This is a genomic window from Pseudomonas sp. HAR-UPW-AIA-41 (assembly GCF_002304225.1).
Taxonomy (GTDB): Bacteria; Pseudomonadota; Gammaproteobacteria; order Pseudomonadales; family Pseudomonadaceae; genus Aquipseudomonas.
This window is the reverse complement of record NZ_NSLB01000002.1, coordinates 167,064-281,944: the sequence shown is the minus strand read 5'-3', so window position 1 is coordinate 281,944 and position 114,881 is coordinate 167,064. Positions and strand designations below refer to the sequence as shown.

Here is a 114,881-nt window from a genome sequence, read left to right as displayed (position 1 = left end):
CTCGTCGGCGAAGTAGGCAGCCGCCCGGTCGCGCTCAAGGATGCTCATGCCTTCATGGAACACCGTGGCCGGAATGCCGGAGCGCACGCGCAGGGCGTCTTCCAGATCCAGCGCGGTTTCGGCGTGGGCGCAGATCACCAGGACCTTGACCTTTTTCAGCATCTTCAGGGTGTCGATCAGCCATTCGACGCGCGGGTCGAAGCGCCACCAGCGCTCTTCTTCGCCATCCTGCTGGGCCTGGAAGCTGACTTCCGGGTAGAGGTCCGGGTGCTCGCCCAGCGGCAGCTCCATGTATTCGGCCGGATTGGGCAGCGGGTAGGGGTGCAGGTTGCGTTCGGGGAACCCCTGTACTGCGGCGCGGGTGTTGCGAAACAGCACGCGGCCGGTGCCGTGACGGTCGAGCAGTTCGCGCACCAGGCGGGCGCGTGCTTCTTCATCGCCGCTGGCGATTTCAGCCAGCAGGCTGTCGCCCTCGGCGCCGAGGAAGCCCTGAATGGCCTCGCGCGCCTCTTTGCTGAGCTGGCCGTGATCGAGCAGCTCCTGCACCGCTTCGGCCACCGGCTTGTACTGCGCGCTCTCGGCGCGGAAGGCTTCCAGATCGTGGAAACGATCCGGGTCCAGCAGGCGCAGGCGGGCGAAGTGACTGTCCAGCCCCAACTGCTCCGGCGTGGCTGTCAGCAGCAGCACGCCGGCGCTGCGCCGGGCCAGTTGCTCGACCAGCCGGTACTCGGCGCTGGCACTTTCCGGGTGCCAGACCAGGTGGTGGGCTTCGTCGACCACCAGCAGGTCCCAGCCGGCAGCGAGCACGGCCTCGGCGGCTTTGCTGTCGTCCTTCAGCCATTCCAGGGCAACCAGCGCCAGCTGGGTATCCTCGAACGGGTTGTCGGCATCGCTCTCGATGAAACGCTCTTCATCGAACAGCGCCACCTGCAGGTTGAAGCGCCGGCGCATTTCCACCAGCCACTGGTGCTGGAGGTTTTCCGGTACCAGGATCAGCACGCGGCTGGCGCGGCCCGAGAGCAGCTGGCGATGGATCACCAGGCCGGCTTCGATGGTTTTGCCCAGGCCCACTTCGTCGGCCAGCAGAACGCGCGGGGCGATGCGGTCGGCCACTTCGCGGGCGATGTGCAGCTGGTGGGCAATCGGTTGGGCACGGCTGCCGCCCAGTCCCCAGAGGTTCGACTGGAGCAGGCGCGAGCGGTGCTCCAGGGTGTGGTAGCGCAGGGCGAACCAGTTCAGCGGATCGATCTGCCCGGCGAACAGGCGGTCGCTGGCCAGGCGGAACTGGATGAAGTTGGACAGCTGGGTTTCCGGCAGGGTGCACAGCTCGTTCTGCGCGTTGAGGCCGTGGTAGATCAGCAGGCCGTCGACATCATCGACGCTCTGCACGGTCATCTTCCAGTTGTCGAAGTGGGTGATCTCGTCACCGGGGGCGAAGCGCACGCGGGTCAGCGGGGCGTTGCGCTGGGCGTACTGGCGGGTTTCGCCGGTGGCCGGGTAGAGCACGGTGAGCAGGCGACCGTCGGCGGTTAGGATGGTGCCCAGTCCGAGTTCCGCCTCGCTGTCACTGATCCAACGTTGTCCTGGTTCATACTGCTGTGCCATGCGACTTCCCGCCATGTGATTGTTACGCCTGCCAAAAAAAGCCGGCTATGGTAGCGGAACAGTGTGCACAGGGCGACGGAAAAACCGGCGGGGCTGGCAGGAAACCATTCCGCAAAGCACCTTTCCAATGCAGTGTAGCGAGCACGCATCAAGTCGCCTGGGTTCAGGCCGACAGCCTGATAAAAGGAGCATCAGTATGTTGCCGCCTATCCCTCACAGTCTGGCCCCGGTCACGGCGCAGCAGGATCCGGTCAAGCCGCGCGCGGAGATCCCGCCGGTGACGCCCGCTCAGGGCGCTTCTGCCGAAGCGGCGATCACCCTCGACCGCCGTCATCCGCAGGAGGTTGCCGAGCGCCTGCGCGAGGAGCAGCGCCGGCGCCAGCGCAAGGGGCACACCCCGCAGGAAATGGCCGAGCATCAGGACGAGGAGGTCGCGCCAGGGCTGGAGGATCTGCCGCGCCAGGGGCTGTGGGTGGATGTGGAGGTGTGATGCTGTTTGCCGATGAGCCGCTGCAGCTGGCGGATGCCGAGCTGCACTGGTTGCCGCAGTGGTTGTCGCCCGAGATGGCTGATGCCTGGCTGGCGCAGTTGCTGCGTGAAACCCCCTGGAGTCAGCCGCAACTGTTCATTCATGGCCGCTGGCTGGCGACGCCGCGTCAGGTGGCCTGGTATGGCGATGCGCAGGCGCGTTACCGTTATTCCGGTGTTGAACATCAGCCCCTGCCCTGGACGCCGCTGCTTGCCGAGATTCGTCGTCAGGTCGAGGCGCAGGTGGGCCAGCCGCTGAATGCGGTGCTGCTCAACCTGTATCGCGATGGTCAGGATTCCATGGGCTGGCACAGTGACGACGAGGCCGAACTGGGGCGCAATCCGCTGATCGCCTCGCTCAGCCTGGGTGGCGAGCGGCGTTTCGATCTGCGGCGTAAGGGCGGGACGCGCATCGAGCATTCCCTGATGCTGGGGCATGGCTCGCTGCTGGTCATGGCCGGGCAAACCCAGCATCATTGGCAGCATCAGGTGGCCAAGACGCGCAAGCCCTGCGCGCCACGGCTCAATCTCACCTTTCGCCTGGTAGGGCCGCGCCATGAGTGAAGACAAGCTGATCGACTTCTCTGCCGAGCGATGCAAGCGCATCCATGACGTGCACGAGAAACGTCTGCAGGAGATGCGTCAGGCCTTCGAACAGGCCATGCCGCTCGCGGTTGTCAAAAAAAAGGCCAAGAACAAGCCGAAGAAACGCTGAAAGCTCGCTCTTTTGATCTGCGTCAGTCCTGATCCACGACGGGCTATCGCTGTTTGCGGCTATTGATGCAGATCAATTTTCCTCACTCCTGCGCTGGTAACGTGGAGCCATCCTTTCAAGGCGCCACAGTTGCAGGAGGCTCCCCATGTTTCTCGATGAAGTCGTACTTTCCGGAATTCTGATCGTTGGTCTGTGTGTGGTGTTCTGCGCAGGCGTCGGTGTTTTCATCTGGAAGGACTCGCACAAGCGCAAGCAAGGCTAGTTCTTCCGGTTTACAGGCACGCAAGGCATTTTGGGCGATTTGAATCGCCCATTTTTTTTGCCTGATATGAAAAAGCGGCCACTGAGGCCGGCTTTTTCATAGGCTGCTGCGGTCAGGCGATGGTGACCTGAGGCATCGCCGGCATGCTCACCGTCTGCGCGGCGCGCGGGGCCAGCACTTCGGCTTCGCCATCGACAACCTGCTCGGCGTTCTGATTGAACACGCGGGTGGCCAGGCGCACGCGCCCCTTGGGCAGTTTTTCCAGTACTTCCAGTTCCACGGTTAGGGTGTCGCCGAGTTTCACCGGGCGGGTGAAACGGAGTTGCTGGCCGAGGTAAATGGTGCCAGGGCCGGGCAGTTCACAGGCGATGGCGGCACTGATCAGTGCGCCGCTGAACATGCCGTGTGCAATCCGCTCCTTGAACAGGGTTTCGGCGGCGAACGCCGCATCCAGGTGTACCGGGTTGTTGTCACCGGAGACGGCAGCAAACAGCTGCACGTCGCGTTCTTCCACGGTCTTGCTGATGCTGGCCTTCTGGCCGACTTCAAGGGCGTCGTAGGGTATGTTGCTGACCTGAGTCATGCGGGCTCCTGTTGCGGGGGGGGGCACTGGCGAGGGCGGGTAAGCGCCTGTTCCAGCCAGTGGGTCAAATAAGCGGTCACTTCGTCGCGATTGCTTTCGTTGAGCAGCTCATGGCGGCCGTCGGCGTAAATCTTCAGCTCAACATCCGTGAGGCCTGCTCGACGAAGTGCTTCAGCGAGATCGCGTAGGCGCTTGCCCTGACTGACCGGGTCACGTTCACCACCGACCACCAGGATAGGAAGGTCGTTTTCGATCTGTGCCAGGTTATCGGTCGGGGTGATTTGCTGCAGACCACCCAGCAGATCAATCCATAGCTGGGTGGTACAGATAAAGCCACAGAGCGGATCGTTGATATAGCGATCCACTTCCGTCGTGTCGCGGCTAAGCCAGTCGAACTCACTGCGGTTGGGCTTGAAGGCTTTATTGAATGAGCCGAATGACAGGAAATTGAGCAGCTTGCTACGGCCCGTCGGACCCAGGCGCCAGCGTTCAGCGCGGGCAATCCATTCGGCGGCGCGGTAGAGCGCCTCCGGTTGGTAGTTAGAGCCAGAAAGGATGGCTGCCTGCAGGCTGCAGCTGTGCTGCATCAGATAGGCCTGGCCAATGTAAGTTCCCATGCTGTGGGCAAGCAGCACGATGGGCGCATGTGGCAGTTGCTGGCGGATGTGATGGTTGAGCGTGGCCAGATCGCCAACCACCTTGCTCCAGCCGTCGCTGTCGGCATAGTGACCTAGGGTTCCATGCTCGGCCGTCCGGCCATGGCCGCGCAGATCGAGCGCGTAGAGACTGATGCCGATGGCGGCCAGCGCTTCTCCCAAGCGCGCATAGCGGCCGCTGTGTTCGGCCATGCCGTGGGCCAGCATGACCGCCGCCCGCGGCGCCTGTTCGGGTGCCCAGTGATTGACGAAGAGCGGGGTGGCATCAGTGGCGCTTAGCCAGTAGGCATCGTGCAGCATATCGGGTCCTTTTGCCCGGAGTGTGCAGGCATTGTGCACAAGCGGCTTAGCCGCGCAAAGCCTCAGCGAACCGATGTGCGCAGAATGCGCAGGTACTCGCCGCTCTCCAGCAGCTGTTTGAGGCCGTCATCGAACTGTTCGATCAGATCCTCTTCGCCGTTGCGGGTCGGGCGCAGACCGACCAGCAATGGAATGCGTTCATGCATGCGCCCCTGCCAGATCAGTTGCTGGCCCAGGAGCGGCTCCTCATGCAGCAGATGCAGGCCGACCTCACGTTCCAGTAGTACGAGATCGAAGCGCTTGGCCGCCAGCTTGCGCAGGTTGCTGATGTCGCTGGCGGCTTCCTCGGGTATCACGCCAGAGAGCAGGCGTTTGGGATAGGCATAGCCGCGGACAATACCGACGCGCAGGCCTTTGAGGTCCTCTAGGGGAAGCCCCAGCAGAGGACTGTCGCGGCGTATGAAAAAGCCCATTTCGCTGTAGGCCAGCGGGCGCGATGGACGCAGGTCCAAGCCGACCAGGTCCGTGGGCCAGAGCGGCAGGGCGCCGTCATAGTCCCCGCGTTTTATGGCCAGTACGACACGCGCCCAGGGCATGTAGTCGACTATCAGGCTGTGGCCGTGCCGCTCAAGGGCGGCACGGCTCAGTGCCACCAGCGTGCCGCCTTCCTGCAGTCTCGGGCTGCTGAACGGCGGGTAGTCGAGGCTGGCCAGCCGGATCTCCCGGGCCTGAAGTCCGAGGCAACTAAGCAGGCAGATCAGTAGCAGGCCAAGTCGCATGGAAAAGTTTCCGAGTCTGTTTAACGACTATAGCCAAGCGCGGCTGTTGGCCTGACATTGTTGTAAACAATTCAGCGGGTCAATAGCACTGGTCACACTATATGCCGTGGCCGGCGGAGCTGATAACGTCGGTCCATCCCGCAAGCAGCGGGCCAGACACACTCAGGCCGGAGGATAAAAATAAATGCAGGCTGATTTCTGGAACGACAAGCGCCCGCCGGGCGTGCCCAATGATATCGACCCGAGCGCTTATGCTTCAGTTGTTGAAGTGTTCGAGCGCTCGTGCAAGAAGTTCGCTGACCGCCCGGCGTTCAGCAATATGGGCGTGACCCTCACCTACGCCGAGCTGGATCGCCTGTCGGCCGCCTTTGCCGCCTACCTGCAGCGCCATACCGATCTCAAGCCCGGCGAGCGCATCGCCGTGCAGATGCCCAATATCCTGCAATACCCGATCGCCGTGTTCGGCGCATTGCGCGCCGGCCTTATCGTGGTCAACACCAACCCGCTGTACACCGCGCGGGAAATGAAGCACCAGTTCAAGGATGCCGGCGTTCGTGCGCTGGTTTACGTCAACCTGTTTGGCCACCTGGTGCAGGAGGTACTGCCGGATACCAGCATCGATTACCTGATCGAGGCGCGCATGGGCGACATGCTGCCAAGCCTCAAGGGTTGGCTGGTCAATACCGTGGTGAAAAAGGTCAAGAAGATGGTGCCGGCCTATCACCTCCCGCTGGCCCTGTCGTTCAAAAGCGTGCTGGCCGAGGGCAGGGGGTGCGCTCTCAAACCTGTGTCACTGAGCCTGGACGACATTGCCGTGCTGCAGTACACCGGCGGCACCACCGGGGTAGCCAAGGGCGCCATGCTCACCCACGGCAATCTGGTGGCCAACATGCAGCAGGTCGATGCCTGTCTGTCGCAGCTGGACGACAATGGCCAGCCGCTGATGAAACAGGGGCAAGAGATCATGATCGCGCCGCTGCCGCTTTACCACATCTATGCCTTCACCGCGAACTGCATGTGCATGATGGTCAACGGCAACCACAACATCCTGATCACCAATCCGCGGGATATTCCCGGATTTGTCAAAGAGCTGAAAAAGTGGCGCTTCTCTGCGCTGCTGGGGCTCAATACCCTGTTCGTGGCGTTGATGGACCATCCCGAGTTCAAGGATCTGGACTTCTCCAATCTCAAGGTCACCAACTCCGGTGGTACGGCGCTGGTCAAGGCAACCGCCGAGCGTTGGCAGGCCATGACCGGCTGCCCGGTGGTGGAGGGTTACGGTCTGACCGAAACCTCGCCGGTGGCCAGCACCAACGGCTACGGCAAGCTGGCCCGTCTCGGCACTGTGGGCATTCCGGTGCCGGGAACGGCATTCAAGGTGATCGATGACGACGGCCATGAACTGCCGGTCGGCGAGCGTGGCGAGCTGTGCATCAAGGGGCCGCAGGTGATGAAAGGCTACTGGCAGCGTCCGGAAGCCACCGCCGAGGTGATGGATGCCGAGGGCTGGTTCAAGAGCGGTGACATCGCGGTGATTGACCCGGATGGCTTTGTGCGCATCGTCGATCGCAAGAAGGACATGATTATTGTCTCCGGCTTCAACGTGTATCCCAACGAGATCGAGGATGTGGTCATGGCTCACCCGCAGGTGGCCAGCTGTGCCGCCATCGGCGTGCCGGACGAGCGTTCCGGGGAAGCGGTGAAGCTGTTCGTGGTGCCTCGTGCAGGCGGGGCGGTGACGGTCGAGGAGCTCAAGGCCTACTGCAAGGAGAACTTCACCGGTTACAAGGTCCCGCGGCACATTGTGCTCAAGGATGCCCTGCCCATGACCCCGGTCGGCAAGATCCTGCGGCGCGAGCTGCGCGATATCGCCTGATCCCTTATCGGTCAGAAACCCCGCGGTTTCATTACGCGGGGTTTTTTATGGCGATTTTTCCGGTTCTCGGTGAACGGTTGTTGCTTGAAAGATGACTGGTTGCGGCATTTCTGGTCACTTTTGAGACTGGTGAGGGCAGTTTTGGCTCTGGTTAGCCACTGGCAAAGCTGCTACGCTCGACCGGTTTTTTGCCAACTGCCAGGCAGAAAAGCGCACAGAACACAATAAACAACCACCCCTTCGGGGGGGGTGAAGATCAGTTGTTGCTTTAGGAGAGTGGGCCTCCATGACTGCTAATTTCTGGAAGGACAAATACCCTGCGGGCATTCCTGCCGAAATCAATCCCGATCAGTACCCGAACATCCTCGCGGTCCTGAAGGAGTCCTGCCAACGCTTTGCCGCCAAACCGGCGTTCAGCAGCCTGGGCAAAACCCTTACCTATGCACAGGTGTACGAACTGTCAGGCGCCTTCGCTGCGTATCTGCAGCAGCACACCAGCCTGCAGCCGGGTGACCGTATCGCCGTGCAGATGCCGAACATCCTGCAATACCCGGTGGTGGTTTTCGGTGCCATGCGCGCCGGCCTTATCGTAGTCAACACCAACCCGCTGTACACCGCGCGGGAGATGGAACACCAGTTCAATGACTCCGGCGCCAAGGCGCTGGTGTGCCTGGCCAACATGGCCCACCTGGCCGAGGAAGTGCTGCCCAAGACCGGCATCAAGCACGTGGTCGTGACCGAAGTGGGCGACATGCTGCCGCCGCTCAAGCGTCTCTTGGTCAACACCGTGGTCAAGCACGTGAAGAAGATGGTGCCGGCGTTCAATCTGCCGCAGGCCGTCAAGCTCAACGCCGCGCTGGCCAAGGGCAAGGGCCAGGCCGTCAAGGAAGCCAACCCGGCCTCCGGTGACATTGCCGTGCTGCAGTACACCGGCGGCACCACCGGCGTGGCCAAGGGCGCCATGCTGACCCACCGCAACCTGATCGCCAACATGCTGCAGGTCAAGTCGCTGATGGGCTCCGAGATGAGCGAGGGCGAAGAGGTGCTGATCGCGCCGCTGCCGCTCTACCACATCTACGCCTTCACCTTCCATTGCATGGCCATGATGCTGATTGGCGGTCACAACGTGCTGATCAGCAACCCGCGTGACCTGCCGGCCATGATCAAGGATCTGGCCAAGTACCGCTTCACCGGCTTTGTCGGCCTGAACACCCTGTTCGTGGCGCTGTGCAACAACGAGGAGTTCCGCAAGCTGGACTTCTCCTCGCTGAAAGCCACCTTCTCCGGCGGTATGGCCCTGCAAATGGCCACTGCCGAGCGCTGGAAGGAAGTCACTGGCTGCGCCATCAGTGAAGGTTTCGGCATGACCGAAACCAGCCCGGTGGTGTCGGTAAACCCGTTCCAGAACAACCAGATCGGCACCATCGGTATTCCGGTACCTTCGACCTCCTGCAAAGTGGTCGACGACGAAGGCAAGGACCTGGGCATCGGCGCTATCGGCGAGCTGTGCGTACAGGGCCCGCAGGTGATGAAGGGTTACTGGCAGCGTCAGGAAGCCACCGACGAGATCCTCGACGCCGAGGGCTGGCTGAAGACCGGTGACATCGCCGTGATTCAGGAAGACGGCTACATGCGCATCGTCGACCGCAAGAAGGACATGATTCTGGTCTCCGGTTTCAACGTTTACCCGAACGAGCTGGAAGACGTGCTGGCGACCCTGCCGGGCGTGCTGCAGTGCGCCGCCATCGGTATTCCGGACGAGAAGTCCGGCGAGGCGATCAAGCTGTTCGTGGTGGTCAAACCGGGCGAGAGCCTGACCAAGGAGCAGGTGATGGAGCACATGCGCGCCAACGTCACCGGCTACAAGATGCCCCGTGCCGTGGAGTTCCGCGAGAGCCTGCCGACCACCAACGTCGGCAAGATCCTGCGTCGCGAGCTGCGTGACGAGGAACTCAAGAAGCTGGGCAAGAAGTAAGCTCGCCTGCTTCAGCAAAAGCCCCGCCTCGGCGGGGCTTTTGCTTTTCTGCACGGGTACAGCTCGCCGCGGAACAGTCGCGGGAAGGGAAATCTGCGACAATCGCCGCCTTTCCCGAGACTGCTGCTGTCACCGATGACCAACGCCACGCCTGCCTTCGATCAACTGCACCACAACCTCGACCAGGCCTTGCTGGTCGATCGCCACCGCCTGCGTCGTCAGCTTCACGACCTGCGCAAGTCGGCCGGCACGCCGGGCTGGGATGAAGGCAAACTGACGCAGTGGCTGGAGCGTTTCCAGGCCTCGGTGGCCAAGGTCGAGGCGCGCAGGCGCAGCGTGCCGGTCATGGGTTACGACGATGCCCTGCCGATCGCCGCCAAGCGCGACGAGATCAAGGCCGCGCTGGAAAAGCATCAGGTGCTGGTGATCGCCGGCGAAACCGGCTCGGGCAAGACCACCCAGTTGCCGAAGATCTGTCTGGAGATCGGTCGTGGCGTGCACGGCCTGATCGGCCACACCCAGCCGCGCCGTCTGGCGGCGCGCAGCGTGGCGACCCGTGTGGCCGAGGAGATCGGCACACCGCTGGGTGAGCTGGTCGGCTATCAGGTGCGCTTCGAGGATCAGAGCAAGGACAGCAGCCTGATCAAGCTGATGACCGACGGTATCCTGCTGGCCGAAACCCAGCACGACCGCTACCTGGAAAAGTACGACACCATCATCGTCGACGAGGCCCATGAGCGTTCGCTGAACATCGACTTCCTCCTCGGCTACCTGAAGACCCTGCTGCCGCGCCGCCCCGATCTCAAGGTGATCATTACCTCGGCCACCATCGATCTGGAGCGCTTCAGCAAGCACTTCAACGATGCGCCGATTGTGGAAGTGTCCGGCCGCACCTATCCCGTGGAGACCTGGTACCGCCCGCTGGCGGCCGAGGTGGACGAGGAGGGCGAGAGCCTGCTGGATGACCTGACCGTCGATCAGGGCATCCTCGCCGCGCTGGACGAAATCGCCGCCCATGAGAAGGCCGAGGGCAAGCGCCCTGGCGATGTGCTGATCTTCCTCCCCGGCGAGCGCGAGATCCGCGAGGCTGCCGAGGTGCTGCGCAAGGCCAATCTGCGCCTGACCGAGGTACTGCCGCTGTATGCGCGGCTGACTCCGGCCGAGCAGCAGAAAATCTTCGCACCCATGGCCGGGCGCAAGATCGTGCTGGCCACCAACGTGGCGGAAACCTCGCTGACCGTGCCGGGCATCCGTTATGTGATCGACTCCGGTACGGCGCGTATCAGCCGCTACAGCTACCGTGCCAAGGTTCAGCGCCTGCCCATCGAGGCCATCTCCCAGGCCAGCGCCAACCAGCGCAAGGGTCGTTGCGGGCGGGTCGAGCCGGGCATCTGCGTGCGCCTGTACAGCGAGGAGGATTTCCTCGGCCGTCCGGCCTTCACTGATCCGGAAATACTGCGTACCAACCTGGCCGCCGTGATTCTGCAGATGCTGCACCTGCGTCTGGGCAGCATCGAGGCCTTCCCCTTTATCGAGCCGCCGGATGGCAAGGCCATCAGCGATGGCTTCACCCTGTTGCAGGAACTCTCGGCGGTCAACCGCGAGGGCCAGCTGACACCGCTGGGCCGGCAGCTGGCGCGCCTGCCCATCGACCCGCGCCTGGGCCGTATGGTGCTTGAGGCGGCCAAGCTGGGCAGCCTGGACGAGATACTCATTGTCGCCTCGGCGCTGTCGGTACAGGACCCGCGCGAGCGGCCGATGGACCGCCAGCAGGCCGCCGACCAGGCCCATGCCCAGTGGAAGGATGTGGATTCCGACTTCGCCGCGCTGATCAACCTGTGGCGCGGCTTCGAGAAGAAGCGCCAGGAGCTGGGCAGCAATCCGCTGCGCAGCTGGTGCAAGAAGAACTTCCTCAATTACATGCGCCTGCGCGAATGGCGCGACGCGCACCGCCAACTGGTGCTGATCGCCCGCGAGCTGCAGCTGGCGGCGGCGAAAGCTCCGGATAAGCGTGAGCGCCAGCCGGCGCCCCAGCCGGTCAAGCCGACCAACGACACCAAGGTCAATGTGATTGCCCGTGAACAGGCCGAGGCCAGTGAAGCGGTGCAGCGCGCCAAGAACTATGCCGCGGTGCACAAGGCGATCCTCTCCGGCCTGCTCAGTCAGATCGGCCAGAAGACCGAGGACGGCGATTACCTCGGCGCGCGTCAGCGGCGTTTCTGGATTCATCCCTCTTCGGTGATCGGCCGCAAGAAGCCGGCCTGGGTGATGGCCGCCGAACTGGTGGAAACCACCAAGCTATTCGCCCGCATGGTCGCCAAGATCGAGCCGGACTGGATCGAGCCGCTGGCCGGCCATCTGATCAAGAAAAACCACTTCGAGCCGCACTGGGAGAAGAAGCGCGGCCAGGTGGTGGCCTACGAGCAGGTGACGCTCTATGGTCTGATCGTGGTCGGTCGCCGACCGGTGCACTATGGGCCGGTCGATCCGGTGGCCGCGCGCGAGCTGTTTATCCGCGAAGGGCTGGTCGGGGGTGAAATCAACAGCCGCGCCAAATGCCTTACGGCCAACCGCGAGCTGCTGGAGCTGCTCGATGAGCTGGAGGCCAAGGCCCGCCGACGCGACATTCTCGCCGACGAAGAAACCCTGTTCGCCTACTACGATGCCAGGCTGCCGGCCGATATCTGCCAGGCCGCCAGCTTCGACAGCTGGTACAAGCAGGGCAGCGCCAAGGACCCGCAGCTGCTGCTGATGCGCGAGGAGGATGTACTGGCCCGAGAGGCCAGTGAGGTTACCGCCGCGCAGTACCCGGACCAGTTGCGTATTGGTGAGTTGCGCCTGCCGCTCACCTATCACTTCGAGCCCGGCCATGCCCGCGATGGTGTGACTCTGCGCGTGCCGGCGCCCCTGCTGCCGCAGCTTCCGGCCGAGCGCCTGGAGTGGCTGGTGCCGGGTCTGCTGGAGGCCAAGGCCATCGCTTTGGTGCGCGGTCTGCCCAAGGCTATCCGCAAGAACTTCGTGCCGGTGCCGGATTTCGTCGGCGCGGCCCTGTCGAAGATCGCCTTTGGCGAGGGTTCTCTGCCTGAATCGCTCGGCCGCGAACTGACCCGCATGACCGGCGCCCGCGTGTCAGAGGAAGCCTGGGCCGAATCGGCGGCGGGTCTGGAGGCGCATCTGCGCATGAACCTTGAAGTGGTGGATGCGCGCGGCAAGTTCCTCGGCGAAGGCCGTGATCTGGCCGAGCAGTGCGCGCGCTTCGCCGAGGCCAGTCAGGCGGCGCTGGCCATTCCGCAGCAGAAGCAGGAACAGAAGCCCGTCGAGGCCAAGGCTTTTGCTCAGGTCGCCGAGAAGACCCAGCAGAAGATCGCCGGCCTCTCGATGACGGTGTTCCCGGCGCTGGTCGAGGAGGCGGGCGAGGTCAAGGAAGGGCGCTTTGCCACACAGGCCGAAGCCGACTACCAGCATCGTCGTGCCCTGCAGCGACTGCTCCTGCAGCAACTGGCCGAGCCGGCCAAGTACCTGCGTGGCAAGCTGCCGGGGCTGACCGAGCTGGGCTTGCTGTACCGCGAGCTGGGCCGCCCCGAAGCGCTGGTCGAAGATATTCTGCTGGCCAGTCTGGATGCCTGCATTCTCGAGGGTGAGCCGCAGTTGCCGCGCGATGGTGCGGCGCTGGCCGCTCTGGCCGAACGCAAGCGCGGTGACTGGGCGGCGCATGCCGAGCGTATCGCCCGTCTGACCCTGAGCATCCTGCAGCTGGCCCACGGCCTGCAAAAGCGCTTTAAGGGCAAGATCGACCTGGCCCAGGCCATGGCCCTGAATGACATCAAGCTGCAACTGAGCCATCTGGTCTATGCGGGCTTTGTGCGTGAAACCCCGGCCGAGTGGCTCAGGGAAGTGCCGCGCTACCTCAAGGCCATCGAGCAGCGCTTCGATAAAATTGCCGCACAGCTGCAGCGTGACCGCGTGTGGACCGCCGAGCTCACTGCCGCCTGGGAGCAATACCAGGCCCGCGCCGCCAAGCATGCTCAGGAGGGCAAGCGTGATGCCGAGCTGGTGCTGTATCGCTGGATGCTGGAGGAATACCGCGTTTCGCTGTTCGCCCAGCAACTGGGCACCAGGATGGCAGTGTCGGACAAGCGGCTGAGCAAACAGTGGAGTGCAGTGGAGGCCTAGAGCCTTCCTGCACCGGGCAGGCTCGGTCAAAGAGAGCACTTTGTATTCGTTTGCAACACTCCATCTGAGAGCGGCTGACTAACGGGGCTTCCGCTGTCTAGTTCCTGACTACTATCAGTGCCATTCCCAAAACCTATTGGCGAGGTTTGGGGGCCAGGGTCAACACTCTGTCCACGAATTAGGCGCAAGCAAAAGGAAGGAAAGACCATGTCAAACGAAGCCAAATGCCCGTTCGCTGCCGGTGCTGCCAAGCACACCATTGCCGGAGGCCCGTCGAATGCCGACTGGTGGCCCAATCAGCTCAAGCTGAGCATTCTTCATCAGCATTCTGCCAAGTCCGACCCCATGGGCGAGGCGTTCAACTACGCCGAGGAATTCAAGAAGCTGGACCTCGACGCCCTGGTCAAGGACCTCACCGCGCTGATGACCGACTCCCAGGACTGGTGGCCGGCCGACTGGGGGCACTACGGTGGTCTGATGATCCGCATGGCCTGGCACGCCGCCGGTACCTACCGGATTCAGGATGGCCGCGGCGGTGCCGGCACCGGCAACCAGCGCTTTGCCCCGCTCAACAGCTGGCCGGACAATGGCAACCTGGATAAAGCCCGTCGTCTGTTGTGGCCGATCAAGCAGAAATACGGCCGCCAGATTTCCTGGGCCGACCTGTTCATTCTGGCCGGTAACGTCGCCCTAGAGTCCATGGGCTTCAAGACCTTCGGTTTTGCCGGTGGTCGTGCCGACATCTGGGAACCGGAAGAGGATATCTACTGGGGTGCCGAGCGCGAGTGGCTGGCCACCAGTGACAAGCCCAACAGCCGTTATCAGGGTGATCGCCAGCTCGACAATCCGCTGGCGGCAGTACAGATGGGCCTGATCTATGTGAACCCCGAAGGCCCGGACGGCAACCCTGATCCGGTAGCGTCCGGCCGTGATGTGCGGGAAACCTTTGCCCGCATGGCGATGAACGACGAGGAAACCGTGGCGCTGGTCGCCGGCGGTCACACCTTTGGCAAGGCCCACGGCGCTGGCGATCCGTCGCTGGTCGGCCCGGAGCCGGAAGCCGCGGGTATCGAAGAACAGGGCCTGGGCTGGATCAATAAGTTCGGCAGTGGCAAGGGCGTGCACACCACTACCAGCGGCATCGAGGGTGCCTGGAAGCCTAATCCCACCACCTGGGACAACGGCTACTTCGACATGCTGTTCGGTTACGAGTGGGAGCTGACCAAGAGCCCGGCCGGTGCCCATCAGTGGACCCCGAAGAACTGCAAGCCCGAGCACCTGATTCCCGATGCTCACGATCCGTCGAAGAAACACCCGCCGATGATGACCACCGCCGACCTGTCGCTGCGCATGGATCCGGCGTACGAGAAGATTTCACGGCGCTTCCATCAGGACCCGCAGGTGTTTGCCGATGCCTTCGCCCGTGCCTGGTTCAAGCTGACTCACCGTGACATGGGCCCGCGTGCCCGTTATCTGGGCAAGCTGGTGCCCAAGGAAGAGCTGATCTGGCAGGACCCGGTACCGGCTGTGGATCACCCGCTGGTGAATGAGCAGGATGTGGCAGCGCTCAAGGCCAAGGTGCTGGCTTCCGGCCTCTCGGTCGCGCAACTGGTCACTACCGCCTGGGCCTCGGCCTCGACCTTCCGTGGCAGCGACAAGCGTGGCGGCGCCAACGGTGCGCGCATCCGCCTGGCGCCGCAGAAGGGCTGGGCGGTGAACCAGCCGGCTGAGCTGGCCAAGGTGCTGGCGGTGCTGGAGTCGATCCAGAAAGACTTCAATGCAGCAGCGACCGGCGGCAAGAAAATCTCGCTGGCTGATCTGATTGTGCTGGCCGGTGCAGCAGCGGTTGAGGCAGCGGCCAAACAGGCCGGTGTCGAGGTCAAGGTGCCCTTTGCTCCGGGCCGCACCGATGCCAGTCAGGCGCAGACCGATGTCGAGTCCTTTGCCGTGCTGGAGCCGGCTGCCGATGGTTTCCGAAATTACGTACGGCCGGGGCTGGAGGAGAAGGCGGCCGAGTTGCTGGTCGACAAGGCTCAGTTGCTGACCCTGACCGCGCCGGAAATGACCGTGCTGATCGGTGGCATGCGTGCACTGGGTGCCAACTTCGATCACTCAGGCCATGGCGTATTCACCCAGCGGCCGGGAACTCTGAGCAATGACTTCTTCGTCAATCTGCTCGACATGGGCACTCAGTGGAAACGTTCGGCCAGTGCCGGTGTGCTGGAAGGGCGGGACCGTGCCAGTGGCCAGCTGAAGTGGACGGCGACCGTCACCGATCTGGTGTTCGGCTCCAACTCGCAGCTGCGTGCTCTGGCCGAGGTGTATGCCGCCAGCGATGCGCAGGCGAAGTTCGTCAATGATTTCGTGGCGGCCTGGACCAAGGTGATGAATCTGGATCGTTTCGATCTGGCCTGATGCGGATGGCGGCTGTGCCGCCAAGCCGCTGCAAGAAAAAGCCCCTGACCACAAAGGTCAGGGGCTTTTTTGTTCTGAACCGGCAGTCGTGCCTCTGTGCGGTCGCACTCAGCTGCGAGACTCGCGTGCGAGGCAGGCAGCAGCGGTGAACAGGGCGTCGGTCGATGAGTTGAGCGCCGTTTCCGCACTGTCCTGCAGGATGCCGATGATGAAGCCGATGGCCACGACCTGCAGGGCGACATCACCGGGAATGCCGAACAGGCTGCACGCCAGCGGGATCAGCAGCAGCGAACCGCCGGCTACGCCGGAGGCGCCACAGGCACAGACCGCCGAGACCACGCAGAGCAGCAGGGCACTTGGCAGGTCCACGGCGATGCCGAGGGTGTGCACGGCGGCCAGGGTCAGCACGCTGATGGTGATGGCGGCGCCGGCCATGTTGATGGTGGCTCCCAGCGGAATGGACACGGCATAGGTGTCTTCATGCAAGCCCAGGCGTTCGCACAGTTGCAGGTTTACCGGCACATTGGCCGCCGAGCTGCGGGTAAAGAACGCCGTGATGCCGCTTTCACGCAGGCAGGTCAGCACCAGCGGATAGGGATTGCGGCGGATCTGGCTGAACACGATCAGCGGGTTCACCACCAGGGCGACAAACAGCATGCAGCCGAGCAGTACGGCGAGCAGATGCACATAGCCCAGCAGAGCCTTGAGGCCAGCATCGGCAAAGGTGGTGGCAACCAGACCAAAGACACCCAGCGGCGCGCAGCGAATCACCGCGCGCACGATGAGAGTCACCCCCTGGGCAAGGTCATGGAACACGGCGCGTGTGCTGTCACTGCCATGACGGATGGCCAGGCCGATACCGATGGCCCAGGCCAGAATCCCGACAAAGTTGGCCTTGAGCAGGGCATTGACCGGGTTGTCCACCACATTGAGTGCCAGCGTCTTGAGTACTTCGGCGATACCGCCCGGTGGGCTGGCATTCTGGGCGCTCTCGGCCAGCACCAGGGTGGAGGGCCACAGGGAGCTGGCCACCACCGCAACCACGGCGGCAGCGAGCGTGCCGATCAGATACAGCAGCAGGATCGGACGGATATGCGTCGGTTGCCCGGGGCTGTGGTTGGCAATCGCCGAGGCCACCAGAATGAAGACCAGAACGGGAGCAACGGCTTTCAGGGCGCTGATGAACAGGTTGCCGAGAAACCCGACGCTGGCGGTGGCCTCAGGCCAGAGCCAGGCGAGCAGAATCCCGGCCAGCAGGCCAAGGGCAATCTGCGCGACCAGGCTGGTGTGGTTGATGATGTGCAAAAGCGGGCGGAGGATCATGGGTGTGTTCCTGGCAACGGGCAGCCGGTGGTAACCGGGGGCCGGGTGGTTCGCTGTGAATGCGGATAGGCAGGTCACGCGAGTGAGAGTCTGGTGGTAACCCTAGACCCTGGTAAGCAGGCGCGATTGTAACGGGAATGCCGATCGCCAGCCGATGACCCGCTCTGCCTATACTGTGCCAAGGGATATGGGGCGGGATGCAAGGGGGCCGTGGATGCGGTTTTTGCTGTTGCTGTTGTGGCTATACGGGGTATTGCCTGCTGTGGTTGCCGAGGAAGCTCGGTCACCCAGTCTGACCTTTTGCTATGAAGACAAGGAGTCCTTCCCCTGGGTGATGCCTGACGGGAGCGGGCTTAATCTGCTGCTGCTCAAACAGGTGGCTGCGACTCTCGATCTGCAGGTCAGCTGGGTGGCAGTGCCCTGGCGGCGCTGTCTCTCCGGCTTGGAAAAAGGTGCCTACGATGGCGCCTTTGCCGCCAGCTACATGCCCGAGCGTCTTGTGCATGGCGTCTATCCCCTGGACAGCGACGGCCGGGTCGATGAAAGCAAGCGTCTGCACACACAGGTCTACGCCCTCTATTCGCGCAAGGACAACGCGGTGGGCTGGAACGGCAGCGAGTTCCGCCAGTTGGAGGGGGCAATAGGTACGCTCAGTGGCTTCTCCATTGTCGATTTCCTTCGCCTGCATGGTGCCGCTGTCGTGGAGAGCAGTCGTGATCCTGAAGCCCTGCTGTACATGCTGGCTACCCGTCGGGTGCAGGCCGTAGCCTTGCAGGCCCTGCGCGCCGATCATGTGCTGGAGGGCAATGCCGAGCTGGCGGCGGTGATCGAAAAGGCCAGCCTGCCGCTGGAGACCAAGGCCTACTACCTGATGCTGTCGCATCGGTTGCAGCGGCATCAGCCGCAGCTGGTCGAGCAGATTTGGGCGGAAATCCAGCGACAACGCGAGTCCCCGGCCTACCGCGAACAGTTGAACCTTCTCTTGCAGCCCTGAGGCCGATCCGCATGCCGCATCGTTCGGCAGATACCTGCTGGCCAAGTGTGGCTTAAACGGCTGTGCATCTGTCTGACAAGCAGGCAGTGGCGTCGTGGCTGTGGCAAACTCCATCCTTTGCCAAATGTTGCCAGCGCACAGTGCTGTGGTACGGCAACATTGCCTGAATTTTTGCCTGGGGCTGCGGGCCGCAGGCGTGATGTGCAACCGGCCGCCGTGGGCGCCCATGACAATAAAGAGGAAAGTCCGTGCACAACGTCGTAATCAGTGGCACCGGTCTGTTTACCCCGGCCAACAGCATCTCCAACGCGGAGCTGGTGACGGCTTTCAATGCCTATGTCCAACAGTTCAATGCCGATAACGCCGCTGCGATCGAGCTCGGTGAGGTCGAGGCGCTGAGTGAGTCCAGCGAGGCGTTCATCGAGAAGGCGTCGGGGATCAAGAGCCGCTATGTGATTGACAAGGCGGGCATCCTCGACCCGCAGCGCATGACGCCGCGCATCCCGGAGCGTCCCAACGAAGAGTGGTCGATTCTCTGCGAGATGGCCGTCGGCGCTGCCAGGGAAGCTCTGCAGCGGGCTGGCAAGACGGCGGCCGATATCGACGGCGTGATTCTCGCCTGTTCCAACCCGCAGCGCGCCTACCCGGCAGTGGCCGTGGAAGTGCAGGCGGCACTGGGCATCAATGGCTGGGCCTATGACATGAACGTGGCCTGCTCCTCGGCCACCTTCGGCATTCAGGCTGCCACCAATGCGGTGCAGACCGGCCAGGCCCGGGCGATTCTCATGGTCAACCCGGAAATCTGCACCGGTCACCTGAACTTCCGCGACCGTGACAGCCATTTCATCTTTGGTGATGCGGCGACTGCCGTGATCATCGAGCGCGCCGACCTGGCGACCTCGGCCTATCAGTGGGATGTGCTCGGCACCAAGCTGGTTACCCAGTTCTCCAACAATATCCGCAACAACTTCGGCTTCCTCAACCGCTGTGCGGAAGAAGGCATCGGTGCCCGCGACAAGCTGTTTGTTCAGGAAGGGCGCAAGGTGTTCAAGGATGTCTGCCCGATGGTGGCCGAACTGATTGCCGCACACCTGGCGGAAAACCAGTTGAACGTCGCCGACGTCAAGCGCTTCTGGCTGCATCAGGCCAACCTCAACATGAACCTGCTGATTGCGCGCAAACTGCTCGGCCGTGATGCCGAACCGCATGAAGCTCCGGTGATCCTCGACACCTACGCCAACACCAGTTCGGCCGGTTCGGTAATCGCCCTGCACAAATATCAGGATGACCTGCCGGCTGGCGCGCTGGGCGTGCTCAGCTCCTTCGGTGCAGGCTACTCCATAGGTAGTGTGATTCTGCGCAAGAAGGCCTGAACCGCCTATGGCGGATCAGACCGAGGATGAACTGCTCGCCCGCCTGCTGGCCGGCGAGCAGCGCGCGTACAAGGAGCTGGTGACACGGTATCAGGGCGCCATGCGTGCAGTGGCCTATGCCATCGTCGGCAGTCGTCATGCCGACGAAGTGGTGCAGGACGCCTGGCTGGCCGTGGTGCGCAACCTCGACGGCTTTCAGCAGCGCAGTAGTCTGAAAACCTGGCTGCTGACCATCACGGCCAACACGGCCAAAACCCGTCTCAAGCACAACCGCCGCGAAGTACTGCTGGATGACCTTCCCGGTCCGCACGGCACCATTGGCGCTGAGCGTTTTGCCGCTGACGGCCACTGGCAGACACCACCGCACGACTGGCATGAAGACTCGCCTGAAGCGTTGCTCAGCGAGGAGCAGCTGCGCCAGTGTCTGGAAAAGACCCTGGCCAGCCTTTCCGAGATGCAGGCCAGCGTATTGCTGCTGCGCGAGCGGCAGGGACTGGAGCTGGAGGAAATTTGTAATCTTCTCGAGCTTTCGCTCTCCAATGTCCGCGTGCTGCTGCATCGTGCACGACTCAAGGTGTTTGCCACCCTCGAGCATTTTCAGGAGACCGGCCAATGCTGAGCTGCAAGGATCTGGTTGCCCATTCCAGCGATTTCCTCGATGGCCAGTTGAGCCTGCGCGAGCGTCTGGGCGTGCGTGCTCACCTGGCCATGTGCCGCCATTGCCGGCGCTTCATACGCCAGATGAAGGTCAGTCAGCATGTATTGCGTCAGCTGCCGGATGCCGCAATCCCGGAGCTTGACGCTCTGGCTGAGCGCTTGGCGCAGCAGCGGCGTGAGCCCTGAGCTTCGCTCAGAACCTTGTAATCTCTCCTGCTGTACCAAGTGACAGTCGACCGAAAACTTTTTGTGATCGGCTGTAACGTTCGCTTTTCATCCGCGTCTAGTGTTGCGAAGGGGCCATGCCGGCCCTGTCTGCGAATCACCACTGGAGCGTTATATGAATAAGCTGAATTCCGTAGTTGTCACCCTCGGCGTCGCTTTGCTGGGCTCTGCTGCTTCTGCGTCGGCAGCGAGTAACCCGTTTGCCACTCAGGAGCTGAGCAGTGGCTACAGCCTGGCTGCTCATGAAAAGGGCCATGAAGGTTCCTGTGGCGAGGGGAAGTGCGGCGGGCAGATGAAAGCCGAAGAGGGCAAGTGTGGCGGTGACAAGGCAGCTAAAGAAGGCAGCTGCGGTGAGGAAGGCAAGGCCGCCAAAGAAGGCAAGTGTGGCGAAGGCAAGTGTGGTGCCGAGAAGGCCGAGTAAGGCAATAGGGACATGACCATGCAGTCGTTTGTCAGCGGCGCCGGCCTTGGCCTGCGTCGCGGCCTGCTGGCGGCGCTGGCAGACAGCGCCGTGGGACAGGTGGATTTCCTTGAAATTGCCCCGGAAAACTGGATCGGCGTTGGCGGGCGTTTTGCCCGCCAGCTGCGCAGCCTCAGCGAGCGCGTGCCGTTTCTCTGTCATGGTCTGTCTCTCAACCTCGGTGGTGTGGCGCCGCTTGATATCGGGCCGCTCAAGGCCATCAAGGTTTTTCTCGACGAGCACCGCATCCGTGGTTATAGCGAGCACCTCTCTGCCTGCGCCGACGAGGGCCAGCTGTACGACCTGATGCCGTTGCCGTTCACTGCGCAAACCGTGCAACGAGTCGCCGCGCGCATTCGCACCGTGCAGGATGTGCTGGAGCGGCCGTTGATCATCGAAAACGTCTCGGCCTATGCGCGCCTGCCCGGCGAGCTGGACGAGACCACCTTCATTCGTGCGGTGCTGGACGAAGCGGATTGCCGGCTGCTGCTGGACATCAACAACGTCTACGTCAACGCGACCAATTTCAGCTTCGACCCGCTGGCCTATATCCAGGCCATACCGGGCGAGCGCATTGCCTATCTGCACATGGCCGGACATTACGACGAGGCGACCGATCTGAAGATCGACACCCACGGTGCACCGGTGTGCGACCCGGTGTGGGCTTTGCTTCGGCAGGCTTACGCGCTGCATGGCGTGCGCCCGACTCTGCTGGAGCGCGACTTCAACTTCCCGCCGGTGGCCGAGCTGTACGCCGAGGTCGCGCAGATCCGCGCCCTGCAACAGGAGGCCCGGCGATGAGCGAGCGTGACCAGCTGGCCTTCGCCGCGCGCATTCGTCAGCCCGAGTCGCAGGCGCTGTTACCGGGCATCACCGCCGAGCGCATGGCGGTCTACGAAGGCCTGTTCTTCAACAACATCGAGAGCTTTCTCAGCAGCGGTTTTCCGGTGCTGCGCCGGCTGTTCGACGATGCGCGCTGGCAGCGCCTGGTGCGCAGTTTCATTGCCGGACACCGCTGCGCCACGCCGTATTTCCTCGAGATCGGCGCGGAGTTTGTCGGCTGGTTGCAGCACGGCTTCGTTGCCGAAGCGGATGATCCGCCGTTTCTCATCGAACTGGCGCATTACGAGCGGGTCGAGCTTGAGCTGGATGTGGCGGAGGCCGAATTGCCCGCACAAGGCTGGTCGCCGCTGGCCTGGCCGTTGGCATACGCCTGGCCAGTGCAGCGTCTGAGCGCTGAGTACAGTCCCCAGCAAGCACCAGCCGAGCCGACCTGCCTGCTGGCCTGGCGCGATCGCTCGGACAAGGTGCGCTTCCAGCAACTCTCGCCGTTCGCCTATCACCTGGCTCTGCGCCTGCAGGCGGGTGAGGCGAGTGCGCCGGCATTACTTGCTTTGGCCGATGCCAGCGGTATTGCGGCTGATGAACCCTATTTCACTCATGCCCAGGCACTGCTGGATGACTGGCAGCGCCAGGACATCTGGTTTCCTCCGACCCGCTGAACGCTCAGGCGCCTTGGCGCCTGACTACTGGAGATTTTCATGCTGAAACTGCTCAATCGCTTCCAGGATGGCCTGGATGCTACCCGTCGTCTCGACTTTCTCGGCCCGTTGCTGTTGCGCCTTTATCTAGTACCAATTTTCTGGATGGCGGGTATGCACAAGCTGGCGGACATGCCTTCAACCATCGCCTGGTTCGGTAACCCCGACTGGGGCTTGGGGTTGCCATTTCCTGAGCTGTTGGCCTGGCTGGCGGCACTGACCGAGGCGGGTGGGGCGATTCTGCTGCTATTCGGCCTGGCTGTACGCTGGGTGAGCATTCCGCTGATCATCACCATGCTGGTCGCCATTGTCGCGGTGCATTGGCCCTATGGCTGGCAGGCGATAGCTGATCCTTCGGCACCCTTTGCCAATGAGCGGGTGCTGGCCTCGGTGGAGAAAATCGAGCGGGCCAGGGCATTGCTCAAGGAGCACGGCAACTACGACTGGCTGACGAGCAGTGGCAAGTTTGTGGTGCTGAACAACGGCATCGAGTTTGCCGCCACGTATCTGGTGATGTTGGTGACGCTCTTCTTCACGGGTGCAGGGCGCTGGTTCAGTCTGGATTTCTGGATAGCCAGGCGCTGGCGTTCTATGGCTTGAAAACAGTCGTTTCAAGGCATTTGGAGAGGTTTCGCTGGCACATCGAGACCTCTTTTTCTGATCCGTTTTTTTGGTAATAAAAAAGTTCCTCTGTCATGGAACTTTCATCTAAAAGCAACTGAGCTGAAATAACCCCCCGCCAAGATTCCCCTCCAACACCGCAGGGCAAAGCCCGCGTGTTTTTGAACGCAAAGACCAATTAGGGGAATCCTCGATGATGCGTAAGCAGTTTGCCGGTTTTGCCGCCAGCGCTCTGGCACTGGCCGTTTCGGCCCAGGCCATGGCCGGTACCGTGACCACCGATGGCACCGATATCGTGATCAAGACCAAGAGCGGTCTGGAAGTAGCCACCACCGACAAGCAGTACAGCTTCAAACTGGGCGGCCGTATTCAGGCTGACTTCGATCAGTTCGATGGTTTCTATACCACCAATAACGAATCTGCCAACGAAGCCTATTTCCGTCGTGCACAGATCGAAATCGGCGGTAACTACAAAGATTGGCGTTACCAGATCAACTACGACTTTACCGACAACCGTGGTAACGAAAACAAGTTTGATGAAGCCACCATCACCTATACCGGCTTCTCTCCGATCAATATCCGCATGGGGCGCTTCGATCCGGATTACAGCCTGGAAAAGGCTACCAGCTCCAAGTGGGTAACTGCGATTGAGCGCTCGCCGGTTCTGGACCTGGCTTCCTGGACCACGGATCACGAGAACGGTATGGGCGTTCAGGTCAATGGCACCTACGGCGGCATGTTCTACGGTTCGGCTAGCCTCCAGCAGCAGGATTCCGGTGTTTACCTCGAAGATGAGGATGGCAAGGACGTCAATAGCTACTTCATGCGTGGTGTGGTTGCTCCGATTGTTAGCGAAACAGAGGTTCTGCACTTTGGTGTGGATTACGCAACCCGCAGCTATGGTAACGAAAGTGATGGCACCAAGTTTGACGGCCGTATTCGCAGCCGTTTGGGCGTGCGTGGTGTTTCCGAGAACCAAGCCAACTCGGATCAACTGATTCTTGCTCCAGCTGACGCTGGTGTTACCGGCGGTTTTGAGGATGACAGTGTCGTAGGCCTGGAATTCGCTTACATGACCGGCCCGTTCTCGGTGCAGAGTGAGTACCTCAAGCGTGATCTGAGCGGCTACAACACCAACGGTGATCGTGAGGCCACCGGCTATAACATGCAGCTGGCCTATACCCTGACCGGTGAGTCGCGCATCTACAAGCTTGATGGTGCTAAGTTCGATGCCATTAAGCCGTTTGACAAGGTCAACGGTGCTTGGGAGGTCTTCTACCGCTATGACAATCTGAACGTCGAAGACGATCAGACCATGGCTACTGTAGGTGGTGTCGCCATCAATGAGAGCGAGGCCAAAGTGCACACTCTGGGTGTGAACTGGTACGCCAATGAGGCGGTAAAGATCTCGGCTAATTATCTGATGACTCAGTCTAATGAAGACACCGTCAAACTGCAGAATGGTCGCTTCGCTGCCGGCAATGACGATGATGACGGTCGTGCCATCTCCCTGCGTGCCCAGTACGTGTTCTAAGTCAGACTTCATCAGCTGACTGCTCCCCCTTAAGCCCCGCCATTGGCGGGGCTTTTTTTCGTCTGGAGGAAAGTCCAGACTCACTCCCATGACCGTGCATATCCTCCATAGCCTTCAGCAGATCAGCGCCCGTGAGTGGGATGGGCTGCTGCCAGCAACGGCTCAGCCGTTTCAGCAGCACGCTTTTCTCTCCAGTCTGGAAGACAGCGGCAGTGCGGTGCTTGGCTGTGGCTGGCAGAGCAGTCATCGTTTGTGGCGTGATGAGAGAGGGAATGCGCAGGCTGTGCTGCCGGCCTGGGTGAAGAGCCATTCTCGGGGTGAGTATGTATTCGACTGGGCCTGGGCTGATGCTTGCCAGCGTGCTGGGATTGCCTATTACCCCAAGTTGCTCAGTGGCGTGCCGTTTACGCCCGTGGTTGGGCCGCGTCTGCTGGGGCAGCCGTCAGCTCTGAGCTCTCTGTTGGAGCAGGGCGTGGCGGAGCTGGCCGAGCAAGGGATTTCCAGTTGGCATATCAACTTCACCCTGCCGGAGGAGGGCGCTCTGCTGGCTCAGCAGCAGGGCTGGCTGCAGCGTCTGGGGTGTCAGTTTCATTGGCACAACCACGGCTATCGCGACTTTCAGGATTTTCTCGACAGCTTTACTTCGCGCAAGCGCAAACAGCTGCGCAAGGAACGTGAGCAACTGGCGGGGCAGGGCCTGGAGTTCGACTGGCGCAGCGGGAGCCAGTTGAGTGAGGCCGAGTGGGACTTCGTCTACGCCTGTTATGCCAATACCTATTGGGTACGTGGGCAGCAACCCTATCTGACGCGGTTGTTCTTCAGTCTGCTGGCCGAACGCATGCCGCAATCCATCCGTGTGGTGCTGGCGCGTCAGCACGGTAGGCCGGTGGCGATGGCTTTCAGTCTGCAGGGGGCTGATTGCCTGTATGGCCGCTACTGGGGTTGCCTCATCGACTTCAATTTCCTGCATTTCGAAACCTGTCTGTACCAGGGCATCGACCAGGCCATTGCGCAGGGGTTGGCACGTTTCGACGCCGGCGCTCAGGGCGAGCACAAGCTGATTCGTGGCTTTGAGCCGCAGCTGACCGAGTCGTGGCACTACCTCTGCCACCCCGGTCTGCGCACGGCTGTGGCGGATTTTCTGCAGCAGGAACGACCGGCTTTGCAAGCCTATGCCGAACAGGCGCGGCAGGCCCTGCCGTATCGTCAGGGTTGAGTTCAGGTGTATTTGGTAAAGATGGCGCGGACCTGTGCCAGCGCCTCGGCGGGAGACTGTTCCGGCGTGAGCAGAGCCTCTTCCAACAGGCAGGCGAGCATCTGCTGGTAGGCTTTTTCCAAGGCTTTACGCGAGGCGGCGAACTGCTGCGCGATGGCCTCGCAGTCCTCGCCGCGGCGAATCATGGCCTGCAGCCCACGAATCTGTCCTTCGACACGTGCCAGGCGCTTTAGCATGGCGTCTTGTTGCGGATTCTGGCTATCGCTCATGGACTCTCCAAAGGGCGGCTCAGGGTAAAGGCGCCGCGCAGCTCGCCCAGCTTGAAACCGCGGGCCTGGTCGGCAGGGTAAAGCGAATCCAGTTTGGCCGCCAACTCCGGACTGAGCTTCTCACCGTGGCAGGTCAGACAGGGTTGCCCGGTGGGGATGGCCTGCATATAGCGGAACTGGCCATCAACAATGGCTTGCTCATGCATGCCGGGCAGTGGCTCACCTGCTGCCGCGCGGTCGGAAAAACGCTGTAGAACCTGCTGTTCCCAGACATCTGGCTGATTGCCGGGATTGCGCACGCGCAAGGCGGTGCGCGCCACCTTCCAGGGTGCCGGGCTATGTGCTGCGGTCAGCGCCGGAGCCTGAATCTGGCAGCTGGCCACAGCCTGCAAGGCACCACCTTGCTGCATGGCTTGTTGCACGCTCTGTTGCAGGGCCTGTTGCAAGGGCGCGATCAGGCGCCGGGCTTCTTCACTCAGGGCGCTGATGTCAGCCGCCTGAACGCTCAGGGGCAGGCAGAGGCTCAGCGTCAGCAGGGTATTGCGCATCCTCATAACTCCGTTGGTGAATACCCTATGGAGTATGTTGTCGGCCATACAGGCTGGCAATTGGCCCGGACGCGGTTATTTGCCGCGCACCAGTTGGCGCAGCAGATAACGGTTGGGGTGGCAGGCTTCGGCCACCGCCCGCGGCAGTGGCAGAGGTTCGTTGTTGAGCCAGGAGGCCAGCAGCTCTCCGGACAGTGGGGCGGTAATCAGACCGCGCGAGCCATGACCGCTGTTGAGGTAGAGGCCCTCCTGCCAGGGGCAAGGACTATCAGGCGTCTGTCGTGCGTCCTTGGCCAGTACTGCATAGTCCCGGGCGAAGGCGTCAGCATCGGCCAGCGGGCCAACCAGGGGCAGATAGTCGGAGGTGGTGCAGCGCAGCGCGGCCCGGCCCTCGAGCCGTGCAGGATCAAGCTGATCGACCTGCAGGCGCTGGCTCAGATCCCGGGAGATTTCGCCGAGTAGCTCCAGATTGCTGGCATGTTCTTCTGTCGAAGGCTGGCTATCCAGGCGTTGGAAATTGAAGCTGGCGCCAAGGGTATGTTCGCCCCTCCAGGCGGGCGCCACATAGCCTTCGGCGCAGACCACGGTTTTCAGGGACTGACTGGCAGAAGTGGCCGGCAGACGGGTGATTTGCCCGCGGATGCCTTTGAGCGGCATGCCCGCCGTCTGGGGAAACCGCAGAATCTCCACGGCGCTGGCAAGAATGACCACCGGTGCCTGTGCCAGTAGTTGCGTGCCGCTCCAAGCTTGCCACTGGCCATCGGCGCGGCGCAGCTCCAGCGCCTCCTGATGCAACAGCAGGCTGATTCGAGGGTGTTCGGCCAGCATCCGGCACAGCGCTGGCGGGTGGGCCCAGCCGGCATGGGGGTAGAACAATCCGCCACTGGGCAGCTCGATGCCGCTCAGCTGTTCGGCTTCGTGACGGTCAACCTGACGCAGCAGATCAGCGGGAAAGGCGGCGGCAAGGCTGCTCTGGCGGGCTTGTTCCTTGTCGTCAAGCCCCAGCTGGAGCACGCCGCAGGGCTGCCAGGCTTGATCCTCAGGCAGCTCCTGCAGCAACCGGCGGGTGCGCCCGTAGCCGCTGACAATCAGTTGCGACAGCGGCGTATGGTGCGCCGACAGTTTGAGATACAGCACGCCCTGCGGGTTTCCGGAGGCCTCCTGGGCCAGTGCGCTGTGGCGTTCCAGCAGGCTGACTTGCCAGCCACGGGCCGCGAGACTCGCGGCGCTGCTGCAGCCGGCCAGGCCGCCACCGATGACCAGTGCGCGGCGTTCGTGTGAAGCCGGCGGGCGGGCGTACCAGGGTTTTCCGGCTGGCTGCTGCGGGCCACTGTAGTGGCCCTGGAGCATCTCCCATTTCTTGCCGAAGCCGGGCACCTTGCGCATGCTGAAACCGGCCTCGATGAGCCCCCGGCGGACAAAGCCGGTGCTGGCGAACGTGGCCAGGGTAGCTCCCGGAGCAGAGAGCCGCGCCAGTTGGGCGAACAGTTCCGGCGACCACATCTCCGGGTTCTTGGCCGGGGAAAAACCATCGAGGAACCAGGCATCGATCTGGGCATCCAGCTCGGCCAGGCTGGTGCTGGCATCGCCGATCAACAGGGTCAGCTGCACGCGGCCAGCGGCAAAGCTCAGACGCTGGAAGCCCGGGTGGATACCCTGATATTGCGCCAGCAGGGCACGGCTGTAGGGTTCAAGTTCCGGCCACAGCTGCAGGGCGCGGGCCAGGTCGGCCAGCTGCAAAGGGTGCTTTTCCACGCTGACAAAGTGCAGGCGGGCAGTGCCCGGCGCGCGCTGCTCAAACAGCTGCCAGGCACAGAGGAAATTCAGGCCGGTGCCGAAACCGGTTTCCCCGATGCACAGCTGCGCGTGTTCGGCCAGAGCGGCAAAACGCTCGGGCAGATGGCTGTTGGCGAGGAATACATAGCGGGTTTCCTCCAGGCCGTTGGCCTTGGAGAAGTACACGTCATCGTAACTGCTGGACAGTGGTTGCCCCTGCTCGTCCCAGTGGAGCAAGGCGTGCTGGAAGTCATTCATGGGGAAGCTCGGCGTCCGGTAAAGTCGCTAGTTTACCGCACAGACAAGCCTGCGCTGATCGACTAGGGTAGACAGCATTGCACAGGGAGATTGGGATGTTCGAGTCAGCAGAAATCAAACACACCATCGATGAAGAGTCTTTCAAAGAGCAATTGCCAGCGTTGCGCGAGGCTCTGCTGGAGGCGCAATTTGAACTGCAGCAGCAGGCACGCTTTCCCGTGATCATTCTGATCAATGGCATTGAGGGTGCGGGTAAGGGTGAGACGGTCAAGCTGCTCAACGAGTGGATGGACCCACGGTTGATTCGTGTCGAAACTTTCGATGTGCAGACAGATGAAGAGCTGGCGCGTCCTCCAGCGTGGCGATACTGGCGCAAGCTTCCTCCCAAGGGGCGCATAGGTATCTTTTTTGGTAACTGGTACAGCCAGATGCTTCAGGCGCGCGTCGATGATCGCATCGGCGATGCGGTGCTTGATCAGGCTATTGATGGTGCCGAGCGGTTGGAGCGCATGCTCTGTGATGAAGGGGCATTGATCTTCAAGTTCTGGTTTCATCTTTCAAAGAAACAGATGAAAAATCGCCTTAAGGAGCTGGAGGCTGATCCTCTTTCCAGATGGCGACTGAGCCCCCTCGACTGGCAGCAGTCCAAGGTCTACGACAAGTTCGTGCGTCATGGTGAGCGGGTTATACGTCAGACCAGTCGCGATTACGCTCCCTGGTATGTGGTGCCCGGTGCTGATGAGAACTATCGCAGCCTGTTCGTGGCCCGGACCCTTTTGGATGGTTTGCAGGTGGCCTTGCAAGAGCAGCAGCGGCCGCAGCGTCATCCGCACTCTGCTCCGCTGGTGTCCAGCCTTGATAACCGTAGTCTGATTGACAGCCTTGACCTGACTCAGGTGCTGGCCAAGGACGCCTATAAAGCTCAGCTCGCCACCGAACAGGCGCGTTTTGCCCGGCTGATGCGCGACAAGCGTATGCGTCAGCACGGACTTGTTGTTGTGTTTGAAGGCAACGATGCGGCTGGTAAAGGTGGCGCTATTCGTCGTTTGGCTGCTGCGCTTGATCCGCGGCAGTACCATGTGATTCCTGTGGCTGCGCCAACAGAGGAAGAGCGGGCTCAGCCGTATCTGTGGCGCTTCTGGCGGCATATTCCTGCACGCGGGAAAATGGCGATCTTTGATCGATCCTGGTATGGACGGGTTCTGGTTGAGAGGGTCGAAGGATTTTGCTCGCAGGCTGACTGGTTGCGTGCCTATGGCGAGATCAACGACTTTGAGGATCAACTGGCTCGCGGGCGTATCGTGCTGGTGAAGTTCTGGCTGGCGATTGACAAAGAAACTCAGTACGCACGCTTCAAGGAGCGGGAGGAGGTAGGCTTCAAGCGTTTCAAAATCACGGAAGAGGACTGGCGAAATCGCGATAAGTGGGACCAATACGTCGATGCTGTGTGCGACATGGTCGACCGGACCAGTAATTCATCAGCGCCATGGACGCTGGTTGAGGCTAACGACAAGCGCTTTGCTCGGGTTAAGGTATTGCGCACGGTTAATGATGCGCTGGCTGCTGCCTTCGAACAGGATCTTTAGGCGGTACTATCAGTTGCTGAGGCTGCTCGCTCGGGCGATCAAGGCACTGGCCTGCTGCATGCGGCGGATGTATTGGTCGATATTGCGCTCAGCGTCTACCCGCGTGAAGTAGGGGCCTTCCAGCGTGCCTTCACGGGTAGAAAAGAAATACTGGCCATTAATGGCGCTCACCCTCTCGCTGCGATAATGGCTGCGTGGGGCAGGGTCTAGGCTGCGTTTACCGAACATGGCGCGGTCTCCTGTCTGTCAAGGGTGACCAGCTTCAGTCTAATCAGCGGTATCGTTTGTGTTGGAGCAAACGACCAGTGGTTGTTTTTTGCGCAATAGTGCTCACCAGCGGGCCTGATTCAGGCCAATCCATCCCAGCGCACTGTGCACGGGCACTTTGTTGCCATCCTCGCCCTGTACCACCCCGCTGAACTCGCCAAACCACTGCCTGTTGTCGTGGTACAGCGGACCGAGTTTTGGGCAGGTCCGGTGCAGTTGACGGGGGCTGAAAGTCAGCTCAACTCGTCCGCATTCGCTACGGATGGGCCAGGGGCTGAGAGGGTCGATGCTGTTGCCCGGATGGAAGCTGACTTGGCTATTCAGTTTGGTCAGTTTGCCGCCAAGCCACAGTGCGTTGTCAGTTAATCCACTGCCATCGGTCCAGCCGCGGCCAAAGTTGCCAGCGATCCCGCCTGGCGCAGCGAAGGCAACGCGTGACCAATTGCTGCGGTGTGGCCATAAGCCGCGACCGAAATCCAGGCTGGCAAAGCTGCGTCCCGGGATACATTGGTAGTGGTAAGTACCCAACTGGATGCTGCCAATCACTGGCAATCCTAGCTGGCGACAGCTGGCATGGAAGCCGTTCTTGGGCAAAGGTACTACCAGGTTCATGGATTCAAGGTGCGCCGGACGTTGGATGTCCAGCTCCACCTGCAGGTTCTGTCCGCCAATGTCTGGTGCATTAACGCTCAGACGAGTGCGCCCGGCTTGCTCGTCGACACGAATATGCAGTTGCGGGTGCTCGAAGACCTGACTGGCTTGAGGTGTGTCTGGCAGATCGCAGCCATGTCCGAGCAAGCTCAGTCGTGTGAAGGCGATGCTTTTTCCAGAGTGCAGATCCAGGAAGTAGGCCGCTGCAAAACCAATCAGATCAAGATCGGCCAGAGTAATTGCAAGCATCCAGTTTGGAGTGGTGATACACCAGTGATTCCAGCGCTTTCGTCGGCCGAAATGCCCAGGAATATGGCAGTCAAACTGAGGGCGTGCCGACCAACCGACGGCCTCGGGGTTCAGTCGACCGTCACTCAGACACAGTGGAACCAGCGCACTGGCCGGCAGCGGTGAAACCAGACTGTTCATGGACACATCCTTGTGTGCAAAGCCGTGGTCATACGAATAGGTTAGGGGCTGTCAGCGTGCCGTCATTGCCGGTCAGTGGCAAGTGCTGGCCTTTTGGCAATCGGATAAACGGTGTGTTGTCGCCAGTTTGTCCTGTGCGCCAGTGCACACCTTTGGTTGCTTGAGCCGTTCGCAGCTTGGGCGCAGAATGCCGAACTTTCCAACCTCGAACGGGATTTTCGATGAAAGCGCTGCGCCTCCTCAGTTCTGCCCTTCTCCTGTCGGCCCTCAGTGGCCAGGTTCTGGCCGATGCTGCCAGCCATGCCGCCGAGGCCGAGGCGTTCCTCAAACTCGCCCGTGCCGACAAACTGACCGTGCCGGTGTATGCCCAGGTGCAGCAGATGTTTGCTCAGGGCTTTGCCCAGGCCAAGGCGCCGGAGAGCAAGAAGGCCGTGCTGGAACGTTACCAGGCCAAGGCCAATGCCGAGCTGGATAAAGCCGTCGGTTGGCCGGTGCTCAGGCCCGAACTGGTCAAGCTTTACACCAATGCGTTCAGCGAGAAGGAGCTCAAGGAGTTGATGGCCTTCTACCAGTCGCCGCTGGGCAAGAAAGTGCTGGAAAACATGCCGATGCTGACGGCCGAGTCGGCACGCCTGACTCAGGCGAAACTGCAGAGCGCCGTGCCTCAGGTCAACAAACTCGTTGCTGAGATGAACAAGGAACTGGGAGTCAAATAAGCATGTCCATGCGTGAGCGTCTGCTGGCCAGCCTGGCCGATCTGCAGCCCGAGCACTTGGATGTGCTGGATGAAAGCCACATGCACAGCCGTGGCCAGGAAACCCACTACAAGGCGGTGATCGTCAGTGAGCAGTTTGCCGGGCTCAATGCCGTGAAACGTCATCAGCGGGTGTATGCCACCCTCGGTGAGCTGATGGGGCAGGTGCATGCCCTGGCATTGCATACCTACACACCCGAAGAGTGGGCGGCGCAGGCGGTAGTGCCGGATTCGCCGACCTGCCGCGGCGGCAGCAAGCACGACCACTGAGTCGACATGGCTTGGGCCTGCGCCAGGGCTTTTGTTAGACTGCAACACCGCGCCGGCCCTGAGCCGGCGCCTTTGTTTCAGGTTCGCCCTTTACGCGGGCGCTCACCGAGGTATCCCCATGACCGCTCCCATCGTCGTCGCGGCGCTCTACAAGTTCGTCTCCCTGCCTGATTACCTCGCGTTGCGCGAGCCGCTGCTGGCAACCCTTCTGCAACATGAGATCAAGGGCACACTGCTGCTGGCCGAGGAGGGCATCAACGGTACGGTGTCCGGCAGTCGTGAAGCCATCGATGCCTTGCTTGTCTGGCTGCGGCAGGACCCGCGTCTGGCGGATGTCGACCATAAAGAGTCGTACTGCGATGAGCAGCCGTTCTACCGAACCAAGGTGAAGCTGAAGAAGGAAATCGTCACCCTCGGCGTGCCCGGGGTTGATCCCAATAAGGCGGTTGGCACCTATATTGAGCCCGCCGACTGGAATGCCCTGATCAGCGACCCTGAAGTGCTGCTGATCGACACGCGCAACGACTATGAAGTGGCCATCGGTACCTTTGAGGGCGCCATTGATCCCAAGACAGCGTCGTTCCGCGAGTTCCCCGAGTACATCAAGGCGCACTTCGACCCCAGCCGGCACAAGAAGGTCGCGATGTTCTGCACCGGTGGCATCCGTTGCGAGAAGGCGTCCAGTTACATGCTGGGGGAAGGCTTTGCCGAGGTGTATCACCTCAAGGGCGGCATTCTCAAATACCTCGAAGAGGTGCCCGAGACCGAGTCGAAGTGGCGCGGCGACTGTTATGTGTTCGATAACCGGGTGACCGTGCGTCATGACCTCTCGCGGGGTGATTACGAGCATTGCCATGCCTGCCGTCAGCCGGTCTCGGCTGAAGATCGTCAGTCCGAACATTACGAGGCGGGTATCAGTTGTCCGCACTGCTGGGACAGCCTGCCGGAGAAGACCCGTGCCTCGGCCCGTGCCCGGCGCCGGCAGATCGAACTGGCGGCAGCGCGCAACCTGCCACATCCGATCGGTTTCAACTACAAGGCCGAGGAGCACTGAAATGGCTGCCACCCGCCTGCTCTATGTAATGGACCCCATGTGCTCCTGGTGCTGGGGGTTTGCCCCGGTGGTCGAGGCGCTCACCGAGCAGGCGGCGCGGTTTGGCGTGGCGCTGGAGCTGCGGCTTGGCGGTTTGCGTCGCGCCACCGGTATGGCGCTGGATGGCCAGTTGCGCCAGACCATCCTCGAACACTGGCGGGCGGTGGCGGAAACCACCGGCCAGGCCTTCCGCTTTGAAGGGGCCATGCCGCCCGGATTCGTCTACGACACCGAACCGGCCTGCCGTGCGCTGGTCGCTGCCCGTGCTCTGGACGCTTCAGCCCTGCCGGCGCTGCTCAAGGGCATCCAGCAGGCGTTCTATGCCGAGGGCCGCGATGTGACCCGAACTGCCGAGCTGCTGGCTCTGGCTGAAGCCGCCGGTTTGCCACGGCAGGCTTTTGCCGAAGCCTTTGATGCCGCTCAGGCAGCCACCGCGGCGGATTTCGCCTGGGTCGATGGTCTGGGCATCAGTGGCTTTCCCACGCTGCTGGCCGAGCACAAGGGGCAGTTTGCCTTGCTGACCAACGGCTACCAGCCGCTGGAGCAACTGCAGCCGCTGCTCGGTCGCTGGCTGGAGCGCGTGACCCATGCCTGAGGCTGCGCCCGACCGGCTGAGCTGGGCGGAGATCCGCCAGCTCGCCCTGCGTCACCGCAAGGCGCTGTTGCTGGCCAATCTGCTGGCGGTGCTCGGCGTGCTGGCCAGTGTGCCGATCCCGCTACTGCTGCCGCTGCTGGTCGACGAGGTACTGCTCCATCAGGGGGATGCCGCCCTGCGGGTGATGGACCGGGTGTTGCCTTCGGCCTGGCAGCAGGCTGCCGGCTATATCGGCCTGATCCTGGCCAGCACCCTGTTGCTGCGTTGCAGTGCCTTGCTGTTCAACGTGCTGCAGGCGCGTCTGTTTGCCCGTTTGTCCAAGGACATCGTCTATCGCCTGCGCCTGCGTCTGATCGAACGGCTCAAGCGCATTTCTCTGGGCGAGTATGAAAGCCTGGGCAGCGGCACGGTGACGGCTCATCTGGTGACCGACCTGGATACCCTGGACAAGTTCGTCGGCGAAACCCTGAGCAAGTTTCTGGTGGCTGTGCTCACCCTCACGGGCACTGCGGCGATCCTGCTTTGGATGCACTGGCAGCTGGCGCTGCTGATCCTGCTGTTCAACCCGCTGGTGATCTACGCCACGGTGCAGTTGGGCAAGCGGGTCAAGCACCTGAAGAAGCTCGAGAACGACAGCACCGCGCGCTTTACCCAGGCGCTGAGCGAAACCCTGGAGGCGATTGGCGAGGTGCGTGCCAGCAACCGTCAGGGCTTCTTCCTTGGTCGTCTTGGCCAGCGGGCCGAGGAGGTACGCGATTTCGCCGTGGCCTCGCTATGGAAGAGCGATGCGGCAGGCCGCGCCAGCGGTCTGCTGTTCCAGTTCGGTATCGATGTTTTCCGCGCCGCGGCGATGCTCACCGTGCTGTTTTCCGACCTGACGATCGGCCAGATGCTCGCGGTGTTCAGCTACCTGTGGTTCATGATCGGCCCGGTCGAGCAACTGCTCGGCCTGCAGTATGCCTACTATGCCGCAGGGGCCGCGCTGCAACGGCTCAACGAGCTGCTGGCGCGCGCCGATGAGCCGCAATACCCGCAAAGCCGCGATCCCTTTGCCGGCGTGGAGACGCTGGGTATCGAGATCGAGGGCCTGCGCTTTGCCTACCGCGATGAGCCGGTGCTCGACGGGCTCAATCTGCATATCCATGCGGGCGAGAAAGTGGCGATCGTCGGCGCTTCGGGCGGTGGCAAGAGCACTCTGGTGCAGTTGCTGCTCGGTCTTTATACGCCCCAGGCTGGGACCATCCGTTTCGGCGGGGTGAGTCAGCAGGAGATCGGCCTGACCGGCATTCGCGACAACGTCGCGGTGGTGCTTCAGCATCCGGCGCTGTTCAATGACACGGTGCGTGCCAACCTCAGCATGGGGCGTACGGTCACGGATGACGAATGCTGGCACGCCCTCGGCATTGCCCAGCTGGCGGACACCGTGCGCGGCTTGCCGCATGGGCTGGACAGTGTGGTCGGCCGCTCCGGTGTGCGCCTGTCCGGTGGCCAGCGGCAGCGCCTGGCAATTGCCCGGATGATTCTGGCCAAGCCCAAGGTGGTGATTCTGGATGAGGCCACTTCAGCGCTGGATGCTGCCACCGAATATGCTCTGCATCAGGCGCTCGGCGAGTTCCTGCAGGGGCGTACCACGCTGATCATTGCCCACCGCCTGTCCGCGGTTAAGCAGGCGGACCGAGTACTGGTGTTCGATGGCGGGCATATCGCCGAGCAGGGAGGGCACCAGCAACTGATCGCCGAAGGCGGGCTTTACGCCAAACTGTACGGCCACCTGCAGCACTGACTTTCAGCCCTCGCGCAGGCCCTCGGCAGTTTCGCTCAGCAGATCGCAGCGCGCGGCGAGAATGAAATCGTTCAGCTGCAGGCCGGCACAGCTGTGGGTCCACCAGCTGGCCGTCACTTTGCCCCACTCGGTCAGCAGCGCGGGGTGATGGTCGGCGGCTTCGGCCAGCTCGCCGAGGCGGTTGGTGAAGGTCAGCGCCTCGGCAAAGTTGCCGAAGTGAAAGGCCCGCTGCAGGCGGGTAACACCTTCGATCTCGATGATTTTCCAGCCGGGCAATTGCCTGAGCAGCTCTTGCTGCTCAGAAACCGTAATCGGGGAGGGCTTGCCGTAGCAGGGGAGGCAGTGGGCTTGGCGGAGTTCGATCATAGGGCGACTCCCGGCGTGTTAGTTGTGTGGCAGATTAACTCGCCGCTGGGTATAGGTCGACGTCACCGGGCACTGGCGGTTTGGCTTAGCCTGATTCACTGATTGCTCAGGACTAGGGCATGCTGGTTGCCGTTGGTTGGAGCGATGGCACGTCCGGAGCTACTGGTCCTTGGATTGCTCTGACTGTTCAGATCGAGCAGGGCGCTGCGCAGGTATTTTCAGCGCATGTCAGCTTTCTTGCAGGGCCTGGCTGTCCAGTGTGGCGTCTATGGTCGACACAGACGACGCTCGTTCCGAGCCAGATAATGCTCAGGCTGTTTGCGGAAAATTTCGATGTTGCCAGTATTGGCCCGTGAAGTCCGTCGCAAGAGTGAGAGGCCTTCAATCACTCGTTTCAGAACTTGGTCACGGGCCTGTTGGCACTGAGCGCTAGAGGTTGAAGCGGGCTACTGAACTTTGCATGGCTTTCACCACGGACTCCATTTGCTCGGTAGCCGCAGCCAATTGATGAATGGAGGCATGGTTGCGTTGCGCGACCACGCTGATTTGTTCCACGCGCAGCGCTACCTCGTTGCTCGCTTTGCTTTGCTCGGCGATGGTGCTGGAGATTTCTTGCACCATCGCGGCAGCACGTTGAGCTCCATGCCGTATCTCATTGATGGAGGCACCTGCCTGCTGAGCTAGTGAGACACCGCTGCTGACCCGTTCAACGCCAGTTGCCATGCTGCTCACAGCTTGCTCAGTGCTGCTGCGGATGCGTTCGATCATCTGGGTGATTTCTTGGGTCGATTGCGAGGTTCGTGCTGCCAGATTCCGAACTTCATCGGCAACCACGGCAAATCCACGCCCGGCTTCGCCTGCTCGTGCGGCCTCAATAGCGGCATTGAGGGCCAGTAGATTGGTCTGTTCAGCGATGCTGTTGATCACCTGGATGATTGAGTAAATCTCTTCCGAAGACTGACCCAGTACGCTGATGGTGCTTGATGACTGGTTGACTGCATCGGCAATGCGGCTCATGCCATCAACCACATCGAGTATGACCTGGCCCCCACTGCTGGCCAGTTGCTCGGATTGCGACGAGATGCCTTGGGCATTGCGCGCATGTTCGGAAATCTGCTGGATGTTGTGGATCATTTGTTCCATGGCCGCAGCTACGCTGGTGGCGCTGTCGGCCTGTTCACTGGCGCCTTCAACAATATTCTGCGAGGTCTGGTTGAGGTAGACCGCGGTGTTGTGTAGTTGAGTGCTCTCGTTGCGGATGGTATCGATCATTTGCCGCAGATTGTTCTGCATAACGATCAGTGCCTGTTGCATCTGGCCTGCTTCGTCTTGGCTTTCCACTTCTATGTGATTGCACAGGTTTCCGCTGGCAATGGCCTGAGCGACGCTGACGGTTTTAAGCAGCGGGCGAAGTACAGCACGCATGAGTTGTTGAGTGAGCAGGGCGAGTAACCCGGTTATTGCCAGTATGCCCACTACCAACAGTAGATTGGCCCTTGAGCTACTCGCTTCGGCCTCGGCTTTGTTGTGCTGCGCCATGTCTTCAATTAACTGACTGAGCGCCTCATTCTTCTCCTCCAGCTCGCTGAAGCTGGCTTCAAAGCCAGAAAGTGCTTGATGTGCTGCAGCGCGGTCCTTGAGTGCCAGTTCGGCCACTTTTTGTGCTTCGCTGATATAGGCAGCAAGTGCTGGGCGCGATTGAGCGATTGCCGCGCTGACCTTCCCACCCAGAGGCAATTTGGCATTGTCTTCTAGCGTGCGTTGGAACCACTCACTGTGCTCTTTGAGATCGTTTCGCAACTGATCCACTGCAGCAGCATCAGTCGGCTCTATAACGAAGGCATTGAGCACATCCGCCCGTAAGCCGTCGTGCATCATGTCGCCTTCCAGATGATTGCGCAGAGCCTGCAGGCTCAGCTGGTTGTGCGCCAGCCCTTGTGCCACCTGCACCTGCCCCCAGTAACCTATCCCTCCCAACGCAACGGCTGCGAGTACGCTAAGTACGCCAGCGAGGATCATCTTTTGTTGCAGGGTCATGTTCCGGACTCCCTGTGCACGAACTGTTCAGGCAAGACTAGTCGATTCTGGGAAGCTGTCCTGCTCTTGCCGCTGCAAGTAATCTAGCTGCCTAGTTTTGCGAGTATTGGCCCATGCTGGAGATCTCCCGTTCCGTGCGTCTGCAGCTCGATGAAATCGAGCTGACCGCCATCCGCGCTCAGGGCGCTGGCGGGCAGAACGTCAACAAGCTGTCCAGCGCCATGCACCTGCGCTTCGACAGCCAGGCCTCGTCGTTGCCGCCGTTCTACAAGCAGCGTCTGCTGGAGCTGCGTGATGCGCGCATCACCGCTGAGGGCGTGGTGATCATCAAGGCCCAGCAATACCGCACCCAGCTGCAAAACCGCGCCGATGCCCTGCAGCGATTGCAGGAACTGCTGCAAGCGGCCGGTCGTAGCGACAAACCCCGGCGCCCGACCAAACCCACCCGTGGTTCGCAGCAGCGGCGTCTGGATGGCAAGCAGAAGCGCGGCGCAATCAAGGCCGGACGCGGGCGGGTGGATTTCTGATCACTCGCTGGTCGGCCGGCAAAGGCCTCCGGTCGGACGCGACCTTGGTCGAATGGCACCTTTGGCCGGGCCTGCTAATACTGATTACCGAGAGATGTGTTACCCCAAGACGCGTGTGATTGCGGTGCTTCCCCCGAGGCACCCGAGTTGGCGGCCAATGTGGCCGCCATTTTTTTTGCGCAGCGCCTCAAAATTGGGGGTTACAGGCGGGATCAGGCTGCTGTTGCGGTAAGACCATGGTCGAATGGCTGGGAGAGGGAGGCGAGCGGTACAAAGTCGACACAGACCCAATAACCGCTTTTGAGGACACCACCATGAGCTCTGCCAACCTCTATCCTGTTCGCCCGGAAGTGGCGGCCCAGTCCCTGGTGGATGATGCCCGCTACAAGGCGATGTACCAGCAGTCGATCATCAATCCGGATGGCTTCTGGCGCGAGCAGGCCAAGCGCCTCGACTGGATTCAGCCGTTCACCAAGGTCAAGCAGACCTCCTTCGACGATCACCATGTCGATATCAAGTGGTTCGCCGACGGCACCCTGAACGTCTCGGCCAACTGCCTGGACCGTCATCTGGAAACCCGCGGTGATCAGATCGCCATCCTCTGGGAAGGCGACGATCCGTCCGAGCATCAGGAAATCACCTACCGTCAGCTGCACGAGCAGGTGTGCAAGTTCGCCAACGCCCTGCGCGGCCAGGACGTGCACCGCGGCGACGTTGTGACCATCTACATGCCGATGATCCCGGAAGCCGTGGTGGCCATGCTCGCCTGTACCCGCATCGGCGCCATCCACTCGGTGGTGTTTGGCGGCTTCTCGCCGGAGGCGCTGGCCGGACGCATCATCGACTGCAAGTCGAAGATCGTCATCACCGCGGATGAAGGCGTGCGCGGCGGCAAGAAGACTCCGCTCAAGGCCAACGTCGACGATGCGCTGACCAATCCCGAAACCTCCAGCGTGCAGAAGATCGTGGTGGTCAAACGCACTGGTGGCGACATCAAATGGCACGGCCACCGCGATGTCTGGTACGAGGACCTGATGAAGGTTGCGTCAAGCTCCTGCGCACCGAAAGAGATGGGCGCCGAAGAGCCGATGTTCATCCTCTATACCTCCGGCTCCACCGGCAAGCCCAAGGGTGTGCTGCACACCACCGGCGGCTACCTGGTATACGCCTCGATGACCCACGAATACGTGTTCGACTACAAGCCGGGCGAGGTCTACTGGTGCACCGCCGACGTGGGCTGGGTCACCGGTCACAGCTACATCGTCTACGGCCCGCTGACCAATGGCGCCACTACGCTGCTGTTCGAGGGCGTGCCGAACTACCCGGACGTGACCCGTGTGCAGAAGATCATCGACAAGCACAAGGTCAACATCCTCTACACCGCGCCGACCGCAATCCGCGCCATGATGGCCGAAGGCCGCGCGGCGGTGGATGGTGCCGACGGCTCCAGCCTGCGTCTGCTCGGTTCGGTGGGTGAGCCGATCAACCCGGAAGCCTGGCACTGGTATTACGATGCCGTGGGTCAGGGCCGCTGCCCGATCGTCGACACCTGGTGGCAGACCGAAACCGGCGGCATCCTGATCAGCCCGCTGCCGGGTGCCACCGCGCTCAAGCCGGGCTCGGCCACCCGTCCGTTCTTCGGTGTGCAGCCGGCGCTGGTGGACAACCTGGGCAACCTGCTGGACGGCGCCACCGAGGGCAATCTGGTGATCATCGACTCCTGGCCGGGTCAGGCCCGTACCCTGTACGGCGACCACGACCGCTACGTCGACACCTACTTCAAGACCTTCAAGGGCATGTACTTCACCGGTGACGGCGCCCGTCGCGACGAGGACGGCTACTACTGGATTACCGGTCGAGTGGATGACGTTCTGAACGTCTCCGGCCACCGCATGGGCACCGCCGAGATTGAAAGCGCCATGGTCGCTCACCCGAAAGTCGCTGAGGCAGCCGTGGTCGGCATGCCGCACGACATCAAGGGGCAGGGCATTTATGTGTACGTCACCCTGAACAGCGGCGAAGAGCCCAGCGAAGCGCTGCGTCAGGAACTGCGCAACTGGGTACGCAAGGAGATCGGCCCGATCGCCTCGCCCGATGTCATCCAGTGGGCTCCGGGATTGCCGAAGACCCGCTCGGGCAAGATCATGCGCCGCATCCTGCGCAAGATCGCCGTCGCCGAATACGATTCTCTCGGCGACATCTCCACCCTGGCCGACCCCAGTGTGGTGCAACACCTGATCGACACCCATCGCGGCATGCAGGCGGCATAAGCCTCTTCAGACCGCAACGCCCCAGCCACAAGCCGGGGCGTGAGCAAGGCCCGCCTGGCAATCGCTGTGCGGGCCTTGTTCATTGTGTAGGGCAGGTAACAGTGCAGCGGGTAACGTCAGGCTCTCGGATGGGGCATAGGCACCCAGCATTCTACGGTTGTGAGGCAGGATGCGTATTGTGCAACCGCTCTATATCAGGCATTACCGTCAGTCGGATTAAGTTGGCCTGGGAATTGAATGAATTACAGGTTTTAAAAGCTGTCTGCTCGGTCATTTTTTGCCTGCCCTGTCAAGGGCTCATCCCGCGCCTCACCTGCCTTCTGTAATTAGTTGTCGCATCCAGGAAATAACCCCCTTTGCACCGTCGCTAGAATGCCGAGCACCGTCCTGGCGGCTTAAGCCTGCGTCTTGCGCAGGCAGGGCTCACGATACTTTCTACACTGGCCAGATGACGAAAACGCTTCAACTGCCAATCGCTCATTCCTATCTCGGGAGTCACAAGATGAAAAAGATTGCACTGCTCGGCGCACTGACCATGGCCCTGCTGGCCCCTCTGGCTCAGGCCGACGACAAGCCTCTGCGCATTGGCATTGAAGCCGCCTATCCCCCCTTCGCCATGAAGACCCCGGAAGGCGCCATCACCGGCTTCGACTACGACATCGGCAATGCCCTGTGCGAGGAGATGAAGGTCAAGTGCCAGTGGATCGAACAGGAGTTCGATGGCCTGATCCCGGCGCTCAAGGTACGCAAGTTTGACGCCGTGCTGTCGTCCATGAGCATCACCGAAGACCGTCTGAAGTCTGTGGACTTCACCGACAAGTACTACCACACCCCCGGCAAGCTGGCGATGAAGGCTGGTTCGACCGTCAATGATCCGCTTGTTGATCTGAAGGGCAAGAAAGTAGCGGTGCAGCGCGCCTCGACCTACGACCGCTATGCCACCGACAAGTTTGCGCCTGCCGGTATCGAGATCGTTCGTTACAGCTCGCAGAACGAAGCTTTCCTGGATCTGGCGGCTGGCCGTGTGGACGCCACCCTGGCCGACGTGGTCAACATCGACGACGGCTTCCTCAAGACCGATGCCGGCAAGGGCTTCGTTCTGGTAGGGCCTGACTTCAATGACGAGAAGTACTTCGGCAACGGCGCAGGTATTGCTGTGCGCAAGGGTGACAAGGCCACCGCGGAGAAATTCAACGCCGCCATCGCCGCCATCCGTGCCAACGGCAAGTACCAAGCCATTCAGGACAAGTACTTCAAGTTCAACGTCTACGGCGAATAATGCCGCCGGGGCCGCCTGAGCGGCCCCGCAACGCTGCTCCGCTGTGCGGGTGATCCCCTCTCAGCGGCCCGATCTCCCCTGGCGGCGCGATCCGCGCTCTGCATGAGGAAGTCTGATCATGCTCAATGGTTACGGCGCCACCATACTCGATGGCACCTGGCTGACCCTGCAGCTGGCACTGAGCTCGATGGCCGTGGCCGTCGGTCTCGGCCTGCTCGGCGCGGCCTTCCGCCTCTCGCCGCTGCGCTGGCTGTCCGGCATGGGCGAGGCCTATGCCACGGTCATCCGCGGCATTCCCGATCTGGTCCTGATCCTGCTGATCTTCTACGGCGGCCAGGACATGGTGAACCGCATCGCCCCGATGCTGGGACACGACGACTACATCGACATCGACCCGTTCATCGCCGGTGTCGGTACCCTCGGCTTCATCTACGGCGCCTACCTGTCGGAAACCTTCCGCGGTGCCTTCATGGCCATCCCCAAGGGACAGGCCGAGGCCGGTCTGGCCTATGGCTTCAGTGGCCTGCAGGTGTTCTTCCGCATCCTGGTGCCGCAGATGATCCGCCTGGCCATTCCCGGCTTCACCAACAACTGGCTGGTGCTGACCAAGGCCACCGCGCTGATCTCGGTGGTCGGCCTGCAGGACATGATGTTCAAGGCCAAGAATGCGGCCGACGCCACCCACCAGCCGTTCACCTTCTACCTGGCGGTGGCCGGCATCTACCTGCTGATCACCAGTGTTTCGCTGCTGGCCCTGCGTTTCGTCGAGAAACGCTATTCGGTCGGCGTGAAGACCGCTGAAATCTGAGGGTAACGCCATGATCTTTGACTACAACGTGGTGTGGGACAGCCTGCCGCTGTACTTCGGTGGTGTGCTGGTAACCCTCAAACTGTTGGCCATCTCGCTGTTCTTCGGTCTGGCGCTGGCCGTGCCGCTGGCACTGATGCGCATCTCCAAACAGGCGGCGGTCAATTTCCCGGCCTGGCTCTACACCTATGTCATCCGCGGTACGCCGATGATGGTGCAGCTGTTTTTGATCTACTACGGCCTGGCCCAGTTCGAGGCGGTCCGTGCCAGCGCCCTGTGGCCCTGGCTGTCCAACGCCACCTTCTGCGCCTGCCTGGCGTTCGCCATCAACACCAGCGCCTATTCGGCGGAGATTCTGGCCGGCAGCCTCAAGGCCACGCCCCATGGCGAGATCGAGGCGGCCAAGGCCATGGGTATGTCGCGCTTCACCTTCTACCGCCGCATCCTGCTGCCCTCGGCACTGCGCCGGGCACTGCCGCAGTACAGCAACGAGGTGATCATGATGCTGCACACCACCAGTCTGGCCTCGATGGTGACGCTGATCGACATCACCGGTGCGGCGCGCACGGTCAACTCGCAGTACTACATGCCGTTCGAAGCCTTCGTAACCGCCGGCCTGTTCTACCTGGCGCTGACCTTCGTGCTGGTGCGCCTGTTCAAGCTGGCCGAGCACCGCTGGCTGGCCTATCTGGCCCCGCGCAAGCACTGAGGCGGCCATGCAGCGTATCGACCATCCGTTGCCCTGGGGCATGCCGGGTACCCAGCGCAGCCTCACCGTGCTGCGCTTCGGCGCCGGCAGCCGCAAGGCCTACATCCAGGCCAGTCTGCATGCCGACGAGCTGCCGGGCATGCGTGTGGCGGTGGAGCTCAAGCGCCGCCTGCGCGAGCTGGAAGCCGAAGGCCGGCTGCGCGGCGTGATCGAACTGGTGCCAGTGGCCAACCCCATCGGGCTGGGCCAGATGTTTCAGGCCACCCATCAGGGTCGCTTCGAGCTGGGCAGTGGCCGCAACTTCAACCGCGATTTTCCGGCGCTGGACGTGCTGATCGGTGAGGCACTGGTCGGTCGTCTGGACGATGACGCCGAGCAGAACGTGGCGCGGGTTCGTCAGGCCATGCGCCAGGCGCTCGATAACCTGCCGTCGGCGGGGTCCGAGTTGCAGGGGCTGCAGCGTCTGCTGCTGCGCCATGCCTGCGACGCTGATCTGGTGCTCGACCTGCACTGCGACTTCGAGGCCTGCGTGCACCTGTATGCCCTGCCGCAACAGGCCGAGGCCCTGAAGCCGCTGGCTGCGCGTCTTGGCGCCGGTGCTCTGCTGATGGCCGAGGATGCCGGCGGCAGCTCGTTCGACGAGGCCTGCTCAACCCCCTGGTTGCGTCTGGCCCCGCGTTATCCTCAGTTGCCGCTGGCCTGCCTGGCTGCCACCGTGGAACTGGGCGGCATGCTCGACACCGGCGCCGAACGCTGCACCGCCCAGGCCGAAGCCATTCTGGCCTTCCTCGCCGAGCGCGGGCTGATCGATGGAGCCTGGCCCGAGGCCCCAGCCGAGTGCTGCCCGGCCACGCCTTTCGACGGCGCCCAGTATGCCCTTGCGCCCCATGCCGGGGTGGTCGGTTACCTGCAGCCGGTTGGCGCGCGGGTGGCTGTGGGCGATCCGCTGTTCGAGGTGATAGATCCGCTGGATGACCGCCACAGCATCGTCCGCGCCGAGACTGCTGGCATTGTCTATGCCCGCGAACGCCTGCGCTTCGCCCAGCCGGGGCTGTGGCTGGTCAAGGTCGCCGGCGCTACTCCCATTCGTCAGGGTCGCTTGCTCAGCGACTGATTCGCTTCCAGAGAGTCAAAACCATGTACAAACTCGAAGTTCAGGATCTGCACAAGCGCTACGGCAGCAATGAAGTGCTAAAGGGCGTGTCCCTGGCGGCCAAGGCGGGCGATGTGATCAGCATCATCGGCTCCAGCGGCTCGGGCAAGAGTACCTTCCTGCGCTGCATCAACCTGCTGGAGCAGCCGCATTCGGGCAGGATTCTGCTCAATGGCGAGGAGCTCAAGCTCAAGCCCGGCAAGGATGGTGCGCTCAAGGCCGTGGATGCCAAGCAGCTGCAGCGCATGCGCTCGCGCCTGTCGATGGTGTTTCAGCACTTCAACCTGTGGTCGCACATGAGCGCGCTGGACAACGTCATGGAAGCGCCCGTGCATGTGCTCGGCGTGAGCAAGGCCGAGGCCCGCGACAAGGCTGAACACTACCTGGCCAAGGTCGGTGTGGCGCACCGCAAGGATGCCTATCCGGGGCATATGTCCGGTGGCGAGCAGCAGCGCGTGGCCATTGCCCGCGCGCTGGCCATGGAGCCGGAAGTCATGCTGTTCGACGAGCCGACCTCGGCTCTCGACCCCGAGCTGGTCGGCGAGGTGCTCAAGGTCATGCAGGACCTGGCGCAGGAAGGCCGCACCATGGTGGTGGTGACCCACGAAATGGGCTTTGCCCGTGAGGTGTCCAACCAGCTGGTATTCCTGCACAAGGGGCTGGTGGAGGAAACCGGCTGTCCGAAGGAAGTGCTGGCCAATCCGCAGTCTGAACGTCTGAAACAGTTCCTTTCCGGCAGCCTGAAATAAGCGTCTAGACTTGCACACCATGACGATCCCGCAGCGCATCACCTTTCTGCTTTGGCCCTCCGTGCGCCCCATGACACTGGCGCTGGCGGAGGAGGTGCTGCGGGTTGCACGCCGCGTGCATGCCGATGCCCATTACGAGCTGCAGCTGCTGCATGCCGAGCCTTTTGCCGAGAGCCATGGCTGGCGTCTGCCGGGGGAGCTCTGGAACGGTACGCTGGAACAGACGGAGCGTCTGTTTCTGTTCGCCGACGAACCTCCGGCGAATATGCCGCCGGCGTTGCAGAGTGCTCTCAAACAGGCCGCGCGTAGTGGCTGCGTACTGGGGGCTTTTGCCGCCGGTGTGTTTCCCCTGGCCCAGCTGGGCCTGCTCGATGGCTATCGTGCCGCTGTGCACTGGCGCTGGCTGGACGAGTTCGCCGAGCGTTACCCCAAGGCCATTGCCACCAACCATCTGTTCGACTGGGACCGTGACCGCCTGACGGCCTGTGGCGGCATGACCGTGGTCGACCTGCTGCTGGCGGTGCTCAGCCGTGATCACGGCGCCGAACTGGCCGGTGCGGTCAGCGAGGAACTGGTGGTCGAGCGTATTCGCGAAGGCGGCGAGCGCCAGCGCATTCCACTGCAGAACCGTCTGGGCTCCAGCCATCCCAAGCTGACCCAGGCCGTGCTGCTGATGGAAGCCAACATCGAAGAGCCGCTGACCACCGACGAGATTTCCCAGCATGTCTGTGTGTCGCGCCGCCAGCTGGAACGCATCTTCAAGCAGTACCTCAACCGCGTACCCAGCCAGTACTACCTGGAGCTGCGCCTGAACCGTGCGCGGCAGATGCTGATGCAGACCAGCAAGTCGATCATCCAGATCGGACTGTCGTGTGGTTTTTCATCCGGCCCGCACTTCTCCAGTGCCTACCGCAACTTCTTCGGCGTCACGCCGCGGGATGACCGCAACCAGCGCCGCGGCCAGCACCCTGCCGATGCCCAGCCGCTGATGGTCGAGCGCGGCTGAGAGTAACCGGACGCCCGCCTGCTAATACCCGAGAGGGTTATCGTTGTTTGCCGGGATTGCGGTTTTCCGTATCGGTCCAGGGCAAGCTGTTGTCTTCATCGTCTTCGGTTGTTTCCACCGGGGTTGCCAGCACCTTGTCGATGCGCTTGCCGTCCATGTCGACCACTTCGAACATCCAGCCATCCCACTGAACCCGGTCGCTGGTGGCCGGTACGCGGCCCAGCAGCAGCATGATCATGCCGGACACGGTGTGAAAGCGGCCCTTGTCTTCTTCGGGAACGCTTTTGAGCGTCAGGCGATCCTTCATCTCCGGAATGGGGATGGCGCCGTCCAGCAGCCAGGAACCGTCGTGTCGCTGCACGGCCCAGGCGTCATCGGCATTGTTGGGGGTGAACTCACCGGTGACGGCTTCCAGCACGTCCTGCAGGGTGACGATACCCTCCAGCTCGCCGTACTCGTCGATGACGAAGGCCATCTGCATGCCGCTGGCGCGGAACTGCTCAAGCAACTCCATGCCGGTGAGGGTTTCCGGCACGTAGACGCAGTGATGCAGCTGGGCGGTGAAGTCAGGTTGTTCACCTTTGGCCAGGCAGGCAAAGGCCTGTTTGGCATGGACTACACCCAGCAGGTTGTCCAGGCCGCCGTCACACACCGGGAAGCGCGAGTGCTCCGATTCGATCATCAGCTGGATGTTCTCTTGCGCCGGCTTGCGCACATCGATGTAGACCAGATCCGAGCGCGGGATCATCAGCGAACCGAGCTGGCGGTCGTCCAGACGGAACACGTTGCGCACCATCTCGTGCTGGTGCTGTTCGATGACGCCGGACTCCGAGCCTTCTTCGAGCATGGCGTGGATTTCTTCCTCGGTGACGCCGGAGTTGTTGACCATACGCACACCCATGATGCGCAGAATGGTGTGGGTCGACCAGGACAGCAGCAGCACGAACGGGCGGGTCAGGAAGGACAGGGTCACCATCGGCCGGGCAACCAGGCGGGCGATGGCTTCCGGGTTGAGCTGGCCGATGCGCTTGGGCACCAATTCGCCGATCACGATGGAAACATAGGTGATCACGATCACCACGCCGGCGGTAGCACCGATGCTGGCCGTGGCGCTGTCGACACCAAGCGATTTCAGCCATTCCGCCAGAGGCGCAGCCAGCACGGCCTCACCGACGATACCGTTGAGTATGCCGATGGAGGTGATGCCGATCTGGATGGTCGAGAGAAACTTGGTCGGGTCTTCGCCAAGTTTCAGAGCCACGGCGGCCGATGAGTCGCCATCGGCCGCGAGCTTCATCAGCCGGGCTTTTCTGGCGGCGACCAGCGCGATCTCCGACATGGCGAACAGGCCATTGAGGACGATCAGCAAGGCCAGGGCAAAAAATTCCATCGTAGTTCTCCCAGTGCGGCTTCCGCGCACTGTCTATTCATTGATTCGGTATTCGAGGTCTTGTCCGGGCGCTCAGCAGGATAGCTGCTGGGCAGACGCCAGTTGCTGCAGGCATTCGCGTGTGCAGGCGCCCAGGGGAGTTCCCTGCTGATCACAGAGTATGCCCAGCTCGGCCTGCTTGCGGTTGAGCTGGCGCAATGCTTCGTCGAGGCTGATGGATACCGGCAGGCAGGGCGTCAGGGTGACGAGGCGGTGCACGTCGGCGCGATTGCCGGTCAGCAGCTCGATGGCCAGTGCTGCTCTCTGAACATAGCCCAGCGGGAAGGCTTCTTCGGCGCTGCTGAAAACCAGCAGGTAACCGGGAGCGCTGTGCATCACGGTCGCGCGCATGGCGCCACGGCTGCTGTCGAGATCGAGTCGTGGGAAATGATCCAGCGGGATCAGAAGCTGCGCCAGCAGGTCGCTAAGAGACCGCGGGGAGTCTGACTGAAGAGGTTGTGAGTTGCACGGGCTTTCCTTGTGGGGAAAGCAGCAACTGGGAGGTTCCGACAGGGCTGACATTGGATTCTTTTGCAAACCAGGGGAACCAAAGCATACCTGCGGTTGTCGCGCAGGCGGGCAGCGGGTGTTTTACAAGCTGTGTTTCTGTTGGTCGGGCGTATCCCGCCCAATGAAGAGGCCGCCTGAACAGGCGGCCTCGGCTGTTACTGCCCAGGGCTTATTTGGAGAGAAAACGCATGCCTTCTTCCAGCCCCTGCAGCGTCAGCGGGTGCATCTGGTCGTTGATCAGCTCGCGCACCAGCCCGGTGGAGGCGGTGTAGTCCCAGCTGCTCTTGGGGTAGGGGTTGATCCAGATGAGCTTCTTGTATTTCTCCATGAAGCGTTTCATCCAGACGTAGCCGGCTTCCTCGTTCCAGTGCTCCACGCTGCCGCCGGCCTGGGTGATCTCGTAGGGCGCCATGGCGGCGTCGCCGACGAACACGACCTTCCAGTCCGGACCGTACTTGTGCAGCAGGTCATGGGTAGGGTAACGCTCGCTGGTGCGGCGCAGGTTGTTCTTCCACACGCTTTCGTAGATGAAGTTGTGGAAGTAGAAGTACTCCAGGTGCTTGAACTCGGTCTTGCACGCCGAGAACAGTTCCTCGCAGACCTTGACGTGGGCGTCCATCGAGCCGCCGATGTCGAACAGGATCAGCAGCTTCACCGTGTTGCGCCGCTCCGGACGCATCTGGATATTCAGCAGGCCGCCGTCCTTGGCGGTGTGGTCGATGGTGCCGCCGAGGTCGAACTCTTCCGCGGCGCCCTCGCGGGCGAACTTGCGCAGGCGGCGCAAGGCCACCTTGATGTTGCGCGTGCCCAGCTCGACCTGGTCGTCGAGGTTCTTGTACTCGCGCTGGTCCCACACCTTGGCGGCTTTGCCCTGGCGCTTGCCGGCATCGCCGACGCGGATGCCCTCGGGGTTGTAGCCGCCGGAGCCGAAGGGGCTGGTGCCGCCGGTGCCGATCCACTTGTTGCCGCCTTCGTGGCGCTCCTTCTGTTCTTCCAGGCGCTTCTTGAACTCTTCGATCAGCTTGTCCAGGCCACCGAGGGACTGGATCTGTGCGCGTTCCTCATCGCTCAGAAGACGCTCGAATTCCTTGCGCAGCCATTCCTCGGGAATCAGCGCTTCCAGGTGCTCGTTGAGGTTCTCCAGGCCTTTGAAGTAGGCACCGAAGGCACGGTCGAACTTGTCGAAGTGACGCTCGTCCTTCACCAGGATCGCCCGGGCGAGGTAGTAGAACTCGTCCATATCGGCGAACACCACGTTGTGCTTCAACGCGTTGATCAGGTCGAGCAGCTCGCGCACCGACACGGGCACCTTGGCCGCGCGCATTTCATTGAACAGGTTGAGCAGCATGGACGTGCCCTCGGTTAAATCTGTGACTCGATTGCTCGCACGGTGGGAGGGGCGAGCGAGCTAGAGCCAGGCAAGGCGGGAGTGGGCGAGGAAGCGCAGTTTACTGATGTAAATGAGCATTCCGAGCCCGCTCTCAACGCAGCCTGGCCGACGCGCAGCCGGCCTGGTTTAGCGACCGGCGCGGCGGGCCATGAAGGCCAGGCGTTCGAGAAGCATCACATCCTGCTCGTTCTTCACCAGAGCACCGGCCAGCGGCGGGATGGCCTTGGTCGGATCACGTTCGCGCAGCACGGCTTCGCCGATGTTGTCGGCCATCAGCAGCTTCAGCCAGTCGACCAGCTCGCTGGTGGACGGCTTCTTCTTCAGGCCCGGCACCTTGCGCACGTCGAAGAACACGTCCAGCGCTTCGGCAACCAGGCTGCCGCTGATGCCCGGGTAGTGCACGTCGACGATTTTCTGCAGGGTGTCGCGGTCGGGGAAGGCGATGTAGTGGAAGAAGCAGCGGCGCAGGAAGGCGTCCGGCAGTTCCTTCTCGTTGTTCGAGGTGATGATGATGATCGGGCGCTGCTTGGCCTTGATGGTTTCGTTGGTCTCGTAAACGTAGAACTCCATCTTGTCGAGTTCCTGCAACAGGTCGTTGGGGAACTCGATGTCGGCCTTGTCGATTTCGTCGATCAGCAGGATGACCCGCTCTTCGGACTCGAAGGCCTCCCACAGCTTGCCTTTCTTGATGTAGTTCTTGACGTCGTGGACCTTGTCCGAGTCCAGCTGCGAGTCGCGCAGACGGCTGACCGCGTCGTACTCGTACAGACCCTGGTGCGCCTTGGTGGTGGATTTGATGTGCCAGGTGATCAGGCGGGCACCGAAGGCGTCGGCCAGTTGCTCGGCCAGCATGGTCTTGCCGGTACCCGGCTCGCCCTTGACCAGCAGCGGGCGCTGCAGGGTGATGGCGGCGTTGACCGCGAGCTTCAGGTCATCGGTGGCGACGTAGGACTGAGTGCCTTCGAACTTCATGGGAAACCTCGGACGGTAAGGCCGGCAAGGAAACCGGCCGGTACAGTATTGGAAAAGCCGACTATAACGCGCGGGCAAGGTGGCTGTGAACGCAGACGGGCCATTCAGTCACTGAATGGCGGGTCACCCAACTTGCGTTTGCCGGCTGGACTCGAATCGGCACGGGACTTAGGCTTGTGGTCTTTTCCGGCCTTTCGCAAGGAACTCGCCATGAGCCGCATTTTTGCCAACAACGCCGAGTCCATCGGCAACACCCCGCTGGTGCGCATCAACCGTCTGGGCCCGCAGGGCGTGACCATTCTGGCCAAGATCGAAGGCCGCAACCCGGGCTACTCGGTCAAATGCCGGATCGGCGCCAACCTGATCTGGGATGCTGAGCAGCGTGGCGCGCTCAAGCCGGGCATGACCATCGTCGAGCCGACTTCCGGCAACACCGGTATCGGCCTGGCCTTCGTGGCAGCTGCCAAAGGCTACAAGCTGGTACTGACCATGCCGGCCTCCATGAGTCTGGAGCGGCGCAAGGTGCTCAAGGCGCTGGGCGCCGAGCTGGTGCTGACCGAACCGGCCAAGGGCATGAAGGGCGCGATTGCCAAGGCCGAGGAAATCCTCGCCAGCGACCCGGCGCAGTACTTCATGCCGCAGCAGTTCGAAAACCCGGCCAACCCGGCGATTCACGAGAAGACCACCGGTCCGGAAATCTGGAACGACACCGACGGCGCCATCGACGTACTGGTGGCCGGGGTCGGCACTGGCGGCACCATTACCGGCGTTTCCCGCTATATCAAGAACGTGATGGGCAAAGCCATTACCTCGGTGGCGGTGGAACCGGTCGGCTCGCCGGTGATCAGCCAGACCCTGGCTGGCGATGAGGTCAAGCCCAGCCCGCACAAGATTCAGGGCATTGGCGCCGGCTTTGTGCCAAAGAACCTCGACCTGTCGATCGTCGATCGCGTGGTACAGGTGACTGACGACGAGTCCAAGGCGACTGCTCTGCGCCTGATGCAGGAAGAGGGCATCCTCTGCGGCATCTCCTGCGGTGCGGCCATGGCGGCGGCGCTGAAGCTGGCTGCTGAGCCTGCGATGCAGGGCAAGACCATTGTGGTGATCCTGCCGGATTCGGGCGAACGCTACCTGTCCAGCATGCTGTTTGACGGCCTGTTCAGCGAGCAGGAACTGCAGCAGTGACGTCAGCGTTTTCCCGTGGCGGCCTGCTCTTGGCGGGCCTGCTGTTCGGTACCCAGTTGCAGGCTTCGGCCACCGATGACTACCTCGGCGGACTCAAGGCGCTGGAGGGTGGTGATCGCGAGCAGGGTCTGTACCTGCTGGAGCAGGCGGCGATTGCCGGGCAGGTGGATGCGCAGTTTCGTCTGGGCGAGCTGCTTACTGGTCAGCACGGTGAGCGCTGGCTGCGGGCCGCGGTGCGCCAGGGTTCGCGTCCGGCGGCGGTGAGCCTGGCCCAGCGCTATTACGACAATGCCCGTTACCGCCGCGCCGCGCAGTGCTGGCTGCACGCGGCGCAGCAGGGCAGCAGCGAGGCGCAGGCGCGGCTCGGTGCCCTGCAGGTGGTGGGTTACGGTCTGCCCAAGGATAAGGTGCAGGCCTACGCCTGGCTCAATCTGGCGGCCAGCGAGGGCGATGCCGAGGTGGTCGGGCTGCGGGACAAACTGGCCGAGCAGTTGACGGCGGTGCAGCGCGATGCCGGCGAGGCGCTGTCCCGTGACCTCACCCAGCACCCGCCGGTGCTGCCGGGCGAACCGCCATGCGGCGAGTGATCTGCTCGGCGGCTGAGGGTCAGGCCGGCTCGCCGCTGGTCACCTGCGGCCGCAGCACCAGATACAGCGCCACCAGGATCAGTGCGCCGCCGTACAGATAAGCCCAGGACAGCGGCTCATCGAGCAGCAACACGCCCCACAACACGCCGAATGGCGGGATCAGGAAGGTCACCGCCATGGCTTTCAGCGGGCCGGCGCGGCTCAGCAGCTGGAAGTACAGGACATAGGCGAACGCCGTGCAGAGCAGGCCCAGGCCGAGCAGGGCCAGCCATTCGCGGCTGCCGCCCCAGCTGGCTGGTGGCTGGCTCCACAGCGACCAGAGGAAGATCGGCGTGAGCAACAGGCAGGCGCCGAGCATGCTGCCCAGAGAGGCCAGCCGACTGTCCAGCCCGCCCTGCTGATCCAGCCAGCGTCGGGCCAGGTAACCGGCAAAGCCGTAGCAGGTGGTGGCGCCGAGGCAGGCGAGGGCGCCCCAGAGCAGTTCCAGATTGAAGGCCAGTGGCCCGGTGCGGGTCAGCAGGGCGACGCCGAACAAGCCAAGAAATACCCCGATGCCCTTGCCCAGGGTCAGCCCTTCGCGAAAGAACAGGGCGCCGATCAGCACGCCCATCAGCGGCGTGGTGGCGTTGAAGATGGCCGAGTAGCCGGCCGGCAGCACCAGGGCGGCGAAGGTGTAGCAGGTGGCGGGAATCCCTGAATTGATCAGGCCGAGCGCCAGGGTGGCGCGCAGCTTGCCGCGAAAGTCCAGCGGCACGCGCAGCACCAGAAGCAGGGCGAACAGGCCGAGTGCCGCCAGGGACACCCGGAAGAAGGCGGTGGGGATGGCCCCCAGCACCGGCGCGGCGATGCGCATGAAGAGAAAGCTGGCACCCCAGATGGCGGCAAGGCTGATGAGGCGCAGCAGATCGGCGGGTTGCATGGGGCGCGTCCTGAAATGAGGCGCTCAGCTTACGCCGCCGTTGCGGCGGCGCAATCGACAACTGGCCGTCAATCTACCGTTACAGTTTCAGAAAGATTTACTGACACTTGCCACCGCCCCGGCCGAGCACAGGTCGTCGTAGCCGGAAAAGCTGGCGCACTGGGCATCGGACAGGTCGGTGTCGACATAGCTCAGGCTCCAGGTGGCGCCGAGCATGTCGCGGGTCAGTTTGACCTCCCAGTTGTTGTACTTCTCTTCACCTTTGGTCCAGTCAGCGTTCCAGAACACCTCGTCCTTGTAGTCGACCTGTTCAGCACGCAGCTCCAGACCGATCTCCAGCGGCAGCTGAGTGCGGTATCCCAGGTACTGCGTGACGGCGGTATTGTCGGTGTCGTGGGAGTGCTTGCCACCGATGAAGAAGCCATAGGCCTCAAGGGTCAGGTAGATATCGGCGCCGTTGAACTGGCTTTCGCCGGGGTAGGTGTACTTGTTGTAGTAGGTGTCCAGACTGATGTCGTCGCTCAGTTGCCAGTAGTAGCCGGCGTAATAGTCGACCTCCTGGCGGGTGCCGTAGTCATCGTCCTTCTCCCAGTCGTAGCCGAACTCGACGTTGCTGGTCCACACCCCGGCATACAGGCCGCTGGCGTGGCTGAGCATCATGTCGAGTTGCGCGGCGGGATCACCGAGGGTCTGCGAGATGCCGCTGCTGCGGTAGTCGCTGACCAGGGCCGGGGTAATGGCCAGGTTCAGTGAATCGCTGAGTTCGACAGCCTGCGCCAGCTGGCTGGTGGTGAGTGCGGCGAACGCCAGGATGAGTGGTTTGCATGCGTGCATGGTTGAGCCCTGTTGTGGTTGTTGTATGGCGGCAGATACAGGGCCGCAGCCGACCACTGCGCATAGTGCGCAGGGCGGTGCGGCAATGACGGCGTTATTGCGCTTGGGCGACGCTGTTGTCGGTCGGGGCCTGGTACACCGGTTTGCCGGCGAAGTAGGTGGTCACGACCTGGGTGTCGAACAGTTCGGCATCACTGACCGTGAATACATCGCGATCCAGCACGATCAGGTCGGCCTGCTTGCCCGGGGCGATGGAGCCGATGCGCTGCTCCAGACGCAGAGCCTTGGCGGCGTTGAGGGTGTAGGCCTGGAACATGCTCTGGCGGTCGATGCTCTCGGCGGCATTGAGCACGCCCAGAGGTCCCTTGCGGGTGCTGGCCTGGGCGATGGCGTTCCACGGGTTGGGGCTGGACACCGGCCAGTCGCTGGCCCCGGCGATGGTCGCGCCGGCCTTGTTCAGCGAGCGGGCCGGGTATTGATACTGATAGGCCATGGCGCTGACATAGGGTTTGACCAGTTCCTCGGTGTAGGTCTCGGCGGTGGCCCAGAGCAGCTGCATGGAGGCGATCACCCCCAGCTCCCTGAAGCGCGGAAACTCCTTGGGATTGACCGTTTGCAGGTGGCTGATGCTGTGCGGTACCGGCGCCGGCGAGAGCTGGCGGGCTTTGGCCACGGCGTTGAGCCCCTCGCGCACGGCCCGGTCGCCCACGGCGTGCATGTGTACGATCCAGCCGCGCTGCTCGGCCGCTTCCACCAGTTTGGGGAAGGTGGCGGGGTCGATCAGCAACTGGCCGCGCTTGAGGCTGTTCTTGAACGGATCGAGCATGGCGGCGGTCTGGCCGGGGAACTCCATGATGCCGTCGAGGAAAATCTTGATGCCGGGGAAGGTCAGGTTCGGCACGTTGGCGAACTGCTGCATCACCTTGGCCTGTACCTCCAGGTCTTTCGGCAGGCTTTGTGGATGCGCCAGCAGCAGGGCCGCGACATGGGCGCTCAGTTCACCCTTCTCGGACAGGCTCCGGTACAGCGGCAGGACTCCCAGGTCCTGCTCGGTGGGGCGCATCTCGAACAGCGAGGCGCCGACTCCGCCGTTGGCGGCGGCATCCATCCAGGCGGTCACACCCACCGAGTTGTTGACTGCTACCGCCTTGCGCGCTGCCTGCAGCATCAGCTCATCGTCCGGAGCCGGCAGCTGGCTGCGCACCAAATCCCAGGCCGTTTCGGCCAGGTAGCCGTTGGGCGTGAAGTCGGCGCTGTGGCCGATGAAACTGCGTTCCTTCTCCGGCTGCGCCCTGACCATGGCGGCGTCGATGCCGACCCGCTTGAGCATTGCGTTGTTGGCCCAGCCGGTGTGGCCGTCGATGCCGCTGAGTACCACCGGTACGTCCTGCCAGCGGCCCTGATTGAAGCGCTGACCGAGGCCTTCTGCCTGTTCCCAGTAGGAGGAGTTCATGCCGCTGACCAGTACCACGCCCTGATGTTTGGCGCGGCCGGCTTTCTCTTCCTCGATCAGCCATTGCTCGAACTGCTCCAGCGGCAGCAGTTCGTCGTAGAGGTTGGCGCCCAGGCTGTCGAGGGCGGCCATGACCGGGTGGCTGTGGGTGTCGATCATGCCCGGCATCAGCACCTTGCCGCCGAGGTTGATGCGCTGCGTACCGGCGTCGGCCAGTGCCTCCATCTCGCTGTTGCTGCCGACCTTGAGGATCTTGCCATCCTCGATGGCGACTGCCTGCTGCAGGGCCTGGCCCGGTTCGGCGGTGTAGACCTTGGCGTGGGTGATGATCAGGTCGGCAGCGGCCATGCTTTCCGTTGAGGCACAAGCGATGGTCAGGCCAAGAAGAGTGGGAAGAACCCGGTGCATGTTGTAATCCTTGTTTTTGTTAGGCTTGGCCGCAGACTAAGGAAATGTTTCGATCTGCCGAAAGCGGACTTCTGGCATAACTTTTATTCCTGTTGGGACTAAATCGTGGACAAGTACAGTGCGCTGACCACTCTGGTGTGCGTGGTAGAGCAGAACAGCTTCAGTCGGGCCGCCGAGCAGTTGGGCAAGACTCCTTCGGCCGTGGCCAAGACCATTGCGGCGCTGGAGGCTGAATTGGGGGCGCGACTGTTCGAACGCAGCACGCGGCGCATTCAGTTGACCGAAGCCGGCCGCCTGTATGCTCAAGCTGTCCGTGAGGCGCTGGCCTGCCTTGGGCAGGCCAGCGAGGCGATTGGTCAGTTGCAGCGCAAACTGCATGGAGAACTGCGTATCGCCGCGCCGCTGGCCTTCGGTGCGGCCTTCCTAGGCGAGGTGTGTGCACGCTTCGCCCTGGATCATCCGCAGCTGCGCCTGCAGGTGGATTTGAGCGACGACGATCAGTCCATTCTCGGCAGCGGGCACGACCTGATCTTGCATGAGGGTGCCTGTGATCTGCCGGGCTTGATTGCCAGGCCGATCGGCCGCAATGAGATCGTGCTGGCTGCCAGTCCGACCTATCTGGCGCGCCAGCCGCTGGAAGTGCGGCTGGACAACCTGCTTGAGCACGACTGGTTGCTGTACTGGCATCCGGCCCTCAATCGGCATATCTGGCAGCTGCGCCGCGGTGAGGAGGTGCGGCGCCTGGAGTTGCCGGTCGGGCGGCTGCTCAGCGGCAACTATGATCTGCTGCTGAACAGTGCTCTTGCTGGGCTGGGTATTCTGCATGCGCCGCTGTGGAGCGTGGCGCCCTACCTGGCTGATGGCCGGCTGGTGCGGTTGCTGCCGGACTGGTCGGTGGACCCGGACGCTTTCGGCGCGCATATCCTGGCCGTGTATCCCAGCCACAGGCGCCACGCGCATAAGGTCCAGGTGTTTATCCATTACCTGGAGCAGTACCTGCGCGAACAGCACCTGGCTTGAGCGGCGCGCTCGTGGTGGCGGGTGGCTGCAACAATCCGTTCGTCGCGCTTTCCCTGAAGCGGCGCACTGGCTAAGCTCGGGCTTTCGCTCTAACAGGCTGTTGAAAAGCGTTTGCGAGGAAGGCTGGCCTAGGCAAAAGCAGCCGATAAAGCGCAATTTACGTGCTGTAAATGAGCATTTTGAGGCTGTTTTTAACAACGGCCGGACAACGCAGGTAGTTTTTCAACGGCCTGCCAACCACAGAGGCAGTTCTATGGTCCAGCAACAGGCGGCGGCCGCTATCGCTCAGGCGATACTCGATGGCTTCGATGATTACCGTGAGCATTTCCGGCAGATCACCAACGGTGGCCGGCGTCGCTTCGAGCAGGCGCAGTGGCAGGAAATTCAGCAGGCTTCGGCTGAGCGGATCAACCTCTACGAGGAAAAGGTCAGCGAGGTGATCGAGACGCTTCATCAGCGTTTTATCAACGGTGATTTGCAGGACATCGAACGTTGGCCGCTGATCAAGTTCGCTTACATCGGTTTGATCGACAGCCGCTTCGACGATGAGTTGGCCGAGACCTGGTACAACTCGATCTTCTGCGGTCTGTTCAATCATGACCAGATCAGCGACGGCTGCATGTTCATCCACACCACCCGTCCGGCGTTGCGCCTCAACGAGCGGGCGCCGCAGGTGCGCAGCTATCACCCGCGTGGTGATTTGGAACGGGCCATGGCGGAGATCTTCGACGACTACAAGTTCGAGGTGCCGTACGAGAACCGCGAGCGTGATGAGAAACACCTGCTCACCCAGCTGCGGCAGAATCTGCCGGACTGGGTGTGCAAGGATCCGGAACTGTGCATCGAGCTGTTCAGCTCGCGCCTGTATCGCAACAAGGGTGCCTATCTGGTCGGACGCATTTATACCCGCGACGAACAGTGGCCACTGGTGCTGCCGTTTCTCCACCGCGAAGGGCAGGGCATCAGCGTCGATGCTCTGATCACCGATGAATCGGAAGTGTCGATCATCTTCTCCTTCACCCGTTCCTACTTCATGGTGCGGGTCGGCTATCCGGCCGAGTTCATCGGTTTCCTGCGCAAGATCCTGCCGGGCAAGCACATCGCCGAGCTGTACACCTCGATCGGTTTCTACAAGCACGGCAAGTCGGAGTTCTACCGGGCGCTGATCAGCCACCTGGCCAACTCGGATGACCGCTTCATCATGGCGCCCGGTGTGCGCGGCATGGTCATGAGCGTGTTCACCCTGCCGGGCTTCAATACCGTGTTCAAGATCATCAAGGACCGCTTCTCGCCGTCGAAGAACGTAGATCGGGCCACGGTGGTGGAGAAGTACCGCCTGGTGAAAAGCGTCGACCGGGTCGGGCGCATGGCCGATACCCAGGAGTTCTCCGACTTCCGCTTCCCGCTGTCGAAGTTCGATCCCGAGTGTCTGGTCGAACTGCTGGAAGTGGCTCCCTCGACCGTGCAGGTGCAGGGCGACATGGTGCTGGTACGGCACTGCTGGACCGAGCGCCGCATGACTCCGCTGAACATCTACCTGGAGCAGGCCAACGAGGCTCAGGTGCGTGATGCGTTGGATGATTATGGTCTGGCCATCAAGCAACTGGCGGCGGCCAATATCTTCCCCGGCGACATGCTGCTGAAGAATTTCGGCGTCACCCGTCATGGCCGCGTGGTGTTCTACGACTACGACGAGATCAGCTACCTGACCGAGGTGAACTTCCGGCGTATCCCGCCACCGCGTTACCCGGAGGACGAAATGTCCAGCGAGCCCTGGTACTCGGTCGGCCCCAATGACGTGTTCCCCGAGGAGTTCCCGACCTTCCTCTTTGCCGATATCAAACACCGCAAGCTGTTCAACCAGCTGCATGGTGATCTGTACAAGGCCGAGTACTGGCAGGGGCTGCAGGAGCAGATTCGCGAGGGCAAGGTGATCGACGTATTCCCGTATCGCCGGCAGCGGTCTCCTGCCGAGTTAATGGAATGAAATGATTTGCGTCAGGCTATGGCCGGCGTAATCGGCTAAGCTTGAATTGTCCGCTGGAAAAGCGGTTTCGGTAGCGCTCTTGGCAGGAGGTAGCAGTATGAAAGCCAGGTTGCACAGCATGTTTCAAGCATGGCTCCAGATGCTGGGGCTGGTCGATGCGCCTCGCCTTGAGCCTGTCAGGGTCATGACGGCCGAAGAGCTGCGACGGCGACAACTGCAGCAGCGTCAACGGCGCTAAAACAAAAGCCCCTGGTGAGAACCAGGGGCTTTTGCGTTAAGAGCCTGAGTCAGCGGCGACTTTGCCGATAAAGCCACAGGCCGCCCGCTACCAGCAGCAGATGGGCGAGGGCTGCCAGTGTCAGCAGCACGTCTTTGCCAGTTTTGCTCCAGTCATTCAGAAATGCCCACTTGTGCAGGTAGGCGAAGGAAAAACCTTCCAGTCTGTCAGGCTGGGTAATGTGCGCACTGAGCGCTCCATCCAGTGGGTCGATGTACAGGCTGCTCCGCTGGTCGTCGGCATAGTGCGCTTTGAGCACCGGTAAGCGCTTCATGACAAAGCCATACTCATGATCAAACTGCGTTTGCAGAGTGATCGTCTTTGGTTCTGCGAGCCCCAATTGCCGGGCGTAGTGAGCGAAGCGCTGTTCGGCATAGCGCAGAGGTGCAATGTCGTCGAGTGGTTGTCCCAGAGCATCTACGTAGCGCAGCGTGGGTAGCTTGCCGAATCGCTGACCTTGCAGGCGCCAGATCGGTTTACCGTCGAGCTGCAGCAGGCTGACACGCTGTAGCGTTTCATGGGCTTCCAGCCAGCTTCCATTTGGCGCGGTGGTCAGTGCGCTGACATCCAGCGCCGGTGTGAAACCAGCGGGCGCAGGCTGGGCAGTGTGCTTGTGCAACACATGCCAACAGGCGCTGCTGGCAAAACCCAGGCTCAGAATCGCCAGACCAACTCCGCCAATGCCGTGGAGGCGGCGCAGGGTTGTTCGAGCCTGACGCCTCGCGACGAACAGGCTGATGCCCATCAGCACCGTGAGCAGGACTGCCGCGAGCAGAAGCAACATCAGTAGCGGCCTGAAGCTCCCCGTGCCGTCCAGCCAGGCAAAACTGTGCAGGTTGAGAAAGGCGCTGCTGAACAGTGCCTTGCGATCATCAACCAGCGTGCCCAGACGATCCTGAAACAGGTCCACATAGACGCGCAGACCATCGTCACGTGCCGTATTGACTTGCACCACGGGAAGCAGCCGGTTGATGTAGGCGTATTCAGCCCCGAACTGGTTGAGGGTGATGCCGGCCTTGAGTGCTTCTGTGCTGCCCAGAAAATGAGCCGCCAGTTGCTCGGCATGACGCTCCGAGAGGTCGGCGGCAGCACCGCTGCGGGCGTTCCAGTAACGGGGTGTCAGTTGCCCGGCTAAGCGCACCTGATACCAGGCTTCACCGTCCAGAACGATCAGACGCAGCGCTTGTACCTGGGCAATCCCTGCGGCTTGCAGAACATCACGAGGAGCCTGCAGGCCCTCAAGGAGCTGTGGTGTCTGTGGCGGCATTGGTGTTGCCGGCTGTGGCTGTAGTGCTGTCATCAGCGGATGCAGCATGCCCGACAGCGCCCAGCTAAGTACGCCGATGCTGGCCACAAGGGCCAGTCGTCGGTGCCAGGGAAGCAGTCGCAGCAGTCGCTGATGCCAGCCGCTGGATTTTCGCAACGGCTGAGTCTGACTCATATTCACATCCGCCACTCGATTCCGGCGAAGAGGCTGCGGCCATCACCTGGCATGAACTGAGCGCTGTCTTGCCCATTGGCATCCGCGATCACGCCGGTGGTGGCAATGTAGGTCTTATCCGAAAGATTGCGGCCTTCGATGAAGAAGCCCAATCCTTCACTCGGACGGTAGCCGCCTTTCAGGCCCCAGATGGCATAGCCTTCGGCGTACAGCGTTTCGGCGTGATCGACGGCGTAGTGCACCGGAACCCACTCGGCGGTCGGGCCGGCATACCAGCCATCCTGCTCCCACAGAACCTCGCCTTTGAGGAACTGGCTCGGCATACCGGCCAGTGCGTTGTCGCCATAGGTGTCATCGTTAACGAAGCGGAAGTCGTTGTAGAGGTACTGTCCGCGGGCGACAAAGCTACCCACATGCAACTCTCCACCCAGCTCAATGCCCTGGTGCAGGGTACGGTCAGCGTTGATTGTGCCCAGCGGTTGCCCGTTGGCATCGTTGAGCGAAAGCAGTTCGTCGCGCACTTCGCTGCGGTACACAGCCAGATCCAGTGCATAGTCTGGCTGACTCCAGCGCAGGCCTGCTTCGAGGGTGTTGGCGCGTTGCTCCTCATTGACGTTGGTGATTTGAGCGCCGGACAGTTCGGAGAAGGTTGGCGGCTCCATGCTCTGGCTGAGGTTGGTGTAAAGCTGCAGACCCTCTGCCAGATCATGACGCAGGCCGATGCGGCCGATATGGCCCTGGTAGGTTTCGTTGAAGGATTCATTCTGCGGCAGGCAGAAGCCTGATACGAAGGCATTGCAGCGCAGACGGTCATCCTGATCACGATCCTGATGCAGCCAGGCGGCGCCGGCGATCAGCGCCCAGCGCTCGGCCAACGGAATCTCCAGCTCGCCAAAGGCATTCAGATTACGCGCAGTCTGGTGCAGTTCGTTGACTTTACGGCCGGAGTGTCCCGACACATTCTGATAGCGCGAGTCCCAGTTACGGCCCTGGCTGGCCTCTACGCCACCGGTCCAGCGCCAGCCAGCAGCGTCCTGCCAGTGGTGAGCCAACCGGGTGCCGTAGTCTTCGCTGTCGATATCCAGCACCTGGAAGATGGGGTGAAACAGGTGCTTCTCGCGGTAGTAGGTCGACAGTTCCAGGCTATGGCCGTTGTCCAGCTCCAGCGTGGTGATATTGCCCACGCGGTTGAGGGTGTAGTCACGCTTCTGGTCGCCCGTGATGCTGCTGGCACTGGCTTGCTCAGGGTCTTCCCGCAGCTGTGCCTTGGTCAGGCTGCCTGGCAGCTCCGAATCGGTTTCCACATGGCTGACATAGAAGCGTGTGCTGAGGCGCTCATTGAGGCGGCCACCAATATTGGCGAAGTAGCGTTGATTGTCCTGATCCGCATGGTCGCGGAAACCGTCTTGCTGATAGGTGGAGGCGGCGACGTAGCCATCCCAGTTGCCAAAGTCCTCAGCCGCTGAGCCGAACAGGCGTTGGTAGCCATCACTGCCGGCCTCGCTGCGCAGGATCACGCCGGGCGACGTTTTGCCGGTGGGGCTGCGGAAATTGATCGCGCCTCCCAGGTTGGTGGCGCCGTACTGCCAGGCGTTGGCGCCGCGCAGTACTTCGATGTAGTCCATTGCCAGTGGCTCGATGTCCTGGAAGTCGAAACTGCCATCGGCATAGTTGATCGGCGCGCCATCCTGAAGCAGCAGCAAACCGCGACCATGGAAGGTGCGCTGAAGGCCTGAGCCACGGATCGACAGGCGAGCCTCCTCTGCGCCAAAGCGGGGTTGGATGTAAACCCCAGTCGCCATGCCCAGAACGTCTTTCAGGTTGCTGCTGCGGCCGTTCTTGTAGGTTTCGCTGTCGACTGTGCTCACAGCACCGGGAACCTTATCCAGTTCGGCGCGGCGTTCGCTCAGCGAAGGTGCGGTTGGATCATTGCTGGGCGTATCACTGACCCGAATCTGTTCAAGCTCTACGGTGCTGGCATGGGCGCTGAATGCGCAGGCGAGACTAGCGGCGAGCAAGCTGCGACGGAAATGAACGGAAGGCATGGGATTTCCTTGGCGAAACGTTAAACGGATCGATTTTTATTAAGTGGTGAACTTTAGGTGCCGCAGCGCCTGCGTCGCAGATGACCCATGGCCGCGCGACAGAAGGGCGCGCGACAAGTTGCCGTAGGTTGGCTGTGGCACAATGCCGGCTTGCCGGAGAGTTCTGATGTCGCGCCCCCGTTGTGCTGCCTGCTGCCGCCCCTTGAGTCATTGCCTGTGCCCGCTGATTCCCAGCCTGCCCAGTCGCACGCGTTTGTTGCTGTTGCAGCATGAGAGAGAAGCAGTCCATGCCCTGAACACGGCGCGACTGGCTGCTCTGGGCTTGCAACAGGCCCGCTTGGAAGTTGGTGAGCAGTTCGCCGAGCTGGACAGTTGGCTGGCAGAGCCCGATGTCGAACCGGTGCTGCTGTTCCCGGGGGAGGATGCCCTGCCGATTGGTGAGTGGCGTGCGGGGCAGGGCAGGCAGACGCTGCTGGTGGTTCCCGATGGAACCTGGCGCAAGGCGCGCAAGTTATTGCATGTCAATCCGCAGTTGGCCAGGCTGCCGCGGGTGCGCCTGCCAGAGGGCTTGGAGTCGCGCTACCGGCTGCGCAAAGCGCCGATGGCGGGAGCCTTGTCGACGCTTGAAGCAATTGTTGAAGTGCTCAATTGCTGGGAAGCACCAGCCGATTTCAGTGCACTGTTGCGACCGTTCGAGGCGCTGATTGAGGGACAGATTGCGGCGATGGGAGAAGAGACCTACCGGCGCAATCACGATGGCTAGCGTTCGCGCAGTGCTTCAGCACGTGCCTTCAAAACGGGTTTGAGCAGGTAGTCGAGCACGCTCTTCTGTCCGGTGATGATATCCACCGTCGCGATCATGCCGGGGATGATCAACAGTGGTTTTTCATCGCTGCCCAGGTGGCTTTTATCGGTGCGCACCTGGATCAGGTAGAAACTGTTGCCTTCCTCGTCGGTGATGGTGTCTGCACTGATCACTTCCAGCTTGGCCTTGAGTCCACCGTAGATGGTGTAGTCGTAAGCGCTGAACTTGACCATGGCTTTCTGCCCGGGATGAAGGAAGGCGACATCCTTTGGGCGCACCTTGGCTTCGATCAGCAGGCTGTCTTCCAGAGGCACGATTTCCACCAGATCACTGCCGGGCTGCACCACGCCGCCAATGGTGTTGACTTTGAGCAGTTTGATGATGCCGTGTACGGGCGATACCACAGTGGTACGACTGACACGATCCTCGATGGCGACACTGGTGGCGGTGATTTTCTGCAGCTCAGTCCTGGCTTGATTGAGTTCCTTCAGTGCATCTTCTCGAAAAGCCAGTTCGACACTCTGCATTTTGCTCTTTATCTCGTCGATGGCCGCTTCTGCACGAGGGATGGCCAGAGTGGTGGCGTCCAGTGAGCCGCGTACTTCCACTGCGCTACGGCGCAGACGGAGAATTTCCACCGGGGAGATGGCGCCAGTCTGCACCAGCGGCTGCGACATGTTCAGCTCCTGCTGGATCAGACCGAGGCTGGAACGGTATTGCGCTGCCTTGGAGCGGAATTCAGCCAGTTCCTGGTTTTTTTGTCGTAGTTGTTCGTCCAGTGTCTTGATGTCGCTGGAAAGGCGTTGCTGGCGTGAGCGGTAGAGTGCCAGTTCATCTTCGACCAGTTGCGGGGCCTGCTGGGATACTTCTTCAGGCAGCTCTATTGGACGGTCTTCAGCTTCTGCGGACAGCCGTTCAACGCGGGTAATCAGAGCCAGGCGGTCTGCTTCGGTTTCGCCCTGGTTGGAAATGAATCGGGTGTCGTCCAGTCGCAGGAGAGTATCTCCCTTGTTTACCACTTGGCCTTCACGGATGAAGATTTCGGCGACGATACCGCCTTCTAGGTTTTGAATCGTCTGCACCTTGCTCGATGGAATCGCTTTACCCTCTCCAGTGGTGACTTCGTCCAATACAGCAAACTTGGCCCACAGCAGAGCGATCAGGAGCAGAGCGCAGACTACCCATACGGTGATTCGAGCCGCCCAGGGACTGTCCTCGAGAATGGTGCCCTCGACTTCGGGCATGAACTCGGTGTCCCTTTTGGCTTGCAGCATGCGCTCGCGATAGCCGATCTCGTCTTGCTTCTTGGGCATCTTGTGTTCCTAGCCGAGAGCCGGACCGACCCGGCCTTTGCGCAACGCATCGATTACGGCGTCTTTTGGGCCGTCAGCCACAACATGGCCGTTGTCCAGCACCACCAGGCGTTCGACCAGTGACAGCATCGAGGCGCGGTGGGTAACCAGCAGCAAGGTTTTGCCTTTCGACCATTGTTCCAATCGGTGGCGCAGCGCGTCCTCACTGGTGTTGTCCATTGAGCTGGTGGGCTCATCCAGTAGCAGTATCGGTGGGTCAAGGAGCAGGGCGCGGGCCAGCAACACCATCTGCCTCTGGCCGCCGGAGAGCAGCTGGCCGCGCTCGCCAACGGGGCGGTCAAAACCTTGTGGATGCTGCCGGGCCAGCTCGGTGACGCCGGTGATATTGGCAACCTCCAACATGTGTTCGTCGCTGACGTAGTGGGCGCCCAGAGTCAGGTTGTCACGCAAACTCCCGGAGAGTAGTGGCAAGTCGTGGGCGACGTAACCGATCTGGTGGCGTAGATCAGCAACGTCGAGTTGGCGCAGGTCAATGCCGTCGACCAACAGCTGGCCTTCATCGGGGTTGTAGTAGTTCATCAACAGTCGTGCCAGCGTACTCTTGCCCGAGCCACTACGGCCGATGATGCCTATGCGCTCGCCAGGTTTGATGTGCAGACTGATGTTGCTCAGTGCGTTGCTGCTTTGCCCGGGGTAGCGAAAGCTCAATTGTCGAGCATCGATACCGCCATGCAGGCGTGTACGCTCCAGGGGGCGTTGTTCGGCATTGCGTTCCTGGGGAAGTGCCATCAGCGCATCGGTGCTGGTCATGGTCAGGCGAGCCTGCTGATAGCGGGTTATCAGACCGGCAATCTGCCCTAGTGGTGCCATGACTCGGCTGCCAAGCATGTAGCAGGCAACGAGTGCGCCAACGCTCATCTGCCCGGCAATGATCAGGTAAACCCCGCAGATAATGGTGGCCATACCTGCCAGCTGTTGCAGGAACAGTGTTCCATTGGTCGCAATCGAGGCGAGATTGCGCGCATGACTGTCGAGGCGGGTCAGCGCTCCGTGGGTGGTTTCCCAGCGATGCTGACGTTCGCTTTCGGCGCTACAGGCTTTGAGGGTTTCCAGACCCGCCAGGGTTTCAATCAGCAGCGCCTGGCGCTCGGCTCCGAGGCTAAGACTCTTTTGTACGGTGTCGCGCAGGCGCGCCTGGATTACTAGAGCGAATACTGCAGTGATTGGGAAGGCGATCAGGGGGATGATGACCAATGGTCCGCCGAGCAGGCCAATCACCAGCATCATCAGTAGGGCGAATGGCAGGTCGATCAGACTGGTCAGCGTCACCGCTGTAAGAAACTCTCGCAGTCCCTGGAAGTCGTGAATGCTTTGGGCAAATCCACCCACGGTGGCGGGGCGTGCCGCCATGGACATGCCGGTGATTCGTTCAAACAGTGTGGCTGAAAGCACCACATCGGTCTTTTTGCCAGCCATATCCAGCAGATAGGCGCGCAGCAGTCGCAGCAGTAGTTCGAATAGCGTGCCGATAAGCAGGCCAATGGTCAGCACCCAGAGTGTGGCTGTGGCCTGGTTGGGGACTACTCGGTCGTAAGTCTGCATGACAAACAGCGGGATCATCAGGCCCAGGAGGTTGATCATCAGACTGGCCAGTACAGCATCCGAATACAGCCAACGCGACAGTTTGAGTGTGTCCCGGAACCAGGCATTGACGCGAGGAAGCAGCGGTTCACGCAACTCTTCCAGCTCATGCCTTGGTCGGGCGTAAAGTGCTCGCCCGGAATAGGCCTCAGCCAGCGCGCTGCGTTCCACCCATTGCTCGCCGCCTTCGGCTTCACAAGGCAGGATCAACGCCTCATCATCTTTCCAGCGCTTGAGCACTGCACTGGTGCCGTCGTTGAGCAACAGCAGCACCGGTAGGTTGAGCGCGGAAATGTTCTTGAGCTCCCGCCGTAGCAGGCGAGCCTGCAGGCCAGCCCGTGCGGCTGAACGAGCCAGCAACTCGGGAGTAAGGCGCTGGTTGGGCAGCGGCAGGCCAGCCGTGAGGCTGGCTCTGCTGGCGCTGCGATTATGTTGCTGACAAAGAATCAGCAGACCATCGAGTAACGGATCGTCATGACTCTGCCTTGGGTCGCGATCCATGCCGCCTGGTTGCGCCATGCTGGTCAAGTGTACGGCTCCTGCGTGACAACTACTTCAGATTGGGCAGGCTCGCCTCACTCTTGACCTCGGTCAGGGCTACCGCTTCCGCCGGTACCACGACCCCTTGTTTGCGCAACAGCTCACCCATGGCAGCCATCAGGCGATACATGGAGAACTCTTCTATGTAGCGCACTTCGGTGTAGCGTCGATTGGCGGTAAAAAGCTCGTTTTCACTGTCGAGCAGATCCAGCAGGGTGCGCTGGCCAAGGCTGAATTGTTGCTGATAGGCCTCACGGGTGCTGGCGCTGTATTCGGCGTAGTCTCGTGCCCTGGGAGTCTGCAGGCGGGCATTTTCCAGAGCGTTCCAGGCCAGGTTGAGGTTCTCGTTGAGAACCCGCAGGGCATTGTTGCGAATGTCCATGGCTTCGTTGATCTGATAGGCAGCACCTTGCAGGCGTGCTTTATCGCGCATGCCGTTGAACAGGTTGTAGTTCATTACCACGGCGGCTCGCCAGCCCTTGTCGTGGCCTTCATCGCCGCCGTTGTTGTTACCGGCCGAGGTCGACAGCTCCGCGTCGAAACGCGGATAGAAGGGCGACTTGGCGACCTCATACTGCTTCTCGGCAGCCTGGACATCGGCCTGCGCGGATTTCAGGTAGGGGTTGTTGTTGATCACTACTTGGCGGGCACTGTTGACGTCCTCGGGAACCTCTCCCTTGATGGAGGCCGGTGATTCCAGTTCGTCAGCCATGCGCCCGGTTGCGCTGAAGAAGTTGGCTTCGGCATCGCGCAGATTGACCTGTTCTGTGTAGAGGTTGTTCTGTGCCAGGGCCAGACGGGCTGCGGATTGGTCACGGTCTGCGGTGCTGCCGACACCCTGGTCGCTGCGTAGGCTGATCTGATCATGTACGCGCTGGTGAGCGCGCAGGTTGTTCTCTGCCAGCGAAACCATCTCGCGTCGTTTTAGTACATCGAGGTAAACCTCGACGGTACGCAGAGCCAGGCTTTCTGCAGTGCCCAGCAGGTAATAGGCACGAGAATTCACTACCGCTTCGGTACGTGCGACTTCATTTGGCGTGTTGAAGCCGTCGAACAGCATTTGCCTCAGCCGCAACTCATTGGTGCTGTAAGTCAGAGTCTCAGTGTTGTGACTGCCAACGGGCACACGTGTAGAGGGGCTGTCGGTGTGCTCGCGACCGTAGCCGGAAAGCAGGTCTACGGTTGGTAGATATCCCCCCTTGGCAACCTTTACATCCTCATCGGCAACCAGTCGGCTGCTGGCACTGGCGGCTATCTCGGGATGGTTATCCAGAGTGCTTTGAATGGCTTCGGTGAGAGTCATTGCATGAAGCGATGTGCTTGCCATGGCAACCAGCATGGCGCTCCGCAGCGGAGTAAGTACGCGCATGAGGGTATCTCCTTTATATGAGTGCTTGAATAGGGTCGCCAATTAATTGCGTTTGCGCCATTTCGAGCAGGGGACTTAACAGACACTCAATAGCTAAGAACATCCTTGAGCCTAGCTTAGAAAAAAAGGACGCAACTTTTATGAGGAAAAAATCTTATGCAGAGCTGGGGATCAGGACCAATCTTGGATGCAGAAGTCCATACGAATCAGTGGTTTTTGACCGTTCGTCGGCTTCTAAGTGAATGATAGTCAGAACTCTGACGGGACGAATCGGGGAGTGAAATTGACGGGTAGCTGTATGGCAGACAGGGTGCCATTTTTTCGTCACTGTGTGCTTTTTGTGTGCTTGCGCCCATCAAGACTGATCGCCTCCTGCTGAATATCCGGTATCCGCAGAGCTACCTGGCTTTTTGCTATTGCCGTCAGTTACGACTGCAGCGTGGAGGATGGATTCATGGCTACTTTGATTGGTGTCGTCAGAACAGTTGTCGGCGAGGTGTTTGCGGTAGCAGGCGATGGGACTCGCCGCCCTCTCGCTGAAGGTGACCGGGTTTTTGCCGGTGAACAGATCGTCACAGGGGCTTCTGGCGCCGTCGCCATTCGTCTGACCAATGGCGGTGAGCTGACCGTAGGACGCGACAGTACGCTCCCTCTCGATGAGCAGATGCTGGCGGGTAGCAGTACGACACCATCAGCCGCCGCCGAAGATGCTCCTCCAGCGCCGCCAAGCCAGGATGAGTTGACCGAAGTTGAGCAATTGCAGGCTGCGATTGAAGCGGGCGTGGACCCTACTCAGGTGGGTGAAGCCACGGCGGCTGGCCCAGGTGCCGGTGGTGCAGGCGGTGCCGGTGGCGCTGGAGGAGTTGGAGGTGGGCACTCGTTTGTGTTGCTCTCAGAGGTTGGTGGTGCGCTTGATCCCACCATTGGCTATCCCACAGAGGGTTTGAGTACTGGTCCTGAGTTTCCGGATCCTGAACCTATAGTCGATCCCGATCCGATCCTGGATTTCACTCCTGAAATCATCGTCGAGTACGAGGATGCAGAAGGCACTATCGTTACCGGCCCTGCGGTTGTTGACGAGGAGGCATTGGCTGACGGGACCAACCCCGTCAGCGGTGCAGAGCAGGCCAGTGGCAACTTGCTGATCAACTCACCTGATGGGGTGGCCTCCGTTCAGATCCAAGATGTCAACGGTAATTGGATAGATGTTACCGCCGGTGGTGTAGTGCAGGGGCAGTATGGCGTTCTGGTTGTCGACGCCGCGGGTAACTGGACCTACACCCTGACCGACAACACCCTGAATCACGGCAATCCCAACGCCACAGGTGCTGCCGACCAGGTAGGCGAGAGCTTCGGCGTACGCATGTTCGACCTGGACGGCGATGTTTCGCCGACCGTGCAGCTGAATGTGCTGGTGAACGATGACGGCCCCATCCTGACGGAGGGCGAGGCTGCTCAGGTATCTGCCGCCGTTGACGAAGACGAAACTTCCGATGGCATCACCGACGGAGACTTCGTCACCAATGTCGCCAGCGGCGCTCCCGGTGCGCTGGGGGCGCTGGTCAACTTTGGCGCCGATGGCATTGGCAGCTTCGGTTTGTCAGGCAGCCCGGTGGCGATTGCCAGCCTGGAGGCCCAGGGGCTGACCTCTGGCGGCACAGCGCTGAGCTACAGCGTGGCGGGTAACGTGCTCACCGCATCGGCGGGCGGCGAAACCATTTTCACCCTGCAGGTGGGCGGCGACGGCAGCTTCACCTTTACCCTGGTTGGGCAGCTGGATCACCCGACTCCGGATGGCAACGATGATGAGTTTCTTGAGTTGCCGATCGACTTCTCCGGTGTCCTGACTGCAGTCGACGGTGATGGCGACTCGGTCGGCACCTTTAACGGCGGCAGCTTCGTTATCGATGTCGAGGATGATGTGCCGCAATGGGCGGGTAGTCGTGACGAAGGCGAATTTGCGCGGCAGGATTTCCCGCAAGTCACGGGCATCGTCCACGAGGATGCGCTCAGCAGTGGCGATGGTGCGCCCCATGATGGCAATCCAGAGGGTGGTCAGACTACAACGGCCACCGGACTGGCGGGCTCGCTTTCAGCCCTGGTCAACTTCGGTGCCGATGGCCCTGGCGACTTTGGGTTGTCTACGGATGTCAGCTCCCTCGACTTGCAAGGGCTCACCTCCAGCGGCGATCCGCTGACCTACGAGGTGGTTGGCAATGTACTGACTGCCAGCGCCGGCGGCGAAACCATTTTCACCCTGACCGTCAACGGCGACGGTAGTTGGGAGTTTGTACTGCAGGGTCCGATAGAACATCCGATTGCCGATGGCGGCTTTGACTCGGAAGACCTGCCCGGTCTGGGTATCGATTTCTCGGGCATCCTCACTGCGACCGACGGTGATGGAGATCCATTGGTAGGCGGCTTCCCCTCCGGTAGCTTTACCGTCGACATCGAGGATGACGTGCCGGTGCTGGCGGGAGGCGAAGAGGGTAGCTCCGTCTCCGGTGTGGTTCATGAGGATGCGTTGAGCGTGGGCAGCGGTGCTCCCTACCAGGGGAACCCGGAGGGCAGTCAGACCACGACCGTGGGCAGTGCTACCACGGGTTCGCTCAGTGGCTTGGTCAGTTTCGGTGCCGATGGGCCCGGCGAATTCGGGCTGTCTACTGATGTCAGCTCCCTGGAGGCCCAAGACCTCAAGTCCGGCGGTGATCCGCTGACCTACGAGGTGGTTGGCAATGTGCTGACGGCTATAGCTGGCGGCGAAACCATCTTCACCCTTACGGTGAATACCGATGGCAGCTGGGAGTTCGTGCTCGAAGGCCCTCTGGATCATCCGGTTCCCGATGGCAGTTTTGACAGTGAACTGCTGCCGGCATTGGGCGTCGACTTCTCCGGCGTGCTGACCGTTACGGATGGCGATGGCGACCCGCTGGCCGGTGGCTTCCCGGCCGGCAGTTTCACCGTCAACGTCGAGGACGATGTGCCGCGTCCGGATGGTGGCGAGAAGACGGTCATCCATCAGGAGGTTCAGGAAGACGCTCTGACCCTGCTCGACGGTGCCCCCTACGAGGGCAACGAGGAGGGTGGCCAGACCACCATTGCCGCCGGTGACCCGGGCGACCTGTTTGCGCTGATCGACTTCGGTGCCGACGGTCCCGGCAGCGTAGGGCTCTCCAGCGACACCAGTTCGCTCGATGCGCAGGACCTCAAGTCCGAGGGCACCGAGCTGACCTACAGCGTGGTCGGCAACGTGCTGACCGCGACTGCCAACGGCAATACCATTTTCACCCTCACCGTGGATGCCAATGGCAGCTACGAGTTCGTACTGAGTGGCCCGCTCGATCACCCGATCGCGGACAGCGCGCTGGATGGTGAGACGCTGGCCGGTCTGGGCATCGACTTCTCGCAGATGATCACTGCCACCGATGGCGACGGTGACCCGATGGCCGTGAATCTGCCGAACGGCAGCTTCGCCATTGATGTCGAGGATGACGTTCCGGTGGCCCGCGAGATCGGGCAGCGTCCATGGGTCAGCAACCAGGTCGACGAGGATGAGTTGCCCGGCGGTATCACCGATGGCGACACCACCGGAACCGTGGCTACAGGCGCCGAGGGTGCGCTGTTTGCGGCCATCAACTTCGGGGCCGATGGCCCCGGCACGGTTGGCCTGACTGGCAGCCCAGCTGCGATCGGCGCTCTGCAGGCGCAAGGCCTGACCTCCGGAGGTGTGGCGCTGAGCTTCACCGTGGTCGGCAATCTGCTGACTGCCACCGCTGGCGGCAATACCATCTTCACCCTGCAGGTGGAGGGTGACGGCAGTTACACCTTCACCCTGTCCGGTCCGCTGGATCATCCGGTGGCTGACGGCACGCCGGCCGGCGACAGCGAGCTGTTGGCGTCGGGCATCGACTTCTCGTCGGTGATCACCGCCACCGACGGCGATGGCGACCCGCTGAGTGGGCTGAATCCGGGCAGCTTCGTGATTCGTGTGGAAGATGATATTCCGGTGGCTGTCGAGCTGAAGTACGACAGCGAGCAGAACCCTATCCCGGTGGTCACGGCCAATGTCGACGAGGACGAACTGGCGGGTGGCATCGGTGATGGCGACGGTGAAGGTACCTCGGTATCCGGTCCTATCGGTTCACTCAATGCGCTGGTCAACTTCGGCGCTGATGGTGCGGGTGACTTCGGCCTGAGTGACGATCCGCTCGATATTGCGACCCTGGAGGCACAGGGCCTGACCTCGGACTCCATTGCGCTGAGTTACTCGGTGGTCGGCAATGTGCTGACTGCCACTGCCGGTGGCAATCCGGTCTTCACCCTCACGGTCAATCCCGACGGCAGCTACAGCTTCGAGCTGCAGGGGCCGCTGGATCATCCGCTGCCTGGCAGCACCGATGATGACCAGTTGCTCGGGCTGCCGATCGACTTCTCCGGTGTGCTGACCGCCACCGATGGCGATGGCGACCCGGTGGATGGCTTTGCCGATGGCAGCTTCGTGATCAATGTCGAAGACGACATACCGGTGGCCCAGGACGACCAGGCCACCGTACTGTCGGGCCAGACCCAGGACGTCAACCTGGTGTTCGTGCTGGACTTCAGCGGTAGCATCAGCGACAGCGAGCTGAATCAGATGCTCGATGCCGTGCGCACGGCTGGGCAAGAGCTGTTCAACACGGCGACCGGAGCTGTTCAGGTTCAACTGGTGGTGTTTTCGGAGAGTGCACTGTCGTTCGGGCCGTTTGACAGCGTCGCTGCCTTCACTGCCCAGATCAACGGCCTCAATCCGTCCGAGCCGGGCGGCGTGCGTCCCAACTCCATTGGTAATGGCACCGATTTCACCGATGCCATCGAAGAGACCATGGATGCGTTTACACCGCTGCCGGGCTGGAACAATCAGGTAGTGTTCATCAGCGACGGCAACCCCAATCAGCAGACAGGCACCGGCGGGAATTCGCTGGCCGACAGCACGGCGACTGCCTGGAACAACTTCGTCGACAGCAACGGCATTACCGTGACCACTATCGGCGTCGGTAACGGCATTATCGATCAGCGCCTGGAAGACGTGGATCTGGATGCCGGGCCGAACAACGACCCGCTGCGAGTCGACGACTTCGATGATCTGGTCGACACCCTGGTGGACCAGGTCACCGGAGGTCTGGTCACCGGCAATGTCCTGCAGGGCAACGACAATGCCGTAGGCGGTGGCGATGACGATGCCTACGGCGCGGATGGTCCCGGCCGTATCCTGTCCCTTGAGATCGACGGTGTTACCTACACCTGGGATGGCGTACTGGATGGCGATGAGCAGCTGAGCAACGTGCTCACCCTTGCCGGTGGCAAGCTGAGCTTCAACTTCCAGACTGGCGCCTGGAGCTACCAGGCTCCGGCCAATCTCGATGGCGACAAGACGGAGACCTTCGATTACGTCATCGTCGACAATGACGGCGACCCGTCCACCGCAACGCTGACCATCCATGTGGAAGATACCGGTCCAGTGGAGGGTTTTGTCGATGAGGACAATCTGCCCGATGGCATCGATGATCTGGACTCGGTGACCGATTCCGTCAGCGGCAGCGTGGCCGAGCTGGTGGTCGGCCCCGATGCCGGGTTGCACTTCACCCTGTCCACCGACACCAGTGGCATCACTCCGGCTTCTTCCGGTGGTGTGGCGCTGGTCTACAGCGTACTGGGCAATACCCTTACCGCGACCGCTGGTCCTGCCGGCCCCGTGGTGTTCACCCTGCAGGTGATTGATAACGGCGACTACACCTTCAATCTGGAGAAGGCGCTGGATCATCCTGCCGATGGCAGCAATGACAACCAACTGCTGACGCTGGATTTCTCAAGCATCCTGCAGGCCAACGACGGCAGTGCGCCGTTGACCCTGGCTGGCAACTTCCTGATCCATGTCGAAGACGACATTCCGCTCGTCGATGCGGTGCTCAGCGGCCAGCAGCCCGTTGCCCTCAACACACAGGATGCCGAAACGATCGGGAGCAATTTCGATTCGGCCAGCAGCAACTTCAGCGGTGCCTTCTCGGCCACCGCCAACCACGGTGCCGATGGTCCCGGCGCGGTGACCTGGAGCTATTCCATGGTCCTGCTGGTTGCCGAAGGGACGCTCGCCGGCCTCAGCAGCGATGGTGCCGCCATTCGCCTTTATCAGACACCGGGTGGCACCATCATCGGCTCCACGGCTGGTAGCGAGGGAGCCATCAGCGGCAGCAATACCATCTTCACCCTGTCGGTCAACGGCTCGGGCGTCGTCACCCTGAACCAGTATCAGGAGATCGACCATGAGTTGCCAGGTGCCAATGGCAACTACGACAGTCAGGAGGCCCTGCTGGGCGCGAATCTGGTTGGCTTGCAGGGCACGGCAACCATTCGCGATTACGACCAGGATACCCACTCCGACAGTGTGACCCTGGACCTCGGCGGCAAGGTTGCCTTCGATGACCATGGCCCCAGCATCAGCCTGGGCTTCGGCCAGCATTCGGAGGTGCTCAATACCCAGGATGCGCAGACGATTGGCGGTGCTTCAGACAGTGATACCGACTCTTTCTCCGGTGCGTTCACCATCACCAGTCAGAATTACGGTGCCGATGGTGCGGGAGGTGTCAGTTCCAGCTATGCATTGACCATGATCGCCGCGGAGGGCACTTCCTCTGGGCTCAGCAGCGACGGCGCTACCGTCTATCTCTACGAGAGCGGAGGAGTGATCTACGGCTCGACCTCGGCCAGCGAGGCGGGCGTCGATCCGAGCAATACCATCTTCACCCTCTCGGTGAACTCGGCGACCGGCCAGGTCACCCTGACCCAGTTCGAGGAGATTGACCATAGCGCCCCGGGTGTCGGCAGCAACTACGGCAACCAGGAAGCCGTGCTGGGCAGCGGCCTCGTAGGCCTGAAGGGCACAGTGGTGATCACTGACGGTGACGGCGATACCGCCAGTGCCGACAAGACCCTCGACCTCGGTGGCAAGGTGGCGTTCGACGACGACGGCCCTCGCATCACGCTGGGCTTTGGAACCGCGCCGGTGCCGACCCTGAATACCCAGGATGCCCAGACCATAGGTGCCAGCTCCGATACCGATACCGGCAACTTCGGCGGTGCTCTGGTCGTCTCTTCATCCAGCCACGGTGCTGATGGTCCCGGCAACATTGTCCAGTCTTACAGCCTCAACCTGCTGTCTGGCGGCAATGGTCCACTGGCCTCTGGCATGAACAGCGCCGCAGGCCCCATCTACCTGTACAAGATTGGTGGTGAGATTGTTGGCTCCTCCTCGGCAACCCTTGTCGGGGTGGCGGCTGGCAACACCGTCTTCTCACTGGCGGTGAACTCGGGCACTGGCCAGGTCACCCTGACCCAGTTCCAGGAAATCTTCCACGATGCCCCCGGTTCCGCCAGTAACTACAGCAGCCAGGAGGAAGTGCTGCTCGCCGGCAAGATCGGCCTGACCCTGACGGCCACCATCACCGATGGTGACGGTGACTTCGCCACCGCCGACAAGACCCTGGATCTGGGTGGCAAGATCGCCTTTGACGATGACGGTCCCTCCACCAGTGCCAATGCTGTTGTGCAACTGGATGACGATGCCCTGGCAGGCGGTATAGCCGGCGGCCCTGCTGGTAGCGATGATGCCGACGCGCTGAATGTGAGCGGCACGCTGCAGCACAACTTCGGTGCCGATGGCGCGGGTGTGTTGAAGTGGCTGGAGTCCGGTGCGCCGGGTGGCTTCACCTATCAGGCCAGCCCGGATGGCTCGCAGTTGCTGGTCAAGCAGGGTGGCACGACGGTGCTGACCTTGACGCTGAACAGCGCGACCGGTGCCTATACCGTCACCCAGAATGCCCCTATCCAGCATGCCAATGCTGATCTGGAGAACAACCAGCCGTTCACCCTGACCTATCAGGTCACCGACAAGGATGGTGACACCACCACCGGGTCGCTGACCGTCAATGTCGACGACGACACACCGGTAGCCCAGGACGACGTGGCTTACGTCTCCACGGGGCAGACCGAGGACATCAACATGGTGTTCGTCCTCGACTTCAGCGGCAGCATCAGCACCAGCGAGCTGAACCTGATGCTGGACGCCGTGCGCACGGCCGGTCAGGAACTGTTCGCCAGCGCCGGTGGCGCCGTGCAGGTTCAGCTGGTGGTGTTCTCGGAAAGTGCACTGTCGTTCGGGCCGTTCGACAGTGCGGCCGCCTTCGCTGCCCAGGTCAACGCCCTCAATCCGTCCGAGCCGGGGGGCGTGCGGCCCAACACCATCGGCAATGGCACCGACTTCACCGATGCCATCGAAGAGACCATGGATACGTTCACGCCGCTGCCGGGCTGGAACAACCAGGTGGTGTTCATCAGCGACGGTAACCCCAACCAGCAGACCGGCACCGGCGGTAATTCGCTGGCCGACAGCACGGCGACTGCCTGGAACAACTTTATCGACAGCAACGGCATCACGGTGACCACCATCGGCATCGGTAACGGCATCGTCGACCAGCGTCTGGAGGATGTGGACCTGGATGCCGGCCCGAACAACGATCCGCTGCGGGTGGATGATTTCGACGATCTGGTCGACACCCTGCTCGACGATGTGGTGGGTGGTCTGGTCAACGGCAACGTGCTGCATGGCAGCGACGGCGTCAACAATGGCGGTAGCGGTGACGACGACGGTTATGGCGCCGACGGCCCGGGCCGGATTCTGTCCATCGAGATCAACGGCATCACCTACGTATGGAATGGCGCCGGGGTGATCGACCCGAGCAGCGGGCCGAATATCCTGGGTAATCAGCTGACCGACATTCCCACTGCGGGCGGCGGTGAACTGGACTTCAACTTCGCCACCGGTGCCTGGACCTACCGTGCACCCAGCACCAGCAGTGGCGATAAGGTCGAGACCTTCGACTATGTCATCGTCGATAAGGATGGCGACCCTTCCGAGGCTACCCTCACGGTCTATGTCGAGGACATCAGCCCGGTCATCGCCAAGGTTGACGAGGATGAGCTGCCCGGCGGTATTACCGATAACGACACGGTGACTACGGTTGCAACCGGCAACCTCAGCGATCTGGCGATTGGTCCCTCTGCCGGTGTGCAGTTTGGCCTTTCCACCAATACCGCGGGTCTTGCTCCAGTGACCTCTGGTGGCGTGGCTCTCGTGTACAGCGTGTCTGGGGGTACGCTGACCGCCAAGGCTGGAGTCGCAGGCCCAACCGTGTTCACTCTGACGGTGGAGACGGATGGGGACTACACCTTCACCCTCAGCCGGCCGGTCGACCACCCGCTGGGCAATGGCGACGATAACGAGCTGCTGGTGATGAACTTTGCCAGCATCCTGCAGGCCAGTAATGGCGCGACCCCCGTGGCCCTGGCCGGTGATTTCCTGGTACAGATCGAGGATGACGTGCCGGCTATTGCGGCGGGCTCTGCTCCGGCAGATTCGCTGCAGGTGGACGAAACCAACCTGAGCGTGAATGCCAGTACCAACTTCGCCGGCGCCTTCACTGGCGGTTACGGCGGCGATGGCAGCGGAACCACCACCTACAACCTCAGCGTTAGTGCCCCCGGCGTGGACAGTGGTCTGGATGACTCTGCCACCGGCAGCAACATCCTGCTGTACAACGAGGCTGGAGTAATCGTGGGGCGGGTTGGCGGCGCGGGTGGGCAGATTGCTTTCACCGTTTCGGTGAATGGCTCGGGCGTCGTCTCGCTCGATCAACTCCGTGCGATCGTGCATACCCCCAATAGCGGAGCCGATCAGGAAAGCAGCCTGGGTGCTGCCAACCTGATTCGGTTGACGGCCACCATCACCGACAAGGATGGTGACAGTACTTCAGCCACGCTCAATCTGGGCGAGGCCATCAGCTTCCGCGATGATGGCCCGAGCATCAGTGTCGGTGTTGCGACGGCAGATAGCTTGCAGGTGGATGAAACCAGCCTCAGTACCAATGCCAGCACCAGCTTCGCGGGTGCCTTCACGGGTAGCTACGGTGCCGACGGTGCGGGCACCACCACATATGCGCTGGGCGTCAGTTCGGCCGGTGTGGACAGCGGTCTGGATGACTCCGCCACCGGCAGTAACATCCTGCTGTACAACGAAGCGGGTGTGATTGTCGGCCGGGTTGGTGGTGCGGGTGGGCAGATTGCTTTCACCGTCACGGTGAATGGCTCGGGTCTGGTCACGCTTGATCAACAACGCGCGATCATCCATACCCCCAATACCGGAGTTGATCAGGAAAGCAGCCTGGGTGCGGCCAATCTGGTCCAGCTGACTGCGACTATCACCGACAGGGATGGCGACAGTACTTCAGCCACGCTCAATCTGGGCGAGGCCATCAGCTTCCGTGACGATGGTCCGAGCATCAGTGCAGGCTCGGCCGGTATCGACACATTGCAGGTGGACGAAAGCAATCTGCTCGGGGATGCCAGCACCAACTTTGCTGGTGCGTTCAGCGGCAATTACGGTGCAGATGGCGCCGGAAGTACCACCTACAGCCTCAGCGTCAGTGCGGCGGGTGTGGACAGTGGTCTGGATGACTCCGCCACCGGCAGCAATATCCTGCTGTACAACGAGGCTGGAGTGATAGTCGGCAGGGTTGGTGGTCTAGGTGGGCAGATTGCCTTCACGGTCACGGTAAACGGCTCCGGCCAGGTCACCCTGGATCAGCAGAGGGCGATCATCCACACTCCCAACTCCGGCGTCGACCAGGAGTCGAGCCTGGGTGCGGCCAATATGGTTCAGCTCAGCGCCACCATCACCGACAAGGACGGCGACAGCAGCACGGCCACGCTCAATCTGGGCAATGCCATCAGCTTCCGCGACGACGGTCCGAGTATCTCCGCGGGTGCGGTGACCGCCGATAGCCTGCAGGTGGACGAAAGCGATCTGACGGTCAACGCCACGACCAACTTCGCCGGCGTGTTCACCAGCAGCTATGGTGCCGATGGCGCGGGTAGCATCACCTACGCCCTTGGCGTCAGCTCGGCCGGTGTAGACAGTGGTCTGGATGATTCCGTCACGGGTAGCAATATCCTGCTCTACAACGAGAGCGGCACCATCGTGGGCCGTGTTGGCGGTGTGGGTGGGCAGATTGCCTTCACTGTCACGGTCAACGGCTCCGGTCAGGTCACGCTGGATCAGCAGCGGGCGATCATTCACACCCCCAACGCCGGCGTCGATCAGGAGTCGAGCCTGGGGGCGGCCAACCTGGTTCAGCTAAGCGCCACCATCACCGACAAGGATGGCGATAGCAACACAGCCACGGTGAACCTGGGCAATGCCATCAGCTTCCGTGATGACGGCCCCAGCATCAGCGCTGGCCCGGTGACCGCCGATAGTCTGCAGGTGGATGAGAGCAACCTGGCGACCAATGCCACGACCAGTTTCGCCGGCTCCTTCTCCAGCAGCTACGGAGCTGATGGTGCGGGTAGCATCACCTATGCCCTTGGCGTCAGCTCGGCCGGCGTAGACAGTGGATTGGATGACTCGGCCACGGGCAGCAATATCCTGCTCTACAACGAGAGCGGAACCATCGTGGGCCGGGTTGGGGGTGCAGGCGGGCAGGTTGCCTTTACGGTTACGGTCAATGGTTCTGGCCAGGTGACCCTGGATCAGCAGCGTGCAATCGTGCATACGCCCAATAGTGGGCCGGATCAGGAAACCAGCCTTGGGGCTGCCAACCTGGTGCAACTGACCGCGACCATCACCGACAAGGATGGTGATACGAGCACTGCCACCATCAACCTCGGCAATGCCATCAGCTTCCGCGATGATGCGCCGAGTGCAGTCAATCAGACCCAATCCGGCCAGGCGGCGGTCAGTCTGAACAGCAACCTGCTGATCGTGCTGGATGTCTCCGGCAGCATGGGGGATGCCTCGGGCGTTGGTAGCATGGATCGCTTGCAGGTGGCGAAGAATGCTCTGCTGGAACTGTTGGAGCAGTACGACGCACTTGGAGATGTGCGCGTCAGCTTTGTCACCTTTTCCTCAGGGGCTAATGTCGAGAGCACGTGGGTAACGGTTACGGAGGCCAAGGCTGCCATTCTCGCCACCAGTGACGGTGGCAGTACCAACTATGACGAGGCTCTGATAGACGCCATCAACGTCTATGACGATGCCGGCAAGCTGGCCACCGGCAACGTACAGAACGTTGCCTACTTCCTCTCTGATGGGTATCCCAATACGCCGTCCGATGATGCTGGAATATCCAATGTGGCGGGATCGGCCGCAGGCTGGCCGACACCCTATTCCAACGGCGGCGTGTCGGAGGAGCAGGCTTGGATCAACTTCCTCACGGCAAATAACATCCGCTCCTATGCGCTGGGTATGGGAACGGGTGTTGATGCCTCGGCACTCAATCCGATTGCCTACAACGGTACCGCTGGCGGTGGAAACACCAATGCCATTGAGGTCGATGACCTGAATGACCTCACGGCAACCCTGGTGGCTACCGCTCAGGCTTCACCGATTCCTGGCAACCTTACGAGCGGTGGCGGCTTTGGTGCTGATGGCGGTTTCGTGGGCAGCCTGGTGATTGCCGGCAAGACCTACAGCTACGACAAACTCACCAACACCTTTGTTGCCTCTGGTCCCGGTGCCAACAATGGCAGTCTGAGCGGCAACGTGTTGACGGTGACCATGGGCGGCGGCTCGAGCATCGCAGTGAACATGCTCACCGGGTCTTATACCTACACACCGCCGAGTGCCATCAACTCGATTGTGGTGGCGACCATCGCCTTCACACTCATCGACAATGACGGCGATGCCGCATCGGCCAACCTCAATATCAACATCACCCCCGGTCAGGGCGCGATGGTCATCCGCGATGATCTGGTTTTGACCAATGTGAACACGCAGGCAGGTGACGATGTCATCAATATTCCGACCTGGGCGCTGCTGGCCAACGATACGGGGTCGAGCAGTGGCTTGCTCTCAGTGTTTAATGTTTCGGGGGCAGCGGATGGTTTCGCCGGCTTGGGCGTCGGCACAGTCAGTTTCACTGAGGAGAACGGCAGCGCAAGCGATGGCGGTCGCTTCAACTACTGTGCCTCCATCAATGGCAGTTCAGTGCTGGACACTGCGGTTGTGGATGTGACTCGCAGCGCAGGCTCAAACACCCTAACCGGCACCTTCCGCAATGAGATTCTGCTTGGCCGGGATGGCACCGCAGATAGCCTCAACGGTGGTGATGGCGACGATGTGCTGATCGGCCTGGGCGGCAACGATACCCTGGACGGTGGTACTGGCAACGACATCCTGGCTGGTGGGCTGGGTAACGACACCTTGATAGGCGGTACAGGTGTCGATGCCGCGACCTACATCGACATCGGAGCCAGCGTGAGCGTCAGCCTGAACACCGGGCTTCAGCAAAACACGGGCGGTGCTGGACTCGATACCCTCAGCGGAATCGAGAACCTGATTGGTTCCAACTTTGGCGACACCCTTACGGGTAACGGTAGTGCCAACGTGCTGTTCGGCGCCGGCGGCAATGACACCCTGGTTGGCCTGGGTGGCGATGACTTCCTGATCGGCGGGGTGGGTGGCGACACCATGTCGGGTGGTTCCGGAAAAGACACCTACGTCTGGCAGAAAGGTGGGCTCGGTGGTGGCCTGGATCACATCACCGACTTCAATCTCGATGCAAGTGGCGTCAATTCCGACAAGTTGGATCTGTCGCAGCTGCTCTCGGGGGTTGGAAGTAACCCGACTGACCTGCAGAACTATCTGGACTTCGCCTTTGCAGGCACGACCACTACCATTGATGTCCGAGCTGAGGCAGCAGGTCCAGTGGTACAGCAGGTAATGCTGGATAACATCAACCTGTCGACGTTCTACGGCTCCAGCAATGAGGCTACGATCATCACCAACCTGTTGGATGACAATGCACTGAAAACTGCCTGATAGACATCAGGCGATCTTAAGCCCGCCCTCTCGGGGCGGGCTTTTTAATTTCTGTATGTGCTCGATCGATCAGCCTGCATTCCAAGGCTCGGGCGCGCCGATCAGGCGACCCATGGCTCCCTGAATGCCCAATTCCTTCAGTACGTCCAGCTCACCCTGGGTCTCTACCATTTCCGCGATCAGTGGCAGGTCAATGCTGTTGCTGGCTCGGTAAATGGCCTCAATGAACAGGCGCTTGTCGCTCTCCTGATCGATGGTTCGGATGTAACTGCCATCGATTTTCAGGTACGCGAGACCCAGGTGGGTGAGGTTGCCGATGAGGCTGAAGCGCCCACCGAAATGCTGCAGGGCAACCTGGAAGCCGGTGCCGCGAATGGCCAGACACAGGCGCTCCATTTCTTTGGTTTCAGGTAACTGGTGCTCATCTATCTCGATGGTCAGAAGGGCTGCATGCTGGTTGTGCTCGCGTAACATCCCTAGAAGGCGGGCCCGGCTTCCGGGCTCTAACAGGGTGGCAGCAGACAGGCTTATGGCCAGCGGTCGCGGCTGTTGCTGTAGGCGCGTGAGGCATTGCTCGAGCATGGCCAGGTCAAAGCGTGCCATCCAGCCCAGGCGTTCAATCCATGGTAAGAAGCGTCCAGCAGCGATGGCTTCACCCTTGGGATCTAGCAGTCGTGCCAGTACCTTGTGATGAAGCATTACGTCGGTGGCTGCGCATTGCACTACCGGCTGGAAATACAGCTGTAGCTGATTGCTGTTGAGGGCGTCGTCGACCCACTCACGCCATTGATGCAGGCCTTGAGTGGGCTGGGCATCGAAACTGTCCAGGCGCTGCCATGCCTTGCTTGATTGGCTCTGGGCCTGGGCTAGGGCCTGATCGGCACGGGCAAAGACGGCCGCTGCTTCTTCGCCGGGACGGAAGGTCGTGATGCCCATGTGCATTACGGGCGTGCAATCACTGGCGCCGGTGGCGCGCAGGTTCTCCAGTTGCTGACAAAGGCGGTTGGCATTTGACTCGGCTTCCTCGCTGGAAAGGCCTGGGGCAAGAAAGGTGAATTCTCCGCCACGGCTGCGTGCGACCAGCCAATTGGGTTTGCCGTGTTCCGCCAGCAGGGTCTTGAATAGCTCGGCAATGTCCTGAATCAGCGCATCGGTGCGCTGGCCCCCCAGGCGCTGGTTGAGGCCGCCGAGGTCATTGACCCGCATCAGCATCAGATAGCCTTCTGTATGATTCTCGCTGACCGTCAGCAGGTTGCTCAGGGTGGCATCGAACAGGCGGCGGTTGGCCAGGCCGGTCAGGGTGTCCTGGTAGGCTTCTTCGCGGAGCTTCTCGCTGCGGGCGGCTTCTTCGGCAAACAGCGCTTTGAGTTTCTCGACCATCTGGTTCATCGCCACCACCACGCGCTTGAGTTCCGGGGTGTGCGGCACCTTGGGCATGGTCAGGAATTCGCGCCGGGTAATGGCCTGAGCCTGCTGCACCATGGTGTCCAGCGGCTTGAGCTGGTGACGCAATAACCACCCTCCGAGCACGGCGCTCACCACACCGCATAGCAATAGCCACAGACCGCTGCCGAAGGCACTGTCCCACAGCTTGGTCAAAGCGAACTGAGGATGGCTGAGTACCTCGACCCGCGCGGCTTGTTCCCAGCCGCGCATGATCAGGGCATCGCCGCCCTGAGGTTGAAGATCTACCAGCTTGATGAACCAGCCCGGAACTTTTTCAGGGGTAGTTGTGGTGCGCCGCTCAACGATGATCTTGTTGTCTGGGATGCGCACCACGCGAATGGTTGCAAAGTAGCCGCTATCGAATATCGAACTGACCATCAGCTCGATCATCGCCGGGTCGTCCACATGCGGGGTCATCGACAGCCCCAGGGCCGTGGCGGCGTCCTGAGCGTGCGAGCGCAGCTGGCCAAGCAGTTGCTCACGGGAATTCTCCACGCCGGAGATGAAACTGCCGGTAAAGGCCACCACCAGAAACAGGCAGATGGCCAGGAACAGTTGTTTGAGTAGTGACATGGGCTTCTCCTATCCCTCGCCGATGGCAAAGCCTTCGGCCTTCATCTTCTGCAGCAGTTCTTGCCAGCGCGAGAGCTTCTTGCTGTCGCCTTTTTTGCCGTTGGGCAGGTACAGGCCCTCGGCGTTGAAGGCATAGACCGGCAGCAGGTCCTTGCGCAGCGAGGCCGACCGGATCTCGCCGATCAGGTTGTCCAGCACCAGCGGCGTGGCGGTGGGGCTGGCGTAGTAAGTCAGGACCATGTGCGCCTGGTTGTACTGCAGGGCCTTGACGTAGGTGATGCGCAGTTTTTCGCTGGGCACCCCGAGGCGACGCAGGGTGAAATACTTGGCGATGGAGTAGTCCTCGCAGTCGCCGGCCCCCTTGATCAGCGCTTCCACCGGAGTGGCCCAGTAGTCGGTCTGGCGCCAGTTACGGCTGTCGTCGGAGAAGCGGAACTGGCGGTTGAAGAAGCTGTTTACCAGCTTCAGCTTTTCCGTTTCGCCCAGGCCGCTGCTGGTCTGCATCAGTTCGTTCCAGGCCAGCAGGCGGGTTTTGGCATTGCCCAGGTTGCCGTAACGCTGCTCGGCCTTGAGCAGGATCTGGGTGAAGTCCCAGGCCGACCATTCGGCCCATGCGCTCAGCCACAGTGCCAGGCTGCCGCAGAGTGCGGCAGAAAGCGGGCGCAGCATGAGTGGGCGCGAGATCATGACAGGCAGACATCCCTGACAGAGCTGAACAGCTCCAGTCTAGGCGTTGAGCTGGCACGCAGGGCTGGCTTGGCTGCCGCTGGTCGGAAGTTGCCGGATCAGCGCAGCGGCAGGGTTTTCTGCTTGAGGATGTACAGCGTCACCAGCGTGCCGCTGCACAGCATGAACAGGCGTGCCGGCAGCACGGGCACCAGATAACAGGACAGGCTGATACTGGCCCACATCAGGGCAATGCTATAGATCTTGGCCTTGAGCGGAATGCCGTGGCCGTCCAGATAATCGCGTACCCAAGGGCCGAGGCGCGGGTGCTCGACCAGCCACAGGTAGAAGCGCCGCGAGCTGCGGGCAAAGCAGGCGGCGGCCAGAAGTAGAAAGGGCGTGGTCGGCAACACCGGCAGGAAGATGCCGATGATGCCGAGAATCACGCTGAGCCAGCCGATCGCCAGCAGCAGCGTGCGGATCACGGGCGAACGACTTTGCTCGATGTCGCGATGCGACATGCGTGGCTCAGTGGTGGCGGGGCTTGAGCAGCGCCGGCTTTTCTTCCGGGGCATTGAAGAGGAGGAACAGGGCGGTGAGGATTTCCGGGATCTGCTCGATCATCTCGTCCATCAGGTCCGGGTTGCTGGCCATTTCGGCAAACTCGGGCTGATCCTCGAACAGGCCGGAGCCGACCATGATCGGCAGCAGCAGCTCGCTGACTTCGTCCTCGGCGTTCTCGAACCAGGCGCCTTCGCGCAGGAATACGCCTTCCATGAAGCCGATGCACCAGCCGCGCAGGTCGGAGTCGTCCGGCACTTCGCCCAGATCCAGCTCGCAGGGCAGCTCCATGTCGTCGTCGCTGGCCAGTTGGCGGCCGATGTGAGCCTTGAGCTGTTGCAGGGTTTCTTCGATTTCGGCGCGCTCAGCGTCGTTGCGGTAGTGCGGTGGCTCGGCGAAGAGGGCATCGATCCACTCACGTGCCGGCACCTGCTCGGTGCAGATGGCCAGGGCTGTCAGGTAGCCGTGGGCCGCCATGTAGTCCAGGGCTTCCTCGTGCAGGTCATCGGCATCGAGAAAGGCTTGCAGGCGGTGCAGTTGCTCAGCGAAGGACATCGGGGGCTACCTTGAGGGATCGTTCGAATGTAAGACGTTAAATTCTAGCCTCGTGGCCTGCTAAAAGCACGGCCGACAGGCGAGGCCATGATTCGCGGCATGGCTGACGTATACTGCGCCCCCGGATTTGCCAGCCATTCAGACCTACACCATGCCTTCTGCCGCTTCGCGCATTCTCAAAGATGTTTTCGGATACGACGCTTTCCGCGGTCAGCAGGCGGCGATCATCCAGCGCGTGGCCGACGGCGGCGATGCTCTGGTGCTGATGCCTACCGGCGGCGGCAAGTCCCTGTGCTATCAGGTGCCGGCACTGCTGCGCGAAGGCCTGGCGGTGGTGGTGTCGCCACTGATCGCACTGATGGAGGATCAGGTCTCCACGCTGGATGAGTTGGGTGTCGCGGCAGTGGCGCTGAACTCCAGCCTGAGCCTGGATGAGCAGCGCGAAGTGGCCGAGCGCATTCGCCAGGGGGAGATCAAGCTGCTCTATGTGGCCCCGGAGCGTCTGGTGCAGCCGCGCATGCTGGCGTTTCTACAGCGTCTGCAGATTGCCCTGTTCGCCATTGACGAAGCCCACTGCGTGTCCCAGTGGGGGCATGACTTCCGTCCGGAATACCTGCAGCTGGGGCAACTGGCCGAGCTGTTCCCCAACGTGCCACGCATTGCCCTGACCGCCACGGCGGACAAACGCACCCGCGAGGAGATCGCCCAGCGCCTGCACCTGGATCAGGCCGAGCGCTTTCTCTCCAGTTTCGACCGGCCGAATATCTTCTACCGCATCGTGCCCAAGGATCAGCCGCGCAAGCAGCTGCTGGCCTTTCTCGCCGAGCGCAAGGGCGATGCGGGCATCGTGTACTGCCTGTCGCGCAAGAAGGTTGATGAAGTGGCGGCGTTTCTCAGCGAACAGGGCTTCCCGGCGCTGCCGTATCACGCCGGCCTTTCCAGCGATCTGCGCAGCTATCACCAGAAGCGCTTTCTCAATGAGGAAGGGCTGATCATGGTGGCGACCATCGCGTTCGGCATGGGTATCGACAAACCCAACGTGCGGTTCGTGGCCCACCTCGATCTGCCCAAGTCGCTGGAGGCCTATTACCAGGAAACCGGCCGTGCCGGCCGCGATGGCTTGCCGGCGGATGCCTGGATGGCCTACGGCCTGCAGGACGTGCTGCTGCTCAAGCAGATGCTGGCCAACTCCGAGGGTGATGAGCGGCACAAGCGCATCGAACAGCACAAGCTTGAAGCCATGCTGGCCCTGTGTGAGGAGATCCGCTGCCGGCGCCAGGCGCTGCTGGCCTATTTCGACGAGGAGCTGGCCAAGCCCTGCGGGCACTGCGACAACTGCATCGACGGGGTGCAGACCTGGGATGCCACTGAGCCCGCGCGTCAGGCACTGTCGGCGATCTATCGCAGCGGCCAGCGCTATGGCGTCGGACATCTGGTCGACATCCTCTTGGGGCGTGAGAACGACAAGATCCGCACCGCCGGCCATCAGCACCTGGCGGTGTTTGGTGTTGGCAAGGCGCTGAACGAGGGCGAGTGGCGCAGCCTGTTCCGCCAGTTGGTGGGGCGCGGGCTGGCAGATATCGATCTAGATGGCTTTGGCGGCCTGCGTCTGTCCGAGACCTGTCGCCCGCTGCTGCGTGGGGAAGTGACCCTGCAGCTTCGCCGTGATCTGAAACCGCAGACGGCGCCGAAGGCGTCGGCCAGCGCGGCCAGTCAGCTGGTGCGTGCCGATGAGCGCGCCACCTGGGAGGCGCTGCGGGCTCTGCGCCGGCGACTGGCTGAGGAGCATGAGGTACCGCCTTATGTGATCTTCCCCGACTCTACCCTGCTGGAGATGTTGCGCAGTCAGCCGCGTACCCTCAGCGACATGGCGCGGGTCAGCGGGGTGGGCGCGCGCAAGCTGGATCGCTATGGCGAGGCTTTCCTCGAGGTGCTCAATCAGGGCGAAGAAGCGGCACCGGTGGTGGTCGCCGACCTGCGCCACGAGCTGGTCAGCCTGGCCCGTGCCGGTATGACCCCGGCGCAGATCGCCAACCAGCTCAAGTGCGCGGAAAAGAGCGTGTACAACCTGCTGGCCGAGGCCATCACCCGCAACCAGTTGTCGCTGGAGCAGGCGCTGGATCTGCCCGAGGAACTGCTGGGCGAGATCCAGGATGCCTTCCTCGATGGTGACGGCGATCTGCCGGCGGCGGCCGCGATCGCCCCGATGTTCCGCGGGCGGGTCGAGGAGGGGGTGCTGTACTGTGTACGTGCCGCACTGCAGAGCGAGTTCGAGCTGTAGCTGAGCTTGTTACCTGCAGCCGTAGGGACTAATGTTCAGCTGAACCCGTTCCGATAAGGCATCTGCTTGTCCCCTCATCAGGCCTGGCTGGACGAAGTCCGCCCCAATCCCTACGTTGACCAGTTGCTGGGTGGTTTTACCTGGCTGCGGTTTCATGGAGCGTTGGAGCGTGAGTACCGCGAGGCGCAGTTTGCTCAGACTGAGGGTTTGTTGCGTATCACCTTGGTGGTTGGCACGATCCTCTGGCTACTGTTCGCTGTTCTTGATCATTTGCTGATTAGTTCCTATGAGCGCTGGTGGATGACTGGTGTTCGCCTCATTGTGTTGGCTGTTTTGCTGAGGTGCGGTTGGCTGCTGTGGAAGGGCCAGAGCAGGCAGCAACTTGAGTGGATGAGCCTGGCAACCATCGCTGCTCTGGGCATTGGAGCTGCCGTTGTTGTGGCCATTGCGCACCGGAGTGATCATAACTTTCCCTACGAAGGGTTACTGCTGATCAGTATGGCAGGCTACTTCCTGGCTGGTTTGCGCCTGCGCCAAGCGCTCGTGGTTTCCCTGTTGGGTGTTCTGTCCTATGGCCTTGGTGAGTACTGGGTGAACTACCCCTTGCCACGTTTGATCAACAACCTGCTGTTCTTGTTGTCTGGCAGCGTGGTAGGCGCAGTAGGTTGTTACCTGCTGGAGTACAAGTCGCGGGAGAACTTCCTCAATACTCGTTTGATGGAGTTGCTGGCTGATCGTGATGGTCTTACCAGCTTGCACAACCGGCGTAGTTTCAACCGTCAGATGGTCGCATTGTGGGGGCAGGGGCAGCGTGATGGCGTTCCGTTGTCGTTGCTGATAGCCGATGTCGATCACTTCAAGGCCTACAACGATGCTTATGGTCATCATGCTGGCGATCATGCTTTGCAGGCCGTGGCACGTTTAGTCGAGGAGCGGGCTCGGCGGCCGCTGGACATGGCTGTTCGTCTGGGCGGCGAAGAGTTTGCCGTGCTGTTGTACGGCAGTGACCAGGCTGTTGCGCTGCAGCTAGCTGAAGGTTTGCGCGAGGAGTTGGAGCGGCTCGGCATCGAACATCGTGGCTCTACTTCGAGTACGGTTCTGACACTGTCGGTCGGCGTTGCCACTCTGCAGCCAGCCGAAGGTCTGCCGCTGACCCAGTTGTACGAGCAAGCGGACCGTGCGCTGTATCTGGCAAAGGCCAATGGCCGTAATCAGATAGCTTACTGAGGCTCCTACCCTCGTTGGCCGCTTTTGCCGGCTTGGCTGGCCCGATTAGTGAGTTGAGCCTGCCTGACGCACTGCTAGGATCGACTTTTTAGTCTCTTGGGCAAAGTGCATGCACCAGCTTATCCAGGCCGACGGCCAGCCTCATTACGGTCAATTTGCCGCTGCTCCTGAGCTGATCAACTACCGCGATTTTGATTTTCGCTCGCCCATGGGCCGGCCTCTAGGGGCGTTGGCCAAATGGCGGCGTTTTCACCAGTTCCAGTATTTCGGCATCATCAGCGATCAACTGATCGGTGGCTGCGCGTTGGCCAACCTCAGCCTCCTGGGCGTGGGCTTTGTCTACCTGTTCCATCCGGCCAGCGGCCGCATGATCAAACGTCAGTTCAAGCTGCCTCTGGGCATGGGCACGCTGTTCAGCCAGAACCCCAATCAGGGCGTGTGCGAGCTGCGCTGGGGGCACAATCGCCTGCGTCTGGAAAACAGCGGCGCCAGTCTGGAGAAGCATCTCTCGGTGACGCTGGATGACGGCACCTCGATCGAGGCCCGCTTCAGCGAGCGCGAGCCGGCCTTTGCGCCGATGTGCCTGTGCACGCCGACGGCGGTCAACGGCTGGGTCTATGCGCAGAAGGTGGCGGGCGTGCGTTGCCAGGGGCGGATCCGCAGCAGACTCGGTGATTTCGATCTTGAGGCCATTGATGCCTTCGCCCATCACGACTGGTCGGCCGGCTACATGCGCCCGGAAACCTTCTGGAACTGGGCCTGCCTGTCCGGGCAGGTGGACGGCCAGCGGGTCGGGCTTAACCTGTCCTGTGGAGTCAACGAAACCAGTTTCAGCGAGAACTGTTTCTGGCTCGATGGCGAGCTGATCAAGGTCGATGGCGTGCGCTTTGCCTTCAATCGTGATCGGCCGCTGGAGCCCTGGACCATCACCTCCAACGATGGTCAGGTGGCGTTGCGCTTCAGTGGTGCCGGCATGCATCAGGAACGGGTCAATGCCGGGCTGATCGCCAGCAACTTCAAGCAGATCTTCGGGCGGTTTACCGGTGAACTGCGGCCCAGAGGGCGCCAGCCGGTGCCCATCGATCAGCTGTGGGGCTTCGTCGAGGATCAGTATGCGAAGTGGTAGCGCGAGCCAGGGTGCGACTTAGCGCCTCCTTTGGTCTACTTGTCTGGTTTTTCGCAGTATGGTTAGCTGGCTAATAGTTAGCGATTACCAAACTTTGCGGATCACGATTCATGGCGCAACCCGATAAACACCGTTTTGCCATGCAGCTGGCCCAGCTGTCGCGGGGCTGGCGTGCGGAGCTGGATCGGCGTCTGGCCGACCTGGGGCTGTCCCAGGCGCGCTGGCTGGTTCTGTTACATCTCGCGCGTTTCGATGGATTGCCGACCCAGCGCGAGCTGGCGGCCAGTCTGGCCGTGGAGGGGCCGACCCTGGCCCGTCTGCTCGATGGTCTGGAGCAGCAGGGCCTGGTCGAGCGCCGGGCGGTAGCCGGCGACCGCCGTGCCAAACAGATCAGTCTGTGCCCGGCAGCGCGGCCGTTGATTGCGCAGATCGAGGCGATTTCCGGGCAGTTGCGCAACGAGCTCTTTGCCGGTATTGGCGAGGAGGAGCTGCGTATCTGTCAGCAGGTTCATTCGCGCATGCTGGCCAATCTGGAACAGCTTTGATGGCGGCCGATCTGGCGCAGCTGCAGGCGCGCTTCGGCCCCCGTTATCCGCTTTGGCTGCTCAGTCTATTGATGTTGGGCAGTATGGCCATGGTTCTGGCCTCGACCAGTGTCAATGTGGCACTGCCGGCAATCATGGACGACTTTTCCATTGGCCGGCCTTTGGCCCAATGGCTATCGACCGGTTTCCTTGCGGCAATGACAGCCGGACTGCTACTGGCCAACTGGACTCAGCAGCGGCTCGGCACGCGCCTGACCGTGCTGCTGGGTCTTGGCCTGTTCGTGCTCAGCTCATTGCTGGCTCTGGCGGCCGACCAGGCCTGGCAGCTGATCGCTGTGCGCATTGCCCAGGGTGGCTGCGCCGGTATCGTCCAGCCGTTGGCCATGGTGCTGATCTTTCGTGTCTATGCCTCTGGCGGTCGGGGCATGGCTCTGGGTATCTATGGCCTTGGGGTGATGATCGCGCCTTCATTGGGGCCAACCATCGGTGGTTATCTGGTCGATCATTTCGGTTGGCCAGCGGTATTCTGGATGCCACTACCGCTCTGTGCGCTGGCCATTATCGGGGCTATTTGGCTGTTGCCCGACGAGCGCAGCCCACAGCCGCCAAGGCTGGATTACCTGGCATTTATCTGGTTGCTGCTGGCCTTGTTCGCTGCGTTGGGTAGCCTGGCCGAAGCCCAGCGCTTCGGCTGGTCCGAATGGCGAGCCTGGGGGCCTGGGCTGTTGTCGTTACTGGCTACATGGCGATTTGTAAGGCGCAGTCGATTCAGTCCTCAGCCTCTGTTACCGCTGATGCTTTGGCAGAGCGCGGCCTTTCGTCAGGCCAGTTGGGTGGCTTTGGTACTGGGATTTGGTCTGTATGGCTCGACCTACCTGATACCGTTGTTTTTGCAAACGGTCGAGGGCTATTCAGCCGGTCGAGCGGGGCTGCTGTTATTACCGGCCGGGGTGGCGTTGGGGCTGGCCTCCTTCGCCGGAGGCTGGTTGTCTGATCGTTTTCCGCTAGCTTGGCTTCTGGTTGCGGGACTGTTGTTTTTCGTCGCTTCAGCACTGGGATTTGCTGCCTGGGGTTCGCCGGCCGGATTCGCCTTGCTATGTCTTCTGGCCTGCTTGGGACGAGTCGGCTTCGGCCTGCTGTTGCCGGCGCTGAATGCCGTTGCGCTGGACGCCCTTCCAGAACGGCACTTAGCCAGCGCCGCGGGGGTGATTACCTTCGTGCGCCAACTAGGCGGTGCTTTTGGTGTCAATCTGCTGACCTACTTCCTTGAGTGGCGGCATGCCGCTCTGGGTGGGAATTCTTTGGCGGAGGCGGAGGCTTTTGCACAGACTTTCTGCGTGATGGCATTGTGCTTTATCCTGACCTTATGGCCAGCTTGGCTGCTGCGGCCGCGGTAACTATGCTGGCTACGACCATTCGGCAGATTGTCAGGCAATGTGGCAAGCACATTGCCTGACAGAGACCATACTGAATACAGGCGCAGCGCCAGGGTGGTGCCTGCACCATGAGGGAATAGCCTGACTTGTGGTCATCAAGGGAATGCGACGATCGAAAAGTCAGCGCTTGAGGAGGCGTTATGCCACAGATGCGCACATTGCTTTTCACGCTTGCTTCCAGCTCGGTGCTGTGCCCGGGAGCCGCGATGGCGCTTGGCTTGGGTGAGATCACCCTGTATTCGGCACTCAATCAACCACTTGACGCGCGAATTGAACTGGTCGATGCCAGCCAGCTGGAGGCTGACGAGTTCAAGGTTCGCCTGGCCGGTGAGCAGGCATTTGCCCGGGCTGGCGTTGAGCGTCTTTACGTACTCAATGACTTGCGCTTTACCCCAGTGTTGCAGGGCAGCGAGCGCTATATCCGGGTGCAAAGCAACAAAGCCATGCGCGAGCCTTACCTGAATTTCCTGGTGGAAGTGGTCAGGCCAGGCGGTCATTTTGTACGCGAATTCACAGTGCTCTTCGATCCTCCGGAATCTTCTGCCTATCGCCAGCAGGCAGCGCCTCTGGCCGGCTTGTCGCCTCGCTTCGAACAGCCTGATACAGCTCGCATCAGTGTGCCGCAGGTAATGCCCGCTGCCACGCGAGGTGAGCGTTATCAGGTGCGTCGCGGTGATAGCTTGTGGTTGATCGCCAAGCGCTTGCAGCAGGCTGGGAGCCCCCTGTCTATACAGCGTTTGATGGAGGGTATTCTTGCGCTCAATCCCCAAGCTTTCATGGGAGGGGATTCGTCACGGCTGTTGGCTAATGTCGAGCTTTTACTGCCAGATGAAGCGCGGCCGTTCACTCCGATCGAGTCCCCCGCAGTTGTTGCCGGCACTGCGATTGGTCGTCCAACTGGTGGGGTTGTTGAAGTTTCTGCTCAGGCTGTAGCAACGCCGGGCTCAGTGCAGCAACCTATACCTGTATCGGCTGAGGTTAAGTCGGTTGAGCAGTTGCAGCAGCGTCTGGATGCCGAGCTGCAGGCCAATCAGCAGCAGAATGCTGCACTGATGGCACAACTGCAGATACTCAGTCAGCAGCTCAATACTCTGCAGCAGGCTGTCAGTCAGCGTGATCAGCAGATCGCCGAGTTGCAGCTGCGTCTGCAGCAAACTGAATCTCGGCCTGAGTCTGTTGTGCCCAAGGATGTTCCTGTCTCTGAGAAACCCACTGCCGCGGCGGTGCCGGCCTCTGCCAGTATCGGCACTGAAACACCAAGCATCTGGCACTGGTGGTTGGCTTCGAGTCTACTGCTGGCTGCTTTGGCCGCTGCCGGTTGGTTGCGCCGTGGTAAAAAACGGTCAAGACAGGATGCAGCCGCTCCCTCGATAACTCCTGCGACTTTAATGCAGGCGCCGCGAGTAGCGCCGATGCCCTCTGGATCAGCGCCAGCAGAGCAGTTGATTCCGGTTGCACCCGTGCGCAATAGCGATGCTCTGGCTGCTGCCAATGTGTATATCGCTTACGGCAACTTTGCTGAGGCGCGTGCGTGCTTGAGGCGGGCCGTAGAGCAAGAGCCTGGACGTCACGAGTTGCGCTTGCGGCTGCTTGAGGTCTTGGCGCAACTCGGTGATGAAGTAGGTTTCAAGCGCGAGCTCGCGGTACTGCAGAGCATCCCAGAGTGCGCCACGCCGCTGGCGCGTATTCGAGAACAGTATGCATCTTTGTCAGCGGGTAAATCGGCCGAAGTGTTGCATGAGGCGGTGGCACCACTTAATGAAGCCAGTCCGTTATTGGAAGATGACTTCAAACTGAACCTCGAAGACCTGCCGTTGGATGCTGAATGGGACCAGATAGAGCCGTTTCAGGCGGTGCGGCCGGCAAGCAAAGGCCTTGAAGAAAGCAGCCTGATTGGCAGCAATCTCAGCGAATTGCCTGAGGTCTTTGAAATGGGTCATAGCGAACTGACCGAGTTACCGCAGGCGTTTGAGCGCCGGGCTTCGGCGCGTACTGTGACGGTTGAGGAGAGCGAGGAGCTAGCGCCTTGGGAACGCGAGCCAGTGGGTAAGACCTTGAGCGACTTCCGCAGCTTCGAGCAGGACCATGATCTGAGCCATCTGGAAGGTAAGCGTGAACACCTCAGTCAGCTCAATCAGGCGCTGGCCTATATCGAACAGGGCAATCTGGACGAGGCCTGCAATATCCTCAATCAACTGATCAGTGATGGCAGCGATGAGCAGAAGCGTGAGGCCAAGGCCTTGCTTTCACGCATTGCCTGACCTGCGCCAGCAATAAAAAGGGGCCGCATCTGCGGCCCCTTTTTATTGCTAGAAAAAACTCAGCGGATTCTCAGCTTGCCGATGCGGTCGTTGTTCAGGCTGCCCAGATACAGGTAATCGCCCACCGGTTTGGCGGAGGTGATCATGCGCAGGTGGGTCCCGCTGCTGTCATGCAGGCTCTGGATGATTTCACCCTGTTCGTTGAGAGCCACCGCCAGGCCATAGGGGACGGCCTTCGGCCACAGGGCACGGGGCAGCTTGGCCAGTTGCGCCTTGAGCCACGGGTGACGGTGCAGGAAGTCGGCGTCGGCTTTGCGCGGCGTCGGCATGGCGACCCAGAACGTGCCGGCACGGTCGCCCTGCAGGTTATCCGGCAGGCCCGGCAGGTTTTCGATGAACACATCGCTCTGACCGGCCTTGTCCCCTTTGAGCCAGTAGCGGGTGATGCGGTAACGGTAGGTTTCGTTGACCAGCACGAAGTCCTCCTTGGCCGACAGTGCCACACCATTGGCAAAGTACAGCTCGCGCAGGAGCACCTCGGTCTGCTTGCTGGCCGGGTCGTAGCGCAGCAGGCGGCCATGGGGGCGCGCTTCGAGCAGGTCGAGCAGGTAGTCCGGCTGGTTGAAGCGGCTGGAGGCGTCGCTGAAATAGATGCGGCCGTCGCTGGCGATATCCAGATCGTCGGTGAAGGCAAACGGCAGGCCGTCGGCGGAGGTGCTGAGCACCTCGATCTGGCCTTTACCATCAATGCGCAGCAGCCCCTTCCAGGCATCGGCGACGATCAGATTGCCGTTCTGGTCGAAGTCCATGCCCAGCGGGCGCCCCTGAGTGTTGGCGAAGGTTTCGACCTGGCCTTGGGCATCGAGACGGACGATGCGACCGTCATGCAGGCCAGCATACAGACGGCCCTGGCTGTCGACGGCGGTGTCTTCCGGGCCTTCGATCTGGCCAACAGCGAGCAGTTCGGCCTTCATCAGCGTGTCGTTGGGTTCCATGGCGCCAACCGGCAACGGGGCGGTGGGCGCCTCCCAGGCCAGTGGGCGGATCGGGCTGGGGGTAATGCCGAGGTAAACGGCGACCGCAGCGACCAGAAGGGTGATCAGGCCAAGCAGTTTCTTCATCTTGTTATCTGCCTTGTGACGGGGGAAAGCTGGCGAGCATACAGAGTTTGCCGCCTCCTTGGGCAGGGGTGCCCAGTCGGCATGACCCTGCCCGGCAGAGGGGCGAGCCTATATACTGCGCGGCAATGATGAAGGAGAGCCCTGTGGCGATTGAGATTCACTGGATCCGTGACGATGCCGCTCTGGCCGAGGCCTGCGCCGGCTGGCGGCAATTGCCGTTCGTGGCGCTGGATACCGAGTTCATGCGGGTCGATACCTTCTATCCCAAGGCGGGACTTGTGCAGGTCGGTGATGGCCGGAGTGCCTGTCTGATTGATCCGCTGCTGGTCAATGACTGGCGACCCTTTTCCGCTTTGCTCGAAGATCCGGCCGTGGTCAAGGTCGTGCATGCCTGCAGCGAGGATCTGGAAGTCTTTCTGCGCCTGACCGGCAGCCTGCCGCAGCCGCTGTTCGATACCCAGCTGGCGGCGGCCTACCTGAATATCGGCTTCTCCATGGGCTACTCGCGCCTGGTGCAGCATGAGCTGGGCATCGAACTGCCCAAGGACGAGACCCGTTCCGACTGGCTGCAGCGTCCGCTGACGGCCATGCAGGAGCTGTATGCCGCGCAGGACGCCGAGTATCTGGTCGAGGTCTACCAGCGGCTGCTGCCGCGTCTGCCGGCGGATAAACTGGCGTGGCTGCTGGAAGATGGTGCCGAGCTGGTGGGCAATCTGCGCCGGGAGGTCGATCCCGAGCTGGCTTATCTGGATGCCAAACTGGCCTGGAAGCTCAATCCGCAGCAGCTGGCGGTGTTGCGTGCGCTTTGTGCCTGGCGCGAGCGTGAGGCGCGCAAGCGCAATCAGCCGCGCAACCGCATTTTGCGCGAGGCCTCGCTGTGGCCTCTGGCGCGTTATCAGCCGGACAACAGCGTGGCCCTGGCGCGCATCGACGATATGCACCCGCGTACCGTGCGCCAGGATGGCGAAACCCTGCTCAGGCTGATTCGCGAGGCGGCGGCCACGCCCCCTGAACAGTGTCCGGAGCGCCTGGCTGAACCACTGCCGATCGAGGCCAGTGCGGTGCTCAAACGTCTGCGGGCTGTTGGTCAGCAGGCAGCCGAACGTCTGCAGATGGCTCCTGAACTCATGCTGCGCAAGAAAAGCCTGGAGGCCCTGTTACGCACAGGCTACCCCAATGGCCCTTACCAGCTGCCCGATTCCCTGCGCGGCTGGCGCCGCGAACTGATGGGTGCCGACCTTTTGGCGGTCCTGGAGTGAGTATGAAACGTATCTGTTCGATCTACCGTAGTCCGCGCAAGCGCGAGATGTACCTCTATGTGCTCAAGGCCGATGCGCTCAAGCGCGTGCCCGAGGGGCTGCTCACTGCGTTTGGTGCGCCGCAGCATGCCTTTGATCTGGTGCTCAGCCCCGAGCGTCAGCTGGCCCGTGAGGACATCCACACGGTTCTGGAAAACCTCGACAAGCAGGGCTATCACCTGCAGATGCCGCCACCTGAAGAGGAATACATCGAGCATCTGCCCGATGAACTGCTGCGCATGAACGATCCCGTGTGATGGGACTCCAAGTGTCAGGTTTGAGCCGGCCCGGTGTCGGCGTGGTGATGAGGTAGCGGGCCATGGCCGCCAAAGTGGAACCCTTCTGGAAGCGCAAGACTCTTGATCAGCTCGATCAGGAGGAGTGGGAGTCGCTGTGCGACGGTTGCGGCCTGTGCTGTCTGCAGAAGCTCGAAGACGAGGACGATGGCTGCGTCTATTACACGCGTATCGCCTGCAAACTGCTCGACCTGAAGACCTGCCGCTGCACCAATTACGAGAAACGCCGCGATTTCGTGCCGGACTGCATCCAGCTCACACCGGCCCAGGCTGAAGAGTTCCGCTGGCTGCCGCCGACCTGTGCCTACCGCCTGGTCAGCGAGGGCAAGGACCTGCTGTCCTGGCACCACCTGGTCTGCGGCGATCCACAGGCCGTGCACGACGCCGGCATTTCCCAGTCCGGCAAGATGCTTGCCGAGCATGCCGTGGCCGAAGAGGACTGGGAAGAACACCTGATCTTCCGCGCGGGCTGATGCCGTAACAGGCATCCGCTACGCTGCATTTCATTGCCTGTCCGTTGCGGGCAGGTCTGCCAAAAGGACATTTCCATCATGCTTGAGCGTCGTTTCTCTGCCTTGCCGCTGGCCCTGTTGCTGCTGTCCACGCCCTTGCTGGCGAAGAATCGCGTTGATCTGGACTACAACGTGCGCTTCCTGCCGGAGTCCGATCAGGCTGAAGTGCGCATTACCCTGGATGAAGGCGAGGAGGTGCGCAGCCTGACCTTCAATCTGGGCAAGAAGGGCTACTACAGCGACTTCCAGACGGATGGCCAGTGGCAGCAGAGTGCGCCGCACAGCGGTGTCTGGCAGCCCAAGAGCGGCAAGTCGAGTCTGACCTACAAGGTCAAGGTCAGCCATGAGCGCGAGGACGGTCGTTTCGATGCGCGCATGACGCCGGACTGGGTACTGATGCGTGGTGATGATCTGGTTCCCAGTGCGCGTCTGGATCAGGTCGACGGCACACAGCTGGTGTCGCGCCTGCAATTCGAGCTGCCCAAGGGGTGGCCGTCGGTGGAAACCGGCTGGCCACGTATCGGCAAGAACCGCTTCCGCATCGACAATCCAGCGCGTCTGTTCGACCGGCCCACTGGCTGGATTCTGGCCGGCAAGATCGGCACCCGCCGCGCCCAGTTGGGTAATACCGATGTGACGGTAGCCGCTCCGATCGGCGAGGGCATGCGCCGCATGGATGCACTGACCATGCTCAGCTTCGTTTGGCCGCATGCGCAGTATGTGTTTCCGCGCGACCCGGGCAAGCTGCTGGTGGTCGGCGCGGGTGAGCCGATGTGGCGTGGCGGTTTGTCGGCCGGCAACTCCCTGTTCCTGCATGCCGACCGCCCGCTGGTCAGCGAGAACGGCACCAGCTCTCTGGTGCACGAGCTGACCCACGTGTTCAGCCGTATCCGCGATACCGATCGCAGCGACTGGATTGCCGAGGGCCTGGCCGAGTACTACGCCATCGAGCTGGTACGCCGTGCCGGCGGCATGAGCGAGGACCGCTACGCCAAGGTGCGCGACAAGCTGCGCCAGTGGAGCAAACCGGTCAAAACCCTGCGTACCGAACATTCCACTGGCCAGTCCACGGCGCGGGCGGTGATTCTGTTGATTGAGCTGGACAAGGAAATCCGTGAGACCACCAAGGGTGAGCTGTCGCTGGATAACGTCACCCGTGGCCTGATGCGCATGGACAAGGTCAGCACGCAGGACTTCATTGCGGTGACCGAAAGTGTGCTGCGCGGGCCGTCCACTGTGCTGGATACACCGTTGCTGCGCTGAGAACCTGTTTACGATCCGCTGCGCGTCGGCGATACGGCGTTAAAAACAGCCTCAGCAGGCCGCTTATGGCCAACGCACTTTAGTGCGGCCCCGAAGGGGCGAGCGTAGCGAGTTATGCTCATTTACCACTGGTAAACTGCGCTTCTTCGGCTGTTTTTGCCTTGTCTCGCTCTAGCTCGCAAGATCGTAAGCAGGTTCTGAGTCCGCACAAAATGAAAAGGCCCGGTTAAACCGGGCCTTTTCATTTCAGCTGTCGCTTTTGCCCAGCAGCTTGGCCAGGTCGGCGAAGGCCTTGTGCTTGACCGTGCTGGCGCCACCGCGCCCGGCATCGCTGGTCTGGTAGTGCGCATCGACCTGCCGCTGGTGCTCGTTGTCATGGCAGTACAGGCACAGCAGCTCCCAGTTGGAGCCGTCTTCTGGGTTGTTGTCGTGGTTGTGGTCGCGGTGGTGTACCGTCAGTTCGCTCAGGCGCTTGCCGCTGAACTCGCGCCCGCAGCGCCCGCAGATGTGCGGGTACATGCGCAGGGCCTTGGCCCGGTAGCTCTGCTCGCGATCGCGCTGGGCTTCGGCAAGCAGGCGGTCAACCTTGCTGGTGGGAGAGGGTGGCTGGGCCATGGGGTGGCGCTCCTGAGTAGTCGTTGCACCAGTCTAACGCTGGTGCCGGCAGGCGGCGAGCGGGTGTGTCTGTCATCTAACTGACACGGTAAATTCACTGCGCGGTCATGGAACTTCGGCAAGGTGGCAGGCCTCAATCATCGCCTTCCCAGGAGTTGCCATGTCGTTTCTCAAACCAGTTTCCTTCGCCCTGCTGGCAGCCGCCGTCAGTGCCTGTAGCAGCCAGGTTCCCGTGGCCAGCAAGGCTCCGGCGCTGAACAACGAAGACTGGTACCAGGTGCGCACAGAAACCCAGGTGTATGTCTTCGATGACTACCAGGTATTCAAAAACTTCCTCAGCACCGAGAAGGCCCCGGTTCTGCGCAAACTGGAAGAGAAGGATCCGGCCGGTCAGGAGCTGATTCTCGCCCTGCGCGCCGAAGATCAGGGCAAGCCGCTGGAGCAGATTGCCGCTTACCAGTTCCTCAAGGTCGCTCTGGTGCCAGCGCATCCGTTCTACGGTGAAGTGCGTCAGGAAGGGCGCATTTATGTGTTCAAGCGCTACGGCGACATGAAGGACATGATTCAGCTCGGTGAGCCGATCTTCCGCTACACCGACATCGGTGGTGGCCCGGATGGCGTGTCGGTGACCTACGGCCTGCAGAAGGAAGAAGGCCGTCCGGACGATACCATCGCCCAGTTCAAGAAAAACCATATGTAAGACGGCGGCATCTGTCGCCCTTGAGAGCCCCGCCGCGAGCCATCGCGACGGGGTTTTCTTTTGCGGCTCAGGATTGCTGGATAAGTCCAAGCACCTTGAGCAGGAAGGCATACTCCAGCGCCACATCGCGCAGCGCCTGGTAACGGCCGCTCATGCCGCCATGGCCGGCGTCGAAGTCGGTCTTGAGCAGCAGCAGGTGATCGTCGGTCTTGCGCGTGCGCAGCTTGGCCACCCATTTGGCCGCTTCCCAGTACTGCACGCGGCTGTCGTGGTAGCCGGCCACGGCCAGCAGCGCCGGATAGGTCTGGCGCTGCACATTCTCATAAGGCGCATAGGCCTTGATCCGTGCATGGACCTCTGCCTCGTTGGGGTCGCCCCACTCGTCGTACTCGGTGACTGTCAGCGGCAGATCGGGGTTGAGCATGGTGTTCAGCACATCGACGAAGGGCACTTCGGCAATCGCTGCGGCGAACAGCTCGGGACGCTGATTGAGCACGGCGCCGATCAACAGCCCGCCGGCACTGCCGCCGCTGATTGCCAGTTGCCGGGCCGTGGTCAGGCCCTCACTGATCAGGGCTTCGGCACAGGCGATGAAATCGCCGAACGTATTCTGCTTGTGTTCCAGCTTGCCGGCGCGGTACCAGGCTTCGCCCAGTTCGCCGCCGCCACGCACATGGGCGATGGCGAAGATGAAACCGCGCTCCAGCAGACTCAGGCGGGCGTGGGAAAACCAGGGGTCGAGGCACTCGCCATAGGCGCCGTAACCATACAGATAGAGCGGCGCAGGTTCTCCGGCCGCCAGTATCTCGCGGCGGCCTACCAGACTGATCGGCACCTGGGTGCCGTCCGCGGCCGTTGCCCAGAGGCGGCGACTGACGTAGGCATCGGCGTCGAACGGCCCTTCCACCGGGGTTTCCTTGAGCACGCGCTGCTCGCCGCTGCGCAGGTCCAGCTGGCGGATCTGCGCCGGCCGGTTGAGCGCCTCGTAACGCAGGTGCAGTACCGGGCTGTGGAACTCCAGACTGTCCTGCACATAGAGGCTGTAGGCCGCATCCGGCAGGCTCAGGCGTCGGGGCGGCTGGCCGTTGCTGCGCAGCTCCAGCAGCGGCAGACCGCCCTCGCGCAGACTGAGGACCATGGCCTCGAGATTGAGGGTCAGGCCTTCGAGCATCACGGCCGGGTCGTGGGCGACCATCTCCTGCCAGTGGGTGCGCTCCGGGCGATCCTCGGCGGCTTGATAGAGCGCGAAGTTGATGCCGCTCTGGTTGCTGCGAATGAACCAGCACCAGCGGCCGTCGAGGAAGCCGTGATCGGGGTAGTACTCATGGCCTTCCTCGCGGCGGGCCAGGCAGCGGAAGTCGGCGTGGGGCTGCACAGCATCCAGCACCCAGGCTTCGCTGGTGGTCTTGCTCGACAGCAGCAGGATCAGCTGACGTTCGGAGCTGGCGCGGTGGCAGCTGAGAAAGTAGCGTCCGTCCTCTTCCTCGAACACCAGGCTGGCGCCAGCATCGCCCAGCCGGTGGCGAAACAGGCGGTGCGGCCGGTGGGTGTCGTCGAGGGTGGCGAAGAACAGGGTCTGGCTGTCATTGGCCCAGGTCAGGCTGCCGTCGGCCTCGCCGAAGGGCAGGGCGGTGATGGCGCCGCTGCCTAAGTCCTTGACGAACAGCTGGTAGATTTCATCGCCGCTGCGGTCGAGGCTGTAGGCCAGCAGACGCTGGTCGGGGCTGATGCTGAATGCGCCCAGACTCAGATAGCCGCCTTCGGCCAGAACGTTGGGGTCGAGCAGCAGTTGCTCGCTGGCTTCGTCCACGACCAGGCTGTCGCCCTGGCGGTTGCAGCGGTAGTGCCGCGGGTACTCGTCGCCCGCCTGGGTGCGCTGGTAGTACAGGTAATCGCCCCAGGGGGTCGGCAGGCTGAGGTCGGTTTCGCGGATGCGCCCCTTGATCTCCTGAAACAGCTGCTCGCGCAGGTTACTCTGCCCTGCCAGGGACTCTTCCAGGTAGGCGTTTTCCGCTTGCAGGTAAGCCAGTACGGCTTCGCTGTCGCGTTGCTCCAGCCAGGCGTAAGGGTCGGCGCCGTGCTCGGCACGGGCAATCGGGGCGGTGGGCATGGCGGGCTCTCTTGGCAGACGACAACGGGCAAAGCGGCTATCATACGTGCCCCCTGACCAGCCATGCCACGCGCCACGATGACCGAGAACGACTATCTGCTTGCCTGGGCCCTGTATGCCGTTGCCGGACTCGGCTGCCTGCTGGTGTGGTTCCAGATGACCGGCTGGATGTGGCGCTGGTTGCGCGAGCCGTTGCGAATGCTGATGGCGGTGCTGCTGCTGACGCCGACCATTGTCGATCCGGCCCGCGAGCTGTATGCCCCGGCCGTGGCGATTGCCGCGCTGGATATTCTGTTCAAGGTCGGCAACAACCCGCTGGCCTTCTCCGATCTGGCCATGTACGGCGCCATCGGTATGGCGCTCTACCTGGCATTTGCCTTCGTGCGCTGGCCGCTGGAAAGCTGGTGGCAGTCGCGCCGCAAGCCGCGCCAGACGGTCGTCGAGGACGATGAGCCGACCCTGCGTGAGCTGATGGATCGCGAAGGCCGCGCCGACGTCGACACCCGCCGGGATGCCCATGGCGATCGCCGCCTGCGCATCGAACCGCGTCTCTAGGAGCTGCGCGCATGGATTGCGTCTTCTGTGCCATCGAAGCCGGTCGCCTGCCGGCTCACCGCATTTATGAGGACGAGCATTTCATCGTCCTGCTGGATATCTTCCCGCTGCGCCCGGCTCATGTGCTGGTGGTTTCCCGCCAGCATGCGCCTTACCTGAGTGATCTCGATCCGGCTGCCCGCGCCGCACTGCTGCCGCTCACCGAGCGCCTGGCGCGTGCCCTGCGCCGGGCGGGCTACGGTGCGCGCGGCATCAATCTGCTGGTCAACGATGGCCCCGAAAGCAACCAGCATGTGCCGCACCTGCATCTGCACTTGATTCCGCGCCGTCGCGGTGATCTGGTTGCCCTGCTGTGGCGCGCCCTGACCCGCTTCCTGCCGCTGGCGCGTGCGCGTCTGGAGCGGCGCTTTCTGGCTGAGGCCGAGCAGCTGCGCGCAGCTCTGGCGCAGGAGCCCTGAGATGTGCGAACTGCTGGGCATGAATGCCAACGTGCCCACCGATATCGTCTTCAGTTTCACCGGCCTGATGCAGCGGGGCGGTCGTACCGGGCCTCACAAGGACGGCTGGGGCGTGGCTTTTTACGAGGGGCGGGGCGTGCGCCTGTTTCAGGACCGGCGCCGGGTTGCGACTCGGAAGTGGCGCAGCTGGTGCAGCGCTTTCCGATCAAGAGCGAAGTGGTCATCGCCCATGTGCGTCAGGCCAATGTGGGGCAGGTCTGTCTGGCCAACACCCATCCCTTCGTGCGTGAGCTATGGGGGCGCAACTGGTGCTTCGCCCACAACGGTCAACTGACGGACTTCGCCGGGCGGCGGGATTTCTATCGTCCGGTGGGTGATACCGACAGCGAGGCGGTGTTCTGCGATCTGCTCAATCGTATCCGCGGCGCTTTTGCCGATGATGTGCCGGTGCAGTTGCTCCTGCCGCTGCTGCTCAGCGCCTGCGCCGAGTACCGCCGCCAGGGCGTGTTCAACTGCCTGCTGAGCAATGGCCAGTGGCTGTTCGGTTTCTGCAGCACCAAGCTGGCGCGCATTACCCGGCGTGCGCCCTTTGGCCCGGCGCATCTCAAGGATGTCGAGCTGGAAGTCGACTTCAAGGCGCAGACCACGGCCAATGATGTGGTCACCGTACTGGCCACCGAGGCGCTCACCGACAATGAGCAGTGGACGCTGTTTCAGCCGGGCGAGTGGGGCCTTTGGGCGGCCGGTGAATCCATTGCCAGCGGTCGTCTGGACTGAAACCACGTCGGTCGAGGGTTGCCCGGCTTCGCGGTAAAAGCCGTCAAATTGCCGTCGAATGGGTCCTAATACGCCTGCGCAGCGTTTAAACTGCGCCTTCCCGACGCTTTCTGTCGCTTTTCTGTAAGCCCCGGCTGGCGCCGTGTTGGCGCTGTAAGAAGTTGTCGCATGGCGGCAATGCCGGTTGCCAATCAGTCCCTACAATCCTTTCATCGATAGCCGCTCTAGGCAGGAGACCCCGATGTCCGCTTCGCATGTGCAACGCGCCGATTTCGATCAGGTAATGGTTCCCAACTACGCCCCGGCCGCCTTCATTCCGGTTCGCGGCGAAGGCTCCCGCGTCTGGGACCAGTCGGGCCGCGAGCTGATCGACTTTGCCGGCGGCATCGCCGTCAACACCCTCGGTCATGCCCATCCGGCACTGGTCAAGGCGCTCACCGAGCAGGCGGGCAAGCTCTGGCACATCTCCAACGTGTTCACCAATGAGCCGGCCCTGCGCCTGGCGCACAAGCTGGTGGACGCCACTTTTGCCGACCGCGTGTTCTTCTGCAACTCCGGCGCCGAGGCCAACGAAGCGGCACTGAAACTGGCGCGTCGTTATGCCTGCGAAGAGTTCGGTGAAGACAAGTACGAAATCATCGCGGCGCTGAACAGCTTCCACGGCCGTACCCTGTTTACCGTGAACGTCGGTGGTCAACCCAAGTATTCCGACGGCTTCGGCCCGAAGATCGCCGGTATCACGCACATTCCGTTCAACGATCTGGAGGCGCTGAAAGCAGCCATCTCGGACAAGACCTGCGCCGTCATTCTGGAGCCGGTGCAGGGCGAGGGCGGCGTGCTGCCGGCTCAGCAGGCCTATCTGGAAGGCGCCCGCGAACTGTGCAACCAGCACAACGCCCTGCTGATCTTCGACGAAGTGCAGACCGGCATGGGCCGCAGCGGCCATCTGTATGCCTACCAGCACTACGGCGTGACCCCGGACATCCTTTCCAGTGCCAAGAGCCTGGGTGGTGGCTTCCCGATCGGCGCCATGCTGACCACTGACGCGATTGCCAAACACCTGGCAGTCGGCACCCACGGCACCACCTATGGCGGCAATCCGCTGGCCTGTGCGGTGGCCGAGGCCGTGATCGACATCGTCAACACCCCCGAGGTGCTGGCTGGCGTGACTGCCAAGAGCGAGCAGTTCCGCAACCGCCTGCTGGCCATCGGTCAGGCGACCGGTCTGTTCAGCGAGGTTCGTGGTCTGGGCCTGCTGCTGGGCTGCGTGCTCAGTGATGCCTGGAAGGGCAAGGCCAAGGCGGTGCTGGATGCCGCTGCCGCAGAAGGCGTGATGGTGCTGCAGGCCAGCCCGGATGTGGTGCGTTTCGCCCCGAGCCTGGTGGTGGAAGACGCCGATATTGATGAAGGTCTCAAGCGTTTCGAACGTGCCGTGCGTCAGTTGACGGCATGACGGGCGGTCGCGTGCCTGGGCCCGCGACCTGACGATTCCATGCGTACCGGGGTGACCCTCATCCCCCGGTTTTCTCTGGCAGGCTCAGGTTTGCCGGAGTTTTTACAAGAAGGAGTGACACCATGCTGGTGATGCGCCCTGCGCAATTGTCCGATCTCGCCGAGGTACAGCGCCTGGCGGCGGATAGCCCGATTGGTGTCACTTCCCTGCCGGACGATCTGCAGCGTCTGCAGGAGAAGATCCAGGCCTCGGAAGCCTCGTTCGGTGCCGAAGTCAGTTTCAACGGCGAGGAGAGCTACTTCTTCGTCCTCGAAGACAGTCAGACCGGACGTCTGGTCGGCTGCTCCGGGGTGGTCGCCTCGGCCGGTTACTCCGAACCCTTCTACAGCTTTCGCAACGAAACCTTCGTGCATGCCTCGCGCTCGCTGGGCATCCACAACAAGATTCACGTCCTCTCGCTGTGCCATGACCTCACCGGCAACAGCCTGCTGACCAGCTACTACGTGCAGCCCGAACTGGTGGATACGCCTTACGCCGAGCTCAACTCGCGTGGCCGCCTGCTGTTTCTCGCCAGTCACCCGGAGCGCTTCTCCGATGCGGTGGTGGTGGAGATCGTCGGTTACAGCGACGAGCAGGGCGAGTCGCCGTTCTGGAATGCCGTGGGCCGCAACTTCTTCGACATGAGCTACGTCGAGGCCGAGCGCCTGTGCGGCCTGAAGAGCCGTACCTTCCTCGCCGAGCTGATGCCGCATTACCCGATCTACGTGCCGCTGCTGCCGGATGAGGCGCAGGAGGTCATGGGCCAGGTTTACCCGCGCGCCCAGGTCAATTTCGACATTCTCATGCGCGAGGGCTTCGAGACCGACCACTACATCGACATCTTCGATGGCGGGCCGACCCTGCATGCGCGCACCAGCAGCATTCTTTCGATCAGCCAGAGCCGCGTGGTGCCGGTGCGCGTCGGCGAACCCGGCAAGGGCGGCCGCCAGTACCTGGTGTGCAACGGCCAGTTGCAGGATTTCCGCGCCATCGTTGCCGACCTCGACTGGGTGCCCGGCAAGCCGGTGACCCTGTCGGCAGAGGCTGCCGAGGCGCTGGGTGTGGGTGAGGGCGCCACGGTGCGCCTGGTCGCCCTCTGATCGATCAACCGGGCGTCGCCCTGCGGCGGCACCCTGCGGCATGCTGGCCGAGCGCCTGTGGCGACGGCCCTGAAAGCCTGGAGGCACTATGATTGTTCGTCCCGTGCGCAGCAGCGACCTGCCGGCACTGATGGCTCTGGCGCAGAGCACCGGTACCGGCCTGACCACTCTGCCGGCCAATGAGGAGCGCCTGTCCCATCGCGTGAGCTGGGCGGAGAAGACCTTCAGAGGCGAGGCCGAGCGCGCCGATGCCGATTACCTGTTCGTCATGGAAAACGATGACGGCGAGGTGGTGGGGATCTCTGCAGTAGCAGGCGCCGTGGGCAAGCGTGAGCCCTGGTACAACTTCCGCGTCGGCCTGACCGTCAGTGCCTCGCAGGAACTGGGCATTCACCGTGAAATTCCCACGCTGTTCCTGGCCAACGACCTGACCGGGCATTCCGAACTCTGCTCGCTGTTCCTGCATGCCGATCATCGCAGCGGCCTCAATGGCCGTCTGCTGTCCAAGGCGCGCTTCATGTTCATCGCCGAATTCCGTGAACTGTTCGGCGACAAGGTCATTGCCGAAATGCGCGGCATGTCCGACGCCGATGGTCGCTCGCCGTTCTGGGAAAGCCTGGGCCGGCACTTCTTCACCATGGAATTCTCCCGCGCGGACTACCTCACCGGCCTGGGCAACAAGTCCTTCATTGCCGAGCTGATGCCCAAGTTCCCGCTCTATACCTGTTTCCTCACCGAGGAAGCACAGGCCGTGATCGGGCGTGTGCACCCGCACACGGAACCTGCGCTGGCCATGCTCAAGGGCGAAGGTTTCAGCTATCAGGGCTATGTCGACATTTTCGACGCAGGCCCGGCCATCGAAGTGCAGACCGACAAGATTCGCGCCGTGGCCGACAGCCAGTTGCTGATCCTGGCCATCGGCACCCCGGGTGACGAGGCCGTGCCGTACCTGATGCACAACCGCAAGCGCGAGGACTGCCGCATTACCGCCGCACCGGCGCGGGTGGCTTCCGGCACCCTGGTGGTTGATGCCCTGACCGCCAAGCGTCTGCAACTCACTGCAGGCAGCCAGGTGCGGGCCGTGCCGTTGTCGGCGCGTGACGCGCAGAACTGATTTTCGCCGCGGCCCCCGTGGCCGGGTTTTGCTGTCGAGGACCATAACAAGATGAGCAGCCAATTTATTGCAGGCGTCTGGCAGGCGGGGCAGGGTGAGGCGTTCGAATCGCTCAATCCGGTCAGTCAGGCGGTGATCTGGCAGGGGCAGGGCGCCACTGCCGAGCAGGTCGAGGCCGCCGTACAGGCTGCCCGTCAGGCCTTCCCGGCCTGGGGGCGGCGCCCGCTGGAGGAGCGCATCGCCGTGCTCGAGCGCTTTGCCGCCTGCCTCAAGGACAAGGCCGATCTGCTAGCCCGCGCCATCGGTGAGGAAACCGGCAAGCCGCTGTGGGAAGCCGCCACCGAAGTCACCAGCATGGTCAACAAGGTAGCCATCTCGGTCCAGAGCTATCGCGAACGTACCGGTGAGAAGAGCGGCCCGCTGGCCGATGCCACGGCCGTGCTGCGCCACAAGCCGCATGGCGTGGTGGCGGTGTTCGGCCCCTACAATTTCCCCGGTCACCTGCCCAATGGCCATATCGTGCCGGCACTGCTGGCCGGGAACTGCGTGCTGTTCAAGCCCAGCGAGCTGACGCCGCTGGTGGCCGAGCTGACCGTCAAGTGCTGGATCGAGGCCGGCCTGCCGGCAGGCGTGCTCAATCTGCTGCAGGGCGCCCGCGAGACCGGCGTGGCCCTGGCCGGTAATCCGGGCATCGATGGTCTGTTTTTCACCGGCTCCAGCCGTACCGGCAACCTGCTGCACAGCCAGTTCGCTGGTCGCCCGGACAAGATTCTGGCGCTGGAAATGGGCGGCAATAACCCGCTGCTGGTCGATCAGGTTCAGGATGTCGAGGCTGCGGTCTACACCATCATCCAGTCCGCGTTTATCTCGGCCGGCCAGCGCTGCACCTGTGCCCGTCGTCTGCTGGTGCCGGCGGGCAGCTGGGGCGATGCCCTGCTGGCCCGGCTGGTCGAAGTCTGCCGGCAGATCAAGGTGGGGCGCTATGACGAGCAGCCGGCGCCGTTCATGGGTTCGGTGATTTCCCTGCAGGCCGCCCAGCAGCTGTTGGCGGCTCAGGCCGATCTGCTGGCGCGTGGCGCCACGGCGCTGCTGACCATGACTCAGCCGCAGGCTGATGCGGCGTTGCTGACGCCGGGTATCGTCGATGTCACGGCCGTTGCTGCACGACCCGACGAGGAGTTCTTCGGGCCACTGCTGCAGGTGATCCGTTACAGCAGCTTCGAGGCCGCCATCGCCGAGGCCAACAATACAGCTTTCGGTCTGGCCGCCGGTCTGCTGTCGGACGACAAGGCCCGCTACGAGCAGTTCTGGCTGGAAAGTCGCGCCGGCATCGTCAACTGGAACAAGCAACTGACCGGGGCGGCCAGCACCGCGCCGTTCGGCGGCATCGGTGCGTCGGGCAACCACCGCCCGAGCGCCTATTACGCGGCCGACTACTGCGCCTATCCGGTGGCCTCGCTCGAATGCGAGAGTCTGAGCCTGCCCGCCACTCTGACCCCAGGAGTAAGTCTGTGATTCCTGCCTATGAAATGAACTTTGATGGCCTGGTTGGTCCGACCCATAACTACGGCGGTCTGTCCTACGGCAACGTGGCCTCGCAGAGCAACAGTCAGGCGGTTTCCAGCCCGAAAGAGGCGGCGCTGCAGGGGCTGGGCAAGATGAAGGCGCTGATGGATATGGGCTTCAAGCAGGGCGTTTTTGCCCCGCAGGAGCGTCAGGATGTGGCCGCGCTGCGCAGCCTCGGCTTTACCGGCAGCGATGCCGAGGTGATCGCCCGGGCGGCGAAGGAAGCCATGCCGCTGCTGGCGGCCTGCAGCTCCGCTTCCAGCATGTGGACGGCCAACTCCTGCACCGTCAGCCCGAGTGCCGATACGGCCGACGGGCGTGTGCACTTCACGGCGGCCAACCTCAACTGCAAGTTTCACCGCAGCATCGAGCATCCGACTGCCAGTCGGGTGCTTGGCGCCATGTTCGCCAATCCGCAGCACTTTGCTCACCACGCTGCGCTGCCGGCGGTTAGCCAGTTCGGCGATGAGGGGGCAGCCAATCACACGCGTTTCTGTGCCGGCTACGGCGAGGCGGGGGTGGAGTTTTTCGTGTTCGGCCGCAGCGCCTTCGATCCGCGCTATCCGGCGCCGCAGCGCTATCCCGCGCGGCAGACCCTAGAAGCCTGTCAGGCGGTGGCCCGCCTGCATGGCCTGAGCGACGATGGTGTGGTTTATGCCCAGCAGAATCCGGCGGTGATCGATCAGGGTGTGTTCCACAACGACGTGATTGCCGTGGGCAACGGCGAGGTGCTGTTCTATCACCAGGATGCCTTCCTCGATACCGAGCGGGTACTGGCAGAGCTGGGTGACAAGCTGGCGCGCCGTGGTGGTCGCTTCCAGGCCGTCTGCGTGCCGCGCGAGGCGGTCAGCGTTGAAGATGCGGTGCGCTCCTACCTGTTCAACAGCCAGCTGCTGACCCGTACCGATGGCAGCATGCTGCTGATTGTTCCGGAGGAGTGCCACAAGAACGCGCGGGTCTGGGATTACCTGCAGCAACTGACGGCGGGTAACGGCCCGATTCGCGAGGTCAAGGTTTTCGACCTCAAGCAGAGCATGCAGAACGGCGGCGGACCTGCTTGTCTGCGCCTGCGCGTGGCTCTCAACGAAACCGAGCTGGCGGCGGTCAATCCGGGCGTGATCATGACGCCGACGCTGCACGACACGCTGGTTGCCTGGGTCGGCAAGCACTACCGCGACCGCCTGAGCGAGGCCGATCTGGCTGATCCGCAGTTGCTGGTGGAGTGTCGTGCGGCCTTGGACGAACTGACGCAGATCCTTAAACTGGGCTCGGTTTATCCATTCCAACTAGTCTGAGAGTAACGATCCCATGTCCGATGCCCTGCAACTGATTCTTGAAGATACCGACGGCACCCAGCTGGAAACTTCCTGCACGCGGTTTGCCGTGGTCTGGCAGGGCAAGGAGTTGTGGATTCAGCCGGTGGGTGATCAGCTGTTGATCGGTGTGGATGTTGAGGATGGTGACACCGAGTACGCCAACCTGCTGCTGCGCCCGCAAGCCACCAATCTGGTCAGTTTGCAGCTGGAAATGGAATCAATGGGTGATGACGATGACCATGTGCACGGCCCGGATTGCAATCACGACCACTGAGGTGGTCTGACGGAGGAGTCCCCATGCTGTCCCTCGGCAAACTGCTTGATCTGACGCTGGCCGGCCGTGAGCCAACCGAGAAGATTCAGTTGACGGCTGCTGGTGTGCGTTTGCACTGGCTGGCCGAGGGGGCTCTGGAGGTCAGTCCGATCAAGTCGGAGGATGCCGGGCTGGACCTGCTCTTGTCCGCCGGCCTGCACGGTAACGAGACGGCGCCGATCGAGCTGCTCGACCGGCTGTTGCAGGCGATTGCCAGCGGTGAGCTGCGGCCGCGGGTGCGGATTCTCTTTCTGCTGGGCAATCCCGAAGCCATGCGCCGCGGTGAGCGCTATGTGGAGCAGGACATCAACCGCCTGTTCAGTGGTCGGCATGAAGCGGCCAGTGGCTTCGAGGCGTTGCGTGCCGGAGAGCTGGAACAGCTTGCGGCCAATTTCTTCAGTCTTGCCGGTCGCGAGCGCCTGCATTACGACCTGCACACCGCCATCCGCGGTTCGCAGATCGAGCAGTTTGCCCTCTATCCCTACCGCGATGGCTGCCAGCACTCGGCCCGCCAGCTGGCCCGGCTGCGCGATGCCGGCATCGGTGCCGTGCTGCTGCAGAACAAGACCGGTATTACCTTCAGCTCGCACACCTATGCGCACCTGCAGGCTGAAGCCTTTACTCTGGAACTGGGCAAGGCGCGCCCGTTCGGGGAGAACCAGGGTGTCAATCTCATGCGGCTGGAGGCCGTGTTACGTGATCTGATCGCCAATGGCAGTAGCGGTGATGATGAGGATTTCAGCGGGCTGCAGCTGTTCGTTGTGGCGCGTGAGGTGATCAAGCACAGTGACGGTTTTCAGCTGCATCTGGCGCCCGATGTGGAGAACTTCACCGCCTTGCCCAAGGGCTTCCTGCTGGCCGAGGACATTGCGGGTAGTCGCTGGCTGATCGAGGAGGAGGGCGCCCGCATCATCTTCCCCAATCCCAAGGTGAAAAACGGTCTGCGTGCCGGAATTATCGTGGTTCCAGCCGTTTCCCTCTGAGTCTCTCGCAGAAAAGGCTTTTTCCTGGCGCTGAGCCCGATATAATGCGGGTTTTGTCGGCATTTTTTGCCCGCAGTTCGCCTGGAAGACCTGAATGAAAAGCGCAGAAATCCGTGAAGCCTTCCTCCGCTTCTTCGAAGAGAAGGGGCACGCCCGTGTGGCCTCCAGTTCGCTGATTCCGGCGAATGATCCGACCCTGCTGTTCACCAACGCGGGGATGAACCAGTTCAAGGACTGTTTCCTCGGCTTGGAAAAACGCGCCTATACCCGCGCTACCACCAGCCAGAAGTGTGTGCGTGCCGGCGGCAAGCACAACGATCTGGAGAACGTCGGCTACACCGCGCGTCACCACACGTTTTTCGAGATGCTGGGTAACTTCAGCTTCGGCGACTATTTCAAGCGCGATGCCATTACTTACGCCTGGGAGTTCCTGACCAGCGACAAGTGGCTGAACCTGCCCAAGGAAAAGCTCTGGGTCACCGTCTATGCCACCGACGATGAGGCCTATGACATCTGGACTCAGGAAGTCGGCATCCCGGCAGAGCGCATGGTGCGCATCGGCGACAACAAGGGTGCGCCGTACGCCTCCGATAACTTCTGGGCGATGGGCGATACCGGTCCTTGCGGTCCGTGCACCGAAATCTTCTTCGACCATGGCGAGCACATCTGGGGCGGCCCGCCCGGCTCACCGGAAGAAGACGGCGACCGTTACATCGAGATCTGGAACAACGTGTTCATGCAGTTCAACCGCACCGCGGACGGCGTGCTGCACCCGCTGCCGGCGCCGAGCGTGGACACCGGCATGGGGCTGGAGCGCATCAGCGCAGTGCTGCAACACGTCAACTCGAACTACGAGATCGACCTGTTCCAGAGCCTGCTGAATGCGGCGGCAGCCGCGATTGGCTGCGCCAACGAAGGCCAGGCCTCGCTGAAGGTGGTGGCTGACCATATCCGTTCCTGCGGCTTCCTGATTGCCGACGGCGTACTACCGTCCAACGAAGGTCGCGGCTATGTGCTGCGTCGCATCATTCGCCGCGCCTGCCGTCACGGCAACAAGCTCGGTGCCAGCGGTACCTTCTTCCACAAGATCTATGCCGCCCTGGCCAGCGAGATGGGCTTTGCCTTCCCTGAGCTGGTGGAGCAGCAGGCGCATGTCGAGCGCGTGCTGAAAACCGAGGAAGAGCAGTTTGCCAAGACCCTGGAGCAGGGTCTGAAGATTCTGGAGCAGGATCTCGCCGAACTGACCGGCAAGGAAATTCCGGGTGAGGTGGTCTTCAAACTGTACGACACCTACGGCTTCCCCATGGACCTGACCGGTGATATCGCCCGCGAGCGCGGCCTGAGCATCGATGAGGCCGGTTTCGAGCGTGAGATGGAGGCCCAGCGCGAGCGTGCGCGTGCCGCCAGCGCCTTCGGTCTGGATTACAACAGTCTGGTCAAGGTCGACGTTGACACCGAATTCACCGGCTACAGCACTACCGTTGGCGAAGCCAAGGTTGTCGGCCTGTTCAAGGCTGGGGCTGCGGTCGAGAGTCTGGCTGAGGGTGAGGAGGGCGTGGTGGTGCTTGACCGTACGCCGTTCTATGC

At 61.8% G+C, this 114,881-nt stretch carries 93 protein-coding genes and 2 pseudogenes (2 of these 95 cut by a window edge); 62 read left to right on the top strand and 33 right to left on the bottom strand.

Annotated elements, in window-relative coordinates; all coding sequences use genetic code 11:
- Positions 1-1,605: the 5' portion of an RNA polymerase-associated protein RapA gene (gene rapA / locus CK486_RS05560; RefSeq protein ID WP_095939293.1), read on the bottom strand. The gene continues 1,239 nt to the left of window position 1, outside the view; 1,605 of the gene's 2,844 nt are visible here — the first part of the coding sequence; the start codon lies at positions 1,603-1,605; the stop codon falls past the left edge of the window.
- A gap of 196 nt (positions 1,606-1,801) precedes the next feature.
- On the opposite strand from rapA, the gene CK486_RS05555 reads away from it, so the two are divergent.
- The 4 genes from CK486_RS05555 to ccoM all read left to right on the top strand — a co-directional run bounded on the left by CK486_RS05555 (position 1,802) and on the right by ccoM (position 3,110).
- Positions 1,802-2,095: an aspartate-semialdehyde dehydrogenase gene (locus tag CK486_RS05555; protein WP_095939292.1), complete on the top strand. Its 294-nt coding sequence runs from the start codon at positions 1,802-1,804 to the stop codon at positions 2,093-2,095.
- The gene (locus CK486_RS05550; RefSeq protein WP_095939291.1) at positions 2,095-2,697 is read left to right on the top strand and encodes an alpha-ketoglutarate-dependent dioxygenase AlkB; all 603 of its coding nucleotides are present in this window, start codon (positions 2,095-2,097) and stop codon (positions 2,695-2,697) included. Before CK486_RS05555 ends, CK486_RS05550 begins: the two co-directional genes overlap by 1 nt.
- On the top strand, positions 2,690-2,848 hold the full coding sequence (locus tag CK486_RS18050; RefSeq protein ID WP_095939290.1) for a hypothetical protein: 159 nt from the start codon (positions 2,690-2,692) through the stop codon (positions 2,846-2,848). Before CK486_RS05550 ends, CK486_RS18050 begins: the two co-directional genes overlap by 8 nt.
- Before the next feature lie 145 nt (positions 2,849-2,993).
- Positions 2,994-3,110, top strand: a complete 117-nt coding sequence (gene ccoM / locus CK486_RS18395) for a cytochrome c oxidase subunit CcoM (protein ID WP_305885195.1) — start codon at positions 2,994-2,996, stop codon at positions 3,108-3,110.
- 112 nt (positions 3,111-3,222) lie between these two features.
- Here the strand turns inward: ccoM and CK486_RS05540 are convergent, their stop codons facing one another.
- The 3 genes from CK486_RS05540 to CK486_RS05530 form a co-directional block, all read right to left on the bottom strand.
- Entirely contained in the window at positions 3,223-3,693 is a 471-nt protein-coding gene (locus tag CK486_RS05540; protein WP_095939289.1) for a MaoC family dehydratase, read from the bottom strand.
- Positions 3,690-4,649, bottom strand: a complete 960-nt coding sequence (locus CK486_RS05535) for an alpha/beta hydrolase (RefSeq protein WP_095939288.1) — start codon at positions 4,647-4,649, stop codon at positions 3,690-3,692. Before CK486_RS05535 ends, CK486_RS05540 begins: the two co-directional genes overlap by 4 nt.
- 62 nt (positions 4,650-4,711) lie before the next feature.
- The gene (locus CK486_RS05530) at positions 4,712-5,428 is read right to left on the bottom strand and encodes an ABC transporter substrate-binding protein (protein WP_095939287.1); all 717 of its coding nucleotides are present in this window, start codon (positions 5,426-5,428) and stop codon (positions 4,712-4,714) included.
- Between the two features lie 184 nt (positions 5,429-5,612).
- On the opposite strand from CK486_RS05530, the gene fadD2 reads away from it, so the two are divergent.
- The 4 genes from fadD2 (at position 5,613) to katG (ending at position 15,867) form a co-directional block, all read left to right on the top strand.
- On the top strand, positions 5,613-7,304 hold the full coding sequence (gene fadD2 / locus CK486_RS05525; RefSeq protein WP_095939286.1) for a long-chain-fatty-acid--CoA ligase FadD2: 1,692 nt from the start codon (positions 5,613-5,615) through the stop codon (positions 7,302-7,304).
- A 286-nt stretch (positions 7,305-7,590) separates the two neighbouring features.
- Positions 7,591-9,279 carry a long-chain-fatty-acid--CoA ligase FadD1 gene (gene fadD1 / locus CK486_RS05520; protein WP_095939285.1) on the top strand — a complete coding sequence of 563 codons (1,689 nt, stop codon included), beginning with the start codon at positions 7,591-7,593 and terminating at the stop codon, positions 9,277-9,279.
- A 135-nt stretch (positions 9,280-9,414) separates the two neighbouring features.
- Positions 9,415-13,452, top strand: a complete 4,038-nt coding sequence (gene hrpA / locus CK486_RS05515) for an ATP-dependent RNA helicase HrpA (RefSeq protein WP_095939284.1) — start codon at positions 9,415-9,417, stop codon at positions 13,450-13,452.
- Between the two features lie 207 nt (positions 13,453-13,659).
- Positions 13,660-15,867: a catalase/peroxidase HPI gene (katG, locus tag CK486_RS05510; protein WP_095939283.1), complete on the top strand. Its 2,208-nt coding sequence runs from the start codon at positions 13,660-13,662 to the stop codon at positions 15,865-15,867.
- Between the two features lie 108 nt (positions 15,868-15,975).
- On the opposite strand, the gene sstT is transcribed toward katG, so the two are convergent.
- Entirely contained in the window at positions 15,976-17,190 is a 1,215-nt protein-coding gene (sstT, locus tag CK486_RS05505) for a serine/threonine transporter SstT (protein WP_095939282.1), read from the bottom strand.
- A 214-nt stretch (positions 17,191-17,404) separates the two neighbouring features.
- Here sstT and CK486_RS05500 point away from each other — a divergent pair, with 214 nt between their 5' ends.
- From CK486_RS05500 to CK486_RS05455, 10 genes are all read left to right on the top strand, one after another.
- Positions 17,405-18,184 carry an ABC transporter substrate-binding protein gene (locus CK486_RS05500; RefSeq protein ID WP_176481656.1) on the top strand — a complete coding sequence of 260 codons (780 nt, stop codon included), beginning with the start codon at positions 17,405-17,407 and terminating at the stop codon, positions 18,182-18,184.
- Between the two features lie 248 nt (positions 18,185-18,432).
- Positions 18,433-19,557: a beta-ketoacyl-ACP synthase III gene (locus CK486_RS05495; protein ID WP_095939280.1), complete on the top strand. Its 1,125-nt coding sequence runs from the start codon at positions 18,433-18,435 to the stop codon at positions 19,555-19,557.
- Between the two features lie 7 nt (positions 19,558-19,564).
- Positions 19,565-20,176, top strand: coding sequence for an RNA polymerase sigma factor (locus tag CK486_RS05490; protein WP_095939279.1), 612 nt, complete (start codon positions 19,565-19,567; stop codon positions 20,174-20,176).
- Positions 20,170-20,400, top strand: a complete 231-nt coding sequence (locus tag CK486_RS05485; RefSeq protein ID WP_095939278.1) for an anti-sigma factor — start codon at positions 20,170-20,172, stop codon at positions 20,398-20,400. The genes CK486_RS05490 and CK486_RS05485 overlap by 7 nt, the downstream gene beginning before the upstream one ends.
- A 154-nt stretch (positions 20,401-20,554) precedes the next feature.
- Positions 20,555-20,860 carry a hypothetical protein gene (locus tag CK486_RS05480; RefSeq protein ID WP_095939277.1) on the top strand — a complete coding sequence of 102 codons (306 nt, stop codon included), beginning with the start codon at positions 20,555-20,557 and terminating at the stop codon, positions 20,858-20,860.
- A 12-nt stretch (positions 20,861-20,872) separates the two neighbouring features.
- Positions 20,873-21,700, top strand: coding sequence for a DUF692 domain-containing protein (locus CK486_RS05475; RefSeq protein WP_095939276.1), 828 nt, complete (start codon positions 20,873-20,875; stop codon positions 21,698-21,700).
- On the top strand, positions 21,697-22,401 hold the full coding sequence (locus CK486_RS05470; RefSeq protein WP_095939275.1) for a DUF2063 domain-containing protein: 705 nt from the start codon (positions 21,697-21,699) through the stop codon (positions 22,399-22,401). Before CK486_RS05475 ends, CK486_RS05470 begins: the two co-directional genes overlap by 4 nt.
- A gap of 39 nt (positions 22,402-22,440) precedes the next feature.
- Complete coding sequence (locus CK486_RS05465; RefSeq protein ID WP_095939274.1) at positions 22,441-23,040, top strand: DoxX family protein; 600 nt, start codon at positions 22,441-22,443, stop codon at positions 23,038-23,040.
- Between the two features lie 214 nt (positions 23,041-23,254).
- Complete coding sequence (locus CK486_RS05460; protein ID WP_095939273.1) at positions 23,255-24,595, top strand: OprO/OprP family phosphate-selective porin; 1,341 nt, start codon at positions 23,255-23,257, stop codon at positions 24,593-24,595.
- A gap of 88 nt (positions 24,596-24,683) precedes the next feature.
- Positions 24,684-25,811 carry a GNAT family N-acetyltransferase gene (locus CK486_RS05455; RefSeq protein WP_095939272.1) on the top strand — a complete coding sequence of 376 codons (1,128 nt, stop codon included), beginning with the start codon at positions 24,684-24,686 and terminating at the stop codon, positions 25,809-25,811.
- 2 nt (positions 25,812-25,813) lie between these two features.
- Here the strand turns inward: CK486_RS05455 and CK486_RS05450 are convergent, their stop codons facing one another.
- The 3 genes from CK486_RS05450 to mnmC all read right to left on the bottom strand — a co-directional run bounded on the left by CK486_RS05450 (position 25,814) and on the right by mnmC (position 28,662).
- Complete coding sequence (locus CK486_RS05450; protein ID WP_095939271.1) at positions 25,814-26,080, bottom strand: metal-sensing transcriptional repressor; 267 nt, start codon at positions 26,078-26,080, stop codon at positions 25,814-25,816.
- Positions 26,077-26,628: a DUF3365 domain-containing protein gene (locus tag CK486_RS05445; protein WP_256574369.1), complete on the bottom strand. Its 552-nt coding sequence runs from the start codon at positions 26,626-26,628 to the stop codon at positions 26,077-26,079. Before CK486_RS05445 ends, CK486_RS05450 begins: the two co-directional genes overlap by 4 nt.
- Before the next feature lie 75 nt (positions 26,629-26,703).
- Entirely contained in the window at positions 26,704-28,662 is a 1,959-nt protein-coding gene (gene mnmC / locus CK486_RS05440) for a bifunctional tRNA (5-methylaminomethyl-2-thiouridine)(34)-methyltransferase MnmD/FAD-dependent 5-carboxymethylaminomethyl-2-thiouridine(34) oxidoreductase MnmC (RefSeq protein ID WP_095939269.1), read from the bottom strand.
- Between the two features lie 95 nt (positions 28,663-28,757).
- On the opposite strand from mnmC, the gene pap reads away from it, so the two are divergent.
- On the top strand, positions 28,758-30,248 hold the full coding sequence (gene pap / locus CK486_RS05435; protein WP_095939268.1) for a polyphosphate:AMP phosphotransferase: 1,491 nt from the start codon (positions 28,758-28,760) through the stop codon (positions 30,246-30,248).
- A 9-nt stretch (positions 30,249-30,257) separates the two neighbouring features.
- Here the strand turns inward: pap and CK486_RS05430 are convergent, their stop codons facing one another.
- Together CK486_RS05430 and CK486_RS05425 are read right to left on the bottom strand one after the other, a co-directional pair.
- The gene (locus CK486_RS05430) at positions 30,258-30,476 is read right to left on the bottom strand and encodes a DUF6316 family protein (RefSeq protein WP_095939267.1); all 219 of its coding nucleotides are present in this window, start codon (positions 30,474-30,476) and stop codon (positions 30,258-30,260) included.
- Between the two features lie 102 nt (positions 30,477-30,578).
- Positions 30,579-31,595, bottom strand: coding sequence for a DUF2804 domain-containing protein (locus tag CK486_RS05425; RefSeq protein WP_095939266.1), 1,017 nt, complete (start codon positions 31,593-31,595; stop codon positions 30,579-30,581).
- Between the two features lie 221 nt (positions 31,596-31,816).
- On the opposite strand from CK486_RS05425, the gene CK486_RS05420 reads away from it, so the two are divergent.
- The 5 genes from CK486_RS05420 (at position 31,817) to CK486_RS05400 (ending at position 36,090) form a co-directional block, all read left to right on the top strand.
- Positions 31,817-32,311 carry a DUF2059 domain-containing protein gene (locus CK486_RS05420; RefSeq protein ID WP_095939265.1) on the top strand — a complete coding sequence of 165 codons (495 nt, stop codon included), beginning with the start codon at positions 31,817-31,819 and terminating at the stop codon, positions 32,309-32,311.
- Positions 32,312-32,313: 2 nt separating this feature from the next.
- The gene (locus CK486_RS05415; RefSeq protein ID WP_095939264.1) at positions 32,314-32,619 is read left to right on the top strand and encodes a BolA family transcriptional regulator; all 306 of its coding nucleotides are present in this window, start codon (positions 32,314-32,316) and stop codon (positions 32,617-32,619) included.
- 118 nt (positions 32,620-32,737) lie between these two features.
- Complete coding sequence (locus CK486_RS05410) at positions 32,738-33,673, top strand: rhodanese-related sulfurtransferase (RefSeq protein WP_095939263.1); 936 nt, start codon at positions 32,738-32,740, stop codon at positions 33,671-33,673.
- A gap of 1 nt (position 33,674) precedes the next feature.
- Positions 33,675-34,307 (top strand): DsbA family protein, encoded by a 633-nt coding sequence (locus CK486_RS05405; RefSeq protein WP_095939262.1) that lies wholly within the window; start codon positions 33,675-33,677, stop codon positions 34,305-34,307.
- On the top strand, positions 34,300-36,090 hold the full coding sequence (locus CK486_RS05400; RefSeq protein ID WP_095939261.1) for an ABC transporter ATP-binding protein: 1,791 nt from the start codon (positions 34,300-34,302) through the stop codon (positions 36,088-36,090). The genes CK486_RS05405 and CK486_RS05400 overlap by 8 nt, the downstream gene beginning before the upstream one ends.
- A 3-nt stretch (positions 36,091-36,093) precedes the next feature.
- On the opposite strand, the gene CK486_RS05395 is transcribed toward CK486_RS05400, so the two are convergent.
- On the bottom strand, positions 36,094-36,456 hold the full coding sequence (locus tag CK486_RS05395) for a 4a-hydroxytetrahydrobiopterin dehydratase (RefSeq protein WP_095939260.1): 363 nt from the start codon (positions 36,454-36,456) through the stop codon (positions 36,094-36,096).
- Positions 36,457-36,575: 119 nt separating this feature from the next.
- Between CK486_RS05395 and CK486_RS17935 the strand changes: the two genes are divergently transcribed.
- The gene (locus tag CK486_RS17935; RefSeq protein ID WP_141248886.1) at positions 36,576-36,812 is read left to right on the top strand and encodes a hypothetical protein; all 237 of its coding nucleotides are present in this window, start codon (positions 36,576-36,578) and stop codon (positions 36,810-36,812) included.
- A gap of 73 nt (positions 36,813-36,885) precedes the next feature.
- Here the strand turns inward: CK486_RS17935 and CK486_RS18485 are convergent, their stop codons facing one another.
- Positions 36,886-37,599 (bottom strand): methyl-accepting chemotaxis protein, encoded by a 714-nt coding sequence (locus CK486_RS18485; RefSeq protein ID WP_371915486.1) that lies wholly within the window; start codon positions 37,597-37,599, stop codon positions 36,886-36,888.
- Positions 37,600-37,740: 141 nt separating this feature from the next.
- Positions 37,741-38,493 (bottom strand): annotated as a pseudogene (locus CK486_RS18480) (HAMP domain-containing protein); the annotation flags it as partial.
- 113 nt (positions 38,494-38,606) lie between these two features.
- On the opposite strand from CK486_RS18480, the gene arfB reads away from it, so the two are divergent.
- The 8 genes from arfB (at position 38,607) to argR (ending at position 46,994) form a co-directional block, all read left to right on the top strand.
- Positions 38,607-39,020 carry an alternative ribosome rescue aminoacyl-tRNA hydrolase ArfB gene (gene arfB, locus CK486_RS05385; RefSeq protein WP_095939258.1) on the top strand — a complete coding sequence of 138 codons (414 nt, stop codon included), beginning with the start codon at positions 38,607-38,609 and terminating at the stop codon, positions 39,018-39,020.
- Between the two features lie 314 nt (positions 39,021-39,334).
- Positions 39,335-41,290 (top strand): acetate--CoA ligase, encoded by a 1,956-nt coding sequence (gene acs / locus CK486_RS05380; protein WP_095939257.1) that lies wholly within the window; start codon positions 39,335-39,337, stop codon positions 41,288-41,290.
- A 502-nt stretch (positions 41,291-41,792) separates the two neighbouring features.
- On the top strand, positions 41,793-42,569 hold the full coding sequence (locus CK486_RS05375; RefSeq protein ID WP_095939256.1) for an ABC transporter substrate-binding protein: 777 nt from the start codon (positions 41,793-41,795) through the stop codon (positions 42,567-42,569).
- Between the two features lie 118 nt (positions 42,570-42,687).
- A complete protein-coding gene (locus CK486_RS05370; RefSeq protein ID WP_095939255.1) occupies positions 42,688-43,377 on the top strand; it encodes an ABC transporter permease in 690 nt (229 codons plus the stop codon).
- Positions 43,378-43,387: 10 nt separating this feature from the next.
- The gene (locus tag CK486_RS05365) at positions 43,388-44,086 is read left to right on the top strand and encodes an ABC transporter permease (protein WP_095939254.1); all 699 of its coding nucleotides are present in this window, start codon (positions 43,388-43,390) and stop codon (positions 44,084-44,086) included.
- A 7-nt stretch (positions 44,087-44,093) separates the two neighbouring features.
- Positions 44,094-45,200: a succinylglutamate desuccinylase/aspartoacylase family protein gene (locus CK486_RS05360; protein ID WP_095939253.1), complete on the top strand. Its 1,107-nt coding sequence runs from the start codon at positions 44,094-44,096 to the stop codon at positions 45,198-45,200.
- Between the two features lie 23 nt (positions 45,201-45,223).
- Positions 45,224-45,988 carry an ABC transporter ATP-binding protein gene (locus CK486_RS05355; RefSeq protein ID WP_095939252.1) on the top strand — a complete coding sequence of 255 codons (765 nt, stop codon included), beginning with the start codon at positions 45,224-45,226 and terminating at the stop codon, positions 45,986-45,988.
- Positions 45,989-46,007: 19 nt separating this feature from the next.
- The gene (gene argR, locus CK486_RS05350) at positions 46,008-46,994 is read left to right on the top strand and encodes a transcriptional regulator ArgR (protein WP_095939251.1); all 987 of its coding nucleotides are present in this window, start codon (positions 46,008-46,010) and stop codon (positions 46,992-46,994) included.
- 37 nt (positions 46,995-47,031) lie between these two features.
- Here argR and CK486_RS05345 read toward each other — a convergent pair whose 3' ends face one another.
- The 4 genes from CK486_RS05345 to CK486_RS05330 form a co-directional block, all read right to left on the bottom strand.
- Positions 47,032-48,384, bottom strand: coding sequence for a hemolysin family protein (locus CK486_RS05345; protein WP_095939250.1), 1,353 nt, complete (start codon positions 48,382-48,384; stop codon positions 47,032-47,034).
- Positions 48,385-48,456: 72 nt separating this feature from the next.
- Positions 48,457-48,774, bottom strand: a complete 318-nt coding sequence (locus CK486_RS05340) for a hypothetical protein (RefSeq protein ID WP_095939249.1) — start codon at positions 48,772-48,774, stop codon at positions 48,457-48,459.
- Positions 48,775-49,102: 328 nt separating this feature from the next.
- Positions 49,103-50,281, bottom strand: coding sequence for a VWA domain-containing protein (locus CK486_RS05335; protein WP_095939248.1), 1,179 nt, complete (start codon positions 50,279-50,281; stop codon positions 49,103-49,105).
- A 168-nt stretch (positions 50,282-50,449) separates the two neighbouring features.
- Positions 50,450-51,295 carry a MoxR family ATPase gene (locus CK486_RS05330; protein ID WP_095939247.1) on the bottom strand — a complete coding sequence of 282 codons (846 nt, stop codon included), beginning with the start codon at positions 51,293-51,295 and terminating at the stop codon, positions 50,450-50,452.
- A gap of 210 nt (positions 51,296-51,505) precedes the next feature.
- Here CK486_RS05330 and cysK point away from each other — a divergent pair, with 210 nt between their 5' ends.
- Positions 51,506-52,480 carry a cysteine synthase A gene (cysK, locus tag CK486_RS05325; RefSeq protein ID WP_095939246.1) on the top strand — a complete coding sequence of 325 codons (975 nt, stop codon included), beginning with the start codon at positions 51,506-51,508 and terminating at the stop codon, positions 52,478-52,480.
- The gene (locus tag CK486_RS05320) at positions 52,477-53,067 is read left to right on the top strand and encodes a tetratricopeptide repeat protein (protein ID WP_095939245.1); all 591 of its coding nucleotides are present in this window, start codon (positions 52,477-52,479) and stop codon (positions 53,065-53,067) included. Before cysK ends, CK486_RS05320 begins: the two co-directional genes overlap by 4 nt.
- Positions 53,068-53,086: 19 nt before the next feature.
- On the opposite strand, the gene CK486_RS05315 is transcribed toward CK486_RS05320, so the two are convergent.
- From CK486_RS05315 to CK486_RS05305, 3 genes are all read right to left on the bottom strand, one after another.
- On the bottom strand, positions 53,087-53,986 hold the full coding sequence (locus CK486_RS05315) for a DMT family transporter (protein ID WP_095939244.1): 900 nt from the start codon (positions 53,984-53,986) through the stop codon (positions 53,087-53,089).
- Between the two features lie 87 nt (positions 53,987-54,073).
- Positions 54,074-54,820: a TorF family putative porin gene (locus CK486_RS05310; RefSeq protein WP_095939243.1), complete on the bottom strand. Its 747-nt coding sequence runs from the start codon at positions 54,818-54,820 to the stop codon at positions 54,074-54,076.
- Positions 54,821-54,914: 94 nt separating this feature from the next.
- Complete coding sequence (locus CK486_RS05305) at positions 54,915-56,681, bottom strand: amidohydrolase (RefSeq protein WP_095939242.1); 1,767 nt, start codon at positions 56,679-56,681, stop codon at positions 54,915-54,917.
- A 105-nt stretch (positions 56,682-56,786) separates the two neighbouring features.
- On the opposite strand from CK486_RS05305, the gene CK486_RS05300 reads away from it, so the two are divergent.
- From CK486_RS05300 to CK486_RS18390, 3 genes are all read left to right on the top strand, one after another.
- The gene (locus CK486_RS05300; protein ID WP_095939241.1) at positions 56,787-57,701 is read left to right on the top strand and encodes a LysR family transcriptional regulator; all 915 of its coding nucleotides are present in this window, start codon (positions 56,787-56,789) and stop codon (positions 57,699-57,701) included.
- A 253-nt stretch (positions 57,702-57,954) separates the two neighbouring features.
- Entirely contained in the window at positions 57,955-59,688 is a 1,734-nt protein-coding gene (gene aceK / locus CK486_RS05295; protein WP_095939240.1) for a bifunctional isocitrate dehydrogenase kinase/phosphatase, read from the top strand.
- Between the two features lie 97 nt (positions 59,689-59,785).
- Entirely contained in the window at positions 59,786-59,926 is a 141-nt protein-coding gene (locus CK486_RS18390; RefSeq protein WP_305885194.1) for a PA1414 family protein, read from the top strand.
- A 49-nt stretch (positions 59,927-59,975) separates the two neighbouring features.
- On the opposite strand, the gene CK486_RS05290 is transcribed toward CK486_RS18390, so the two are convergent.
- Together CK486_RS05290 and CK486_RS05285 are read right to left on the bottom strand one after the other, a co-directional pair.
- Positions 59,976-61,406, bottom strand: a complete 1,431-nt coding sequence (locus tag CK486_RS05290) for a hypothetical protein (protein ID WP_095939239.1) — start codon at positions 61,404-61,406, stop codon at positions 59,976-59,978.
- A 2-nt stretch (positions 61,407-61,408) separates the two neighbouring features.
- Positions 61,409-63,451, bottom strand: a complete 2,043-nt coding sequence (locus CK486_RS05285) for a TonB-dependent receptor (protein ID WP_095939238.1) — start codon at positions 63,449-63,451, stop codon at positions 61,409-61,411.
- Positions 63,452-63,617: 166 nt separating this feature from the next.
- Here CK486_RS05285 and CK486_RS05280 point away from each other — a divergent pair, with 166 nt between their 5' ends.
- On the top strand, positions 63,618-64,214 hold the full coding sequence (locus tag CK486_RS05280; RefSeq protein WP_095939237.1) for a tRNA-uridine aminocarboxypropyltransferase: 597 nt from the start codon (positions 63,618-63,620) through the stop codon (positions 64,212-64,214).
- On the opposite strand, the gene CK486_RS05275 is transcribed toward CK486_RS05280, so the two are convergent.
- Genes CK486_RS05275 through CK486_RS05265 form a run of 3 tightly spaced genes read right to left on the bottom strand, consistent with a single transcriptional unit; the run spans position 64,211 to position 69,119 of the window.
- On the bottom strand, positions 64,211-65,569 hold the full coding sequence (locus tag CK486_RS05275; protein ID WP_095939236.1) for an HlyD family type I secretion periplasmic adaptor subunit: 1,359 nt from the start codon (positions 65,567-65,569) through the stop codon (positions 64,211-64,213). The two genes, CK486_RS05280 and CK486_RS05275, sit on opposite strands and share 4 nt — an antisense overlap.
- A gap of 9 nt (positions 65,570-65,578) precedes the next feature.
- Entirely contained in the window at positions 65,579-67,738 is a 2,160-nt protein-coding gene (locus CK486_RS05270) for a type I secretion system permease/ATPase (protein ID WP_095939235.1), read from the bottom strand.
- 22 nt (positions 67,739-67,760) lie between these two features.
- Positions 67,761-69,119 carry a TolC family outer membrane protein gene (locus tag CK486_RS05265; protein WP_095939234.1) on the bottom strand — a complete coding sequence of 453 codons (1,359 nt, stop codon included), beginning with the start codon at positions 69,117-69,119 and terminating at the stop codon, positions 67,761-67,763.
- A gap of 454 nt (positions 69,120-69,573) precedes the next feature.
- On the opposite strand from CK486_RS05265, the gene CK486_RS05255 reads away from it, so the two are divergent.
- Positions 69,574-83,028: a retention module-containing protein gene (locus CK486_RS05255; protein ID WP_141248885.1), complete on the top strand. Its 13,455-nt coding sequence runs from the start codon at positions 69,574-69,576 to the stop codon at positions 83,026-83,028.
- Positions 83,029-83,097: 69 nt separating this feature from the next.
- Here CK486_RS05255 and lapD read toward each other — a convergent pair whose 3' ends face one another.
- From lapD to CK486_RS05235, 4 genes are all read right to left on the bottom strand, one after another.
- Complete coding sequence (lapD, locus tag CK486_RS05250) at positions 83,098-85,047, bottom strand: cyclic di-GMP receptor LapD (RefSeq protein ID WP_095939232.1); 1,950 nt, start codon at positions 85,045-85,047, stop codon at positions 83,098-83,100.
- 9 nt (positions 85,048-85,056) lie between these two features.
- Positions 85,057-85,734: a cysteine protease LapG gene (gene lapG, locus CK486_RS05245; RefSeq protein WP_256574368.1), complete on the bottom strand. Its 678-nt coding sequence runs from the start codon at positions 85,732-85,734 to the stop codon at positions 85,057-85,059.
- A 98-nt stretch (positions 85,735-85,832) separates the two neighbouring features.
- A complete protein-coding gene (locus CK486_RS05240; protein WP_095939231.1) occupies positions 85,833-86,234 on the bottom strand; it encodes a YbaN family protein in 402 nt (133 codons plus the stop codon).
- A gap of 7 nt (positions 86,235-86,241) precedes the next feature.
- On the bottom strand, positions 86,242-86,829 hold the full coding sequence (locus tag CK486_RS05235) for a YecA family protein (protein ID WP_095939230.1): 588 nt from the start codon (positions 86,827-86,829) through the stop codon (positions 86,242-86,244).
- Positions 86,830-86,980: 151 nt separating this feature from the next.
- Here CK486_RS05235 and recQ point away from each other — a divergent pair, with 151 nt between their 5' ends.
- The 5 genes from recQ to CK486_RS05210 all read left to right on the top strand — a co-directional run bounded on the left by recQ (position 86,981) and on the right by CK486_RS05210 (position 93,405).
- Positions 86,981-89,110, top strand: a complete 2,130-nt coding sequence (gene recQ, locus CK486_RS05230; protein ID WP_095939229.1) for a DNA helicase RecQ — start codon at positions 86,981-86,983, stop codon at positions 89,108-89,110.
- 87 nt (positions 89,111-89,197) lie between these two features.
- On the top strand, positions 89,198-90,337 hold the full coding sequence (locus CK486_RS05225) for a diguanylate cyclase (protein ID WP_371915485.1): 1,140 nt from the start codon (positions 89,198-89,200) through the stop codon (positions 90,335-90,337).
- 109 nt (positions 90,338-90,446) lie between these two features.
- On the top strand, positions 90,447-91,463 hold the full coding sequence (locus CK486_RS05220; RefSeq protein WP_095939227.1) for a DUF2804 domain-containing protein: 1,017 nt from the start codon (positions 90,447-90,449) through the stop codon (positions 91,461-91,463).
- 110 nt (positions 91,464-91,573) lie between these two features.
- Complete coding sequence (locus CK486_RS05215; protein WP_095939226.1) at positions 91,574-92,008, top strand: MarR family transcriptional regulator; 435 nt, start codon at positions 91,574-91,576, stop codon at positions 92,006-92,008.
- Positions 92,008-93,405, top strand: a complete 1,398-nt coding sequence (locus CK486_RS05210) for a DHA2 family efflux MFS transporter permease subunit (protein ID WP_095939225.1) — start codon at positions 92,008-92,010, stop codon at positions 93,403-93,405. The genes CK486_RS05215 and CK486_RS05210 overlap by 1 nt, the downstream gene beginning before the upstream one ends.
- A 134-nt stretch (positions 93,406-93,539) precedes the next feature.
- Here CK486_RS05210 and CK486_RS18045 read toward each other — a convergent pair whose 3' ends face one another.
- Positions 93,540-93,941, bottom strand: a complete 402-nt coding sequence (locus CK486_RS18045; RefSeq protein WP_176481655.1) for a hypothetical protein — start codon at positions 93,939-93,941, stop codon at positions 93,540-93,542.
- 183 nt (positions 93,942-94,124) lie between these two features.
- Between CK486_RS18045 and CK486_RS05205 the strand changes: the two genes are divergently transcribed.
- On the top strand, positions 94,125-95,705 hold the full coding sequence (locus CK486_RS05205; protein ID WP_176481654.1) for a FimV/HubP family polar landmark protein: 1,581 nt from the start codon (positions 94,125-94,127) through the stop codon (positions 95,703-95,705).
- A gap of 59 nt (positions 95,706-95,764) precedes the next feature.
- Here CK486_RS05205 and CK486_RS05200 read toward each other — a convergent pair whose 3' ends face one another.
- Positions 95,765-96,826 (bottom strand): SMP-30/gluconolactonase/LRE family protein, encoded by a 1,062-nt coding sequence (locus CK486_RS05200; protein WP_095939223.1) that lies wholly within the window; start codon positions 96,824-96,826, stop codon positions 95,765-95,767.
- A 143-nt stretch (positions 96,827-96,969) separates the two neighbouring features.
- Between CK486_RS05200 and rnd the strand changes: the two genes are divergently transcribed.
- The 4 genes from rnd (at position 96,970) to CK486_RS05180 (ending at position 100,195) form a co-directional block, all read left to right on the top strand.
- Positions 96,970-98,085 carry a ribonuclease D gene (gene rnd / locus CK486_RS05195; protein ID WP_095939222.1) on the top strand — a complete coding sequence of 372 codons (1,116 nt, stop codon included), beginning with the start codon at positions 96,970-96,972 and terminating at the stop codon, positions 98,083-98,085.
- A gap of 2 nt (positions 98,086-98,087) precedes the next feature.
- Complete coding sequence (locus CK486_RS05190) at positions 98,088-98,381, top strand: YcgL domain-containing protein (protein WP_095939221.1); 294 nt, start codon at positions 98,088-98,090, stop codon at positions 98,379-98,381.
- Between the two features lie 62 nt (positions 98,382-98,443).
- On the top strand, positions 98,444-98,893 hold the full coding sequence (locus tag CK486_RS05185; RefSeq protein WP_095939220.1) for a YcgN family cysteine cluster protein: 450 nt from the start codon (positions 98,444-98,446) through the stop codon (positions 98,891-98,893).
- Positions 98,894-98,971: 78 nt separating this feature from the next.
- Positions 98,972-100,195, top strand: coding sequence for a hypothetical protein (locus CK486_RS05180; RefSeq protein WP_095939219.1), 1,224 nt, complete (start codon positions 98,972-98,974; stop codon positions 100,193-100,195).
- A 246-nt stretch (positions 100,196-100,441) separates the two neighbouring features.
- On the opposite strand, the gene CK486_RS05175 is transcribed toward CK486_RS05180, so the two are convergent.
- Positions 100,442-100,810, bottom strand: coding sequence for a YajD family HNH nuclease (locus tag CK486_RS05175; RefSeq protein WP_095939218.1), 369 nt, complete (start codon positions 100,808-100,810; stop codon positions 100,442-100,444).
- Positions 100,811-100,970: 160 nt separating this feature from the next.
- On the opposite strand from CK486_RS05175, the gene CK486_RS05170 reads away from it, so the two are divergent.
- Positions 100,971-101,510 carry a hypothetical protein gene (locus tag CK486_RS05170; RefSeq protein WP_095939217.1) on the top strand — a complete coding sequence of 180 codons (540 nt, stop codon included), beginning with the start codon at positions 100,971-100,973 and terminating at the stop codon, positions 101,508-101,510.
- A gap of 67 nt (positions 101,511-101,577) precedes the next feature.
- Here CK486_RS05170 and CK486_RS05165 read toward each other — a convergent pair whose 3' ends face one another.
- A complete protein-coding gene (locus CK486_RS05165; protein WP_095939216.1) occupies positions 101,578-103,620 on the bottom strand; it encodes a S9 family peptidase in 2,043 nt (680 codons plus the stop codon).
- Positions 103,621-103,698: 78 nt separating this feature from the next.
- Between CK486_RS05165 and CK486_RS05160 the strand changes: the two genes are divergently transcribed.
- The 11 genes and pseudogenes from CK486_RS05160 to alaS form a co-directional block, all read left to right on the top strand.
- On the top strand, positions 103,699-104,175 hold the full coding sequence (locus CK486_RS05160) for an MFS transporter (RefSeq protein WP_095939215.1): 477 nt from the start codon (positions 103,699-103,701) through the stop codon (positions 104,173-104,175).
- 11 nt (positions 104,176-104,186) lie between these two features.
- The gene (locus CK486_RS05155; RefSeq protein WP_095939214.1) at positions 104,187-104,633 is read left to right on the top strand and encodes an HIT family protein; all 447 of its coding nucleotides are present in this window, start codon (positions 104,187-104,189) and stop codon (positions 104,631-104,633) included.
- 1 nt (position 104,634) lies between these two features.
- Positions 104,635-105,410, top strand: a pseudogene (locus tag CK486_RS05150) (class II glutamine amidotransferase).
- Between the two features lie 241 nt (positions 105,411-105,651).
- Complete coding sequence (locus CK486_RS05145; protein ID WP_095939213.1) at positions 105,652-106,863, top strand: aspartate aminotransferase family protein; 1,212 nt, start codon at positions 105,652-105,654, stop codon at positions 106,861-106,863.
- 122 nt (positions 106,864-106,985) lie between these two features.
- Positions 106,986-108,002: an arginine/ornithine succinyltransferase subunit alpha gene (gene aruF, locus CK486_RS05140; protein WP_095939212.1), complete on the top strand. Its 1,017-nt coding sequence runs from the start codon at positions 106,986-106,988 to the stop codon at positions 108,000-108,002.
- Between the two features lie 88 nt (positions 108,003-108,090).
- The gene (gene astA, locus CK486_RS05135; protein ID WP_095939211.1) at positions 108,091-109,116 is read left to right on the top strand and encodes an arginine N-succinyltransferase; all 1,026 of its coding nucleotides are present in this window, start codon (positions 108,091-108,093) and stop codon (positions 109,114-109,116) included.
- 51 nt (positions 109,117-109,167) lie between these two features.
- Entirely contained in the window at positions 109,168-110,631 is a 1,464-nt protein-coding gene (gene astD / locus CK486_RS05130) for a succinylglutamate-semialdehyde dehydrogenase (protein WP_095939210.1), read from the top strand.
- 14 nt (positions 110,632-110,645) lie between these two features.
- Positions 110,646-111,977, top strand: coding sequence for an N-succinylarginine dihydrolase (gene astB / locus CK486_RS05125; protein ID WP_371915484.1), 1,332 nt, complete (start codon positions 110,646-110,648; stop codon positions 111,975-111,977).
- A gap of 13 nt (positions 111,978-111,990) precedes the next feature.
- The gene (locus tag CK486_RS05120) at positions 111,991-112,272 is read left to right on the top strand and encodes a topoisomerase II (protein WP_095939209.1); all 282 of its coding nucleotides are present in this window, start codon (positions 111,991-111,993) and stop codon (positions 112,270-112,272) included.
- Positions 112,273-112,295: 23 nt separating this feature from the next.
- Entirely contained in the window at positions 112,296-113,294 is a 999-nt protein-coding gene (gene astE / locus CK486_RS05115) for a succinylglutamate desuccinylase (protein WP_095939208.1), read from the top strand.
- A 94-nt stretch (positions 113,295-113,388) separates the two neighbouring features.
- Positions 113,389-114,881, top strand: partial view of an alanine--tRNA ligase gene (gene alaS / locus CK486_RS05110; protein WP_095939207.1) — the 5' portion only. Its footprint extends 1,132 nt past the window's final position; 1,493 of the gene's 2,625 nt are visible here — the first part of the coding sequence; its start codon is at positions 113,389-113,391; its stop codon lies off the right edge, out of view.

Excerpts from the sequence above, each read along its gene's own strand:
- CK486_RS05460 (WP_095939273.1), top strand. The coding sequence starts at position 23,255 with ATGATGCGTAAGCAGTTTGCCGGTTTTGCCGCCAGCGCTCTGGCACTG.
- astE (WP_095939208.1), top strand. The coding sequence starts at position 112,296 with ATGCTGTCCCTCGGCAAACTGCTTGATCTGACGCTGGCCGGCCGTGAG.
- recQ (WP_095939229.1), top strand. The coding sequence starts at position 86,981 with ATGCCTTCTGCCGCTTCGCGCATTCTCAAAGATGTTTTCGGATACGAC.
- CK486_RS05200 (WP_095939223.1), bottom strand. The coding sequence starts at position 96,826 with ATGAAGAAACTGCTTGGCCTGATCACCCTTCTGGTCGCTGCGGTCGCC.
- CK486_RS05315 (WP_095939244.1), bottom strand. The coding sequence starts at position 53,986 with ATGCAACCCGCCGATCTGCTGCGCCTCATCAGCCTTGCCGCCATCTGG.
- pap (WP_095939268.1), top strand. The coding sequence starts at position 28,758 with ATGTTCGAGTCAGCAGAAATCAAACACACCATCGATGAAGAGTCTTTC.
- sstT (WP_095939282.1), bottom strand. The coding sequence starts at position 17,190 with ATGATCCTCCGCCCGCTTTTGCACATCATCAACCACACCAGCCTGGTC.
- CK486_RS05145 (WP_095939213.1), top strand. The coding sequence starts at position 105,652 with ATGTCCGCTTCGCATGTGCAACGCGCCGATTTCGATCAGGTAATGGTT.
- CK486_RS05465 (WP_095939274.1), top strand. The coding sequence starts at position 22,441 with ATGCTGAAACTGCTCAATCGCTTCCAGGATGGCCTGGATGCTACCCGT.
- CK486_RS05360 (WP_095939253.1), top strand. The coding sequence starts at position 44,094 with ATGCAGCGTATCGACCATCCGTTGCCCTGGGGCATGCCGGGTACCCAG.
- mnmC (WP_095939269.1), bottom strand. The coding sequence starts at position 28,662 with ATGAATGACTTCCAGCACGCCTTGCTCCACTGGGACGAGCAGGGGCAA.
- arfB (WP_095939258.1), top strand. The coding sequence starts at position 38,607 with ATGCTGGAGATCTCCCGTTCCGTGCGTCTGCAGCTCGATGAAATCGAG.
- CK486_RS05535 (WP_095939288.1), bottom strand. The coding sequence starts at position 4,649 with ATGCTGCACGATGCCTACTGGCTAAGCGCCACTGATGCCACCCCGCTC.
- CK486_RS05455 (WP_095939272.1), top strand. The coding sequence starts at position 24,684 with ATGACCGTGCATATCCTCCATAGCCTTCAGCAGATCAGCGCCCGTGAG.
- lapD (WP_095939232.1), bottom strand. The coding sequence starts at position 85,047 with ATGTCACTACTCAAACAACTGTTCCTGGCCATCTGCCTGTTTCTGGTG.
- CK486_RS05550 (WP_095939291.1), top strand. The coding sequence starts at position 2,095 with ATGCTGTTTGCCGATGAGCCGCTGCAGCTGGCGGATGCCGAGCTGCAC.
- CK486_RS05485 (WP_095939278.1), top strand. The coding sequence starts at position 20,170 with ATGCTGAGCTGCAAGGATCTGGTTGCCCATTCCAGCGATTTCCTCGAT.
- CK486_RS05395 (WP_095939260.1), bottom strand. The coding sequence starts at position 36,456 with ATGATCGAACTCCGCCAAGCCCACTGCCTCCCCTGCTACGGCAAGCCC.
- CK486_RS05255 (WP_141248885.1), top strand. The coding sequence starts at position 69,574 with ATGGCTACTTTGATTGGTGTCGTCAGAACAGTTGTCGGCGAGGTGTTT.
- CK486_RS05310 (WP_095939243.1), bottom strand. The coding sequence starts at position 54,820 with ATGCACGCATGCAAACCACTCATCCTGGCGTTCGCCGCACTCACCACC.
- CK486_RS05445 (WP_256574369.1), bottom strand. The coding sequence starts at position 26,628 with ATGCGCAATACCCTGCTGACGCTGAGCCTCTGCCTGCCCCTGAGCGTT.
- cysK (WP_095939246.1), top strand. The coding sequence starts at position 51,506 with ATGAGCCGCATTTTTGCCAACAACGCCGAGTCCATCGGCAACACCCCG.
- CK486_RS05155 (WP_095939214.1), top strand. The coding sequence starts at position 104,187 with ATGGATTGCGTCTTCTGTGCCATCGAAGCCGGTCGCCTGCCGGCTCAC.
- acs (WP_095939257.1), top strand. The coding sequence starts at position 39,335 with ATGAGCTCTGCCAACCTCTATCCTGTTCGCCCGGAAGTGGCGGCCCAG.
- CK486_RS05500 (WP_176481656.1), top strand. The coding sequence starts at position 17,405 with ATGCGGTTTTTGCTGTTGCTGTTGTGGCTATACGGGGTATTGCCTGCT.
- CK486_RS05365 (WP_095939254.1), top strand. The coding sequence starts at position 43,388 with ATGATCTTTGACTACAACGTGGTGTGGGACAGCCTGCCGCTGTACTTC.
- CK486_RS05430 (WP_095939267.1), bottom strand. The coding sequence starts at position 30,476 with ATGTTCGGTAAACGCAGCCTAGACCCTGCCCCACGCAGCCATTATCGC.
- CK486_RS05410 (WP_095939263.1), top strand. The coding sequence starts at position 32,738 with ATGACCGCTCCCATCGTCGTCGCGGCGCTCTACAAGTTCGTCTCCCTG.
- astD (WP_095939210.1), top strand. The coding sequence starts at position 109,168 with ATGAGCAGCCAATTTATTGCAGGCGTCTGGCAGGCGGGGCAGGGTGAG.
- CK486_RS05480 (WP_095939277.1), top strand. The coding sequence starts at position 20,555 with ATGAATAAGCTGAATTCCGTAGTTGTCACCCTCGGCGTCGCTTTGCTG.
- CK486_RS18390 (WP_305885194.1), top strand. The coding sequence starts at position 59,786 with ATGAAAGCCAGGTTGCACAGCATGTTTCAAGCATGGCTCCAGATGCTG.
- CK486_RS05415 (WP_095939264.1), top strand. The coding sequence starts at position 32,314 with ATGTCCATGCGTGAGCGTCTGCTGGCCAGCCTGGCCGATCTGCAGCCC.
- ccoM (WP_305885195.1), top strand. The coding sequence starts at position 2,994 with ATGTTTCTCGATGAAGTCGTACTTTCCGGAATTCTGATCGTTGGTCTG.
- CK486_RS05180 (WP_095939219.1), top strand. The coding sequence starts at position 98,972 with ATGCTTGAGCGTCGTTTCTCTGCCTTGCCGCTGGCCCTGTTGCTGCTG.
- CK486_RS05160 (WP_095939215.1), top strand. The coding sequence starts at position 103,699 with ATGACCGAGAACGACTATCTGCTTGCCTGGGCCCTGTATGCCGTTGCC.
- CK486_RS05555 (WP_095939292.1), top strand. The coding sequence starts at position 1,802 with ATGTTGCCGCCTATCCCTCACAGTCTGGCCCCGGTCACGGCGCAGCAG.
- CK486_RS05370 (WP_095939255.1), top strand. The coding sequence starts at position 42,688 with ATGCTCAATGGTTACGGCGCCACCATACTCGATGGCACCTGGCTGACC.
- CK486_RS17935 (WP_141248886.1), top strand. The coding sequence starts at position 36,576 with ATGCTGGTTGCCGTTGGTTGGAGCGATGGCACGTCCGGAGCTACTGGT.
- CK486_RS05340 (WP_095939249.1), bottom strand. The coding sequence starts at position 48,774 with ATGCGCGCGACCGTGATGCACAGCGCTCCCGGTTACCTGCTGGTTTTC.
- CK486_RS18050 (WP_095939290.1), top strand. The coding sequence starts at position 2,690 with ATGAGTGAAGACAAGCTGATCGACTTCTCTGCCGAGCGATGCAAGCGC.
- CK486_RS05265 (WP_095939234.1), bottom strand. The coding sequence starts at position 69,119 with ATGCGCGTACTTACTCCGCTGCGGAGCGCCATGCTGGTTGCCATGGCA.
- CK486_RS05335 (WP_095939248.1), bottom strand. The coding sequence starts at position 50,281 with ATGCTGCTCAACCTGTTCAATGAAATGCGCGCGGCCAAGGTGCCCGTG.
- CK486_RS05425 (WP_095939266.1), bottom strand. The coding sequence starts at position 31,595 with ATGAACAGTCTGGTTTCACCGCTGCCGGCCAGTGCGCTGGTTCCACTG.
- CK486_RS05330 (WP_095939247.1), bottom strand. The coding sequence starts at position 51,295 with ATGAAGTTCGAAGGCACTCAGTCCTACGTCGCCACCGATGACCTGAAG.
- katG (WP_095939283.1), top strand. The coding sequence starts at position 13,660 with ATGTCAAACGAAGCCAAATGCCCGTTCGCTGCCGGTGCTGCCAAGCAC.
- CK486_RS05305 (WP_095939242.1), bottom strand. The coding sequence starts at position 56,681 with ATGCACCGGGTTCTTCCCACTCTTCTTGGCCTGACCATCGCTTGTGCC.
- CK486_RS05450 (WP_095939271.1), bottom strand. The coding sequence starts at position 26,080 with ATGAGCGATAGCCAGAATCCGCAACAAGACGCCATGCTAAAGCGCCTG.
- fadD2 (WP_095939286.1), top strand. The coding sequence starts at position 5,613 with ATGCAGGCTGATTTCTGGAACGACAAGCGCCCGCCGGGCGTGCCCAAT.
- hrpA (WP_095939284.1), top strand. The coding sequence starts at position 9,415 with ATGACCAACGCCACGCCTGCCTTCGATCAACTGCACCACAACCTCGAC.
- CK486_RS05215 (WP_095939226.1), top strand. The coding sequence starts at position 91,574 with ATGGCGCAACCCGATAAACACCGTTTTGCCATGCAGCTGGCCCAGCTG.
- CK486_RS05165 (WP_095939216.1), bottom strand. The coding sequence starts at position 103,620 with ATGCCCACCGCCCCGATTGCCCGTGCCGAGCACGGCGCCGACCCTTAC.
- CK486_RS18045 (WP_176481655.1), bottom strand. The coding sequence starts at position 93,941 with ATGACCGCCTGGCCTGACCACTTCCACCAGGAAATTCAGGTAAGGCTC.
- CK486_RS05475 (WP_095939276.1), top strand. The coding sequence starts at position 20,873 with ATGACCATGCAGTCGTTTGTCAGCGGCGCCGGCCTTGGCCTGCGTCGC.
- astB (WP_371915484.1), top strand. The coding sequence starts at position 110,646 with ATGAACTTTGATGGCCTGGTTGGTCCGACCCATAACTACGGCGGTCTG.
- fadD1 (WP_095939285.1), top strand. The coding sequence starts at position 7,591 with ATGACTGCTAATTTCTGGAAGGACAAATACCCTGCGGGCATTCCTGCC.
- CK486_RS05345 (WP_095939250.1), bottom strand. The coding sequence starts at position 48,384 with ATGGAATTTTTTGCCCTGGCCTTGCTGATCGTCCTCAATGGCCTGTTC.
- CK486_RS05170 (WP_095939217.1), top strand. The coding sequence starts at position 100,971 with ATGTCGTTTCTCAAACCAGTTTCCTTCGCCCTGCTGGCAGCCGCCGTC.
- CK486_RS05120 (WP_095939209.1), top strand. The coding sequence starts at position 111,991 with ATGTCCGATGCCCTGCAACTGATTCTTGAAGATACCGACGGCACCCAG.
- CK486_RS05400 (WP_095939261.1), top strand. The coding sequence starts at position 34,300 with ATGCCTGAGGCTGCGCCCGACCGGCTGAGCTGGGCGGAGATCCGCCAG.
- CK486_RS05375 (WP_095939256.1), top strand. The coding sequence starts at position 41,793 with ATGAAAAAGATTGCACTGCTCGGCGCACTGACCATGGCCCTGCTGGCC.
- CK486_RS05220 (WP_095939227.1), top strand. The coding sequence starts at position 90,447 with ATGCACCAGCTTATCCAGGCCGACGGCCAGCCTCATTACGGTCAATTT.
- lapG (WP_256574368.1), bottom strand. The coding sequence starts at position 85,734 with ATGATCTCGCGCCCACTCATGCTGCGCCCGCTTTCTGCCGCACTCTGC.
- CK486_RS05210 (WP_095939225.1), top strand. The coding sequence starts at position 92,008 with ATGGCGGCCGATCTGGCGCAGCTGCAGGCGCGCTTCGGCCCCCGTTAT.
- CK486_RS05290 (WP_095939239.1), bottom strand. The coding sequence starts at position 61,406 with ATGAGTCAGACTCAGCCGTTGCGAAAATCCAGCGGCTGGCATCAGCGA.
- argR (WP_095939251.1), top strand. The coding sequence starts at position 46,008 with ATGACGATCCCGCAGCGCATCACCTTTCTGCTTTGGCCCTCCGTGCGC.
- CK486_RS05540 (WP_095939289.1), bottom strand. The coding sequence starts at position 3,693 with ATGACTCAGGTCAGCAACATACCCTACGACGCCCTTGAAGTCGGCCAG.
- CK486_RS05405 (WP_095939262.1), top strand. The coding sequence starts at position 33,675 with ATGGCTGCCACCCGCCTGCTCTATGTAATGGACCCCATGTGCTCCTGG.
- CK486_RS05190 (WP_095939221.1), top strand. The coding sequence starts at position 98,088 with ATGAAACGTATCTGTTCGATCTACCGTAGTCCGCGCAAGCGCGAGATG.
- CK486_RS05355 (WP_095939252.1), top strand. The coding sequence starts at position 45,224 with ATGTACAAACTCGAAGTTCAGGATCTGCACAAGCGCTACGGCAGCAAT.
- CK486_RS05470 (WP_095939275.1), top strand. The coding sequence starts at position 21,697 with ATGAGCGAGCGTGACCAGCTGGCCTTCGCCGCGCGCATTCGTCAGCCC.
- CK486_RS18485 (WP_371915486.1), bottom strand. The coding sequence starts at position 37,599 with ATGGAACAAATGATCCACAACATCCAGCAGATTTCCGAACATGCGCGC.
- aceK (WP_095939240.1), top strand. The coding sequence starts at position 57,955 with ATGGTCCAGCAACAGGCGGCGGCCGCTATCGCTCAGGCGATACTCGAT.
- CK486_RS05530 (WP_095939287.1), bottom strand. The coding sequence starts at position 5,428 with ATGCGACTTGGCCTGCTACTGATCTGCCTGCTTAGTTGCCTCGGACTT.
- CK486_RS05275 (WP_095939236.1), bottom strand. The coding sequence starts at position 65,569 with ATGCCCAAGAAGCAAGACGAGATCGGCTATCGCGAGCGCATGCTGCAA.
- CK486_RS05285 (WP_095939238.1), bottom strand. The coding sequence starts at position 63,451 with ATGCCTTCCGTTCATTTCCGTCGCAGCTTGCTCGCCGCTAGTCTCGCC.
- aruF (WP_095939212.1), top strand. The coding sequence starts at position 106,986 with ATGCTGGTGATGCGCCCTGCGCAATTGTCCGATCTCGCCGAGGTACAG.
- CK486_RS05175 (WP_095939218.1), bottom strand. The coding sequence starts at position 100,810 with ATGGCCCAGCCACCCTCTCCCACCAGCAAGGTTGACCGCCTGCTTGCC.
- CK486_RS05280 (WP_095939237.1), top strand. The coding sequence starts at position 63,618 with ATGTCGCGCCCCCGTTGTGCTGCCTGCTGCCGCCCCTTGAGTCATTGC.
- CK486_RS05490 (WP_095939279.1), top strand. The coding sequence starts at position 19,565 with ATGGCGGATCAGACCGAGGATGAACTGCTCGCCCGCCTGCTGGCCGGC.
- CK486_RS05235 (WP_095939230.1), bottom strand. The coding sequence starts at position 86,829 with ATGTCCTTCGCTGAGCAACTGCACCGCCTGCAAGCCTTTCTCGATGCC.
- CK486_RS05420 (WP_095939265.1), top strand. The coding sequence starts at position 31,817 with ATGAAAGCGCTGCGCCTCCTCAGTTCTGCCCTTCTCCTGTCGGCCCTC.
- CK486_RS05185 (WP_095939220.1), top strand. The coding sequence starts at position 98,444 with ATGGCCGCCAAAGTGGAACCCTTCTGGAAGCGCAAGACTCTTGATCAG.
- astA (WP_095939211.1), top strand. The coding sequence starts at position 108,091 with ATGATTGTTCGTCCCGTGCGCAGCAGCGACCTGCCGGCACTGATGGCT.
- CK486_RS05240 (WP_095939231.1), bottom strand. The coding sequence starts at position 86,234 with ATGTCGCATCGCGACATCGAGCAAAGTCGTTCGCCCGTGATCCGCACG.